Source organism: Microbacterium sp. 22303 (assembly GCF_052045265.1).
Classification (GTDB): domain Bacteria; phylum Actinomycetota; class Actinomycetes; order Actinomycetales; family Microbacteriaceae; genus Microbacterium.
In genome coordinates this window covers 397,842-510,044 of sequence record NZ_JBQEOQ010000003.1, presented here as the reverse complement: position 1 = coordinate 510,044, position 112,203 = coordinate 397,842, and the positions used below count along the sequence as shown (strand labels likewise).

General features: G+C 67.2%; 107 protein-coding genes and 3 pseudogenes (2 of these 110 running past the window's edge). 67 read left to right on the top strand and 43 right to left on the bottom strand.

The features are described from left to right. Window positions 1-304 carry the 5' portion of a hypothetical protein gene (locus ACTJI8_RS11885; protein ID WP_440733641.1) on the bottom strand. 215 nt of this gene lie to the left of the window's left edge, so 304 of the gene's 519 nt are visible here — the first part of the coding sequence; its start codon is at window positions 302-304; its stop codon lies off the left edge, out of view. A gap of 93 nt (window positions 305-397) precedes the next feature. Here ACTJI8_RS11885 and ACTJI8_RS11880 point away from each other — a divergent pair, with 93 nt between their 5' ends. Next, entirely contained in the window at window positions 398-949 is a 552-nt protein-coding gene (locus tag ACTJI8_RS11880) for a hypothetical protein (protein ID WP_440733640.1), read from the top strand. Between the two features lie 70 nt (window positions 950-1,019). Here ACTJI8_RS11880 and ACTJI8_RS11875 read toward each other — a convergent pair whose 3' ends face one another. Continuing rightward, window positions 1,020-2,078 (bottom strand): hypothetical protein, encoded by a 1,059-nt coding sequence (locus tag ACTJI8_RS11875; protein WP_440733639.1) that lies wholly within the window; start codon window positions 2,076-2,078, stop codon window positions 1,020-1,022. Between the two features lie 145 nt (window positions 2,079-2,223). Beyond that, window positions 2,224-2,892, bottom strand: a complete 669-nt coding sequence (locus tag ACTJI8_RS11870) for a hypothetical protein (protein ID WP_440733638.1) — start codon at window positions 2,890-2,892, stop codon at window positions 2,224-2,226. A 277-nt stretch (window positions 2,893-3,169) separates the two neighbouring features. Here ACTJI8_RS11870 and ACTJI8_RS11865 point away from each other — a divergent pair, with 277 nt between their 5' ends. Further along, on the top strand, window positions 3,170-4,006 hold the full coding sequence (locus tag ACTJI8_RS11865; RefSeq protein WP_440733637.1) for an Abi family protein: 837 nt from the start codon (window positions 3,170-3,172) through the stop codon (window positions 4,004-4,006). Window positions 4,007-4,352: 346 nt separating this feature from the next. Next, window positions 4,353-4,736: a hypothetical protein gene (locus ACTJI8_RS11860; RefSeq protein WP_440733636.1), complete on the top strand. Its 384-nt coding sequence runs from the start codon at window positions 4,353-4,355 to the stop codon at window positions 4,734-4,736. 18 nt (window positions 4,737-4,754) lie between these two features. On the opposite strand, the pseudogene ACTJI8_RS11855 reads toward ACTJI8_RS11860, so the two are convergent. Next, a pseudogene (locus ACTJI8_RS11855) lies at window positions 4,755-5,372 on the bottom strand (tyrosine-type recombinase/integrase); the annotation flags it as partial. Between the two features lie 137 nt (window positions 5,373-5,509). Between ACTJI8_RS11855 and ACTJI8_RS11850 the strand changes: the two are divergent. Beyond that, window positions 5,510-5,845: pseudogene (locus ACTJI8_RS11850) on the top strand (integrase core domain-containing protein); the annotation flags it as partial. A gap of 172 nt (window positions 5,846-6,017) precedes the next feature. Here the strand turns inward: ACTJI8_RS11850 and ACTJI8_RS11845 are convergent. From ACTJI8_RS11845 to ACTJI8_RS11825, 5 genes are read right to left on the bottom strand one after another with little or no spacing between them, the layout of a single operon-like run. Beyond that, window positions 6,018-6,803, bottom strand: a complete 786-nt coding sequence (locus ACTJI8_RS11845; RefSeq protein WP_440733635.1) for an N-acyl homoserine lactonase family protein — start codon at window positions 6,801-6,803, stop codon at window positions 6,018-6,020. Between the two features lie 21 nt (window positions 6,804-6,824). Further along, window positions 6,825-7,232: a carboxymuconolactone decarboxylase family protein gene (locus tag ACTJI8_RS11840; RefSeq protein ID WP_440733634.1), complete on the bottom strand. Its 408-nt coding sequence runs from the start codon at window positions 7,230-7,232 to the stop codon at window positions 6,825-6,827. Window positions 7,233-7,257: 25 nt separating this feature from the next. Next, window positions 7,258-8,145, bottom strand: coding sequence for an NAD(P)-dependent oxidoreductase (locus ACTJI8_RS11835; RefSeq protein ID WP_440733633.1), 888 nt, complete (start codon window positions 8,143-8,145; stop codon window positions 7,258-7,260). Continuing rightward, window positions 8,142-8,879, bottom strand: a complete 738-nt coding sequence (locus tag ACTJI8_RS11830) for a GntR family transcriptional regulator (protein ID WP_440733654.1) — start codon at window positions 8,877-8,879, stop codon at window positions 8,142-8,144. Before ACTJI8_RS11830 ends, ACTJI8_RS11835 begins: the two co-directional genes overlap by 4 nt. A gap of 10 nt (window positions 8,880-8,889) precedes the next feature. Continuing rightward, window positions 8,890-10,209, bottom strand: a complete 1,320-nt coding sequence (locus ACTJI8_RS11825; protein WP_440733632.1) for an MFS transporter — start codon at window positions 10,207-10,209, stop codon at window positions 8,890-8,892. Window positions 10,210-10,527: 318 nt separating this feature from the next. Between ACTJI8_RS11825 and ACTJI8_RS11820 the strand changes: the two genes are divergently transcribed. Genes ACTJI8_RS11820 through ACTJI8_RS11805 form a run of 4 tightly spaced genes read left to right on the top strand, consistent with a single transcriptional unit; the run spans window position 10,528 to window position 14,328 of the window. Next, on the top strand, window positions 10,528-11,985 hold the full coding sequence (locus tag ACTJI8_RS11820; protein ID WP_440733631.1) for an aldehyde dehydrogenase family protein: 1,458 nt from the start codon (window positions 10,528-10,530) through the stop codon (window positions 11,983-11,985). Window positions 11,986-12,012: 27 nt separating this feature from the next. Then, a complete protein-coding gene (locus ACTJI8_RS11815) occupies window positions 12,013-13,140 on the top strand; it encodes an alcohol dehydrogenase catalytic domain-containing protein (protein WP_440733630.1) in 1,128 nt (375 codons plus the stop codon). After that, window positions 13,137-13,892 (top strand): SDR family oxidoreductase, encoded by a 756-nt coding sequence (locus ACTJI8_RS11810; RefSeq protein ID WP_440733629.1) that lies wholly within the window; start codon window positions 13,137-13,139, stop codon window positions 13,890-13,892. Before ACTJI8_RS11815 ends, ACTJI8_RS11810 begins: the two co-directional genes overlap by 4 nt. A 52-nt stretch (window positions 13,893-13,944) precedes the next feature. Further along, window positions 13,945-14,328, top strand: a complete 384-nt coding sequence (locus ACTJI8_RS11805) for a nuclear transport factor 2 family protein (RefSeq protein WP_440733628.1) — start codon at window positions 13,945-13,947, stop codon at window positions 14,326-14,328. A 51-nt stretch (window positions 14,329-14,379) separates the two neighbouring features. On the opposite strand, the gene ACTJI8_RS11800 is transcribed toward ACTJI8_RS11805, so the two are convergent. Then, window positions 14,380-15,057, bottom strand: coding sequence for a GntR family transcriptional regulator (locus ACTJI8_RS11800; protein ID WP_440733653.1), 678 nt, complete (start codon window positions 15,055-15,057; stop codon window positions 14,380-14,382). A gap of 115 nt (window positions 15,058-15,172) precedes the next feature. Between ACTJI8_RS11800 and ACTJI8_RS11795 the strand changes: the two genes are divergently transcribed. The 4 genes from ACTJI8_RS11795 to ACTJI8_RS11780 all read left to right on the top strand — a co-directional run bounded on the left by ACTJI8_RS11795 (window position 15,173) and on the right by ACTJI8_RS11780 (window position 18,225). Further along, a complete protein-coding gene (locus ACTJI8_RS11795) occupies window positions 15,173-15,589 on the top strand; it encodes a GFA family protein (RefSeq protein WP_440733627.1) in 417 nt (138 codons plus the stop codon). Between the two features lie 206 nt (window positions 15,590-15,795). After that, the gene (gene namA / locus ACTJI8_RS11790; protein ID WP_440733626.1) at window positions 15,796-16,920 is read left to right on the top strand and encodes an NADPH dehydrogenase NamA; all 1,125 of its coding nucleotides are present in this window, start codon (window positions 15,796-15,798) and stop codon (window positions 16,918-16,920) included. Beyond that, window positions 16,895-17,299 carry a winged helix-turn-helix transcriptional regulator gene (locus tag ACTJI8_RS11785; protein WP_440733625.1) on the top strand — a complete coding sequence of 135 codons (405 nt, stop codon included), beginning with the start codon at window positions 16,895-16,897 and terminating at the stop codon, window positions 17,297-17,299. Before namA ends, ACTJI8_RS11785 begins: the two co-directional genes overlap by 26 nt. Then, a complete protein-coding gene (locus ACTJI8_RS11780; protein WP_440733624.1) occupies window positions 17,296-18,225 on the top strand; it encodes an NADP-dependent oxidoreductase in 930 nt (309 codons plus the stop codon). The genes ACTJI8_RS11785 and ACTJI8_RS11780 overlap by 4 nt, the downstream gene beginning before the upstream one ends. A 50-nt stretch (window positions 18,226-18,275) precedes the next feature. Here ACTJI8_RS11780 and ACTJI8_RS11775 read toward each other — a convergent pair whose 3' ends face one another. Continuing rightward, window positions 18,276-19,007: a GntR family transcriptional regulator gene (locus tag ACTJI8_RS11775; RefSeq protein ID WP_440733623.1), complete on the bottom strand. Its 732-nt coding sequence runs from the start codon at window positions 19,005-19,007 to the stop codon at window positions 18,276-18,278. 33 nt (window positions 19,008-19,040) lie between these two features. Further along, window positions 19,041-19,925 carry an HpcH/HpaI aldolase/citrate lyase family protein gene (locus ACTJI8_RS11770; RefSeq protein WP_440733622.1) on the bottom strand — a complete coding sequence of 295 codons (885 nt, stop codon included), beginning with the start codon at window positions 19,923-19,925 and terminating at the stop codon, window positions 19,041-19,043. A gap of 114 nt (window positions 19,926-20,039) precedes the next feature. Here ACTJI8_RS11770 and ACTJI8_RS11765 point away from each other — a divergent pair, with 114 nt between their 5' ends. The 3 genes from ACTJI8_RS11765 to ACTJI8_RS11755 are packed head-to-tail and all read left to right on the top strand — an operon-like array spanning window position 20,040 to window position 22,372. Beyond that, entirely contained in the window at window positions 20,040-21,491 is a 1,452-nt protein-coding gene (locus tag ACTJI8_RS11765; RefSeq protein ID WP_440733621.1) for an aldehyde dehydrogenase family protein, read from the top strand. A gap of 30 nt (window positions 21,492-21,521) precedes the next feature. After that, on the top strand, window positions 21,522-21,935 hold the full coding sequence (locus ACTJI8_RS11760; RefSeq protein ID WP_440733620.1) for a GFA family protein: 414 nt from the start codon (window positions 21,522-21,524) through the stop codon (window positions 21,933-21,935). A gap of 35 nt (window positions 21,936-21,970) precedes the next feature. Further along, window positions 21,971-22,372 (top strand): nuclear transport factor 2 family protein, encoded by a 402-nt coding sequence (locus tag ACTJI8_RS11755; protein WP_440733619.1) that lies wholly within the window; start codon window positions 21,971-21,973, stop codon window positions 22,370-22,372. A 63-nt stretch (window positions 22,373-22,435) separates the two neighbouring features. On the opposite strand, the gene ACTJI8_RS11750 is transcribed toward ACTJI8_RS11755, so the two are convergent. Together ACTJI8_RS11750 and ACTJI8_RS11745 are read right to left on the bottom strand one after the other, a co-directional pair. After that, on the bottom strand, window positions 22,436-23,017 hold the full coding sequence (locus ACTJI8_RS11750) for a FumA C-terminus/TtdB family hydratase beta subunit (RefSeq protein WP_440733618.1): 582 nt from the start codon (window positions 23,015-23,017) through the stop codon (window positions 22,436-22,438). After that, on the bottom strand, window positions 23,017-23,859 hold the full coding sequence (locus tag ACTJI8_RS11745) for a fumarate hydratase (RefSeq protein WP_440733617.1): 843 nt from the start codon (window positions 23,857-23,859) through the stop codon (window positions 23,017-23,019). The genes ACTJI8_RS11750 and ACTJI8_RS11745 overlap by 1 nt, the downstream gene beginning before the upstream one ends. Before the next feature lie 111 nt (window positions 23,860-23,970). Here ACTJI8_RS11745 and ACTJI8_RS11740 point away from each other — a divergent pair, with 111 nt between their 5' ends. Genes ACTJI8_RS11740 through ACTJI8_RS11730 form a run of 3 tightly spaced genes read left to right on the top strand, consistent with a single transcriptional unit; the run spans window position 23,971 to window position 27,440 of the window. Beyond that, window positions 23,971-24,735 carry an SDR family oxidoreductase gene (locus ACTJI8_RS11740; protein WP_440733616.1) on the top strand — a complete coding sequence of 255 codons (765 nt, stop codon included), beginning with the start codon at window positions 23,971-23,973 and terminating at the stop codon, window positions 24,733-24,735. Then, on the top strand, window positions 24,735-25,925 hold the full coding sequence (locus ACTJI8_RS11735) for a CaiB/BaiF CoA transferase family protein (protein WP_440733615.1): 1,191 nt from the start codon (window positions 24,735-24,737) through the stop codon (window positions 25,923-25,925). The genes ACTJI8_RS11740 and ACTJI8_RS11735 overlap by 1 nt, the downstream gene beginning before the upstream one ends. Before the next feature lie 57 nt (window positions 25,926-25,982). Then, on the top strand, window positions 25,983-27,440 hold the full coding sequence (locus ACTJI8_RS11730; RefSeq protein WP_440733652.1) for an NAD-dependent succinate-semialdehyde dehydrogenase: 1,458 nt from the start codon (window positions 25,983-25,985) through the stop codon (window positions 27,438-27,440). A 28-nt stretch (window positions 27,441-27,468) separates the two neighbouring features. On the opposite strand, the gene ACTJI8_RS11725 is transcribed toward ACTJI8_RS11730, so the two are convergent. Continuing rightward, the gene (locus ACTJI8_RS11725) at window positions 27,469-28,113 is read right to left on the bottom strand and encodes a TetR/AcrR family transcriptional regulator (protein WP_440733614.1); all 645 of its coding nucleotides are present in this window, start codon (window positions 28,111-28,113) and stop codon (window positions 27,469-27,471) included. Window positions 28,114-28,188: 75 nt separating this feature from the next. Further along, the gene (locus ACTJI8_RS11720) at window positions 28,189-28,638 is read right to left on the bottom strand and encodes a nuclear transport factor 2 family protein (protein WP_440733613.1); all 450 of its coding nucleotides are present in this window, start codon (window positions 28,636-28,638) and stop codon (window positions 28,189-28,191) included. A 201-nt stretch (window positions 28,639-28,839) separates the two neighbouring features. On the opposite strand from ACTJI8_RS11720, the gene ACTJI8_RS11715 reads away from it, so the two are divergent. The 5 genes from ACTJI8_RS11715 to ACTJI8_RS11695 all read left to right on the top strand — a co-directional run bounded on the left by ACTJI8_RS11715 (window position 28,840) and on the right by ACTJI8_RS11695 (window position 34,781). After that, window positions 28,840-30,120, top strand: coding sequence for a glutamate-cysteine ligase family protein (locus ACTJI8_RS11715; RefSeq protein WP_440733612.1), 1,281 nt, complete (start codon window positions 28,840-28,842; stop codon window positions 30,118-30,120). A 207-nt stretch (window positions 30,121-30,327) separates the two neighbouring features. Next, window positions 30,328-31,857, top strand: coding sequence for an APC family permease (locus tag ACTJI8_RS11710; RefSeq protein ID WP_440733611.1), 1,530 nt, complete (start codon window positions 30,328-30,330; stop codon window positions 31,855-31,857). Between the two features lie 41 nt (window positions 31,858-31,898). Beyond that, window positions 31,899-32,309, top strand: coding sequence for a carboxymuconolactone decarboxylase family protein (locus ACTJI8_RS11705; RefSeq protein ID WP_440733610.1), 411 nt, complete (start codon window positions 31,899-31,901; stop codon window positions 32,307-32,309). Beyond that, entirely contained in the window at window positions 32,302-33,555 is a 1,254-nt protein-coding gene (locus ACTJI8_RS11700; RefSeq protein ID WP_440733609.1) for an alpha/beta fold hydrolase, read from the top strand. Before ACTJI8_RS11705 ends, ACTJI8_RS11700 begins: the two co-directional genes overlap by 8 nt. Window positions 33,556-33,671: 116 nt before the next feature. Further along, window positions 33,672-34,781: an alpha/beta fold hydrolase gene (locus ACTJI8_RS11695; protein ID WP_440733608.1), complete on the top strand. Its 1,110-nt coding sequence runs from the start codon at window positions 33,672-33,674 to the stop codon at window positions 34,779-34,781. Window positions 34,782-34,843: 62 nt separating this feature from the next. Here ACTJI8_RS11695 and ACTJI8_RS11690 read toward each other — a convergent pair whose 3' ends face one another. Continuing rightward, the gene (locus ACTJI8_RS11690) at window positions 34,844-35,146 is read right to left on the bottom strand and encodes a putative quinol monooxygenase (RefSeq protein ID WP_440733607.1); all 303 of its coding nucleotides are present in this window, start codon (window positions 35,144-35,146) and stop codon (window positions 34,844-34,846) included. A gap of 263 nt (window positions 35,147-35,409) precedes the next feature. Here ACTJI8_RS11690 and ACTJI8_RS11685 point away from each other — a divergent pair, with 263 nt between their 5' ends. Then, window positions 35,410-37,071 carry an APC family permease gene (locus ACTJI8_RS11685; RefSeq protein ID WP_440733606.1) on the top strand — a complete coding sequence of 554 codons (1,662 nt, stop codon included), beginning with the start codon at window positions 35,410-35,412 and terminating at the stop codon, window positions 37,069-37,071. A 176-nt stretch (window positions 37,072-37,247) separates the two neighbouring features. Continuing rightward, window positions 37,248-37,955, top strand: a complete 708-nt coding sequence (locus ACTJI8_RS11680; RefSeq protein WP_440733605.1) for a FadR/GntR family transcriptional regulator — start codon at window positions 37,248-37,250, stop codon at window positions 37,953-37,955. 70 nt (window positions 37,956-38,025) lie between these two features. Here the strand turns inward: ACTJI8_RS11680 and ACTJI8_RS11675 are convergent, their stop codons facing one another. From ACTJI8_RS11675 to ACTJI8_RS11655, 5 genes are read right to left on the bottom strand one after another with little or no spacing between them, the layout of a single operon-like run. Continuing rightward, entirely contained in the window at window positions 38,026-39,411 is a 1,386-nt protein-coding gene (locus tag ACTJI8_RS11675) for an aldehyde dehydrogenase family protein (RefSeq protein ID WP_440733604.1), read from the bottom strand. After that, a complete protein-coding gene (locus ACTJI8_RS11670; protein ID WP_440733603.1) occupies window positions 39,408-39,986 on the bottom strand; it encodes a thiamine pyrophosphate-dependent enzyme in 579 nt (192 codons plus the stop codon). The genes ACTJI8_RS11675 and ACTJI8_RS11670 overlap by 4 nt, the downstream gene beginning before the upstream one ends. Window position 39,987: 1 nt before the next feature. Further along, on the bottom strand, window positions 39,988-40,527 hold the full coding sequence (locus ACTJI8_RS11665) for a thiamine pyrophosphate-binding protein (protein WP_440733602.1): 540 nt from the start codon (window positions 40,525-40,527) through the stop codon (window positions 39,988-39,990). 34 nt (window positions 40,528-40,561) lie between these two features. Beyond that, window positions 40,562-41,794: a pyridoxal phosphate-dependent aminotransferase gene (locus ACTJI8_RS11660; protein ID WP_440733601.1), complete on the bottom strand. Its 1,233-nt coding sequence runs from the start codon at window positions 41,792-41,794 to the stop codon at window positions 40,562-40,564. Next, window positions 41,791-42,591 carry a gamma-glutamyl-gamma-aminobutyrate hydrolase family protein gene (locus ACTJI8_RS11655; RefSeq protein WP_440733600.1) on the bottom strand — a complete coding sequence of 267 codons (801 nt, stop codon included), beginning with the start codon at window positions 42,589-42,591 and terminating at the stop codon, window positions 41,791-41,793. Before ACTJI8_RS11655 ends, ACTJI8_RS11660 begins: the two co-directional genes overlap by 4 nt. 141 nt (window positions 42,592-42,732) lie before the next feature. Between ACTJI8_RS11655 and ACTJI8_RS11650 the strand changes: the two genes are divergently transcribed. Next, window positions 42,733-43,380 carry an NAD(P)-binding oxidoreductase gene (locus ACTJI8_RS11650; RefSeq protein WP_440733599.1) on the top strand — a complete coding sequence of 216 codons (648 nt, stop codon included), beginning with the start codon at window positions 42,733-42,735 and terminating at the stop codon, window positions 43,378-43,380. A 434-nt stretch (window positions 43,381-43,814) separates the two neighbouring features. Here the strand turns inward: ACTJI8_RS11650 and ACTJI8_RS11645 are convergent, their stop codons facing one another. The 3 genes and pseudogenes from ACTJI8_RS11645 to ACTJI8_RS11635 all read right to left on the bottom strand — a co-directional run bounded on the left by ACTJI8_RS11645 (window position 43,815) and on the right by ACTJI8_RS11635 (window position 48,167). After that, window positions 43,815-44,216 (bottom strand): IS110 family transposase, encoded by a 402-nt coding sequence (locus tag ACTJI8_RS11645; protein WP_440733651.1) that lies wholly within the window; start codon window positions 44,214-44,216, stop codon window positions 43,815-43,817. A 65-nt stretch (window positions 44,217-44,281) separates the two neighbouring features. Further along, window positions 44,282-45,319, bottom strand: a pseudogene (locus ACTJI8_RS11640) (IS3 family transposase); the annotation flags it as partial. 193 nt (window positions 45,320-45,512) lie between these two features. Continuing rightward, on the bottom strand, window positions 45,513-48,167 hold the full coding sequence (locus tag ACTJI8_RS11635; protein WP_440733598.1) for a CBM35 domain-containing protein: 2,655 nt from the start codon (window positions 48,165-48,167) through the stop codon (window positions 45,513-45,515). Window positions 48,168-48,465: 298 nt separating this feature from the next. Here ACTJI8_RS11635 and ACTJI8_RS11630 point away from each other — a divergent pair, with 298 nt between their 5' ends. The 5 genes from ACTJI8_RS11630 (at window position 48,466) to ACTJI8_RS11610 (ending at window position 54,950) form a co-directional block, all read left to right on the top strand. Beyond that, window positions 48,466-50,622: a glycoside hydrolase family 36 protein gene (locus ACTJI8_RS11630; RefSeq protein ID WP_440733597.1), complete on the top strand. Its 2,157-nt coding sequence runs from the start codon at window positions 48,466-48,468 to the stop codon at window positions 50,620-50,622. Window positions 50,623-50,801: 179 nt separating this feature from the next. Continuing rightward, window positions 50,802-51,977 carry an ABC transporter substrate-binding protein gene (locus tag ACTJI8_RS11625; protein ID WP_440733596.1) on the top strand — a complete coding sequence of 392 codons (1,176 nt, stop codon included), beginning with the start codon at window positions 50,802-50,804 and terminating at the stop codon, window positions 51,975-51,977. A 78-nt stretch (window positions 51,978-52,055) separates the two neighbouring features. After that, the gene (locus ACTJI8_RS11620; protein WP_440733595.1) at window positions 52,056-53,003 is read left to right on the top strand and encodes a carbohydrate ABC transporter permease; all 948 of its coding nucleotides are present in this window, start codon (window positions 52,056-52,058) and stop codon (window positions 53,001-53,003) included. Beyond that, window positions 53,000-53,860, top strand: coding sequence for a carbohydrate ABC transporter permease (locus ACTJI8_RS11615; RefSeq protein WP_440733594.1), 861 nt, complete (start codon window positions 53,000-53,002; stop codon window positions 53,858-53,860). The genes ACTJI8_RS11620 and ACTJI8_RS11615 overlap by 4 nt, the downstream gene beginning before the upstream one ends. A gap of 70 nt (window positions 53,861-53,930) precedes the next feature. Beyond that, window positions 53,931-54,950, top strand: coding sequence for a LacI family DNA-binding transcriptional regulator (locus ACTJI8_RS11610; RefSeq protein WP_440733593.1), 1,020 nt, complete (start codon window positions 53,931-53,933; stop codon window positions 54,948-54,950). A 311-nt stretch (window positions 54,951-55,261) separates the two neighbouring features. On the opposite strand, the gene ACTJI8_RS11605 is transcribed toward ACTJI8_RS11610, so the two are convergent. Further along, window positions 55,262-56,485, bottom strand: a complete 1,224-nt coding sequence (locus ACTJI8_RS11605; RefSeq protein ID WP_440733592.1) for a DNA polymerase domain-containing protein — start codon at window positions 56,483-56,485, stop codon at window positions 55,262-55,264. Window positions 56,486-56,621: 136 nt separating this feature from the next. Between ACTJI8_RS11605 and ACTJI8_RS11600 the strand changes: the two genes are divergently transcribed. Beyond that, window positions 56,622-57,506 carry an alpha/beta hydrolase gene (locus tag ACTJI8_RS11600; protein WP_440733591.1) on the top strand — a complete coding sequence of 295 codons (885 nt, stop codon included), beginning with the start codon at window positions 56,622-56,624 and terminating at the stop codon, window positions 57,504-57,506. Between the two features lie 53 nt (window positions 57,507-57,559). Here ACTJI8_RS11600 and ACTJI8_RS11595 read toward each other — a convergent pair whose 3' ends face one another. Then, a complete protein-coding gene (locus tag ACTJI8_RS11595; RefSeq protein WP_440733590.1) occupies window positions 57,560-57,739 on the bottom strand; it encodes a hypothetical protein in 180 nt (59 codons plus the stop codon). Window positions 57,740-57,973: 234 nt separating this feature from the next. Between ACTJI8_RS11595 and ACTJI8_RS11590 the strand changes: the two genes are divergently transcribed. Further along, window positions 57,974-58,615: an MIP/aquaporin family protein gene (locus tag ACTJI8_RS11590; protein ID WP_440733589.1), complete on the top strand. Its 642-nt coding sequence runs from the start codon at window positions 57,974-57,976 to the stop codon at window positions 58,613-58,615. Between the two features lie 212 nt (window positions 58,616-58,827). Here the strand turns inward: ACTJI8_RS11590 and ACTJI8_RS11585 are convergent, their stop codons facing one another. Beyond that, window positions 58,828-59,499 (bottom strand): TetR/AcrR family transcriptional regulator, encoded by a 672-nt coding sequence (locus ACTJI8_RS11585; RefSeq protein WP_440733588.1) that lies wholly within the window; start codon window positions 59,497-59,499, stop codon window positions 58,828-58,830. A 143-nt stretch (window positions 59,500-59,642) separates the two neighbouring features. Here ACTJI8_RS11585 and ACTJI8_RS11580 point away from each other — a divergent pair, with 143 nt between their 5' ends. From ACTJI8_RS11580 to ACTJI8_RS11560, 5 genes are all read left to right on the top strand, one after another. Further along, window positions 59,643-60,830 carry a thiolase family protein gene (locus ACTJI8_RS11580; protein WP_440733587.1) on the top strand — a complete coding sequence of 396 codons (1,188 nt, stop codon included), beginning with the start codon at window positions 59,643-59,645 and terminating at the stop codon, window positions 60,828-60,830. Next, window positions 60,830-61,585, top strand: a complete 756-nt coding sequence (locus ACTJI8_RS11575; RefSeq protein WP_440733586.1) for an enoyl-CoA hydratase/isomerase family protein — start codon at window positions 60,830-60,832, stop codon at window positions 61,583-61,585. Before ACTJI8_RS11580 ends, ACTJI8_RS11575 begins: the two co-directional genes overlap by 1 nt. Then, window positions 61,582-62,466 (top strand): 3-hydroxyacyl-CoA dehydrogenase family protein, encoded by an 885-nt coding sequence (locus ACTJI8_RS11570; RefSeq protein ID WP_440733585.1) that lies wholly within the window; start codon window positions 61,582-61,584, stop codon window positions 62,464-62,466. Before ACTJI8_RS11575 ends, ACTJI8_RS11570 begins: the two co-directional genes overlap by 4 nt. Before the next feature lies 1 nt (window position 62,467). Beyond that, complete coding sequence (gene paaZ / locus ACTJI8_RS11565) at window positions 62,468-64,522, top strand: phenylacetic acid degradation bifunctional protein PaaZ (RefSeq protein ID WP_440733584.1); 2,055 nt, start codon at window positions 62,468-62,470, stop codon at window positions 64,520-64,522. Window positions 64,523-64,673: 151 nt separating this feature from the next. After that, window positions 64,674-64,961, top strand: a complete 288-nt coding sequence (locus ACTJI8_RS11560) for a GIY-YIG nuclease family protein (protein WP_440733583.1) — start codon at window positions 64,674-64,676, stop codon at window positions 64,959-64,961. Between the two features lie 156 nt (window positions 64,962-65,117). Here ACTJI8_RS11560 and paaK read toward each other — a convergent pair whose 3' ends face one another. Further along, entirely contained in the window at window positions 65,118-66,419 is a 1,302-nt protein-coding gene (gene paaK, locus ACTJI8_RS11555) for a phenylacetate--CoA ligase PaaK (RefSeq protein WP_440733582.1), read from the bottom strand. Beyond that, window positions 66,416-66,838: a hydroxyphenylacetyl-CoA thioesterase PaaI gene (paaI, locus tag ACTJI8_RS11550; RefSeq protein WP_440733581.1), complete on the bottom strand. Its 423-nt coding sequence runs from the start codon at window positions 66,836-66,838 to the stop codon at window positions 66,416-66,418. The genes paaK and paaI overlap by 4 nt, the downstream gene beginning before the upstream one ends. Window positions 66,839-66,974: 136 nt before the next feature. On the opposite strand from paaI, the gene paaA reads away from it, so the two are divergent. The 18 genes from paaA to ACTJI8_RS11460 all read left to right on the top strand — a co-directional run bounded on the left by paaA (window position 66,975) and on the right by ACTJI8_RS11460 (window position 83,340). Beyond that, window positions 66,975-67,943 carry a 1,2-phenylacetyl-CoA epoxidase subunit PaaA gene (gene paaA, locus ACTJI8_RS11545; protein ID WP_440733580.1) on the top strand — a complete coding sequence of 323 codons (969 nt, stop codon included), beginning with the start codon at window positions 66,975-66,977 and terminating at the stop codon, window positions 67,941-67,943. Beyond that, entirely contained in the window at window positions 67,940-68,245 is a 306-nt protein-coding gene (gene paaB / locus ACTJI8_RS11540) for a 1,2-phenylacetyl-CoA epoxidase subunit PaaB (protein ID WP_233310351.1), read from the top strand. Before paaA ends, paaB begins: the two co-directional genes overlap by 4 nt. Further along, window positions 68,242-69,102: a 1,2-phenylacetyl-CoA epoxidase subunit PaaC gene (paaC, locus tag ACTJI8_RS11535; protein ID WP_440733579.1), complete on the top strand. Its 861-nt coding sequence runs from the start codon at window positions 68,242-68,244 to the stop codon at window positions 69,100-69,102. The genes paaB and paaC overlap by 4 nt, the downstream gene beginning before the upstream one ends. Before the next feature lie 71 nt (window positions 69,103-69,173). Next, window positions 69,174-69,707: a 1,2-phenylacetyl-CoA epoxidase subunit PaaD gene (gene paaD / locus ACTJI8_RS11530; RefSeq protein WP_440733578.1), complete on the top strand. Its 534-nt coding sequence runs from the start codon at window positions 69,174-69,176 to the stop codon at window positions 69,705-69,707. Continuing rightward, entirely contained in the window at window positions 69,707-70,948 is a 1,242-nt protein-coding gene (paaE, locus tag ACTJI8_RS11525) for a 1,2-phenylacetyl-CoA epoxidase subunit PaaE (RefSeq protein WP_440733577.1), read from the top strand. Before paaD ends, paaE begins: the two co-directional genes overlap by 1 nt. A 66-nt stretch (window positions 70,949-71,014) precedes the next feature. Then, window positions 71,015-71,785 carry an enoyl-CoA hydratase/isomerase family protein gene (locus ACTJI8_RS11520; RefSeq protein WP_440733576.1) on the top strand — a complete coding sequence of 257 codons (771 nt, stop codon included), beginning with the start codon at window positions 71,015-71,017 and terminating at the stop codon, window positions 71,783-71,785. Window positions 71,786-71,993: 208 nt separating this feature from the next. Next, the gene (locus ACTJI8_RS11515) at window positions 71,994-72,770 is read left to right on the top strand and encodes a sulfite exporter TauE/SafE family protein (protein WP_440733650.1); all 777 of its coding nucleotides are present in this window, start codon (window positions 71,994-71,996) and stop codon (window positions 72,768-72,770) included. An 82-nt stretch (window positions 72,771-72,852) separates the two neighbouring features. Further along, window positions 72,853-73,794: an Lrp/AsnC family transcriptional regulator gene (locus ACTJI8_RS11510; protein WP_440733575.1), complete on the top strand. Its 942-nt coding sequence runs from the start codon at window positions 72,853-72,855 to the stop codon at window positions 73,792-73,794. A 205-nt stretch (window positions 73,795-73,999) separates the two neighbouring features. Beyond that, a complete protein-coding gene (locus ACTJI8_RS11505; protein WP_440733574.1) occupies window positions 74,000-75,421 on the top strand; it encodes an amidase in 1,422 nt (473 codons plus the stop codon). Between the two features lie 74 nt (window positions 75,422-75,495). Continuing rightward, window positions 75,496-75,813 (top strand): hypothetical protein, encoded by a 318-nt coding sequence (locus tag ACTJI8_RS11500; RefSeq protein WP_440733573.1) that lies wholly within the window; start codon window positions 75,496-75,498, stop codon window positions 75,811-75,813. Beyond that, window positions 75,810-77,255, top strand: a complete 1,446-nt coding sequence (locus tag ACTJI8_RS11495) for a sodium:solute symporter family protein (protein ID WP_440733572.1) — start codon at window positions 75,810-75,812, stop codon at window positions 77,253-77,255. Before ACTJI8_RS11500 ends, ACTJI8_RS11495 begins: the two co-directional genes overlap by 4 nt. Window positions 77,256-77,272: 17 nt before the next feature. Next, a complete protein-coding gene (locus tag ACTJI8_RS11490) occupies window positions 77,273-78,418 on the top strand; it encodes a CaiB/BaiF CoA transferase family protein (protein ID WP_440733649.1) in 1,146 nt (381 codons plus the stop codon). After that, window positions 78,415-79,929, top strand: a complete 1,515-nt coding sequence (locus ACTJI8_RS11485) for a carboxyl transferase domain-containing protein (RefSeq protein ID WP_440733571.1) — start codon at window positions 78,415-78,417, stop codon at window positions 79,927-79,929. The genes ACTJI8_RS11490 and ACTJI8_RS11485 overlap by 4 nt, the downstream gene beginning before the upstream one ends. A gap of 48 nt (window positions 79,930-79,977) precedes the next feature. Beyond that, window positions 79,978-80,448: an FAS1-like dehydratase domain-containing protein gene (locus ACTJI8_RS11480; RefSeq protein ID WP_440733570.1), complete on the top strand. Its 471-nt coding sequence runs from the start codon at window positions 79,978-79,980 to the stop codon at window positions 80,446-80,448. Beyond that, the gene (locus ACTJI8_RS11475) at window positions 80,445-80,846 is read left to right on the top strand and encodes a MaoC/PaaZ C-terminal domain-containing protein (RefSeq protein WP_440733569.1); all 402 of its coding nucleotides are present in this window, start codon (window positions 80,445-80,447) and stop codon (window positions 80,844-80,846) included. Before ACTJI8_RS11480 ends, ACTJI8_RS11475 begins: the two co-directional genes overlap by 4 nt. A 1-nt stretch (window position 80,847) precedes the next feature. After that, window positions 80,848-81,984: a UDP-N-acetylmuramate dehydrogenase gene (locus tag ACTJI8_RS11470; RefSeq protein WP_440733568.1), complete on the top strand. Its 1,137-nt coding sequence runs from the start codon at window positions 80,848-80,850 to the stop codon at window positions 81,982-81,984. 8 nt (window positions 81,985-81,992) lie between these two features. After that, a complete protein-coding gene (locus ACTJI8_RS11465; protein ID WP_440733567.1) occupies window positions 81,993-82,913 on the top strand; it encodes an AEC family transporter in 921 nt (306 codons plus the stop codon). A 28-nt stretch (window positions 82,914-82,941) separates the two neighbouring features. Then, complete coding sequence (locus tag ACTJI8_RS11460) at window positions 82,942-83,340, top strand: VOC family protein (protein WP_440733566.1); 399 nt, start codon at window positions 82,942-82,944, stop codon at window positions 83,338-83,340. Window positions 83,341-83,470: 130 nt separating this feature from the next. Here the strand turns inward: ACTJI8_RS11460 and ACTJI8_RS11455 are convergent, their stop codons facing one another. The 3 genes from ACTJI8_RS11455 to kynU form a co-directional block, all read right to left on the bottom strand. Continuing rightward, window positions 83,471-84,673 carry a pyridoxal phosphate-dependent aminotransferase gene (locus ACTJI8_RS11455; protein WP_440733565.1) on the bottom strand — a complete coding sequence of 401 codons (1,203 nt, stop codon included), beginning with the start codon at window positions 84,671-84,673 and terminating at the stop codon, window positions 83,471-83,473. A 164-nt stretch (window positions 84,674-84,837) separates the two neighbouring features. Then, window positions 84,838-85,287 (bottom strand): hypothetical protein, encoded by a 450-nt coding sequence (locus ACTJI8_RS11450; RefSeq protein WP_440733564.1) that lies wholly within the window; start codon window positions 85,285-85,287, stop codon window positions 84,838-84,840. A 111-nt stretch (window positions 85,288-85,398) separates the two neighbouring features. After that, complete coding sequence (kynU, locus tag ACTJI8_RS11445) at window positions 85,399-86,667, bottom strand: kynureninase (RefSeq protein WP_440733563.1); 1,269 nt, start codon at window positions 86,665-86,667, stop codon at window positions 85,399-85,401. 162 nt (window positions 86,668-86,829) lie between these two features. Between kynU and ACTJI8_RS11440 the strand changes: the two genes are divergently transcribed. Next, on the top strand, window positions 86,830-87,300 hold the full coding sequence (locus tag ACTJI8_RS11440; RefSeq protein WP_440733562.1) for an Lrp/AsnC family transcriptional regulator: 471 nt from the start codon (window positions 86,830-86,832) through the stop codon (window positions 87,298-87,300). Here ACTJI8_RS11440 and ACTJI8_RS11435 read toward each other — a convergent pair. The 6 genes from ACTJI8_RS11435 to aceB all read right to left on the bottom strand — a co-directional run bounded on the left by ACTJI8_RS11435 (window position 87,257) and on the right by aceB (window position 94,465). Continuing rightward, complete coding sequence (locus ACTJI8_RS11435; RefSeq protein WP_440733561.1) at window positions 87,257-88,042, bottom strand: methyltransferase family protein; 786 nt, start codon at window positions 88,040-88,042, stop codon at window positions 87,257-87,259. The genes ACTJI8_RS11440 and ACTJI8_RS11435 overlap by 44 nt on opposite strands. 22 nt (window positions 88,043-88,064) lie before the next feature. Next, a complete protein-coding gene (locus ACTJI8_RS11430; protein WP_440733560.1) occupies window positions 88,065-89,672 on the bottom strand; it encodes an HD domain-containing phosphohydrolase in 1,608 nt (535 codons plus the stop codon). Further along, the gene (locus tag ACTJI8_RS11425; protein ID WP_440733559.1) at window positions 89,672-90,436 is read right to left on the bottom strand and encodes a hypothetical protein; all 765 of its coding nucleotides are present in this window, start codon (window positions 90,434-90,436) and stop codon (window positions 89,672-89,674) included. Before ACTJI8_RS11425 ends, ACTJI8_RS11430 begins: the two co-directional genes overlap by 1 nt. 86 nt (window positions 90,437-90,522) lie before the next feature. Further along, window positions 90,523-90,987, bottom strand: a complete 465-nt coding sequence (gene rraA / locus ACTJI8_RS11420; RefSeq protein WP_440733558.1) for a ribonuclease E activity regulator RraA — start codon at window positions 90,985-90,987, stop codon at window positions 90,523-90,525. 152 nt (window positions 90,988-91,139) lie between these two features. Beyond that, window positions 91,140-92,735, bottom strand: a complete 1,596-nt coding sequence (locus ACTJI8_RS11415; protein WP_440733557.1) for an isocitrate lyase — start codon at window positions 92,733-92,735, stop codon at window positions 91,140-91,142. Window positions 92,736-92,779: 44 nt separating this feature from the next. Continuing rightward, window positions 92,780-94,465, bottom strand: coding sequence for a malate synthase A (gene aceB, locus ACTJI8_RS11410; protein WP_440733556.1), 1,686 nt, complete (start codon window positions 94,463-94,465; stop codon window positions 92,780-92,782). Window positions 94,466-94,627: 162 nt separating this feature from the next. Here aceB and ACTJI8_RS11405 point away from each other — a divergent pair, with 162 nt between their 5' ends. The 7 genes from ACTJI8_RS11405 (at window position 94,628) to ACTJI8_RS11375 (ending at window position 103,863) form a co-directional block, all read left to right on the top strand. Next, window positions 94,628-96,079, top strand: coding sequence for a helix-turn-helix domain-containing protein (locus tag ACTJI8_RS11405; protein ID WP_440733555.1), 1,452 nt, complete (start codon window positions 94,628-94,630; stop codon window positions 96,077-96,079). Between the two features lie 479 nt (window positions 96,080-96,558). Beyond that, window positions 96,559-97,539 (top strand): ABC transporter substrate-binding protein, encoded by a 981-nt coding sequence (locus tag ACTJI8_RS11400; protein WP_440733554.1) that lies wholly within the window; start codon window positions 96,559-96,561, stop codon window positions 97,537-97,539. 55 nt (window positions 97,540-97,594) lie between these two features. Next, window positions 97,595-99,160, top strand: coding sequence for a sugar ABC transporter ATP-binding protein (locus ACTJI8_RS11395; protein ID WP_440733553.1), 1,566 nt, complete (start codon window positions 97,595-97,597; stop codon window positions 99,158-99,160). Next, window positions 99,157-100,257 carry an ABC transporter permease gene (locus ACTJI8_RS11390; RefSeq protein ID WP_440733552.1) on the top strand — a complete coding sequence of 367 codons (1,101 nt, stop codon included), beginning with the start codon at window positions 99,157-99,159 and terminating at the stop codon, window positions 100,255-100,257. The genes ACTJI8_RS11395 and ACTJI8_RS11390 overlap by 4 nt, the downstream gene beginning before the upstream one ends. Further along, window positions 100,257-101,276: an ABC transporter permease subunit gene (locus ACTJI8_RS11385; protein WP_440733551.1), complete on the top strand. Its 1,020-nt coding sequence runs from the start codon at window positions 100,257-100,259 to the stop codon at window positions 101,274-101,276. The genes ACTJI8_RS11390 and ACTJI8_RS11385 overlap by 1 nt, the downstream gene beginning before the upstream one ends. Window positions 101,277-101,321: 45 nt before the next feature. Beyond that, on the top strand, window positions 101,322-102,836 hold the full coding sequence (locus ACTJI8_RS11380) for a sugar ABC transporter ATP-binding protein (protein WP_440733550.1): 1,515 nt from the start codon (window positions 101,322-101,324) through the stop codon (window positions 102,834-102,836). Between the two features lies 1 nt (window position 102,837). Continuing rightward, a complete protein-coding gene (locus ACTJI8_RS11375; RefSeq protein ID WP_440733549.1) occupies window positions 102,838-103,863 on the top strand; it encodes a LacI family DNA-binding transcriptional regulator in 1,026 nt (341 codons plus the stop codon). A gap of 91 nt (window positions 103,864-103,954) precedes the next feature. On the opposite strand, the gene phoA is transcribed toward ACTJI8_RS11375, so the two are convergent. The 3 genes from phoA to ACTJI8_RS11360 form a co-directional block, all read right to left on the bottom strand. Further along, window positions 103,955-105,832, bottom strand: a complete 1,878-nt coding sequence (phoA, locus tag ACTJI8_RS11370) for an alkaline phosphatase (protein ID WP_440733548.1) — start codon at window positions 105,830-105,832, stop codon at window positions 103,955-103,957. Window positions 105,833-106,023: 191 nt separating this feature from the next. Next, window positions 106,024-106,680 (bottom strand): amino acid deaminase, encoded by a 657-nt coding sequence (locus tag ACTJI8_RS11365; protein WP_440733547.1) that lies wholly within the window; start codon window positions 106,678-106,680, stop codon window positions 106,024-106,026. Window positions 106,681-106,743: 63 nt separating this feature from the next. Then, window positions 106,744-107,307: a TetR/AcrR family transcriptional regulator gene (locus tag ACTJI8_RS11360; protein WP_440733546.1), complete on the bottom strand. Its 564-nt coding sequence runs from the start codon at window positions 107,305-107,307 to the stop codon at window positions 106,744-106,746. 95 nt (window positions 107,308-107,402) lie between these two features. Between ACTJI8_RS11360 and ACTJI8_RS11355 the strand changes: the two genes are divergently transcribed. Further along, complete coding sequence (locus tag ACTJI8_RS11355) at window positions 107,403-108,101, top strand: MBL fold metallo-hydrolase (protein WP_440733545.1); 699 nt, start codon at window positions 107,403-107,405, stop codon at window positions 108,099-108,101. Window positions 108,102-108,523: 422 nt separating this feature from the next. On the opposite strand, the gene ACTJI8_RS11350 is transcribed toward ACTJI8_RS11355, so the two are convergent. Continuing rightward, on the bottom strand, window positions 108,524-110,017 hold the full coding sequence (locus ACTJI8_RS11350) for a PucR family transcriptional regulator ligand-binding domain-containing protein (RefSeq protein WP_440733544.1): 1,494 nt from the start codon (window positions 110,015-110,017) through the stop codon (window positions 108,524-108,526). 109 nt (window positions 110,018-110,126) lie between these two features. On the opposite strand from ACTJI8_RS11350, the gene gabT reads away from it, so the two are divergent. Next, window positions 110,127-111,500, top strand: a complete 1,374-nt coding sequence (gene gabT / locus ACTJI8_RS11345) for a 4-aminobutyrate--2-oxoglutarate transaminase (protein WP_440733543.1) — start codon at window positions 110,127-110,129, stop codon at window positions 111,498-111,500. A 123-nt stretch (window positions 111,501-111,623) separates the two neighbouring features. Then, a protein-coding gene (locus tag ACTJI8_RS11340; RefSeq protein ID WP_440733542.1) for a flavin monoamine oxidase family protein crosses the window boundary here: on the top strand, window positions 111,624-112,203 show its 5' portion. 821 nt of this gene lie beyond the right edge of the window; only the first 580 of its 1,401 coding nucleotides appear in the window; the start codon lies at window positions 111,624-111,626; its stop codon lies beyond the right edge, outside the window.

Below are 112,203 nucleotides of genomic sequence, written 5' to 3'. Positions count from 1 at the left end.
CCCTTGCAACCCATCGATTCGGCACTTGCATTGTGTCAACCAGCGTTCCGCCGATCTGGGTCAGCATTCGGAGACGCGAGGAGTTGACGCGGGTGAGCCCGACTTTGGTCACGGCGGCCTCACGGTAGCGAATCACGTACACAACGTGCGGTTCCCACCAGCCGTCGGTGATCTCGCGCATCCACTTGTCAAGCGGTGCGGAGTCATTGAGACGATCGCGGGCGTATTCAACTGCCATCCTCGTGATGTGGAGGTGCTTGTCTCCTCCGTTCCACGACAGGGTGCTCGCTGCGATGAACTCCACGCAGCCATCTCCAGTTGGGCGTGGGTGTCGAGAAGCAGCGAGCCAGCTGCGGGCTTGAGTCGCCGTCGGATTGGTCGTCCACCATCCGAGGCCGTGTGTCTGAGACTGGATCGGCAGTTCACACCCGAGGATGGCCTCGATCTCCTCAGAGGACAGGACGATAACTATGGATACGTAATCACCTCGAGCGACTTCCAGCGTGGCGCGCTGACCGCAGCCGACCTGACGAACCTGCGTCTGGTTGATTGGGCCACGTTCCAATCGGAGTTTGAGGGTCTGTGGATCGAGAACCATCTTCGCCCGTGGGTGACGGAGCGACTTGACCCCCTCCTGTCCTACGTCGAGCCGATTCTGCCGCGTGCGTTTGAAGGACTCTCCGAAGGTGGAAAGTTCGCTTTCCTGGAAGTGCGAGAGCGCTACATCGATTTTGGCGCGATCGTCATGCTGTTCACGACCTACGGAACATTCATTTCTCCGACAGTTCCGCCGCTGCCGCTCCGCGCGCAGTTCCCGCCGACTGCCGACGCAGACAAGATGCCACCCGGAATACTCGATGCGACCGCCTACGGCGACCTGCTCGACATTCTCATCCCCCATGGAGAGCGAGCCATTGCAGAGCTCCGAAGGCCGAACGGCTCAGTTTGACAACTTTTTCACCGACCTCACTGCTCGCGTCGTTATCTGTGCGCTGTGCGACCGGCATACGTGCGGCTGGTCAGCCGACGTCTGAGGTGTCAACCCCGGCTTCCGCTGCCCACTCGGCGATCGCGAGCGCGTACCTGCCCTGGTTCTGCCGGGTAGCTGCTTCGAGCACAGGCCAGACACGAGCCATTATGGTCGCGTCGTCCATCGCAGCGAACCACCTGCGAAATGCGTCCCGTGACCCCTCTCCATAAGTGAGGACGAGCATGTCGAGCATGCTCACGCGTAACCCCGCCGCGCCGATGGAATTCTGCATGGCCTTGGCGGCGGGCATCTCGCCAGCGGCCCTCCATGCAGCGCCGGTGCTGTCATAGGCGACATCGATGTTGAGTTGAGGAGGGATGCGGGGCAGGTCCGTACGTCCCATGATGAGGATAGGCAGCGCGATGGTGCGCACCCAGTCGACGGTCTCACCGACTTCCTTCATCAGCGTAAGCCACTGCCCCGTGTGCGGTCGCTGTACGGCGACCTCGGGCCAGATCGAGAAGAGCTCACGAGTCCCGAGCGGCACCGACGCCAGCACTTTCCCCACCTTCATGATCTCGAGCGAGTCCATCGGCTTTCGGGTCAAGTCCGAGTCGCGCGTCACCTGCGCCACTCGCGTGACTGAGAGTGAGGGCTCGCGATGCTTGGCGTAATTCGTGTGTGCCGTCAGGACTCGAAGCGGGTGGGCGTCGCTGTCCTTACGCTGAAGCGGCTGGAGGCGTAACAGTCGCTCGTATAAGTCGTCACCCGGCGCGAAAAGGCCGGTCGACGCCCGGTGCTTATGCTTCGCCCACATCTCGAAGTCTTCGAGCCTTGTGAGCGCCGGCACTTCGAGCGCCTTCGACTCTTGCCCGGAGAGTGGGCGGTCGAGGCGATGCCCTACTTCGGCGAAAAGACAGTGCTCGATGGCGTTTCTCGCCGCGTTGAGGGCATCCGCGAAGAGCCGACTAACTGCCTGCGGCAGTGGTGCAATGCCGACCAGCACCATGTGCTCTTCGGTTGCCGTGACCCGCCTTTCGAGTTTCACGGGTTCACCGCTTTGGTAGCGCTCGAGCACGCTGGTTAGGTTTGCGACGATGTTGTTCACGTGCGCGGTCGTGAACAACGCATGACTCTGATGCTCCGGTAACCACCCGCCTGCTGCCGCTGCTCCCATAGTTATGAATCGTATGGGGGCGTCGGATGCGCGACGTACGATCTGACAGTCCCAAGTTCGAGTCAGCCAGTGAGAGTCAGCGATCTCTCTGGTCTAGCCAGTTAGTCACCTGAGTCTTGAAGGGTTGCAGGCGCCTGTATGCGTCGCGAGCGAATGAGACTTGCCAATCGAGATCGCTCTGCCGGAGTTCCGCGTGGATGTGAATGTAGTTCCGTGCCGTGTAGAAGCCCGCAATCTCATTTCCCAGATCGCCATCGATGATCCCCAGCGCCACCGCCGCCGCAACCTTGCTGTCGAAGCGGATCTTTGATTCTTGGGTGCGTTTCGTTGCTTGGACTGCCCCCACTATGTCAGCGGCATCCGCTGCGTTGAGATTTCGAATCTTCTCCATGATGTGGCCTGACAGCGGTCGCTCGACGAGCGCCCTGTATTCGAAGAGCCTCTGAACCTCCGGCTTATCCGTCGCTTCGGTGAATAACAGATAGTGGATCAGGGCTTCATAGATGGAGGCGTACTGCTGAACCTGCAATTGAACCTGAGCTTGCATCGCCCAAGGCTCGTTGATTCGCAGACCCTCCCAGAGTTTGTAGAGGTACCTCGCTGCGTAGAACTCCTGCCCAATCCGTCGCCGCAGTTCGATGTCGCTGACGAAGTCGAAGTAGTCCACGTGCCAGTCGATGTCTCCGGGAAGATCCTGGCGCGCATACTCGACTGCTTCAGTTCGGACCGGCTCACGCAGGGGCATCGAGATCCTTCCATGTCGGCTCTACAGAGTGTGGCATGCATCTCGTCGGCCGCAGGCGGCGGATTCGCGCCTCGCGCGATACTTGGACACCGATCGCCCGGAAGGATCGCGGGAGGACCGGCTACCGATCCAAGCGTGATAGCGTGTGAGTAACACGACCGGTTCCGCTCCCTTGGGAGTCCAGGGCCGGTCTTTCTTCTACCGGAGTACGGGGTTCGTGGAGCCGAAGCCGCACAAGACCTATCGCGAGCAGGTTGCCCTTCTCGTGGATCGCGGGATGCTGATCGACGATGAGGATGCGGCGATCGCGCTCCTGGGTCGCGTCGGTTACTACACGCTCAGCGGCTACTCGTACCCGTTCCGTTTCAAGGACTCGACCGGGGTGCGGACCGGTCGTTTTCGCCCCGGCACCTCGCTGACGCAGGTCGAAGCGATATGGGAGTTCGATAATCGCCTGCGTGCGGCGGCGTTCGGACCGCTTCAGCACGTCGAAACTTACCTTCGCGCGCTGCTCGGGTATCATCTCGGCGAGGTCGACCCGATGATCCACCGCAAGCCCGAGCTGCTCTCGATGGACCGAGCGTCCGACTATCCACTCTGGATCGCGAAGCTTGAGCGGCAGGTCAGAGACTCACGCGAAGAGTTCATCGTCCACCATCGCGAGAAGCGCAACTCCATCGTCCCGATCTGGGTCGCTGTCGACGTTCTCGACTGGGGAGGGCTCTCGCATCTGTACAGCTTTGCGCCGCTCGGCGTCCGCGACAACGTCGCCCAGGCGTTCGGGCTGAACGCTGCGCAGCTGAAGTCTTGGGTCCGCGCACTGAACGTCGTCCGCAACGTCTGCGCCCACCATTCGCGTCTCTACAACCGGTACTACTCACTGACTCCGAAGCTGCCCCGACGCGGCCAGTACCCGGCCCTGGACGCGATCGCGCCCGCGAAAGACAGCACCTTCGCGATGCTCACTCTCCTTCAGCACCTCGCGCTGAACACTCTTGGCGCGAACACGCGACTTCTGCCCTCCGTGCTTCGCACCTTCCCCGCCGACAGCGGCATGGAATTGACGTCGATGGGCGCGCCGGCCGAGTGGGCATCGTCCACCCGTTGGCAGTGACGGACTTGATGAGTCGTGGGAACTCATCACAATTGCGATTGTCGGGCATCGTGCTCGCGCCAGGGTCGCCGGCCCATTCTGAACGAGATATTCCCTGATCAATATAGAAAAGCCAAGTCGTACCCATGGCATTCCAGATGCGTCGAGGTTTGAGTGCGTAGCGTGAGGTCGCGGGTTCAAGCCCCGCTCCTGCTACAGAATGAAACCCCCGATTCCCCCGGGGGTCTTCGCGTGTCTGGCCCGACTGCGCCGCGTTCTCGCTCCCTCGGAAACGGGCCTCACACTTCGCGCCATCGGTCGCGTGCGCGATCTGACACGGCCGGCATCTGCGTCACCTACTCATGTGGTGAGCTTCGACATCTACTTCCAGCGTTTCGAGAATGGCGACGCCGGATCGGGAGGCGGCGCTGCGGCGGCTGAGGCGCTGCGCGCGTTTCTGAGGCCATCCCCGGAGAACCCCCAGCGAGTAGAGCACCCGGGTGGCTCGGCGGAGATCTACGGCCTCAGCGACAGCGGCATGATGGCGACGCACGTCGCCGGCGGCGGCGAAGAGATTTGGGATCTTCTCGTCTCGACGGCACGAGTGGCGAACTGGACGATCATGCCTGTCGGCTGCCCGGTGTGTGTCTTCACCGCCGAGATGGAGGCCGCGCTTCCCGAGGGCCTGGGCGTGGGCGTCGAGATCATCGAAAGCGGAGCGGATCTCCTGCGGGTTATCGCCGAGAGCTAGCGGGTTCGGCTCCACGACTCATGATCGTGAGGCCGCAGGTTCAAGCCCGCTCCTGCTACCGATCGAAACCCCCGGATTTCCGGGGGTTTCTCGTATCCGCGCCGAGTTTGCCGCGCTCTCAGACCCTTGAAAAGTGGTCTCACGATTTGCGGCGTTGATCGCCGTGTGAACTGCGAGTGCTGCCTCGGTGCCCGAGAGATGCGTATCGCGCTCCGTCGTCGTGATGGATGCGTGCCCCGCGACCTTCGGTATGTGCGCTGGGGCGATCCCTTGTCGGGCGAGCCGTGAAAGGAACGTGTGCCGTAGATCGTGGAACTGGAGCGGGCGTCCGTCAGCAAACGTCGCGATCTGATCGCGTATAGCGTGCCAATGCACCGCACGCGCGAGGTTGGTGCTATCGAACGGTCCGCCGAGCTTGCCGGTGAAGATGTGTTCGCGACCGAGACCGCGCGCGGCCTCGAGCCACGGCATCAGTTCGACGAGGATCGGCACCCGTCGGGACTTGCCGCTCTTGGGCGCCTGCTCAGCAAGCCGCCCGTGACCGTCTGGTGAGAACGGTCGCCGCACAGTGACGAAGCCCTGCCGCTCGTCGAGATCCTCCGACCGTAGGCCAACGAGCCCGCCGAGTCGCAGTCCGGTGGATGCGAGGCCAGCGAGCGCCCGTTGCCCGGGGGGTGGAAGCTTGTGAGGATGAGCATTCGGCGTACCTCAAGGTCGTCGAGGGCGCGGGGTGTCCATTCCGCTTCCCGCGCCTTGCCACGGTTGCGCGGCAGTCAGCGGCAGGGGTTCGCGGGAGCAGGCCGTCCATCACGGTGCTGTCCGAGCACCTCGCGTTGGAGCAGATCGCCCCGTCGGCCGGGTCCGTCGGCGACGCGTACGACAACGCCCTGATGGAGACGATCAACGGTGTCTACAAAGCCGAATGCATCCGCACCACCGGGTTCCACGGCGGCCCGTACGAGACGATAGCGGACGTCGAGTTCGCGACCGCCGGCTGGGTCGACTGGTACAACCACCGCAGGCTCCACGGTAGCCTCGGAATGGTCAGCCCCGACGAGTTCGAGCCGACCGACTACGCGGCCCACCAACCAGAGCCGCGCCCCGCATAGAAGCGGCAAAGAACCTGGGACGGACCGGGGCGTCGACCGACATGTACTTGGTCGACAGGTACTCGTTGATCACGACGTCAGCGCCTTCGCGCCCGTACCTGCTGTGTTTATGCCGCCGAACGGCGCAGCGTCAGAGGCGGGGGCACCGACAAGCCACAAGCAGGGGGTGAGTTCATCCGAGTACTCCGATGTCAGACGTGACCGATGTCATCGTTGCCAGCGCTCGCGCATCGTGACCGGGGACCACATGTGTGGCTCCGTCATTCAGCCGCCTGCGGATCAGGTCGAACACCCGATACGTCGCCGGGAGATCCATTGACGAGATGAATGGCATGTCCCGCTCCAGCTCTTCCGAGAAATGCAGCGCGTCAGAAGCCAGAAGGACTGCTCCGTCGGATGTATCGACCTCCACCATTAGCTGGCCGGGCGTGTGGCCGCCGACCGGCAACACCCGAACTCCAGGCGCGATGACAGCGTCCTCGCTTATCGCGCTCAGCTTCCCTTCGTGGCGAAGCACGATGAGCCGATTCACCTCGGTGGGTTCGGTGAAGTGCCCGACCAGCGGCTTGTCCAACGCACCGCTAGTCGCGAATTCGAGCTCCGCTTCCGCGACGTAGACGTGCGCGTTCGGGAACCTCGAGAGGTTTCCGATGTGGTCGTAATGGCAGTGGGTAACGATCACCGTGTCCACATCCTCCGCGCGCACGCCGAGCGTGGTGTGGAGCATGTCAATGGGGTCGTGAAGAACGACCCGGGCTCGGTGACGGGCGACGTCTGCGTCAAACCCCGTGTCGACCACGATCAGTCGCTGCGCGCTCTGCAGCACCCAGAAGTAATAGTCGACCGTGTGAGGACCGTCCGGCTCGCCGTAAGAGGCGTAGTCGAGGAACACGTGAGCGCGCGTAGTCTCACGTGTTCCGTGCCGAAGCGTATAGACGCGGTAGGTGTCACCGCTCATGTGCGGCGTGTCCATCGGTGTTCAGCCGTTCTTACCGCTGTGGACGGCGACTGTGGGCTCGAGGACATCGATACCGATGACTTCCTGCCATGCTTCGACACCCCACTGGAATGCGACGATTCCGGCCTCGGGAAGCGCAATCTCGATTGCCTCGAGGATCTCCTCGGCGGAGAGTCCGAGATCGAGGGCGACCTGGATGTGGCTCTTGAGCTGCGGCTTGGGGGCACGCATCACGGTGAGGCTGAGGATGAAGAGCAGCTCTTTCGTGGTGCGGTCCAGTCGGCGCTGGTCGAGGTAAGCAGCGCTGACGACGTGGTTCGCGGCCTGCAGGACGGGGAAGTCTGCAGCGGCCATCACCTTGTGGTAATCGAGGACGTAGCCTCGCTTGGTCGCCATGTCGTCGATATAGGTCTGGGCGGCAGCGTTCATGGTGGCTCCTTATGTGTGGGTCGTATCAGGCGCGGACGAGGACGTCGTTCGCGTTCTCGTAGTAACGGACGATCTCGGTGTGGTCGGGCGGGGATCCTGCGAACTCGCGGGCGGCATTCGCGATAACGCCCGCAGCATCGGTCACGGGAGTGTCGAGACCCGCTCCGCTAGTGAGTGACTTCGCGATTGCGAGGTCCTTGAGCATGAGGTCCATTCCGAATCCGGAGGCAAAGCTGCCACTCAGCACGAACGCGGGGTACTTGACCTCGGTCGCCTGGCTGCGACCGGTGGATGCGTTGATGACGCCGAGCATCGTTTCGGGAGCAATGCCGAATCGGGCGGCTGCCGTCAAGATCTCGGCTGCAGCCGCGATGTTGGTCGCAGAGAGCAGGTTGTTGAGGGCTTTGGCGGCGTCGCCGGCCCCTGGTCCTCCGACGTGATGGACGCTGCCGGCGACGGCGTCCAGGATCGGACGTGCGCGTCGCAGGGCCTCTGGTGTCGCGCCGACCATAACGGCGAGTTCGCCGGTCTTGGCTTTGGCGACACCTCCGGACACGGGAGCGTCGATGTAGGCCATGGATCGCCTGGATGCCCGCTTCGCGAGTTCTGCCGTGCTGCCGGGTTCAGAAGAGCTCATGTCGATGATCAGCGATCCTGCGGGGAGCTTGTTCAGAAGCTTCGTATCCTCGACCAGGAGTGATTCGACGATGCGAGAGTTCGGCACCATCAGGACGACTGTGTCGACGCTATCCGGCAGCACGTCCAGGGAATCGATTGCGGACACTCCGATGTCTTGCGCAAGGCGCGTGGCTGCTTCCACATTGACGTCATAGAGGAGGACGTCGGCCGTGCGTGCGAGGTTGCGTGCCATGGGCTCGCCCATCGCTCCGAGTCCGATGAAGAGGATGGTCATGTCAGGTTTCCTTCCGTGGAGCGCAGGTGGGCGATGAGGCGCAGAGCGAGCTGCACCGCGGAATCCACGTGCGACAGCGAGGCGCCGTCAGCCGCGGTGGGGTCGGCGGCTTCGATGGCCCCGACCACCCTCCTCAGCTCGGCAAGCATGTGCGGAACGCGGTCAGGGGCCGCGAGGGTGGTGAAAAGTAGCTGGGCGATGCGCGCCTGCGCACTGGCGCGCATCTCGCAGATGATCGGGTTACCGCTCGACTCGATGGGTGCGTCGTAGAAGGCGTTCTCCTCGCTGATCAGATCGGCGACGTCGACCTCGGTAGCGCGTTGGGTGGGGTGGTCGAAGCCTGTGCGGAGTGCTTTCAACTGAGAGATGGAGGCGCGCTGCGCGGCAAGACGTGATGCCGCGGACTCAAGTGCCGGCCGCTCCTGATAGAGGTTGACGACATCGCCGTAGCTCAGGCCGCGGGCCCTTGGGCCCACGTTGGGAACTATCTCGACCAACTTCTCGCTCTCCAACTGACGCAGTGCTTCGCGGATAACCGTGCGGCTGACGCCGTACTCGGATTCGAGGTTCTTCTCGATCAGGCGGTCTCCCGCCCGGTAACGCCCGGCGATGATGTTCTCGCGGAGCCGGTCAAGAGCTGGGCGCGGAGAGGAGCATGTTCTCGCTGGAGCATGGGCGGTGTCCTTCCAGGGTGCCGGGCGGGGATGTTGCTCCGCGCCCGGACGGTGTGTGATCCATGTTGGCTTACTGGGCGAACTCGTCCACTCGGGCGGTGTCGTGGGTGGCGATTGCCTGATGTCCCTTCGGGGAGAAGAAGATGAACACGAAGCCGAGACCGGCCGCGACGATCATGTAGAGAGCGACCGACGCGAAGGTACCGGTCTCCGCCAGTAGCAGTGCGGCGATGATGGGCACCGGGGCGGAGGTGATAACGCCGCCGAGCTGGTAGGCGAGCGAAGTACCCGTGTAGCGGACGCGGGCGGGGAAGAGCTCGGCGGTGAAGCCGGAGATCGCCCCGTAGGAGACGGCGTGCATGATCGGCAGCGCGATCAGGAGTGCGGCGAGGATGCTCCAGAACGTACCGATGTTGAACAGCCAGAACACCGGGAAGGCTCCCAGTGCGACGATGACGCAGCCGATGAGAAGGAGCTTCCGCTTAGACGTCCGGTCGGCAAAGGTAGCGATGTAGGGCATCGACACGACCTGGATAGACGCGGCGATCATCATGGCGACGAAGATCACGCTGGAGTCGATTCCCAGGTCGGTCGGCCCGTACTTCACCATGAACACCGTGGCGATGTAGAAGATGATGTTCGGTGCGAAGCCGCACATCATGCCGACGATGAGGGCCCATTTGTGGAACTTCAGGACGTCCCACACTGGAACCTTCGGAGTCTGGTTGGACTCCTTCACCGCGAGGAATTCGGGGGACTCCGTCACCTTCAGGCGGATGTACAGGCCAATCGCGACGAGGATGACCGATGCGAGGAACGGGATACGCCAGCCCCATGCATCAAACGCGTCGTCGGGCATCAGGGTGACGAGGGCGAAGGAGCCAGCGGACAGAACGGTCCCGGCGGGAACACCGGCCTGGGGGAAGCTTGCGTAGAAGGCGCGCTTGTTCGCGGGAGCATGCTCGAGCGACATCAGGACTGCGCCGCCCCATTCTCCGCCCACCGCGAATCCTTGAAGGAAGCGGCTGATCACCAGAAGGAGCGGCGCCCAGATGCCGATCTGCGCGTAGGTGGGTAGGAAACCGACGACCAGGGTTCCGAGTCCCATGCAGAGAACGGACAACACGAGCATCTTCTTGCGTCCGATTCGGTCACCGAAGTGGCCGAAGAACGCGCCGCCGAAGGGGCGGGCGATGAAGGCGATGGCGAACGTCGCGAAAGCGGCGAGCGTCCCCGCCAGCGGATCGAGGTTCGGGAAGAACTGTGTGTTGAAGATCAGCACCGAGGCGGTGCCGAAGATGTAGTAGTCGTACCACTCGATAGTGGTGCCGATGAAGCTCGCCCCAGCGACCTTGAGAGGCGATGGTGGGGCATCTGTGGGTCGCGCCATTGCGGGTCCTTTGGTCGGAACTACGATTACCAGTTGATATGATCGTAGGATGATATTACCGTAGTACGCAAGATGGTCGATCTCCTCGATGTCGGTGCCGACAACCCGCGTTGACTCGTGTAGGAATCACCGGTTACTAGTGCGCCTGTCGTCGTGTGGAACGCCGAGCAGTCCGAGGAAACTCGTGCTGAAAGCCGAGTAGCAGCGCATCCGGTTGCGAGCGGGCCGGATTATCGTATTATGGTATTAGACAAATTCGACGAAACCGGTGCAGCCCATGACGGCGGCGCTGTCGTCGATGTACGACAGGAGTAGGACATGGACGTTTCCCCCGTCGCCACACGTGAGCGGCTCGACTTCGACGCCCCCTATGGGATGCTCATCGACGGCGAGATCGTTCCCGCTGCCACCACCTTCGAGGTCTTGAATCCCGCGACGAACAAGCCGTTCGCCGATGCTCCGAGCGGCAGCGAAGCAGACATGAACCGCGCGATCTCCGCAGCAAAGCGCGCCTTCCCCGGATGGGCGTCGCTCAGCGCTGCCGAGCGCGAGGCCTACATGGTCGCGCTTTACGATGCGCTGGAAGCGAATAGGGAGGAGTTCATCACCCTCCTGTCCTTGGAGCAGGGCAAGCCGCGACACAACCAGGCGACCTTCGAAGTCAACCTCGCGAACCCCTGGATCCCCAAGACCGCGGCATCGCGGCTGGAGACGACGATCCTAGAGGAAGATGACGAGCGCCGTGTCGAGCTCCGGCGGTCGCCACTGGGCGTCGTTGGCGCGATCATCCCGTGGAACTACCCCTATCTTCACGTGCTGTGGAAGTCCGTGCCGGCCATGATCACGGGCAATACGGTCGTGCTGAAGCCGTCGCCTTACACTCCGTTGTGCGCTCTGCGCATCGGTGAGATCGCGGCACAGGTCCTTCCGCCTGGTGTCCTGAACATCGTGACGGGTGGAAACGAACTCGGTCCCGTGCTGACCGAGTCGCCCGATGTTGACATGATCACCTTCACCGGTTCCACCGCGACGGGGTCGAAGATCATGGCGTCCGCCGCCGGAACCATCAAGCGGGTAACGCTGGAGATGGGCGGCAACGATCCGGCGATCCTGCTCCCGGATGCGGATTGGAAGGCCGCCGTCCCGAAGGTGTTCGCGGCCTCCCTCGGCAATTCCGGACAGTGGTGCATCGCCGCGAAGCGCATCTACGTGCACCGTTCGTTCCACGACGACTTCGTGGCCGCATTCGTGGACTACGCCAAGACGCAGGTCGTTGGCGACGGTATGGACCCTGCCAGCGATCTCGGCCCCATCAACAACCGCATGCAGTACGAGAAGATCCGCGAGCTCCTCGAGGACACCAAGGCGAACGGCTACCGTGTGCCGCTGGGCGGCTCGGTCGACGACAGCCGCGACGGGAACTTCGTGCCGATCACGGTGGTCGACAACCCGCCAGAGAACAGCCGAATCGTCCAGGAGGAGCAGTTCGGCCCGATCGTCCCGATCATCGCCTACGACGACGTCGACGACGCGATCGCTCGCGCCAACGCCTCGGTCTTCGGACTGGGGGCGACGGTCTGGGGGGGCGACCTCGATCGCGCACTTGACGTCGCCGACCGCATCGACTCGGGCAACGTCTGGGTCAATGAGGGCCAGAGCCACCCGTTGAACGCGCCGTTCGGCGGCCACAAGCAGTCCGGGCTGAGTGTTGAGCACGGCGACGAGGGCCTCGCCTCCCACACGAACAACAAGACCGTCGTCGTTCGCAAGAAGTAGACACGTCAGGAAGGCGGAGGTGCATCTGTGAGGGCAAAGGCGGCCGTGCTCGGCGTCATCGGGTCGGAAAGACCATGGGAGCAGACGCGCCCGATAGAGATCCGGGAGGTCGACCTCGAAGCTCCGCGCACCGGCGAAGTGTTGGTGCGGATGGAAGCTGCGGGCGTCTGTCATTCGGACTTGTCGAGGGTATCCGGTGTGCGCGAGTGCCATGTGCCCATGGCCCTCGGCCATGAGGGCTGCGGGATCGTGGAACAAGTAGGCCCCGATGTGACGCGGATCTCGGTCGGGGACAAGGTCACCATGACCTTCATGCCGCGGTGTGGTGAGTGCGCGTCGTGCCTGGCATCCGGGTGGCGACTCTGCGAACGCGGACTCGCAGCGAACGCGTCAGGGGAGATGCTGACCGGTGGAAGGAGGATCACTCTCGATGGTGCTCCGATCGATCACCACGGAGGAGTCTCCGCCTTCGCCGAGTATGCCGTGGTCGATCAGCACTCCGTCGTCGTCCTCCCTGACGCAATCCCGTCGGACGTGGGGGCGCTGCTCGGGTGCGCCGTGCTCACCGGTGGCGGTGCCGTCATCAACGCGGCGCAAGTGCGTGCCGGACAGTCTGTGGCGATCGTCGGCATGGGAGGCGTCGGCCTCGCCGCTGCGCTCGTCGCGCATGCCGTCGGCGCGCACGTGACGGCGATCGATACGAATCCCGCCAAGCTCGCAGCCGCGACCGACATCGTCGCGGACGACGCGCTCCTCCCCGATGACGCCATCAAAGCGGGCAAGAGCTTTGACGTCGTCATCGAGTGCGTCGGCCATCCCGCGGCTCTCGCGTCCGCCGTCTCGCTGACGGGGGTCGGAGGGAAGACCGTCACAGTGGGCCTGTCGCGGCCCGGTTCGACGCTCACCGTGGACGCGTTGGCGCTGGTCACCGACGCCCGTTCGCTCATCGGGTCCTATATGGGTTCCGGCGTTCCTTCGGTGGATATCCAGCTCTACTCGGAGATGTACCTCGAGGGAAGACTCCCAGTGGAGCGCCTGATCACGGGATCGACGAGGCTCGAGGATCTCAACATCGCCATGGACCGTCTCCAGGACGGCCTCGAGATCCGTCAGATCGTCCGCTTCGCGTCATCAATGGCAGGTGGTGACCAGTGAGCGAGTTCGCGGGCGATGTCGTGATCGTCACGGGAGCCGCGAGTGGCATCGGGCGAGCTGCGGCCGAGCTGATGCACGCGCGTGGCGCGCGCGTGGTCATCGCGGACATCAACGGCGCGGCAGCCGCTGCGGTCGCTGATCAGCTCGGGGACGGCGCGATGGCGGCCGCCGTCGACGTATCCGATCACAGCTCGGTCGGATCCCTGATCGAGAAGACTGTCGCGCTGTTCGGCGGTATCGACGTGCTGTGCAACAACGCAGGCTTCGGGCTCAGAGGGACTGTCGCGACGACCGACGAGGCCGCCTGGGACCGGCTGATGTCGGTGAACCTCAAGGGTGTGTTCCTGTGCTCGAAGTACGCCATGCCTCATCTGATCGCGTCCGGTCGTGGCCGCATCGTGAACACCACTTCTTATACCGCGCTCGTCGGCATCCCCGACCGCGCGGCGTATGTCGCTTCCAAGGGCGCGATCAGCGCGCTGACCCGGGCGATGGCGATCGATCATGCTCCCGACAATGTCCGTGTCAACGCCGTCGCGCCCGGGACCGTCTCGTCTCCGCTCATCGATGGCGTGATCGAGGCGGCCGCAGACCCGGTCGCGACACGCACCGAATTCAACCAGCGTTCCCCCATGAACCGAATGGGGGAGCCGAGCGAGATCGCAGAGGCGATCGCCTGGCTCGCGTCGATGCGCTCGAGCTTTGCAACCGGGTCCGTCCTCACGGTCGACGGCGGAAGCTCGTCCTGGTGACGCAGACCACCTAGAACCACAACCACCCCACGAATCAGAAAGACAGAACACGATGCCCAACATCAAGGTCGTTCCCACATCCGACTACGACGCCGTCGTCGCCACCGTGCAGAAGTACGTCGACGGCCTCCGTATCGGCAAGGCCGACGACGTCGCTCGCGCGTTCCACGAGGACGCTGTCATGTACGGGTTCACGAACGGACAGCTTCTCGGCGGCACCATCCGGAACCTCTACAGCTTCGTCGACGAGAACGGCGATGCTCCCGAGATCGCCACGCGACTCGACGTCATCGGTATCACACCGACCACAGCTGTTGTCCGCGTGGACATGGAATCCGATGCGATCGGCGCCGACTACACGGACTTCCACACCCTCCTCAAGCAGGACGGCGAGTGGAAGGTCATCGCGAAGGTGTACCACCAGTACGACAACTGAATCCGTTGAACTGAATGATGTGCGCCGCTCACAAACTGTGAGCGGCGCACATCAGCTCTCAGCCGACGGGGTAAGCCGAAGATGGGCGACGTGCTGCTTTGCGATCTCGGCGGCACTCTCGACATGCGCGATCGATGCCATAGCAGCAGTATCTGGATCCGAGTCCTCGATAGCCTCGACGATCTTGCGGATCTCATCGAGCATGTGCGGGGTCCGATCGGGAGTTCCCAGTGTGATGAAGCGAAGCTGCGCGATGCGGGCCTGCACATTCGTGAGCATCTCGCCGATGATCGGGTTGCCGCTCGCCTGGATCAGCGCGTCGTAGAACTTGTTCTTCTCGACGATGAGGTCGGCGACCGACACGGCCGCCGCGTGCTCGCGCAGATGTTCATACGCCTGCCGGACGCCGCGCGCCGCGTCGACCGATGACGATTCGGCGGCCAGGCGACACGCTGCGGACTCCAGTGCCGCCCGCACCTGATAGAGATGCACGACATCGTCGTATGTCAAGCCGCGAACCTTCGGGCCGATGTTGGGCACGATCTCAACGAGTTGCTCGGACTCGAGCTGACGGAGCGCCTCGCGAACCACCGTGCGGCTGACCCCGTAAGTGGCTTCCAGGTTCTTCTCTATAAGCCGATCGCCGGCGGCGTACTGCCCCTCGATGATGTCCTCACGCAACCGTGCGACGAGTTGCGACCGCAACGGCGCGGCCTCCCGCTGAAGCATCGACACGTTGCTCTCCCCTCGTCGTGAATCTCAAACACATCCTACTACTTGATGACCGTAGTACCGTAGTATTGTATTGCCGGGCGAAACGCCCACGTATCAAAGGAGATCACTAGTGAAACTCGAAGGGCACTGCCTCTGCGGAAACGTGCAGTACTCCGCAGACACCGAAGTTCAGTTCACGGCCGTCTGTCACTGCACGGATTGCCAGCGCCAGACCGGGGCCGCCGTGTCGCTCGTGATCGGCATCGACGACGACGCGCTCTCGATCGAAGGCGACTCGCTGAAGACGTTCATCACCCATGGCGAGGACCACAAGAGCAACACAAACCGTTCCTTCTGCGGCAACTGCGGCTCGCCTTTGATCAGCAGGATCGATGCGATGCCGGGCCTGGTCTTCGTGAAGGCAGGAACGTTGAATGACACTTCCTGGCTTCAGCCGACCTCGGAGCTGTGGCACCGGTCGGCGCAGCCCTGGGTGCCGCACATCCCCGGGGCCGAGATCTTCGAACGCGGGATTCCGGTCGACTGAACGATGACATTCTGAACGCCCCACTCGCGAGATCGCGGTGGGGCGTTCAACGTTGCCTGTGGATCCGTGGGCAGCGCGGAAATGACACCGTACACAAAAGGGTAGTACCTACAGTAAATGACCGTACTGTTGCGGAATTGTCCTTCCGTCTAGCGTTGACATTGTGAGCGCATTGCTCACGAAAGATAGGAGTGAATTTGTCCGCAATGCTTTTGGCACCCTTCTCGATCCGCGAAACTGTTTTCCGTAATCGCGTCGCCATGTCGCCTATGTGCATGCACTCCGCCTCCGCGTCGGGATTCGTGAATGACTTCCACGTCGTCCACTACGGCTCGCGCTCCCTCGGCGGCGCAGGCTTGGTCATGCTGGAGACGGCGGCTGTCGTTCCCCACGGGATCATCGGTCCCGGCGACATCGGGATCTGGGACGACGCGCATATCCCCGGACTTCGCCGTGTGGTCGATGCGATCCAATCTTTCGGTGGGCGTGCCGGAGCGCAGATTGGCCACGCCGGGCGCCAGGTCGGATCACCCGAGCTCCGGATGGTCGCTCCGTCCGCGATCGCTCGTTCGGAGGATGCTCGCGTGCCGGAGGCGCTGACCATCGAGGGCATCAAAGAGGTCGTGGGGGCCTTCGCTGAGGCGACGCGACGCGCTATCGAGGCGGGGTTCGACGTGATCGAGATCCACGCCGCGCACGGCTTCCTGCTGAATTCGTTCCTCTCGCCCCTCTCCAATAAGCGCACAGACGAGTACGGCGGGGACCACGCGGGGCGTTATCGCGCCCTGGGCGAGGTCATCGACGCTGTCCGCGCGCAGTGGAGCGGGCCGCTCTTCGTGCGGATCTCCTCGACGGACTACGTCGACGGAGGTAGCACCCCCGAGGACTACGTGATCTTCGGTCGATGGATGAAGGAGCAGGGTGTCGATCTCATCGACGCGTCCTCGGGCGGTGTCGTGCCCGCAGTGCTGTCCACCTTTCCTAATTTTCAAGTGCCCGCTGCAGAGCTCATCCGCCGCGAGGTGGGAATTGCTACCGGTGCCGTCGGTCAGATCGAGACGGGGCGGCAGGCGGAGGAGATCCTGCGCAACGGCCGTGCCGACCTCGTCCTTGTCGGGCGGGAGATGCTGAAGGATCCATTCTGGGTGCGTACCGCCGCCGATGATCTGAACCAGGCGATTCAGCCGCCCGCGCAGTACACCCGCTACGGCTCCGTGTGGCAGCGCTCGCAGCCGGCGGTTCCGGCTGCGCCGCTCCTCGACACGGTCGCAGTCCAGGTCACCGATCTCGAGGCGGAATGGGCTGATGCCCCGAACCCGTTTGTCCGATGACCTGCCGGGGTGCGCGATGGAGGCGAGTGTCTCGATCATTGGTGGCAAGTGGAAAGGAGCGGTGCTCTTCCACCTCCTCGATGGCACGATGCGCTTCAACCAGTTGCACCGTCAGATGCCGGGCGTCACGGCCAGGCTGCTCACGAAGCAACTGCGCGAACTCGAGGAGAACGGACTCGTGGAGCGCACTGTCCACCCCGTAGTGCCTCCCAAGGTGGAGCACAGCCTCACGGGGGAAGCGCGAGAGCTCGCACCCCTGCTGCGGAGCCTGAATACCTGGGGACAGCGTTGGCTGGCCACGCGGGGCATCACACCGCTCAACGAACGTGCGACCACTGATCGCGCGTCGCCCACCACCCCAGTCTCGGAGCTCACATGAGAGTTGTCGGAGTAACCGAGTTCGGCGGTCCCGAGGTCCTCGGTATCCTCGATCTCCCCGAGCCTCATCCCGGAGAAGGGGAGGCGCGCATTCGTGTGCGTGCGTTCGCCGTCAGCCCTACCGATCTGATCTTGCGCAGCGGTGAGTCCGATACCTCCGCCGCGTCCGGCCCCTACATCCCGGGTATGGACGCCGCGGGAGTGATCGACGAAGTCGGCGAGAGCAGTAGTTGGCGGGTCGGCGACAAAGTCATGGCGATCGCATTGCCGCTCTCTGCGCATGGCGGAGCCTATGCGGAGTATCTGGTGGGACCCGATGTCTCGATGTCACTGATTCCCGAGGGATTCAGCCTGGAGCAAGCCGCCACGGTGCCCATGAACGGCCTGACCGCGATGCAGATTCTGGAGCGAGCGGGACTGGAACCGGGGCAGCTGATCGCCGTGACCGGCGCCGCGGGTACGCTCGGCGGCTACGTCGTCCAGCTCGCCAAGGCGCAGAACCTCACGGTGATCGCTGACGCGGCGGCAAAGGACCGTGAACGGGTCAGTTCCCTTGGCGCCGATCACGTCGTCGAGCGCGGCGACGACTTCGCGGACCGTGTGCGCGAGCTCTACCCGGACGGTGTCGACGCCGTGGCAGACACCGCCCTGCTCCATGAGAAGATCGTGCCCGCTGTCCGTGATGGTGGCGCGTTCATCTCTGTGCGTGGGTGGACGGGGAACCCTGAGCGGCGCATCCGGTTCGAAGCGGCATCGGTGGGTCTGGAATACCGGTCATACGCAAAGCTCGATGCACTTCGACAGGCCGTCGAGGACGGGGATCTCGTTCCTCGCATCGCGGGGGTGTTCCCCGCCGAGGAAACTGCCGAGGCGCACCGCCGTCTGGAAGCCGGCGGTGCACGCGGGCGTTTCGTCCTGACGTTCTGAGGTGCTGACGACGCATCAGCGGAGCAGCTTCCGACGGAGTGCGGCCGGGGTCAGTCTGTATTCAAGTCGAACGGATCGGCGACGGCCTCGTCGTTGCCGGCGAGGTTCTGTGCGATCGACTGATAGGTGTGCATGATGTGCGTTTCGCACTCCCGTGCGGCGGCGTCCGCATCCTGCGCCTCGACCGCCGCGAGGATGGCCAGATGTTCACTGTGCGATTGAGCGGTGCGCTCCTCTGTCGTCAGCATGAGATCCCAGGGAAAGGATTGCCACATGGCTTCGATCTGATCGCTGAGCGCGGGAAGCCCGCTGCGGTCGTAGAACAAGAAGTGGAATGCCTTGTTGTCGCGTCGGAAGCCCTCAAGGTTGCCGGCGAGCCTCAGCTGTTCCATGCGATCCAGTAGCGTATGAGCCTGCGCGATGTCACGCGGCGACAAGCGGCTCACCGCGCGCCGCATCGCATACGCCTCTGTCAGGCGGCGCACCACATAGATCGCCTTCACCTTCTCGAGGTCGACCGCGGCGACGCGCACCCCACGATGCGGCTCCGACTCGAGCAGTCCCTCCGCCTCGAGGAGGCGTAGAGCCTCACGCACGGGTGTGATGCTGGCATCGAATTTGCGCGCCAGCTCGTCCTGACGCATGCGCGATCCGCGGGGCAGATCCCCTGAGAGTATGCGGGCACGAAGCTCATGCACGATGACATCGCGCTTCATCAGTTGCGGCTCTGGCACGCTTCTCCGATCACGCCGGCGAGAACTCGGGAGATTCTGCTCGATCATGCATTATCTTGGCCAGACTATCTCCATCGGGGATCAGATGCCGGATGACGCGTCGGCCGAAAGCGCTGACAGAATGCGTTGCGCACGCGCGATCACCGGCGGGTCAACCATGTACCCGTCGACTTGGACGGCCCCCGGCCCCGCGACCTCGACGATCTGGCGCGCCCAGGCGACCTCGTTGTTGGTCGGTGAGAATGCCCGGCGGACGACATCGACTTGCGAAGGGTGGATGCACATCTTGCCGCCATATCCCAGGCCGTGCGCACGCCGGGCTTCCTGATCGACGGCAGCTGTATCTCTGATGTCCAGAGCGGGGGAGTCAAGTGGCGCGGCACACCCTGCGATGCGCGAGGCGAGAACGAGGCGAGCCCGAGTGGACTCGACGGTCAACGACCCTTGGGTCGCCCCCACATCCTCTGCGAAGTCGACGGCGCCGAAGGCGAGACGGACGACTGCGGTCGCCCTTCCCAATGCCACGGCGTTCTCCATGCCGATCGCCGACTCGATGAGCGCAATGAGTGGTGTACCCGGCAGGTCTCGAGCAAGGTTCTCGAGAAGGCTAGGATCCTCGGCTTTCGGAACCATGACGGCGTCGATGAGCTCTCGCGCCGCGGGAGCACGCAGCGCGTCGATATCCGGCCCGTGGAAGAGACTGTGCGAAGGATTGACCCGTGCGACGATGCGAGCCGCCGTCTGTGACGGTCCTTCCGACGCGATGTATTCGGTGAGGCAGAGTCGTGCAGCGTCTTTGTCGGCATCGCCCACCGCGTCCTCGAGGTCGATGATGACGATGTCCGCGCCGGAGCCAGCCGCCTTTCGAAAGCGTTCAGGGTGGTTGCCGGGGACGAACAGCGCCGTGACCCCGCTGCGTACCAGCCCGATGCTTCCAAGGCTGCTCTGATTACTGTCGAGTCGCATGGTTCAAGAGTATCGATGATTCTGTGGATCATGCATAAACTCTTGACGTGAAGTTGAAACTGAATAGGATTCAGATCATGGAACATCTTCCGCCAACGTCAAAGGAGACATGTCGTGAGCATTGCTAGCCCCGTCCGACCGGGAACCGGTGTGGACTTCTTCAACTCCTACGCGCTGTCCATCGACGGTGCGCTCGTCACGAGCGAGGAGAACTTCGAGGTGTACAACCCCGCCACGGGCGAGGTCATCGCGCATGCGCCCGAAGGTACCGCTCGGCTGGACGACGCCGTCACGGCAGCGCGCCAGGCCTTCCCCGCGTGGTCTGCACTGTCGTGGGATGAGCGAGGTGCGTATCTGACGCGCTTCTCAGAGGCGCTGGAAGCGCAGAAGGACGATCTCGCGCGGCTCCTCACGCTCGAACAGGGCAAGCCCTTCGAGACTCAGGCCAAGTTCGAAGTAGGTCTGGCCATCACATGGGTCGCCGAGGTGGCGAAGCGTCGTCTCCCCGCCGTCATCGTCGAAGACAACGACGAGCACACGGTGGAGGTGCGCCGCACTCCGCTGGGGGTCGTCGGCGGGATCGCCCCGTGGAACTACCCCGTTCTGCTCGGCCTCTGGAAGATCGCGCCGTGCCTGATGACAGGCAACACCATGGTCCTCAAGCCGTCGCCCTTCACCCCGCTCACCGCCCTCAAGTTCGGGGAGATCGCCCAGGCGATCCTCCCGGCGGGTGTGCTCAACGTCGTCTCCGGGGGGAACGAACTGGGCAAGGCGATGACGCTGCACCCGGGAATCTCGAAGATCAGCTTCACCGGCTCGACCGCGACGGGCAAGAAGGTCATGGAAGCGTGCGCGTCCAACCTCAAGCGCATCACGCTCGAACTCGGCGGCAACGATGCGGCGATCGTCCTGCCCGGCGCAGACCACAAGGAATTGGTGGAGAAGCTGTTCTGGGCGGCGTTCGGCAACTCGTCCCAGTGGTGCGTCGCCATCAAGCGCCTGTACATCCACTCCAGCAAGTACGACGGCTTCCTGCAGGACTTCGTGGCGTACGCCAAGGACCGCGTCGTCGGCGACGGCATGGATCCGGCCTCCGAACTCGGTCCGGTGCAGAACACGATGCAGTACGCGAAGCTGCTGGACATGTTCGAGGACATTCGCACGCACGGCTACTCCGTCGCGCTCGGCGGAACGATCGACGAGGGTCGCGCGGGCAACTTCGTCCCGGTCACGATCGTGGACAACCCACCGGACAGCAGCAGGATCGTCCGCGAGGAGCCGTTCGGCCCGGTGCTCCCGATCCTCAAGTACGACTCGATCGACGAGGTCGTGCGGCGAGCCAATGACACACCCGCCGGCCTCGGCGGATCGGTATGGGGTCCGGCCGACGAGGCCGAATCGGTCGCCCGTCGCCTGGACACAGGAACCGTCTGGGTGAACGAGATCCACATCCATGGCGTGAGCCTGCCCTTCGGCGGACACAAGCAGTCCGGCATCGGCGTCGAGAACGGCGTCGAAGGACTCGGCGAGTTCACGAACGTCCAGACCCTGATGTTCAAGAAGTAACAGGCCTGCAACGGAATTGAGGAGACAACAATGAAGCTCGAAGGACAGTGCCTCTGCGGCAACGTGACCTACGCGGCAGATACTGAGCCGAAGTTCACTGCAGTGTGCCACTGCACGAACTGCCAGCGCCAGACCGGCGCCGGCGTGTCACTCGTCGTGGGTGTCGACGATGCCGACCTCGTGATCAGCGGGGATTCGGTCAAGACGTTCATCACCGTCGGCGAGGACCACCAGAGCAACACCAACCGGTCGTTCTGCGGCAACTGCGGTTCGCCGATCGTCAGCCGCATCGATGCGATGCCCGGTCTCGCGTTCATCAAGGCCGGCACGCTGAATGACACGTCGTGGCTGAACCCGACTCTGGACCTGTGGCATCGCTCAGCCCAGCCGTGGGTTCCGGCCATCCCGGGCGCCGAGGTGTTCGAGCGCGGAATTCCCGCATAAGACCTGTACCACCCACCACATTGGAGATAAAGAGCATGACCACGCAAACGACCAGTCAGAACATCAAGACGATCCCCACCGCCGACTTCGTCGCGGTCAAGGCGGCACTGGCCGGCTACCTCGAGGGACTCGAGAACGGCAGCTTCTCGCGCATCACCGACTCGTTCTGGGACGACGCGACCATGCACGGCTTCACCGCCGACGGCCTGCTCGCGGGCTCCTACAAGAACCTCGACCCCTACGTCGAGCAGTTCGGGGCCGCCCCTGCAAGCGTCACCCACCTCGACGTGCTGGCCATCACCCCCAGCGCCGCCGTCGTCCGCATCGACATGGAAGGCGCCGCAGACGGTACCGACTACACCGACTTCCACATGCTCCTCAAGCAGGACGGAGTCTGGAAGGTTCAGGCCAAGCTGTTCCACCAGTACGGTATCTGAAACACAAAGGAGAAGGACTCGTCGGCACGTTGCCGACGAGTCCTTCTCCTTGCGCCATGCGCGTCAGGAGATGTCGCGGCGCCATTGTGCGGGGCCGCTCTCGTATTGATCACCGCCGTGCAGATCATTGACGACGATCGCGGGGAAATCGACGACTTCGAGGCGGAACACGGCTTCGGCGCCGAGGTCTTCGTAGGCGATGACATCGGCGGCGGTGATGCACTGGGCGAGCATGGCCGCGTGGCCTTCGACGGCGCCGAAGTACACGCATCCGTGCTGTTGCATGCTCTCTCGTACAGGTGCCGACCGGCGGCCCTTCCCGATCATCGCGGACAGACCCCGTTCGATGAGGAGAGGCGAATACGGGTCCATTCTCGAAGCGGTCGTCGGGCCGGCAGCGCCGATGGGCTTCCCAGGGGGCGCCGGCGTGGGCCCGACGAAATACAGGACCTGGCCCTGGGGATCGAACGGGAGCGGTTCGCCGCGTTCGATCGCGGATGCGAACCGCTCGTGCGCGGCATCCCGTGCGGTGTAGATCGTGCCGCTGAGCAGCACGGAGTCACCCGAGGTCAGTGAACGGAGCACTTCGTCTGAGAGCGGAATGTTCAGTCGACGGGGTTCTTCCCCGTTCGTCGTCGCGGACATCAGAGCGTCACCTGACGAACACGGTGCGAGTGGCAGTCGATGTTGATGGCCACAGGAAAGGCTGCGATGTGGGTCGGCATGGATTCGATGTGCACGGCGACGGTGGTCACAGTACCGCCGAAGCCCGCCGCGCCGATACCCGTCGCATTGACGGCGTCCTCGATCTCGCGCTCCAACGCGGCGATCTCGGGATCGGCATTGGGCAGCCGGGATTCGCGGGTGAGCGCCCATTTGGCCAGATACGCGGCCTTATCGAATGTTCCGCCCATCCCGATGCCAATCGTGACAGGAAGGCTCGCGCTCGGCCCGGCGATCTTGATCGTGTCGACGACGAACTCCTTCATCGCCGCCACGCCTTGCGCGGGAGTGAGCATGCGGATCGCGCTCATGTTGTCGCAGCCGGCGCCCTTGATAAGAACCGTCACCAGGATGTCCTCACCCGGGACGACGTGGCTGTAGATCATGGCGGGAGTGTTGTCGCCGGTGTTGCGCCGGTCGATCGGGCTCTTCACGATCGACGCGCGAAGGTAGCCGTCGCGGTATCCGTTCGCCACGCCTTCGTTGACGGCTGCGACCAGGTCGCCACCGACGAAGTGCACCTCCTGTCCGACGTGCAAGAAGACCACGGCATAGCCGGTGTCTTGACAGAAAGGCAGTCTCTCTGTCTTGGCGATCTCGGCGCTGTCGATCAGTCCCTGCAGCACGCGGCAACCTATCGGTGACTTCTCCATGTTGAGCCCGCGAGCCAATGCGGCGAGATGATCCTCTCGAATCTCCACGTTCGCCGAGATGCAGAGGTCGCGAACGACTCGTGCGAGATCCGATACGTCGTATTCGCGCATGAATGGACTCCTAGCTGTCGGTGGCGCTGGATCAACTCTATACGAGAAATCCGTTTTCATGTATGATTCTAAAAGTCATATATGTTACGAGTTCAGCGTGGAGGAATGGTCATGGCGATCACACTTGACGGCAAGGTCGCCGTTGTCACCGGCGGCGCGAGCGGGATCGGGCGCGCTGCCGTCGAAATGCTCGCCGAGCGGGGCGCGCACGTCGTGGTCGCCGACCTGAACGCTGAAGGAGCCGAGCGGGTCGCACACGCGATCAGGGAGCGCGGAGGATCTGCCGTCGGCGTGCGAGCCGATGTCACGCAGGTGGCTGACACGGACGCGATGGTGGCCGCCGCAGTGAGCGAGTTCGGTCGCCTCGACGTGCTCGCATGCAACGCCGGAATGGCGCGGTTTCCGCGGCCTTTCGAGCAGATCGACCCTGACGAGTTCGCGCAGATCTTCCGGGTCAACGTGCAAGGCGTCTGGCTCTGCGTCCGCTCGGCGGTCGGAGCCATGCGGACGGGCGGTGGCGGCTCGATCGTCGTGACGGGGTCGATCATGGGTGAACGCACTCGTCCGGGCTTCGCCGCATATGCATCCAGCAAGGCGGCTGCCAACCACCTCGCCCGCACGCTCGCGCTCGAGCTCGCGTCGGATCAGATTCGTGTCAATGCCGTCGCGCCTGTCGCGACGGACACGGCGATGCTGCCGCACTTCCTGGGCCCGGACAACCCCGAGGGTGCGCGTGAGCGGTTCATCGAATCCATTCCGCTGGGGCGCCTCGCGGAGCCCGGCGATGTCGCCGAGGCGATCTGCTACTTCGCCTCCGACGCGAGCAGGTTCGTCACGGGCACGGTTCTCCCTATCGACGGCGGCAGGAGCATCTGATGCCGATCGGTTCCCACCTTCCACTTGAGGGCATCACCGTCGTCTCTTGCGAACAGGCGGTCGCTGCGCCGTTCGCGACTCGCCAACTGGCCGACCTGGGCGCCAGGGTGATCAAGGTGGAGCGGCCGGGAGCGGGCGACTTCGCCCGCGCGTACGACTCGACGGTGAAGGGCATGTCGAGTCATTTCGTTTGGCTGAACAGGTCGAAGGAATCCATTGCGCTCGATCTCAAAGACCCGAACGATCGCGATCTCCTGCTGGCACTCGTCGAGCGGGCGGATGTCTTCGTGCAGAATCTGGCGCCTGGCGCGATCGAGCGTCTCGGTCTCGGGCCGGCCGAACTGAGAGAACAGTTCCCCGGGCTGATCACCTGCTCGATCAGCGGGTATGGCACGTCGGGCCCCTACCGTGAGGCCAAGGCCTACGACCTGCTCATTCAGTCCGAGACGGGCCTGGTCTCCGTCACGGGATCGCCGGACGAGCCCGCTAAGACAGGGATTCCAACCGCCGACATCGGTGCCGGGATGTACGCTTTCGCCGGTATCCTGTCCGCGCTCTACCAACGTGAGCGAACCGGCGAGGGCGCACAGTTGGATATCAGTCTCTTCGATTCGCTCGTCGAGTGGATGGGCTATCCGCTCTATTACACGCAGTACGGCGGTGTCGCCCCCGCTCGGTCCGGAATCAACCATGCAGCGATCGCGCCATATGGCACGTACCGCAGTGGGGACGGCGTCGAGTTCGTTCTCGCGGTGCAGAACGATCGCGAATGGGTGAACTTCTGCGAAGAGGTTTTGGGGCGTGCGTTGATGTCCCGCGACCCGCGGTTCGTCGACGGTTCCTCCCGTGTGGCCAATCGGGGCCAACTCGACGCGCTGATCGAAGAGGCCCTGCGCGACCTGTCGGCTGCGCAGTTGCAGGCGAGGTTGGATGCAGCGCACATCGCGTGCGGCCGTCGGCGTGAGGTGGCCGAGGTCATCGACCATCCCCAGATCGTCGGGCGGGGTCGGCAGAGGCGCGTGGACTCGCCGGTGGGTCCACTCCTTGCGACCCTTCCGGTGATTGTCTTTCCTGGGAAGGAACCTCGGATGGACGCGATTCCCGAGGTGGGGGAGCATACGGACGCGATTCTGCGCGAGCTCGGCCGGTCACGGGTCTCCGATCTGCCCGCCGTTCACGCCGCCGACTAACTTGCGGTGCCACCGGCTCACCCCCATCTGTTCACACTCACGAAGGAGCGCGCAATGATGAGTGCACACCGCTCGCACGACCTGATCTCGTCTGTACCCACCGGACTGTTCATCGGAGGTGAGTGGCGCAGGAGCGCCGGCACTTTCGCCGTCGAGAATCCCGCGAACGGTCAGACCCTGACCCATGTCGCGAATGCCTCGATCCAGGACGGGACCGCCGCTCTGGACGCCGCATGCGCGGCGGCGCCATCGTGGGCAGCGACGGATCCGCGAGAGCGGAGCACCATTCTCTCTCGGGCTTTCGAGATGCTCGTGGAGCGAGCGGACGACTTCGCATTGCTGATGACACTCGAGATGGGCAAGCCGCTCGCCGAGTCGCGCGCCGAAGTGACCTATGGTGCGGAGTTCCTGCGGTGGTTCGCAGAAGAGGCAGTCCGCATCAGAGGCATGTACGCGGTCGCCCCCTCGGGAGGCAGTCGTCTCATGACGATGAAGCAACCCGTTGGTCCGGTACTGGCCATCACCCCGTGGAACCTTCCCCTCGCGATGGCCACGCGCAAGATCGCTCCTGCACTGGCGGCCGGGTGCACGATCGTGCTGAAGCCGGCGGCCCAGACGCCGCTGACCGCGCTGGCCTTCGCGGCGCTGCTCGCGGAAGCGGGCTTGCCCGACGGCGTCTTGAATGTCATTCCCACCACTCGCGCGGGGGAGGTGTGCGAGCTGCTCATCCGCGACGATCGCCTGCGCAAACTCACCTTCACCGGATCCACCGACGTGGGGAGGCGACTGATCCAGCAATCCGCTGAGCGGGTACTGAAGGTGTCGATGGAACTCGGCGGCAACGCGCCGTTCATCGTCTTCGACGACGCGGATGTCGATGCCGCGATCGCCGGGGCGATGGTGGCGAAGATGCGCCACAACGGTGAGGCCTGCACCGCGGCGAACAGATTCATCGTGCACGAATCCGTGGCCAAGGAGTTCGGGCGCGGTCTTGCTGCGCACATGCGCGCCCTGAAAGTCGGGGACGGGACGGAGGAAGGCGTCGACGTGGGGCCGCTGGTCGACGAACGAGCAGTCAAAAAGGTCGCCCTCCTGGTCGCCGACGCGGTCGAGAAGGGGGCGAAGGTCACTGCCGGTGGCCTGCGACCACGCGGCGTCGGTCACTATTACCCGCCGACTGTGCTCGCGGACGTCCCGCGAGATGCGTCGATCATGCACTCGGAGATCTTCGGACCGGTCGCTCCGATCACCACTTTCCGTCATGAGCAGGATGCGATCGCGTTGGCCAACAACACCGAGTACGGACTCGTGAGCTACTTCTACACTCGAGACCTCAGCAGGGCGATGCGCGTGGCGGAGGCGCTGGAGTCGGGGATGGTGGGAGTCAATCAGGGGATCGTGTCCAACCCGGCAGCACCTTTCGGGGGTGTGAAGACTTCGGGTCTCGGTCGAGAAGGCGGGTCGGAAGGTCTCGATGAGTTCCTCGAGACCAAGTACGTCGGCATCAAGTTCTGAGGGGCACGGTCCGGAATGGCTGATACAGCTACGGCAGGTATTGGTCCAGGTAGGCCACGGCCGAGCGGCGGACTTCGGCCGCGACGGCGGGGTCGATCCTGTTCGGGTCGCGTCGGAATGCGAGATCGACCCCCTTGTCGAGCATCCCGACGAAGATCTCGGCGACCGTCAAGGGATCCACGGGTGGTGCGTCGGGGCGGAACGGGGGCATCGTCGACGCGAGCCAGGCGGCCATCAGATCATCGTGCATGCGGTTGACCTGCAGCATTCTGCCGGAGAATTCTTCAGCGAACCACAGCCCGCGAAACGCGTGGTCGTGCGCGAAGTACTCGATACATGCGGCGGTTCCTGCGTCGGCTCGCGTCCGCCATTGCTCATCGGAGAGGTCGAGACCTGCGTCGGCCATCGCATGGTCCAAGCCGCGCAGGCAGCCGACGAGGATCTCTTCGAGCAGAGTTTCGCGGTTCTCGAAGAAGGTGTACATCCAGCCGACCGACACGCCGGCCTCGGCGGCGACTCTGGTGGTGTTCACCGATTGAAGTCCTTCGTTGATCAGAAGGTTCCTGGTGACGTCCAGAACGCGCGAGAGACGCTCGCGGCTCCGCTGTTGCGTGGCTTGCTTGTACGCCCCGTACCGGAAGGACGGATCGTCGAGAAGGTCGTACAAAGGCACCTCGCCATGTTATGTGAACTCGGCAAGCGGTCTCGGACCGCCGCCGCGATGGCGTGCGATGGCGGTCGGAGTTGTTCAGCCGTGGACGTGGAAGACCTTGGCGATGACCTTCCATGCGCCGTCCTTCTTGACGACGGTGTGGAAGTCGGTGCAGTCCGTCCCGTCGGCAAGGTTCTCGATGTCAATGCGGATGAGAGCCGAGGTGGGGGTGATGGAGACGACATCGACGTGGCTGATCTGCTCGGGCGCAGCGCCGAACTGCTCGACATATCCCTCGAGCTCTCGCCAAGATCCTTCGACGAAACCAGCGGGAGTGACACCGGTCATCGTCGCGTTCTCCCAGAAGGAGTCGGCGATGCGCGTAAAGCTGCCCGTTTCGAGCCCTTCGATGTAACCGTCGAGTGCGGCTTTCGCAGCCTCGTGGTCGGCGGTGGAGATCGTCTTGAGGTTCTGGCTGTTCGCCATTGGTGCGTTCCCTTCGTTCGCGCAGTGTGCGTGTTCCATCTTAAACTGAATCAGTTTCATATGTGGTCAAGGTTCCCGCGTTGCAATGACGGTAGTACCGTAGTACCTTACTTCGTTAAGGCGAGGTTCTGGGTCACGAGGGTCTGGTCGAAGGAGTTCACCGTGAAAGGTCCCCGATCTCTCGTCGATGAGGGCGGGCGTGCTCAAATGCGCGTCATGGCTGGATCCGACGGGCGAGATCCGGAGGTCCCTGGCGTAGAGTTGGAAGCCGCGGATCCCGGGGGCGCGGGTCGTCGAAGCGGCTCTCTTCGCCAGCTGATCGCGCCGCGCGAGCTGGCAGTGCCGGATCATTCGACCGGCCTGACCGAGGCCGCAGTAGAGGAACATCTCCATGCGTGTTTCGCACCTGGTCCGCGGGGTCGCATCGGGGTGGAGATCGAGTTCATGGCGGCGCATGCTCGCTCGTCACGATACGCCGATGCCCTTCCCTCGATAGAGCTGTTGGGAGAAGGTCTCAGCGGGCGGGTGAGCTTCGAACCGGGAGGGCAGATCGAACTGAGCTCCGCCCCCTCGGCCTCCCTCGCCGAGCTCGTGGGGACGGTCAAGGCAGACCTCGTGCCGTTGCGCGAGCGAGCAGTCGCGCACGGCATCGAGCTAGTTGGTGTCGGGTTCGACGCGGTTCGGCCCCTGCGTCGCGTACTCGACACTCCGCGCTATGTCGCGATGGAGGAGTACTGGCGCCCCTGGGAGCCGTTCGGGCGGCGCATGATGTGTGCGACGGCGTCCGTCCAGGTCAATGTCGAGGCGGGGGAGACTCCCCAGCAGATTCCGGGCCGGTGGGATCTCTTGTACGCCATCGGGCCGACGCTCGCAGCGACGTTCGCGAACTCGACGATTCGTCCTGTCCATCGTGCGCTGTCGAGGATGGCGATCTGGATGCACCTTGATCCTGCTCGCACGGGTGTACCGTCCGCACGGGCGCATCATTCGGTCAGTGACTCGTACGCGCAGTGGGCGATGGATGCGCCGCTCATGCTCGTACAACGACCGGACGGCAACTGGCGTGCGCCGCGGGGCGCCAGCCTGCATGACTGGATCCGATTCGGCGACCGCGTGGTGCCGGACAGGGCCGCACCGACTGTGGCCGACCTCGAACTGCATCTCTCCACGCTCTTCCCCTTCGTGCGTCCACGCGGGTTCTTCGAGGTGCGATACATCGATTCGCTTCCGGACGACGGGTGGATGGTTCCTACGGCAGTCCTGGCGGCGCTGACGAACGACGACGTCGCCGGCGATCGCGCCAGGGAGATCTGTGAAGGTCTCGAAGATCATTGGGCCATCTCGGCGACCCGCGGACTGGCGGACCCGGACCTGTGCTGTGCAGCCAATCGACTGCTCGAGCTGGCGGCGGACAATCTGCGCCGAAGTGCGCAGAGCCGAGAGATGGCTTCGATCATCGACGCTTTCCGGGAGAGCTGGACCGCGCGAGCGCTGGGCCCGGCCGGCGCCGCGCGCACTGACCGCGAGGTCGAAGGCGACTGAGGGCGGCGCTCGCGCTCTTGTCGCGCTGGTGGTCACGGCCCCTTGTCGAATGGCCAGTGGGCATCCCCGAGATCAGCCCGTTGATCGTCATGTCGACGATGAGATGAAACTTCTTCTTCTCTTCTTGACCATATTATCGTAATATGGCTTACGGTAATACCGTATGTCGATGTCCCAACGGTGGGGCACGATCCGAAAGGCGGAAAGATGGTCACCAACCCGAGCGCTCAGGCGCAGGTGAGCACTATGACGGGCGGAGTCGACGCGGGCAGCGGCGTAGATCGCCTCGCGAAAGGAAACGTCACGCTTACCGAAGTGCTCTTCGTCTCGATCGCGGCGATGGGCCCAGCGTCCGGAGCGGCCTACGCGATCCCGTCAGGCAGCGGATTCGCTGGAGGCTCGCTACCCTTTGGCGTGCTGATCGCTCTCGTGGGGTGTCTACTCGTGGCTGTTGCCATCGGGCAACTCGCGAAGCACATGGCCACAGCCGGCGGCCTGGCATCCTACGTCGGCAAAGCGATCCACAGCGGGATCGGCTTCGTCACGGCGTGGGTCTACCCGTTCGTCTACATCTGCGCAGGCCCATACCTGTGCCTCGTGTTCGGCAACCTGATCGCGAGCACCATCTTCCCGAAGGCGGCTGGAACCGGATACACGGTCACCTGGATCGCCGCTACCGCCGTATGCATGGCAGTCGCCTTCACTTTGAACTACTTCGGTGTGAAGTTCGGTACCAAGATCGTCGTCATCCTCGGCGTCTTCGAGATCGCGGTGTTCGTCATCCTGGCGATCGTGCTCATCGTCGTGGCGGGACCGAACAACACGCTTCAGGTCTTCACACCGGCTGAGGCGAACGCCGGCGGCTTCCACGGCATGTCCGGTGTCGTCGCGGGCTCCATCTACGGCTTCCTCGCCTTCATCGGATTCGAGGCTGCGGGACCACTCGCCGCCGAGACGAAGAACCCGCGCCGTAACATCCCGCGTGCGATCATCGGCGCAACACTCCTCGTCGGCGTCTTCTACGTTCTCACGACATACGCGATCACAGTGTTCTTCGGCCCGGAGAAGATGGTCGACTTCCTGAACTTCCAGGGAGGCAACGGCTGGCTGGCCATCTCCCAGAAGCTCTGGGGGGTTGGATGGATCGCGGTGCTGATCGCCCTCATGAACTCGTGCCTCGCGTGCGCCACGGGTGGTGGCATGGCGGCGTCGCGCCTGGTCTGGGCAATGGCACACCATCGCACCATCCCCGCGGTGTTCGCGCGGACGAACCCCCGCTCCAAGTCTCCGACACACGCCGTGTTCCTGGTGTTCGCAATCGAGATCGTGCTCACGATCGTGGTCGCCGGCATCCTCGGCCCGGTTGAGGGGTACGTGATGTTCGGCGAGGTTCTCACCATCGCCATCCTCCCGATCTACCTGATCGCAGCGATCGCCTGTCCGATCTACTTCCTCCGCTTCAAGCGCAAGGACTTCCGGGTTTTCCTCCACATCATCGTCCCCCTGGCCGGAGTGGCATTCCTCATTCCGGCGTTCTTCGCAGGGGCGGCCATCCCGGTGTTCAGTTGGATCGCACCGCTCACGTTCCCACTTAGCCTCGCTGGTCCGATCGTGGCGGTCTGGTATCTCATCGGGGCGACCGTCGCGATCTACTTGTGGCGAAAGCGTCGGGAAAGCCTGATCGGCCTCGCCACCGACGGCGACCACGAAGACCCCGCCCTGGTTACTCAGAGCTGACCACGACCCGCACACCAACACCACAATCAGGGAGAAGTTCCATGACCGACGTTGCGCAGAGCTACATTGATGACATGGCCACGAAGCGCGGATACGTGCTCGATTACCACAAGGTGATGGCCGCAGCAGACTTCCCCGTTCTGCAGGCGGCAAACCATGTCGTGAGTGCGGCGTATCTCGACCAGCGTTCGCTGGATCGGCGGACCAAGGAGCTGCTCTTCATCATCAGCCTGACGGTCATGCGTGCTCCGCTGCCGCAGCTGCGCAGCCATATCCAGGTGGCCCTTGATCTCGGGCTGACGCCGCGGGAGATTCTCGAGGCCATCGAGATCGCACTGCCGGAAGCCGGCGTCGTCGCGTTTCAATGGGGAGTTGAAGCCTGGCAGGATGTCGTGGGCGTCGATCCGCTTGAACCGACCGTCGATGCGCACAGCGGCAAGTCGGATGACTGATGTCGGCCAAGAAGTCGCCGAGTTCGATATGACGTTCACCATCGATCGGAGTTCCCTTCTCGCCCGCCTCGCGGCAGACAAGGAGTTCGCTTCGCTCGCGCTCGGCGCCGACACCATCTTTGCGCTCGCGACGCCAACCGCCACGCTGGTCCAGATCCGGGTCCAGGATGGAAAGCCGCGCGGCGGCTCGGGAGCGGAGTTCACCGTGGTCTTGGACGAGGATTCCTGGATCGCTCTCCTCGCGAACGCGCCGGCGCCCGGTAGCCAGCATCTCCTCGCCCACCTCTCCCCGCGTGGGGCCGGGGAGGTGTTGGGAGACCACCTTGCTTTCGCACAGCATCTTCACCTCGTGCGCCGCACGATCGAGATTCTTGCGGGCAGAGTGGAAGTCGAGCAGACACCTCCGGACCTTTCTCGTATCGAGGGAAGGTATCTGCTCGTCGACGTGGACGGCTGGGGAACGTGTGACATCTACGTCGAATCGACTGGCAGTGGTCGTCCTATCGTGTTCTTGCACACGGCTGGCGCAGACAGCACGCAGTTCCACGGGCTGCTTTCCTTGGCGAGCAGTCGCTTTCCGGGACGGCGTTTGATCAGCTTCGACCTGCCGTGGCACGGACGATCGTCGCCTGCTCGCGGAAGACAAGTGCTCGACTACGAACTCACTAGTGAGACGTACGCCAGATGCATCGCCGCAGTGATCGCCGCACTGGAGCTCGACGAGCCGCCGGTGCTCGTGGGGGCATCCATGGCGGGGGCCGCGGTGGTGGAAGTTGCGGCGCGTTACCCGGCATCTATCGCGGCGGCGATCGGATGCCAGGTCGGTCCGCGAGTGGGCAGCCGTCATAACGCATGGCTCCGAAACTCGAAGGTGAATCAGGCGCTCTTCGTGCCCGAGTGGACCTACGGGCTGATGTCACCGAACTCCCCGAAGAGTGACCGTGATCGGGTCTGGTGGGGGTACTCGCAAGGCGGATACGGAGTGTACGAACGTGACATCGTGTACTACACCACATGCTGGGACATCAGAAACGTAGCGCCGATGTTCTCGGAGTCGACGCCACCCATGGTGCTCATGTCTGGTGCCTTCGACTACACGGTCCCACCGGCGGCCACCGAGGAGCTCTCCCAGATGATCCCAGGAGCGATCTATCACGAGATGCCGGACCTCGGTCATTTCCCTCATGCGGAGAACCCTGCGGCGTTCGCCGAACATCTTGCGTGGGCACTGACCGCGCTGGACTGAACCGTCGACGGACATCTCTTTGGCCGCTCCGCACGGGCGGTCAAGATCTCTGCACGCGGGCGCCGGCGCAAAGCCACCTGCGGCAGCACTCATGTAAACGACCCGAAGCAAGGCGGATGACGACGATGCTCCATAACCCCTTCTACACCGCGGAGGTCCAAGGTGCGTATGACATGCACTCCCTGGGCCGGTTCGAACTCGAGGAGGGCGCGGTCATACCGGATCTCCAGCTTGCCGTCGCGACTCGAGGAGTCCTCAATGACGACAAGAGCAACGCCATCCTGATACCGACCTGGTTCTCCGGGACGCACCAGGCCTGGGACTCTCTGTACATCGGGCCAGGCCGTGCTCTCGACCCCGAGAAGTACTTCATCATCATTGTCAATCAGATCGGGAATGGCCTGTCGACATCCCCGCATACCTCGACCGACGACTCCATCGCGATGTCGAAGTTCCCGCAGGTGCGCATCAGCGATGACGTTCGCGCGCAGGAGCAACTACTGCGAGAGGTGTACGGCATCGAGCAGCTTGCACTCGTCGTCGGCGGATCGATGGGGGCGCAGCAGACGTGGGAGTGGGCGGTCCGATTCCCTGAGAAGGTGCTTCGTGCAGCGCCCATCGCGGGCACAGCGCAGAACACCGCCCACGATCACTTGTTCACGAACACGCTGATGGACGCCATCACCAGTGACCCAGGTTTCAATGGGGGGGAGTACGAAACCCATCTGGACGTGGCTTCCGGACTTGCGCGGCACGCAGACATTTGGGCCGTGATGGGGCTCTCGCCCGAGTTCTGGAACACCGAATTCTGGCGTGAAGACGGGCCTATGTCTGAAGGCGAGCCGCCCTTCGTGAGCTTTGACGACTTTCAGGCCCGGTTCGTGCGCCCTCTCTTCCAGATGATGGACCCCAACGCGCTGCTCACCATGGGGTGGAAATGGCAAAGGGGTGACGTTGCGCGTGGCACGGGTGGCGACCTGGGGTCCGCACTCGCCAGGATCACGGCGAAGACATTCGTCATGCCCATCGATCACGACATGTTCTTTCTCGTGACCGACTGTGCAAAGGAGCAGGCGCTCATCGCGAACAGTGAGCTGCGGGTGCTTCACAGCGTCGCGGGCCACTTCGGCTTGAACGGATTTGAGAAGAGCTTCATCGATGAGGTCGACGCGAACTTGCGGGAACTGCTTGCCGCACCGGTCAATGGAAATGACGGCGTTGCCTGAGGGCGATCAACCGGAATGACGCGCATCGGACTGGTTCGGAGCATCGCGGACCGGTCCGATGCTCAGTCCGCATGCGGTACGTATCGCATTACGACTCGCGACTCGAGTCGCGGGATGATCTGATCGCGTGCGATGGAGCGGAAGTGCTCGCTATCCAAATGGGCTTGAAACTCCGCCTCGCTCGGATATTGCTCAAGGATCAACAGATCCTGCGGATCCTGCGGATTCTGGAAATACTGGTAGTCGATGCTGCCCGGCTCAAGCCGACTGAGGCTCGCGAACGTATTGAGCAGTTCGAGGACGTCTTCGAGGTGATCCGACTGCACGCGGTAGCGGGCGTTGACTGCGAAACCGATCTCATCCACGAGATTCTCCTCTGTGCACTCATCTCGATCAGTTCTGATTGATCGACGGTATGACCATCATATCCGACGCGGTCGAGCAGAGGCCAAGGCCAGGTGCGTACACAGTGGCAACGCGCCGCCTTGAGGTCAATCGGGCACTCGAGGCAAAGAAGAGCACAAAGAAGAGAGGGGCACTCGACACAAAGAATCGGGTCATGGTAAGTTTGGTATATGGTCTAGCAGCTAGACCTTAGTCCACCGGATCATGAACCAATGGAGGAATCATGGCAGAACCGGCAACAGTGACAGCCGCTCTCACCGTCGACGATCGTCGCTTACAGCGAAAGCTCGGATATTGGTCCCTGGTGGCGATGGGCATCGGCAGCGTCATCGGGTCGGGCTGGCTGTTCGCGGCGATGTTCGCAGCGCAAGCGGCAGGCCCTGCGTCCCTGATTGCGTGGGTGGTCGGGGGAGCGATCATGCTGGCGCTCGCCTGGGTGACGGCCGAACTGGGCATCACGCACCCTGAGTCCGGCGGGACCAGCCGCTACCCGCTCTATTCGAATGGACGGTTTGCCGCTGGCGTGATCGGCTGGTGCGGCGTCGTCGCTGTGATCGGGACTCCGTCACTGGAAGCCGCCGCGGTCATGCAGTACGCAAGTTCATACATTCCCGGGATCTTCGCCGGTGGCTCGCTCACACCTTTGGGTGTCTTCTGTGCGGCCGCCCTGCTCGCGGGCTTCACGCTGCTGAATTACTTCGGCGTCAAGCTTTTCTCCGAGAGCAATAACCTCGTCACCGCGATCAAGGTCTTGATCCCGACCACGGCGATCATTGCACTCTTCATCAGCGGATTCGCCGGAGCTGGCGGCGCTGGAGGCGTCGGCAACTTCTCGGCGGGTGGCGGATTCGCCCCCTACGGCGCTTCGGCGGCACTGGCGATCATCGCCACCGGGGGCATCCTTTTCTCCTTCAACGGAGCCGCCGTGATCATCACGATCTCCGGCGAAGTCAAGAATCCCAGACGTAACATTCCGAGGGCGATGGTCACGACCATTGTCTTCAGCATCGCACTGTACATCGGACTTCAGCTCGCATTCATCGTTGCCACCCCGAAGAGCGATATCGCGGGAGGGTGGCACGGAATCAACTTCAACTCGCCCTTCGCGGAACTCGCGCTTGCTCTCGGACTTCAATGGCTCTATTGGATTCTCATCGCTGATGCCGGGCTCTCACCGACGGGGGCTGCGATGGTCGGTGTCGGCTCGAACGCGCGAAACGTGTTCGCGCTCGCGAAGAACGGCTTCCTGCCGCGATGGCTCCAGAAGATTGACGACAAGTGGGGAGTGCCTCGGCGTGCTCTGGCCGTGAACTTCCTTGTGGGACTCGCATTCCTCCTCCCGTTGCCGAGCTGGCACGCCATCGTCAGCATCATCGGAATTCTGGGTGCGCTCACATTCGGCGTCGCCTCGGTGTCGGCCGGCGTTTTCCGGCGCGCGGGTGTCACTACCTCGGCGACTCGGCTACGGGGTGTCGGCATTCTTGCCCCGATCACTTTCGCTGCGGGCGGCCTGGTGGTCACTTGGGTTCCGTGGGCGACGATTCTTCCCACGATTCCCCTTCTCGGCATCGGCTTCCTCTGGTATTTCGTCACCTTCTTCGCGCAGAAGCACTCCCGCCAGGATCTTCGTGGCGGACTCTGGCTGATCATCTTCTACGTCTTCCTCTATGTGGCGTGCTTCCTCGGCGGCTTCGGCATACACATCATCGCGGCGCCGTGGGACTCCATCATCGTTGCGGGAGGCTCGATCGCCTTCTACTACTGGGGCGTCCACGAGGGCACGCGATATATGAGGGCCAACCCGCAGATCGCTGAATCCATGCGCGAGGTGTCGAGCGAGATCGCAACAGAGGAACGTGAAGCTCAGGCGGAGGCGGCCCGATGACGCGTTGACAAGGACCTCCGGGCACGCGCGGCTGATGGTGCAGCGAGAAGCGGCATCGGCCGTGCGTGACCTGGTCGGGCGACGATCGCACATGTTGCTCGCGGGAATGAGGCATCCCTCCGGCGTCAATGCGCGAGATTGGTATGGAGAGCACTCCAATCGGCTACCGTTGAGTCATGGAGCTGGATATGACGAGCACGCGGATTCCTGACAGTCTTGCCGCAGCGCTCCGCGCCCGCATCCACATGGGGGAGTTCCAGCCGGGCGAGCGGTTCCCCTCTGAACGAGAGCTCGCCGACCAGTTCGGCGTCTCGCGCGTGACGCTCCGAGAGGCTCTGCGAATTCTGCAGGACGAGGGATATGTGGAGATCCGCCGCGGCCCATATGGTGGGGCCTACGTCACCGACCTGAGCGAGCCGGTGCAGGCATGGCGCACGCGCATGATCGCCGAGTCAGCTGCCCTGGACGAACTGTTCGATTTCCGCATCGGAATCGAGATGGCCACCACACGATTCGCGGCCCTGAGAAGGACAGCCGACGACCTCGAACTCATGCGCGCCACTATCGAGGAATTACGGAAGGTCCGCACGCAGGGAGAGTTCCGTGTCGCCGACTCCCGGTTCCACGCGGCGGTCGCGTCCGCGGCCCGTTCCTCGAGGCTGTCGGCGGCTGTTCGCCAGCTCCGTGGAGAGCTGTTCACTCCGCTCGACATTCTCGATCTTGGCGTCACTCCGGATGAGGACGCTGATCAGCATGAGGCCATCTTCGACGCGATCCGGGCTCGAGACGCGGACATCGCGGAGGCGCGGATGTGTGCCCACATCGAACGGACGCGAGCGACATTCAAGACGTTGCTGGCGATCAAGCCCACGCTCGTCCCGTAGCCGGAGGCCGTGGCGCCGGATGGTATCGGGCGGAGACCCGGCAACCGGAAGACGCCGTCGCAGCCTGAGCTCAACGGTGTACGCGGATAGCCTGCACGTTGGCGAACTCGGTGAGTCCCCAGTGTCCGAGTTCGCGGCCGTAGCCGCTGGCCTTGATGCCGCCGGTGGGAAGACGAGGATCTGTGGCGGAGATCCCGTTGATGAACACCGCGCCCGCCTCGATGCGTCGTGTCAGTACAAGAGCCTTGTCGGTGTCGCGGGTCCACAGGCTGCTGCTGAGCCCGAACCTTGAGTCGTTGGCAAGCCGGATCAGCGCATCGTCATCGGCCGCCGATGTCACGGCACCGAGCGGTCCGAAGGCCTCATCTCGTAGCAGCACCGAGTCAGCGGTCGCGGGCTCAAAGATCGCCGGTGCGAACCATTCTCCAGGACCATCCGGTTTCGACGCCGTCGCCAGCAGGCGATCCCCGTCCGCGGCTGCCTTGGCTTGCTGACGTGCAAGCGTTTGGCGCAGGTCGGCACGCGCGATAGGGCCGATGTCGGTCTCGGGATCCATGGGGTCGCCCACGCGCAGGCGTGCAACCAACGGCGTCAGGGCGTCGATGAAGTCGCCGAACACGGCCTCGTGCACGAGGAGGCGTTTCGCCGCGATGCAGGACTGCCCATTGTTGGAGAATCGAGACCGCACCGCGGCAGCGGCCGCGGTCTCGAGGTCGGCATCGGCGAGCACGATGAAGGGGTCGGAGCCGCCGAGCTCGAGTACGCACTTCTTCACTACCGCGCCGGCGCGGGATGCCACGAGTGCACCGATCCGGTCGCTGCCAGTGAAGGTCACGGCGGCGACCTGTGGTGCGTCGATGAGAGCCGAGGTGCCTTCCGGCGGGAGCACGACTGTGCGGAGGATACCGAGGCCGGCCGCTTCGGTGAACACGCGCTCGATCTCTTTCGCGCAGCCTGTGACCGAATCGGCATGCTTCAAGACGACCGCATTGCCGGCGGCGATCGCCGGGAGCATCGCGCGCACGACCTGCCACCACGGATAGTTCCATGGCAGGATCGCCAGCACGACCCCGAGCGGCCGGATGGCGACCAGGCCGAGGTCGCCGCCGAGGTCGACGCTTTCCGGTTCGAGGAACCCAGGAAGCTGCTCCGCGTAGAAGTCGCAGGTGAGGATCGACTTGTCGATCTCCGCTTCGGCCTGCGAGAACGGCTTTCCCATCTCGGACACGATCTGCCGAGCGAAAGTCTCACGTCCTTCGCGCAGGAGCTCAGCGAGTCGGCGGATGAACGCCACGCGGGTGTCGATGTCGCTGAGCGCCCATTCCGATGCGACCGAAGCCGCCCCGTCGAGGATGCGGTCCAGCTCAGCCTGGGTGGTGTACTCGTGATGTTCGATGACCTGCCCGGTGGACGGATCGATGACGTCGACGCCGGCGTCCCCGTTTCGGTCCGTCATGCCGACGCCTCATTGGACTGACGCAGCCAGGCTCCGAAGCGGTTGGTGATGTTGACCGGGTCGACGAGAAGCTTGGCGATGCCCGTCGCGTTGCCTGCTTCGATGGGGATGTGCAGGAACGTCGGGCCGGGGATGCTCGCGAGGCGGGCGAATTCGGAGCGGATACTCGTCTCCTCCGTGGCGGTGCCGACCTTCCAACCGGCCGCGTCGGCGAGCCCCGCGAGGTTCACGCGCGACGAATAAGTGGGCAGGCCTGCGGTCGAGCCGTAGACCTCGTTGTCGATGACGACCAACAGCAGGTTCGGTCGAAGGAATCCGCCTGTGGGCAAGACGTTCGGATTCATCAACAGCGACCCGTCGCCCTCGATGCCCACGACCTTGGTCGCGGTAGCGGAGCGATCCAGGGCGATCCCGGTGGCGACGGAGCCCACCAGGCCCATCGCGTCGAGCAGGTAGAAGTGGTTGTCGCCGTCTTTGACAGATGCCAGTTCCCGGCTGGTCGCGGCGCAGGTGACGACGACGGGGTGGTGGTCGGTGAGGTCGGCGAGGATCTCGAGGACTTCGATGCGCTTCATGTCAGGCGACCTTTCCGTCGGTGTTCCAGAACGACCCGAGCACGACCATGGGGCGGAACGTCATGACCGCGTGCACAGCGGCTTCTTCAACGACGGCACGCCAGTCCTGCGGCGCGCTGCGACGGTCAAGCTCTACGTAGGGCAGGCTCGTGGCCTCGAGCAGACGGGGCACGGGGGCACTGATCGAGTGGATCATCGAGTTGTACTCGCCGAGGCTCCCGCGCGTGTTCGCAAAGATCAGCAACGGCAGATGATAGGAGAGCGAAAAGGTGGTCAGCGCGGTCAGAGCGTTGCCGAAGCCATTGTCCTGCATGACGATCGCCGCCAAGCCTCCGCCCAGCGAAACGGCACCCATGACGCCGACAGCCTCCTCCTCGCGGGACAGCGGCGTGACGCGCTTCGATACGCCATCAGCCCCACCGTCGATGGCGACGAGTTCCTGGATGACGGGGGCGACGGTGACGGACGGGATGTACCCGACCCGCTTCACGTCGGACGCCCAGATCGCCTCGGCGACTGCGCGCGAGTATTCGTGAGACAAGTTGTTCTCCTTCGTAAGTGTCGGTGTGTCGGGTTCAGGCTGTGGCTGTGGCTGTGGCTGTGGCTGTGGCTGTGGCTGTGGCTGTGGCGAATCGGATCAGGCGGGTCACGCCCTCGCGGACGTCCTCCAGCGAGCTGGCGTACGACAGCCGGAGCGAGTGCTCGCCTGCGCCGGTCGGGTCGAAGGCAGTGCCGGGCACGAGCGCGACATGCTCCTCTTCGAGGAGTCGGATCGCGAGCTCACCGGCAGGGCCGAGCCGTTCCGGATAGCTGAGATACAGATAGAACGCGCCGCCGTCGTCCGAGACGCGCAGCACCTCCTGTCCTTCCAGCAGTTCCAGCGCCGCCGCCCGACGGTCTGCGAAGGCCCGGCGCATGCGCTCACGGTCCTCTGTGGTGTCTCGGAGAGCCGCCACCGCCGCGTCCTGGGTGAAAGTCGGTGGACACGTCGTCGTGAATTGCCGGATCCGCAACGCTGGAGTGACCAATGCGTGGGGGCCTGTGAGCCAGCCCAACCGCCAGCCGTCCATCGCGTACGCCTTCGCGAATCCGTTGACCACCAGGGTCCGCTCATACAAGTCTGCGACTGAGGCAGGCGAGACATGCACGTCGTCCCCATAGACGAGCTCACTGTAGATCTCGTCTGACAGAACGATGATGTCGGTATCGCGGACGATGTCAGCGATGGCCTCGACGCGGGAGCGGTCGAGCACTGCTCCCGTGGGGTTGTGCGGCGTGCACATTGTGATCATGCGCGTGCGCGGCGTTATCAACGCGGCAAGGTTCTGAGGGTCGAGGCGATAGCCGTCTTCCTCCTTCAACGGGAGGAACACCGGCTTCGCGCCCGCGAGCCGCACGCACGCCTCGTACGCGGGCCATGCCGGCACCGGGATGATGACCTCGTCGCCGGCCTCGCAGAACGCCATGATCGCCAAGAAGACGGCCTCATTCGCACCGATCGTGATCAGCACCTCTCCGTCCGGATCGTAATCCAGTCCGAAGTCGCGACCCATCGTCTCGGCGACTGCCCGGCGCAGTTCGATCGTGCCCGGGTTCGGACCGTAGTGCACTCGCCCGGCGTCGAGGGCGGCTGTCGCCGCGGCTTTCACAGGCGCCGGAGTGTCGAAGTCGGGACGGCCGATCTCGAAATGGAGGACTCGATCGCCCGCAGCCTCGATCTGCGCGGCGCGGTCGAAGATCGCGCGGATCTGGGACGGGACAACGGCATCGAGACGCGATGCGGGGCGAGCGATGGAACTCGTGGTCATCGGGTTGCTCCGGATCCAGTGACGAGAGCGTCCCGTTCCTCCCGTGCTCGCTCCGCTGCCGCGCTCAGCGCGGCAAATGGTGCATGGCGCGCGGGGTCGCCCTCGCTAGCGATTTCGGGATGCCATTGGATGCCGAGCATCCAATGGTTCGCATCGATGCCCTCGATCGCCTCGACGCATCCGTCGGCCGCTCGGGCCGTGATGCGCAGTCCCTTTCCCAGACGATCGACTGCCTGATGATGCCCGGACACGGTGGTGAGAGTTGCAGCGTTGGCGTGCGCTTCGGCTACCAGTGAGTCCGGCTCGAGGGCGACGTCGTGGATGACGGTGACCTCTTCGGCGGTCGCGGAACCGCTGTTGTCGAAATGACCCACGTGGGGTACGTCGGTCGGACCGAGATCGATGTGCAACGAGCCGCCCGCGATGACGTTCAGCAGCTGCATTCCCCGGCACAGCCCCAGTACCGGACGGCCATTGTCGATGCCGAACTGGATTACACGCGAATCCAACTCATCCTGCTCCTGGTCCACTCCGAACAGGTTCGCGTCGTCCGTCGCGCCACCGTAGAGCGCAGGATCGACGTCCCCTCCGCCAGGGAGGACGAATGCATCGCAGGACTCCAGGGCGGCATCGAGGTCGTCGCTGGGGGTGATCCGGGCGACCTCTGCGCCCGTCGCGGCAGCGAGCTCCACGACGGCCTCGAAGATGTCGCGGGCGACAGCGACGCGAGGGTCAGCGTGGTCGCGCTCAGCGAATCGGATGGGAACACCGATGCGGATGGATCGGCTCGACTTCATGGAACAACCTCCTTGTAGGTCTATAGTCTGTACCATAGACCAGGGGAATGGAAGCCATACCGTCACGACGCCGACAGCGCGACGATCGGGTGGCGAAAGCCGAGTCGTGTCTCAGCCGCGACAGTGAAGGACGAAACAACGATGAGAGTGTTCCAGATCGGCGCCGCCGGAGGAGTCGGCCGGCCCCTGACTCGCATTCTTACGGCGCGGGGTGATCGAGTGAGCGGTATGCATCGCGACCCTCAGCAAGCGCATGCGATCATCGATGAAGGCGGAACTCCCATCGGCGGTGACCTGATCGACGATCGAGTTGAAGAGCTGGCCGCGAAAATGGCCGGTCACGATGCAGTCGTCTTTTCGGCAGGTGCGCATGGGACGGGTATCGAGCAGACCACATTGATCGATGGCGCAGGGCTAGAGAAGGCAGCCCGGGCGGCTCGACAGGCCGGAGTGCGTCGGTTCGTGCTGGTGTCGGCGTTCCCCGATGCGAGTCGAGGGCAGGTTCCGAATCCAGGTTTCGAGCACTACATGAGCGTCAAGAAGGCCGCTGACGTCTATCTTTCTCGAACCGACCTCGACTGGGTGATAGTCCGCCCCGGAACGCTGCGAAACGAACCGGGTGATGGGCTCGTCACCGCGGGCTTGGCGATCGATTACGGAGACGTTCGTCGGGAGAATGTTGCGGCGTTCATCGACGCGATCCTGCATTGTCCTGAGGTCAATCGCGTGATCATCGAGGTGACGGACGGCACGATGCCCGCAGCGAAGGCCGTAGAGCAGTTCCTTTAAAGGAAGCGAGCGGTCTCGCAGTGCATCGCTCGAGCGTTGTCGCTCCTGTAGTTGTCAACTCGCGATTTCGCCCGTTGCACGGTTGGCCTTGATGAGGTGGTAGACCGCGCGGATGACGTAACGCTTGAGGCAGCGGGGTTGTCGCCGACGACGATGCGTATCTCCGCGGCGGTGTCAGCGCCGATGCCGAACTGCTCCAGGAGTTGCGGTGCGGTGTCTGTGACGAGCTGTTCGATCTTCCCAGACAACTCCTTGGCCTCCGTGTCCAGGTTCTGCCAGCGGTGGGCCAGGGAGCGCAGCGCGTGACGCAACGCATCTTTCCGGTGTTCCCAATGTTCGCGGTCTGAGTGCCGCGAGGTGACGAGCGAGCTTGATCTGCGTCATCCTGTTGGTCGCACGGCGCAGCTCGTCGGACGCGTGCACGAGCATCGCCTTCATCGTCGCCATCGCCGCGGTGCGGTCGGTGACTGCGGAATCATGCGCGATCTTGAGCTGCCGATCATCTCGACAGCCCCGTGCGCGGTCTTCGGGACCGCAGTAGCGAACCCAGCGAGCACGGACCTTGCGGCGTTCTCCGCGTCGAGTGTGTCCGACTTGCCGTTCGCCCGCGGCGACCTGCGGTCGGCGCGTCCCGCCTCGACGACCTTGTGACCGTGACGGCGCAGGAACGAGGTCAGAGCCGCTCCATACGAGCCGGTTCCTTCGACGCCGAACGCGACGAATTTCCCGAACCCGGTCGCCCATTCAAGCAGTTGCCGGAATCCACCGGCGTCGGTCGCGATCGTCAACGCCGCGAGAATCCCGCCGATCGTGTCCATCACCGCCGCGACATGGATGTGCTTGTGGGACGACGTGTCCGGAGCGGACGGATTCGAGGGTGGTCATGGTGGGCTGTCTCCTTTGCCCCGATCGACGGGGCGATCTCCTCCAGCGCGAGGTGCTCGGTCGGCACGATCGACGTGTATTGCGACCCGGCATCGGAGTGGTGGATGAGCTGGCGCGGGCGGACGGAGTGGTCTTCCCTGTCGCGCTGCCAGAGCCATCCGCAACGGGATCATTACCAGGTCGACGTGCTTCGTTGTCTGCGCGTGCCAGGCCACGATGCGTTGCGAGTACACGTCGACGATGAACGCGACATACACCCAGCCCGCCCACGTCCTGACGCAGGTGAAATCAGTCACCCAGGTGTGATCCGGGCGCGGGGCGGTGAAGTCCCGGTTCAGCAGGTCACCGGCACGCACCCGTCCTTGCCCGGGATCGTGGTGCGGATGCCCTTCGCCCGGGTGATGCCCGACAGTCCGAGGACCCGCATGGCCCGGTCCACGGCACGGCGAGACGCGCCTGCGATAGCGTTGCGGCGGATCAGCGCGGTCATCTTCTTCCGCCCGTACAGGCCCTCCGGAGTCATCCGCCGCCGGTCGTCCCGTCGGGCAGGATCTCGATGCGCCAGGCGGCGTCACGGACCGCGTCCACGACCATCGCGTCGGTGACCGTCCGGGCAGCGACGCGCCCTTGCCTCCAGGCCCGGTAGGTGCGCGCGGCGACCTGCACGCCCTGCTCTCGCAGGACGCGGATGATCGACTCGACCGCGTGCCCCCCGACCTCATCTGGTCGATGAAGCCGAGCGTCAACGGTTGCGGGGGTCGAGTTCCCCCGCGAAGAAAGTCGCCGCGGCTTTCAGGATCGCGACGTCTTCCCGCAGCCGCTTGTTCTCCGCCTTCAACCGGCGGATCTCAGCATGCTCTTCGCTGGTCTACCCGTCCCGGGCACCCGCATCGATCTCGGCCTGCACGACCCACCGGCGCAGCGACTCGGCACCGACGCCTTCCTGGCGGGCGACGGCCGCGATCGCTTTCGCGTTCGAGGGGTACTCGGCCCGGTGCTCCAGCACCAAGCGCACGGCCCGCTCACGGACCTCGGGATCGATCAACTTCGGCATGACGCCATCCTTTCAACTCAAAAGGAAGCGGCATCAAACCTGGGACGGTTCAGCCTGCACAAGCTCTGTTCTCGGCGTCTTGCTCACCGGCCTGGCCCTCGCTACACGAAGCTTCGAACCTCGATCACATCGCTCAGGAACGCAACGGCCCCGCGTGGGGGCGTCGGCCTTCGCCGACGCCCCCACTGCGTCACTAGTGGCCGAGGCCGGTCTGCGCCTTGACCGTCGTGGGCGCACCCGACACGAAGCGCGCGAGCGTGACCGTGTCGACGTTCGGACCGTATGCCGTCGCGTTGCCCAGGGTCAGCGCGCCTGCGTCCGTGGTCAGTGTGAGGGGCACGGTCTTGTCCCAGAAGCTGTTCCACGAGTAGTTGTGACGGAACGCCGCCCGCGCGACATCGCCGCCGGTCTCGGTGATGTCCAAGAAGCGGCTGATCACCTGCGGGTTGTAGTTGATCGCCGCGGACTTGTCGGCGTTGGCGGCGGCGATCACGAGCTGGTAGTCGCCGGCGGCGAAACCCGAGGGGCGCGGGATGGTGAGGGTGTTGGCCGCACCGTTGCCGATGTACCCGACGTCACGCACCACGCCCTGAGCGTCGGCCGAGCCGTTGGAGTTCGCCGGCTCGGTCTGGACCACCGCTGCGCCCGACCGGGGCAGCGTTTCGGCCTCGCTGTGGAACACCGCCGCCGGGTCGGAGTCAGCCGCCTTCTGTGCGGCGCCGCGGAGGGTCGAGATTCCGCCGATGAGGGCCGTACCTGCCGAGGCGCGCACCGTGAGCTCGTTCACGCCCTGGGGGAGGAACACCCGCACGGTCGAGTCGAACGTGCCGGGTCCGCTTGGGGCGGGTAGGTCGATCGTGCGGCCGTTCACCCCGAGGGAGAGGGTCGCGCCCGTGCCCGTCGTCGCCGAGTGCACGGTGAGGTCGTAGTAGCCGGTCTCCGCCGTGCTCGCGAAGAACGTGGCGGAAGCGTCGCCGGCGATCGTCGCGTACCCGCGTGCGGCCGGACTCTTCCAGGACAGCGTGGCATCGCCGGCCAGCCGGGCTTCCGCGGCCGGGTAGACGGCCTGCTCACCCGCGGTGATGTCGTAGAGGTCGAAGCGGTCCAGCGTGATGTCGGCTCCGGGGAGCAGGGTGCTGCCGTCCTTGCTGGCACGCAAGGAGAGCGCGTGCGTGCCGGCGGTCAGGTGGAGCATGACGTCGGTGGTGCCGCGGTACCCCCAGCCGAGGTCGGCCGAGTACTTCACGAGCTGATCGAAGCCCCCGTCGATGAACAGCGCATGCATCCCGGGTGCCTGATTGGCTCCGCCGAGGATGGAGAGCCGATAGTCGCCCGTGGCGGGCACCGTCACGTTCCAGGTAGCCGATGACGTCGCCTTGTTGAACGAGCCCACATCCCGACCACCGGAGGCCATGAACGACCACTCCCTCGACGGGTCCTGGTTGTAGACGGAGGCGCCCGAGATCGTCGCGTTCTCGGCTTCCGTGCTGTTCACCAATGCGGCGGACACCGGCTGCGGGTCGGTCGCCTCCGGGGTGATCTGCAGCTGGTAGGCCGCGTAGCGGTCGCTGTTCGGCACGGTGAGCTGGAGCTCGCCGTTGCGGATCTTCGCGGTGGTCGAGAGGACCACCGGAGGCTGGAGCGAAGCACCCTCTGCGCCGTTCAGCCGGTCCGCGCGCACCTGCACCTGCACGGTCTCTCCGAACGTCGAGACGTCCAGACCCTTCACGCTCAGCGCGACATCGGTCGATCCTCCGCCGAAGAGCACCGTGGCCTTGCGGTTCGCGTTGTCGATCGCCGCGAGCCCCTGCAGAGTGTCCGGCGTGTTCAGGTGCGGCGGCGTGACGGCGGCGGTCTGCGAACCGGCGAGGTCGCCGTACCAGTTGAACATCCACCAGCCGCCGTTGGCGCCGTTGTTCCGCGACGAATTGTCGGAGAGGTTGCCGGCGTAGTTCCAGTACGCGGTCTGGGCGTCGACCTTCTCGTCCTCGAACATCGAGATCCACTGCACGAGCTGGCCGGGCGTGCCCATGTCGCGCAGCATGCCGAACTCCGTGATGTTCACGGGGATGGGGTCGATCCCGAGCTGCTTCAGCAGCGCGGTGTATGCGTCGTGGTGGCCACGGAACGTCGCCAGGTTGTTCGTGCCGAGCTCATGCCAGATGAAGACGTCGGGCAGCTGGGCGTGCTGCTTCGCGTAGCCGAGGAAGTCGGCGCTGCGATCGGCGTGCCAGGTCGAGTCGCCGGGACCGCCGACGCGGGCGTGCCCGAGACCGTGCTCGGCATACACGCTCTGAATGGTGTCGTAGGCGGCTGACCAGTCGGCGAGGAACTGATCCTTCTGGGTGGACCAGTGCGGGTACCAGTTGCCCGCGTCCGCTTCGTTGAATGGGATGAACACGTACTTCGACGGATCCTTAGATTTCGTCGCGACGTCCTCCACGATCTGCTTGAGGATCGGCAGATAGTCCCAGACGCCGTCGCCGTTCGCGTCGCCGGGGCGTTTGCCGCCGTTATACGCCCAATCGGGATACATGTCCTGCGCGTACACGTAGAGGTCCTTGCCGCCGCCCGCGAAGAAGGACTTCTCGACCTGGAGGGCGTCCCCGTTCGGGTGCTGGGCGCCCTGTGGCGGCTTCTGCGACGTGTTGGTGATGCGTGCGCCGTCGAGCACGGCCTGGCTCGGCACGCCGTCGTCGCCGAGCCCGTAGAGCGTTCCCGTCGCGCCGCCGCGGAACGCTCCGGTGGTCTGCGAGAAGTCGACGGCGAGAGGGTCGGCGGGGGCTGCCGATGCGGAGAGCCCTGACAGGCAGGTCGCCGAGAGGGCGATGCCGACGGAGACGGCCATTGCGGGCAGGAGACCTCGGCGGCGAGGACGCCGGGCGGGGGGAATGGTCAAGACGGTACTCCTTCGTACGGGATGGGTGGGCGGCCACAGTCGCAGCGACACGTCATCGAGAGGGCGCCATTGCAATCTGAAACCGCTATCAGGATAGCGATTTCATGAGATTGCACAAGAGAGGGATGACTCCGCGTATCTTCTGTCCTGATACCGCTATCAGATTCTCCTTGCATATCCGTCTGATACCGGTATCATGAATCCAGCGCCACCGCGCTGCACCGCATCCGCGAAGAAGAGGAAACCGATGACCGACCGTCTGAGCTGGGGCAACGGAACGCTGACCATCGAACTGCAATGGTCAGCCGATTCCGCCCCGCGTATCGCGGCGGTCCTCACCGAAGGCGTTCGCCTGGCGATGCCGGATGGCCTTCCACTGGTCGACGTGCTGACGGTGGCCCAGGGGCATTCCCTCGCGAGCGATCGGCTGGTGCACACCGTCATCGGCCACGAGGCCCGCTACGCGGGTCATGAAGAGCGATCGACCGCCGCCGGTGTCGAACTCCGGATCCGGCTGGAGCATGCCGGCACCGGACTCGAGATCGAGCTGCTGCTCCGGCTTCCGCACGGCCTGTCGGTCCTGCGGTCCTCTGTGACGGTGGTGAACCGCGGCGGCGATGATGTGGTGCTCCGCTCCGTCCCGTCGCTCGCGGTCTACCTCGGAGGGGACGGCGAGAGCAGAATCCGCGACTGGGAGGTGCGCCACGCGCTCAGCGACTGGCTCGGCGAGGGCAGATGGGTCGCAGAGCCGCTCGACGGGGTCCGGTTCCCGCGGCTGGAGCAGCATCTGACCAACCACAACCCTCGAGGCGAGTTCAGCGTGATCTCGACGGGCACCTGGTCGACGGGCAAGCACCTTCCCGTCGCAGCGGTGGAGTCCGCGAGGCTCCGCGCGGCCTGGGCTTGGCAGGTCGAGCACAACGGCGCTTGGCGCTGGGAGATCGGCGAGGACACCGCCAGCGGGTACGTGGCGCTCTCCGGTCCGACGGACATCGATCATCAGTGGACGCAGACGCTGCATCCCGGAGGATCGTTCTCGACGGTGCCTGTCGCGCTGGCACTGGCCGAGGACCTCACCTCCGCGATCGGGCAGCTGACGGCTTATCGGCGAGCCTCTCGTCGCGCCCATCCAGACAATTTGGCCATGCCCGTGGTCTTCAACGACTACATGAACACCCTCAACGGGGACCCCACGACCGAGAAGCTCCTGCCGCTCATCGATGCGGCAGCCGCGGTCGGCGCGGAGATCTTCTGCATCGACGCAGGCTGGTACGACGACAGCGGCGACTGGTGGGACACGGTCGGCGAATGGGTTCCCAGCACCATACGGTTCCCCGGCGGGCTGGGCGAGGTCATCGATCGCATCCGGCAGGGGGGGATGGTGCCGGGTCTCTGGCTGGAGCCGGAGGTCATCGGGGTCAACAGCCCGATGGCGCAGCGACTGCCCGACGAAGCCTTCCTGCAGCGCCACGGAGAACGCGTCGTCGAACACCACAGATACCACCTCGATCTGCGGCATCCGGCCGCGCGGGCGCACCTCGACGACGTGGTCGACCGGCTCGTCCGAGACTTCGGGATCGGGTTCTTCAAGCTCGACTACAACATCGACCCTGGTCCCGGCACCGACCGCGACGCCGACAGCGTGGGCGCCGGCCTTCTCGCCCACAACCGCGCCCACCTCGAATGGCTGGACGGCGTGCTCGATCGCCATCCGACGCTCGTGCTCGAGAACTGCGGGTCCGGGGCGATGCGCGCCGACCAGGCGATGCTCTCGCGCCTGCAGATGCAGTCGACCTCCGACCAGCAGGACTTCCTGAGGTACCCTCCGATCGCGGCAGCGGCACCGGCCTCCATCCTGCCCGAGCAGGCGGCGAGCTGGGCCTACCCGCAGCCCGAGATGAGCGAGGAAGAGGTCGCCTTCTGCCTGGCGACAGGGCTCCTCGGGCGGTTCTACGTGTCCGGTCATCTGGGGCGCATGGACGCGGACAGGCGTGGCCTCGTCGCGGGGGCTGTCCGAGCGGCGAAGTCGCTGCGACACGACCTGACCACCTCGATGCCCTTCTGGCCGCTCGGTATCCCGGAGTGGGACGCCCCGTGGACGGCCTTGGGTCTCGCCATCGATGGTGGCGCACTGTTCACCGTGTGGAGTCGCGACCCGGGCGCAGGTCCCGTGGAACTCGACCTCAGCCGTTTCGCCGGTATCGACCTGACGGTCACCACGATCTTTCCGCGTTCGCTACCCGAGTGGGACACCCACTGGAACGCGGAAACCGGACGACTGCGCGTCGCCCACCATGCCGATGAGGCAGGCGCGCGCGTTTTCCGAATCCAAGCCGCCGCATCCTCTCAGGGGATGGCATCAGCGACGGCAACACATTCCGCCAGCCGAACCCAGTGGCGTTAACCTCGCTACGACTAATCAAGGAGAGCAGTTCGATGAAGATCGCTTGGAAGGGAGCCGCGTCCTTCGCGGCCGTTGCCGCCGTATCGGCGTTGGTCCTCACAGGATGCAGTGACCCGGGTGCGGGAGGGTCTGCAAGCGGAACATCCGCCTGGCCCGCACAGAGTACGAAGCTCGACGGCGTGACCCTGACGATCTGGGCCGCGCAGAACTCGAACAAGACCGCAGACAGCGTGATCTCCGGCTTCGAGAAGCTCACCGGCGCGAAAGTCAAGGTCGTCACCATTCCCGACCCCTACGAGCAGGGCATCCAGACGAAGGTCGCAACGGGCGACAAGCCCGACCTGGCGTTCTGGCAGCCGACGGCCTCGGAGCTCACCGCGCTCAACGCGAAGCAGAATCTGCAGTCGCTGGACGGTGCGCCGTGGGTGCAGAACTACACGGGCAACCTCGCCGACATGACCGGTCTGCTGGATGGCACCCGCTACGCGGCCCTGGTGACCACGCCGGCCGTCATCGGCGTCTACTACAACAAGGAAGTCCTCTCGGCCAACGGCATCACGTCGACGCCGAAGAATTGGGACGAGCTCATCCAGGACGCGCAGGCCTTGAAGGCGAAGGGCGTCGACCCGTTCTACGAGATGGGCGGCGACAAGTGGGCCACCCAGTGGTGGGTGCAGGCTCAGCTGGCGGACGCCGCCAAGGGCGGGCTGTGGGACAAGGTGAACAAGAACGAGGAGAAGTTCACCGACCCGACCATCCAGGCCACGATTGATAGTTACCAGAAGCTGATCCAGGACGGGCTGTTCAACTCCGACATCAAGACCGCGACGTTCGTCGACCAGGGCAAGGCTCTGCTCGACGGGAAGGCGGCGATGGCCATGCAGGTCAACTCGTTCTTCGGAGAGCTGCAGGCCACCTCCAACACTGACGAGCTCAACAAGAAGATCGGCTTCTTCCCGATCTCGCCGAAGGGCAACACCGGAACCTTCATCCCTGACCAGTCCAACGCCCTCGTCGCGTTCAAGACCGGTGACAGCAAGCGCGAGTCCGCGGCTCGGCAGTTCCTCAGCTACTGGCTCGGCGACGGCTACAAGGACTTCGTGAAGGCGCAGTCGACCGTGTCGCTCATCAAGGGCGTCGACACTCCGAGCGACGTGCCGACCGCGCTGCAGGACGTCGCGAAGTCGCTGGACACGTCGGTCGGCTCGATGCAGGCTCTTGCCGTGGCGAACCCGGACCTGTATCTCAACCTCGCCGACATGATCCAGGGCACGAAGACGCCGATCCAGGTCGCACAGACCACACAGGACCAGTTCGCCCAGCTCGCGAAGGCACAGGGAGTGAAGGGCTTCTAGTCCTCGTCCCCCGGTCGCGCCGGGGCGGCGACACCCGTCGCTGCCCCGGCGTCCCGAACCCACAGACACGAAAGGCCGATGACCCTCATGACGGCTCAGCTCACCCGACCGGCGATGGCCGCGACGGCCAGGAAGCCCCCGGCGTCACGACGCGCGAGGGGGAGGCGGCAGGATCACCCCGCCTGGTTCCTCGTGCCGGCACTGATCGTGCTCGTGGTCTTCTTCTTCGTGCCGACGATCTTCAACTTCGTCTACGCGTTCACCAACTGGTCGAGCTTCCACAGCGACATCAGCTTCGTGGGGTTTGTGAATTTCGCCTCGCTGTTCAGCAACGGCAGTCTGCTCAACGACCTGAGGATCACCCTGATCTACGCGATCCTGGTCGCGATCTTCCAGAACCTCTTCGGCCTCGTCCTCGCACTCGTGCTGGAGCGGGACACCCGGGTCAACAGGTTCGCGCGAGTCGCGTTCTTCGTGCCGGTCGTCATGTCAGCCCTCGCCGTCGGATACATCTTCCAGGCGCTGCTGAAGCCGGAGGGAGGGCTCAATCAGATCCTGTCGTTCTTCACCGGTCAGCACATCACGATCGCCTGGCTGGGCAGCACGACCTGGACCCTTGTCGTGGTCGCGCTCATCCATGCGTGGAAATGGATGGGCCTCTCGATGCTCATCTACCTGGCGGGCCTCAAGACGATCGGCGAGGACATCCTGGAGGCGGCCCGCCTCGACGGCGCGAGCTGGTGGACGACCCTGCGCACCATCCGATTCCCGCTGCTCGCGCCGGCCGTGACGTTCAATGTGGCCACCGCGCTGCTCGGCTCCATGAACGGCTTCGACATCGTGCAGGCCACGACCGGGGGCGGTCCGGGTGGAACGACGGAGCTGCTCAACATCTTCATCTTCCGCACGTTCGGGCAGGGGCTGTTCGCGCAGGCCACCACCATGAGCCTCAGCCTGTTCCTGATGGTCACGATCCTCGCCTTCCCCGTCATCTACTTCCTGCGCAGAAGGGAGAGCGTGCTGTGAGCGCCCTCATCACCACGCGACGCCGGACGCGGTCGCCGCTCAGGCCGTCCCGCCTCATCCAGCCGATCGTCGCGATCCTGCTCGTCGTGGTTCTTCTCGGCGTGCCGTTCTGGCTCGTCGTCGTCACGGCAGGCAAGGATCAGGCCGAGGCTCTCAACCCGAGCCTCGCGCTCCCGTCGACCTGGCAGCTGTTCCAGAACTTCGCAACTGTGTTCGACCAGGGCCGGATGATCCCCGCCTTCCTCGGCAGCCTCCTGATCATGGTGCCGTCCGTGTTCGGCGTGCTGCTGCTGGGCGCGATGGCCTCCTGGATCCTCGGCCGACGTCGCAGCAAGACGATTGCGTTCGTGTACGCGCTCGGAATCAGCGGCATCGTGCTGCCGCCCGCGGTGGTGACCATTGTCCTGCTGCTGCGTCAGCTCGGTCTTGCCGGCACCGCTGTCGGAATGATCGGCGTCTACATGGGGATGTATCTGTCGACCGTCATCTTCTTCGTCACCGGATTCGTGCGCACCGTCCCCGTCGAACTCGAGGAGGCGGCGCGCGTGGATGGAGCCGGCCCGGTGAAGGTCTTCTTCCGGATCATTCTCCCTCTCCTCGGGCCGACGCTCGCGACTGCCACGATCCTGATCTGCCTCTACATCTGGAACGACGTCTTCTACGCGCTGTTCGTGGTCGGCGGTCGCCTCGACACCCTGCCGCTGAATCTGTACCAGGTCGCCAGCTCGGGCCTGTATCTGCAGAACTGGCATCTGATCTTCGCGTACATCATCCTGATGAGCCTGCCACTGCTGATCACCTTCGCTGTCATGCAGCGACGGATCATCTCGGGCATCACCAGCGGTGCCGTCAAGTGATCGGCGCCCGGAGTCGCTCGGGCGACTCGTCCATCCTGTGCCGTCGAGGTGCATCGCTATGCTGAGGGTGATGCCGAACAACACGCCGAAACCGCCCGTGATCAGCGATGTCGCGCGGCGGGCCGGGGTGTCGGTGCCCACCGTCTCACGCGTGCTCAACGGCGCCGCGTACGTGTCGGAGGAGAAGCGATCGAAGGTCATGAAGGCGATCGAAGAGCTCGACTTCCGTCCGTCGGCCGCCGCGAGAGCCCTCGTCGCCCGGCAGCCCAAGCTCGTCGCCGTGATTGCCGGCAACACTTCCCGCTACGGCTATGCCGAGACGATCCGAGGCATCGAGGAGAGTGCGCGCGGGGCGGGGTACACCGTGTCGATCACGGTGGTCGAATCAGCGGAGGACGAGGTCGTCGCCCGCGCGGTGTCCCTCGTCCTCGAGCAACCACTCGCCGGCGTCGTCGTGCTCAAATTCGATCCGCCCGGAGTCGCCGCCCTGCACCGCATCCCGAAATCTATCCCTACCGTCTCGATCTCAGGGGTGAGAGAGGTGGGCGTGCCGCAGGCGGTGCTGGCGGAGGCCGACGCCGCAGCGGAAGTCGTCGATTACCTGCTCGGGCTGGGACACGAGACGGTGCAGCACGTGCGAGTGCCTCCCTCGCGTAAGGAAGATGGGCGTACGACAGGCTGGAGACGCGCACTCGTCGCGCATGGCGCGCCCGTGCCGGTGCCCGTGGATGCGAGCTGGGAACCGGAGTCCGGCCGGGAGATCGGGCGCGCACTCGCCGCGGATCCTACGGTCACCGCCGTGTTCTGCGGAAATGATGAGATTGCCATGGGCCTTATCCGCGGGCTGACCGAAGCGGGCAGGGAGGTGCCGGGCGAGGTCAGTGTGGTCGGCTTTGATGATCATCCGCTCGCTCGCATGTGGACCCCGCCCCTCACCACCGTGGACCAGGACTTCGCCGGTCTCGGCTCGCGTGCGTACGGTCTGCTCGAGACGCTCATCGCCGGTGGCAAGCCGAAGAAGTTCTCCTCCGAACGACCGACCGTGATCATCCGGGAGAGCACCGCACCGCCACCCGCGGTGGGGGCTTGACTTCTTTCCCCGGATATCTGACTGCGGCGCAGCGCCGGGGCGGCGAGATTCCCAGCCGGCCAGGAAGAACCTCGTGAGCGAGTTCCGGCAGAGGCCGGGCCGATCCGGTTGAAGCCGTTACCCGAAATGACGCACGAGCGCATCACGAGCTACCTTGCAGCAGTCGAATGAGGCCTCCGGGTGTCCCGGGGTCTCAAGCGCGGCCGCGTCGTCGGGCATCTCCGCACCCTTCCTCTGCGCGCCGTTCTACGCCGGCTCGCAGAGGCTGCCCAGCATCCAACCGCGCCTGGAACGGGCGACGGTTTCGAATGTCAGCCCTGCCAGCTCTTCCCGGCCCAGGGGTCGTAGTCGGCGAGCAGCGGCTCCTGCGCCGGGCGCTGGTCCTCGGGCACGTGCTGCAGATTGACGCGCACGCGGTACCAGAGCGAACTCGACCCGCGCATCCCGTCGATCAGGACATCGGCCGGATGCAGCATTGACGCCACGGACGCGTGCGTCTCGCGCCATTGCTCGAGCGCGGCGAGTGCCTCTGGCTTCGTCTTCGTGCGCGCGATCTCGATGAGCGGCATGGTCGAGGCGCGCCGGCCGGATCCGTCGGATCCGCGCGGCGGCTTCTCGGCCGGGCCCAGCTTCTCGGCCAGGGCGAGCAGCGCGGACAGTGATCCCACCGCATCGTCGATGCCTTGATGCGGGTCGCCGATCTCAGCGAAGCGGGCGCGCACGGTCGGCACCGTGAACTCCTCCGGGCGGCGCAGGCGCACCTCGTCCCAGGCGAGTGGCGTCGACACGCGCGCGTCCGGCAGAGGTCGGACCGAGTACGCGGAGGCGACGGTGCGGTCCTTCGCGTTCTGGTTGAAGTCGACGAACACGCTCTCGCCGCGCTCCTCCTTCCACCAGCGCGCAGTCGCGAGCCCGGGCGCCCTGGCCTCCACCTCGCGCGCCAGCGTCTCGGCGGCAAGACGCACGGCGGCGAAGTCCCACTCGGGTCGGATCCGGGCCAGGATGTGCATGCCTCGGGATCCGCTGGTCTTCGGCCAGCCCACGAGCCCGCAGTCGTCGAGCACCTCGCGGACGACGAAGGCCGTGTCGACGATCTGCGACCATTCGACGCCCGGCATCGGATCCAGATCCACCCGCAGTTCGTCGGGGTGCTCCAGGTCGGCGGCGCGCACGGCATGCGGGTTGAGATCGAGGCAGCCGAGGTTCACGATCCAGGCGAGGCCCGCAGCATCGGTGAGGACCGCCTCCTCTGCGGAATTGCCGGACGCGTACCGTAGCACCGCCGTGCCGATGTAGTCGGGATGCTCGGGCACCCGCTTCTGGAAGAACGGTTCGGCGTCGATGCCCTTCACGAACCGCTTGAGCACCATGGGACGCCCGCCGGCTCCGCGCAGCGCGCCGTCCGCCACCCCGAGGTAGTACTCGACCAGACCGAGCTTCGTCAGCCCCGCCTGCGGGAAGACGACCTTGTCGGGGTGCGACACGCGCACCTCGGCGCCGTCGATTTCGAGGAAGGTCTCGGCTCTGCCTGCCATGGATCCACGTTAGATCGTGAGCGCCGTCGCGGCGAGAGCACCGGACGATCCGAGACCCGTCGATGTGCCCTTGCGGTTCTTCTCGACCCGCCGTAATCTACAACCAATCAGTTGTATTTACTCTCGAGGAGGAAGCATGTCGGACAGCGCAGCACAGACCGTCGTCACCCGCACGGTCGGCGAGGGCGATGACGCGATCACGTACGACATCCACGGCGATCTCACCATCGCGACCGTCGAACGGCCGGCGCTGTTCCTGTTCGGCGCGCCGATGGACGCGACCGGATTCCAGATCCTCGCATCGCACTTCGACGACCGTCCCGTGATCACCTACGACCCGCGCGGCGCCGGGCGCAATTCGGTCGGCACATCGGACATCACGGTGCAGCGGCATGCGGACGACCTGCATCGCGTGATCGCCGCGCTCGGCGTCGGGCCGGTCGATGCGTTCGGCAGCAGCGGCGGAGGCGTGAACCTGCTCGCTCTGCTTGCTGCGAATCCCGACGATGTCCACATCGCCGTGGTGCACGAGCCTCCCGTGGCCGACTTCCTGCCTGACCGGGATGCCGTGCTCGCGGTGACGGCCGACATGAAGCGCACCTTCGCGGCGGAGGGGAGCGGCCCGGCGCTGGCGAAGTTCATCCAGTTCGTGATGCTCGACGGTCCGGTGCCCGATGGCTATCTCGACGGCCCTGGCCCCGACCCGTCGATGTTCGGACTGCCTACGGAGGACGACGGCAGCCGGACGAATCCGCTCTTCCGCAACATGCCGGCGACGCTCGCCTACCTCCCGGAGATCGCCGCGCTGCAGGATCTCGGCGAGCGCCTCGTGATCGCCTTCGGCGTCGAATCCGGCGAGACCATGCCCGCACGTGCGGCGCGCTCGGTCGCGGCGGCGCTCGGGATCGAGGCGACCGCCTTCCCGAGCAACCACGGCGGCTTCACCGAGCAGCCGGGGTTCCCCAGCGATCCGGAGGGTTTCGCCGCGCGCCTGCGCGTGGTGCTGGACGAACGTGGCTGACAGCGCGGAACGGTGCGCGATCGCGGTGCCCGCGATCGCGCACCGTTTCCGTGTCAGGAGGCCTGAGGCAGGATCCGCAGCGCGACGAGCATCCTGGTGAGGGCGCCCTCGCGGCGGGCCGGGATGTGGAAGTCGGGGTCGACGTCGATGAGCGGGTAGATCGCCGCGCGTCGCGCGACGTCGCCCTGGCGTTCGGGGCGGTGGTTCTGCGTGCCGGGGGTCTGGGGCATCATCGCCTCTTCTCTTGCTCTTGATTCCGAATAGTGGAATTGATCTATCGAATAATGAAAGAATATGATGATCCGGCTCGAGGGTCAAGAGTTTTCCTCCTGGATCCGGCGGAATGTTGCGTTGGTTCCCAGCTGATTGACAGGAACCCGGTATTCTGGCTCGGCAATCCAGGGTGCGCCGGCCGGCGTGCGGGAGATTCCGCCCTCACCCTCGACCTGACAGAAAAGGCATTCAAAATGACTGGTACTGCTGGAAAGGCGCTCACTGAGGCGATCTCGACGTTCCTCTTCGTGTTCAGCATCATCGGCGCGGTCAACAGCAAGAGCCCGCTGACGCCGCTGGCGATCGGCCTCGCGCTGACGGTTCTCATCTACGCCTCGGGGCACATCTCCGGCGGCCACCTCAACCCCGCCGTGTCGTTCGGCGCCCTCATCCGCGGTGCCATCGGCGTCACGGACTTCGTCGCCTACATCGTCGCCCAGTTCATCGGTGGCGCGCTCGCGGCACTGGTGAGCTTCGTGGTCTGGCCGCACGCCGAGAAGGCGACCGAGATCAAGGTCGGCCCGGCGTTCCTGGTCGAGGCGCTGTTCACCCTCGTCCTGGTCTGGGTCGTGCTGAACGTCGCGACCTCGAAGGACACCGACAACAACTCCTTCTACGGCCTGGCCATCGGTGGCACCGTCTTCGTCGGCGCCGTCTCGGTCGGCGGCGTCTCGGGCGGTGGGTTCAACCCCGCCGTCGCACTCGGCCTCTCCATCAGCGGCCAGTTCGCCTGGAGCAACCTGTGGCTGTACGTCGTGGCCCCGCTGGTCGGCGCCGCGATCGCCGCACTGCTGTTCCGGGTGCTGAGCAGCAACGACAAGAAGGCCGCTGCCTGACCCGCACCCCCCTTCTGGAACGCCCCGTGCTCGACGAGCGCGGGGCGTTCTGCTGTCCGAGGTCGAGTCGATCGAGCCCGGGCGATCTGTGCTTGCCGGGTGGGCTCTACAGGACGATTGAAACTTGGCAGGATGAATCTGCGGATCCTGTCCTGCAGAGTTGCAGGGATCCTGCAGAAGTTGGGCGAGACGAGCTCGAGCCCGCGGCCCGCTCAGCGCGCGCGGAGGCCGTCGAAGATCACGCGGGTGACATCGTCGACCAGTTCCTCCGGGGTGAGCGATGTGTGCGCGGGGCGGTACCACTCGATGATCGAGTTGATCATGCCGAACATGAGCCTCGTCGTCACCGAGGGGCGGATGTCGCGGCGCAGGGCGCCCTCCCGCTGCGCTTGGCCGACCAGGTGCGCGACGCGCTGATCGAAGATGCGGCGGCGTTCGAGGGCGGCGCGCTCGATCTCGCTGTTGCCGTGCACGCGCAGCAGCAGCGTCACCTGCGGCAGCTTGCTCGTGAGCACGCGCACGGCGCCCGCGATCACCGTCACCAGCCGCGTGGCTGCCGTGCCCTCGTCGGCCAGGGCTCCGTCGAGCACCGACTCGAGCCCTCCGAGCGCGTCGTCGAGGGCGATCTCGAGGATCTGCTCCTTGGATGTGAAGTGGTGGTACAGTGCGGCCTTGCTGAGGCCGAGCGCGGTCGCCAGCGATGACACGCTCGTGGCGTCGTAGCCCTGCTCATTGAAGAGGCGCACGGCGATCTCGAGCACCTGCGCGCGGTCGTAGCCGGGGCGTCCGCGGCGCGCACGCGGTGCGGCCTCCTCGGCACTCGCGACCTCGGGCGCATCGGCGGCACTCGACTCGTCGGCAGCGTGCGCGGATCCGGTGCTCATCCGCAACATTCTCCCTCATCGGCCTCGCCGGCGGACTTGCCCGCCCGGGATCCGTCTGACATCCTTTTACTGAACGATCGGTCGGGAAACTGTTGGATCCTGACCCGAAGCACCCTGTCGACGAAGACCCCGGGAGGACGAGCATGTCGGAGGCCTACCTCATCGGCGGTGCGCGCACGCCGGTCGGACGCTACGGCGGCGCTCTCGCCGGCGTCCGTCCCGACGATCTGGCCGCGCTCGTCATCCGCGAGGTCGCGCAGCGCGCCGGTGTGCCCGATGACGCGTTCGACGAGGTGATCCTCGGATCCGCGAACCAGGCGGGGGAGGACAACCGCAACGTCGCGCGCATGGCCGTGCTGCTCGCCGGCTTCCCCGACGCGTTGCCGGCCTTCACGGTGAACCGGCTCTGCGCCTCGGGGATGACGGCCACAGCCCTCGCCGCGCAGGCGATCCGAGGCGGCGACGCCGACGTGATGATCGCGGGCGGAGTGGAGTCGATGACGCGCGCCCCCTGGGTGCAGGCCAAGCCCGAGCGCGCCTGGGCGAAGCCGGGCGAGGCCTTCGACACCTCGATCGGCTGGCGGTTCACGAATCCGCGCCTCGCCGCGCGTGACAAGGCCACCTACTCGATGCCGGAGACCGCCGAAGAGGTCGCGCGCCTCGACGGCATCACCCGCGAGGACGCCGACGCCTTCGCCTTGCGCAGCCACCAGCGGGCGATCGCCGCGATCGATGCCGGCCGCCTGGCTCCAGAGATCGTGCCGGTGCCGACGCCGCGCGGCGGACTCGTCGACACCGACGAGGGCCCGCGCCGCGACACCACGCTCGAGGTGCTCGCGGGGTTGCGGCCCGTGGTCGCGGGCGGCAGCGTGGTCACCGCGGGCAACGCCTCCTCGCTGAACGACGGCGCGTCGGCGATCGTCGTCGCCGGAGACGCCGCGGTCGAGCGGCACGGACTGACGCCGCGGGCGCGCATCGTCGCCTCCGCCTCGGCCGCACTCGCCCCCGAGATCATGGGGCTGGGGCCGGTGCCCGCGACGGAGAAGGCCCTCGCGAAGGCAGGGCTCACCGTGGCCGACCTGGGCGCGGTCGAGCTGAATGAGGCGTTCGCCACGCAGTCGCTCGCCTCGATCCGAAGGCTCGGCCTCGACCCGGACATCGTGAACGCGGACGGCGGCGCCATCGCGCTCGGCCATCCCCTCGGCTCGAGCGGCAGCCGGATCCTGATCACCCTGCTCGGCCGGATGGAGCGCGAGGGCGCCCGCTACGGCTTGGCGACCATGTGCGTCGGGGTCGGCCAGGGCACCGCGATGATCGTGGAGCGGGTCTGATGGCCGACCCATCGACGGCTCGACGCCTGCGCATCGAACGCACGGAGACCCGGGTCACCGCGACGCTCGACCGGCCCGAGACCCGCAACGCGATCGATCAGGCCATGATCGACGAGCTGCACGCCCTGTGCGCCGAGCTCGAGGAGGATCCGCGGATCCTGATCCTGATCGGATCCGGCGGGATCTTCGCATCCGGCGCCGACATCGCTCAGCTGCGCGACCGCCGCGCACAGGACGCGCGGGCCGGCATCAATACGACCGCGTTCCGGCGCATCCGGCAGCTGCCGATGCCCGTGATCGCGGCGGTCGACGGCTACGCCCTCGGCGGCGGTGCGGAGCTGGCCTACGCGGCGGACATCCGCATCGGCACCCCGTCCACGCGCATCGGCAACCCGGAGACCGGGCTCGGCATCATCGCCGCGGCCGGAGCGACCTGGCGGCTGCCGCAGATCGTCGGCGAGGCGCGTGCCACCGAGCTGCTGCTGACCGGGCGCCAGCTCGGCGCGCAGGAGGCGCTCGCCTGGGGTCTGCTGTCGTCGCTGCACGAGTCGGAGGATCTGCTCGCCGCGGCGCACGCGGTTGCCGACCGCATCGCTGCGAACGATCCGCTCGCCACGCGGCACACCAAGACGGCGCTCCTCGCCCCGCCCGACCGGCATCCGGAGATCGAGTTGGAGCTGCAGGCCGAGCTGTTCGAGAGCCCCGAGAAGCATCGGCGGATGACCGCCTTCCTGGAACGGAGGAACCGCCGATGAGCGGTCAGGAACTCCCCGCGCACGAGCCGGCGGCAGCCCCCGAACGGGTCGGCGTGCTGGGCGGCGGACGGATGGGCGCCGGTATCGCGCATGCGTTCCTGCTCGCCGGATCCCAGGTCGTCGTGGTCGAGCGGGACGAGGCGGCGGCGGCCGCCGCGGGGGAGCGGGTCCGCACCAGCCTGCGGCGCTCCGTCGAGCGCGGCAGCATCGACCGCACGATCGCCGCGCTCGAGAGCGCGCTCGAGACGAGCACCGATGCTGCTGCGTTCGCCGATGCGGGACTCGTCATCGAGGCGGTGCCGGAAGACCGGCTGCTCAAGGTCGAGAGCCTGCGCCGGATCGAGGCGGTGGTCGAGCCGCGCACCGCGATCGCCTCCAACACGTCCTCGATCTCGATCGACGATCTCGGCGCGGAGCTCGCGCACCCCGAGCGCTTCCTGGGCCTGCACTTCTTCAACCCCGTGCCCGCCTCGGCGCTCGTCGAGGTGGTCGTCGGCGGCAGCACCGATCAGGAGCTCGTCGACGAGGCCCGCGGCTGGGTCGCGGCGCTCGACAAGACCGCGGTCGTGGTCGCCGACGCACCGGGGTTCGCATCGAGCCGGCTGGGCGTGGCGATCGCGCTGGAGGCGATCCGGATGCTGGAGGAGGGCGTGGCGACCGCCGCCGACATCGACGCTGCGATGGAGCTCGGCTACCGGCATCCGACCGGGCCTCTGCGCACCACCGACATCGTCGGCCTCGACGTGCGGCTCGGGATCGCCGAGGAGCTCGAGGCGAAGCTCGGGGCGCGGTTCGCGCCGCCGCAGCTGCTGCGCGACCTGGTCGCCGATGGACACCTGGGCCGCAAGACCGGCCGGGGATTCTACGAATGGAGCGAATGACATGACCGAGCTGCTGCCCAGCTATCTGCAGGGAGCCTGGTGGACCTCTGCGTCCGAGGCCGGCACGATCGTGCGCGACGCATCGACGGGCGAGGAGATCGTCCGGGTCGACTCTGCGGGCATCGACCTCGCCGGCGCCGTGGACTACGCGCGCACCGTGGGCCAGCAGAGCCTCGGCGTGCTCACCTTCCACCAGCGGGCGATGCTACTCAAGCAGATGGCCGTGGAGCTCACCGCCCACAAGGAGGAGCTGTACGAGCTCTCCAAGCGCAGCGGATCGACGGTCCGCGACTCCTACGCCGACGTCGACGGCGGCATCGGCGTGCTGTTCACGTACTCGTCCAAGGGGCGTCGCGAACTGCCGAACGCGAAGGTCGTCCTGGACGGCCCGGTCGAGCCGCTCTCCAAGGACGGATCCTTCCTCGGCCGGCACGTCTACACGCGCCTGCCCGGCGTCGCAGTGCAGATCAACGCCTTCAACTTCCCGATGTGGGGTGCGCTGGAGAAGTTCGCCCCGGCCTTCCTCGCCGGCGTGCCCTCGATCGTGAAGCCCGCGACCCCGACGGGCTACATCGCGGAGGCGTGGGTGCGGATCCTCACAGACTCCGGACTGCTGCCGGACGGTTCCCTGCAGCTGGTCAGCGGATCCCTCCCCGGGATCTTCGACCTGCTGCGCCTAGGAGACCTCGTCGCCTTCACCGGAAGCGCTTCGACCGCGGCGGGTCTGCGCGCCCAGACCGCCGACGGTGTGCGCTTCACGAGCGAGACCGACTCGATCAACGCCTCCGTGCTCGGCCCCGACGCGACGCCGGACACTCCGGAGTTCGAGGCCTACGTGAAGCAGCTCATGGTCGAGCTCACCACGAAGGCGGGGCAGAAGTGCACGGCGATCCGTCGGGCGATCGTGCCCGCCGCCTCCGTCGGCGCCCTCGTGGACGCGCTGCACGCGAAGATCGCCGAGCGCGTCGTGATCGGCGACCCGCACGCCGAGTCCGTCACCATGGGGCCGCTCGTCTCCACCGCGCAACGCGACGAGGTGCTGCGCCAGGTCGCCGCCCTGCGCGAGGCCGGCGGCGAACTGCTCCTCGGATCCGTCGACGCACCGGACGTCGTCCACGCCGACGGCACGACCGGCCCCGCCCCGGAGGGCGCCTTCGTCGCGCCGATGCTCGTCGGCTTCGCGGACACGACCGAGCCCGCCGTGCACGAGATCGAGGCGTTCGGCCCAGTGTCGAGCGTGCTCGGGTACACGACCGTCGCCCAGGCCGCCGAGCTCGTCGGACTCGGCGGGGGATCGCTCGTGACCTCGGTCGCGACCAGGGATCCCGACGTTGCGACCGAGCTGCTCACGCGCATCGCCGCGTACAACGGACGGGTGCTGTTCCTGAACCGCGACGACGCGAAGACCTCGACCGGCCACGGCTCCCCGGTGCCGCACCTGGTGCACGGAGGCCCGGGGCGCGCCGGCGGCGGCGAAGAGCTCGGCGGGATCCGCGCGGTCATGCACTTCATGCAGCGCACCGCGATCCAGGGCACTCCCGAGATCCTCACCGCGATCACGGGCGTCTGGCACACCGGCGCCGGCACTGACCGCGCGGTGCACCCGTTCCGGAAGTCGCTGGCGGAACTGCGACTCGGCGACCAGGTCGAATCGGGGCTGCGCGAGCTGTCGCTCGCGGACATCGAGGCGTTCGCGTACTCGACCGGCGACACCTTCTACGCGCACATGGACGAGGAGGCCGCCGAGGCGAACCCGTTCTTCGGCGGGAGGGTCGCGCACGGCTACCTGCTGGTGTCCTGGGCGGCCGGGCTGTTCGTCTCGCCCGAGCCAGGGCCCGTGCTCGCCAATTACGGACTGGAGAACCTGCGCTTCGTGACGCCGGTGAAGCCCGGTGATGCGATCCGGGTGACCCTCACGGCGAAGCAGATCACGCCGCGGGAGACCGACGAATACGGCGAGGTGCGCTGGGACGCGGTGATCCACAACCAGCGCGACGAGATCGTGGCGACTTACGACGTCCTGACGCTCGTGGAGAAGGAGCTCGCCCCGGCCTGACGAGGGTTTCACCCCCCGGGGTCGTTGAGCGAGGACGGCGGAGCCGACCGAGACGAGACGCGGTGCTCTCACGAGGGCGCCGCGTTTCGTCTCGCTTCGCTCGCTCAACGACTCCAGGTGGGGTGTCCGTGGCTCGGGCTAACTTCGCTGGATGACGGGTTACGCGTACATCCTGAGGTGCAGTGACGGCACCTTCTACGCGGGCAGCACGAACGATCTCGAGCGCCGAATGGAGCAGCACGCCGCGGGGGAGGGCGCCGCATACACACGCAGACGACTGCCCGTGACCTTGGTCTGGCACGCCGAGTTCGAGCGCGTCGACGAAGCATTCGCCTGGGAGAAGCGGATCCAGGGGTGGAGTCACGCGAAGCGTGCCGCCTTCATCGAGGGCGGTCTGGATGCGATCCGCGGCTGGAGCGCCAGAACCCGGGGTCGTTGAGTGAGGACGGCGGAGCCGACCGAGACGAAACGCAGTGCTCTTGTGAGGTGCGGCGTTTCGTCTCGCTACGCTCGCTCAACGACCGGGGGTGTGGTGTCCTTGCGGGGTGCCGCGTTTCGTCTCGCCTTCGGGTCGCTCAACGACCCCGGGTGCGGCTCAGCGCAGGTCGTACAGACGCTTGTACTTGCCCTCGCTGCGGGGGAGGGATCCGGGCTCCTCGACCTGCACGTCCACCGACGTGCCGATCGACGTCTTGATCCGCAGCTTCAGCACCTCGGCGGCTGCGACAGCGCTCGTCGCATCGATCTCCGGATGACGCTCGATGCGCACCTTCAGCGCATCGAGGTGGCCCTGCCGGGTCAGCTCCAGGATGAAGTGCGGCGTGAGGGTCTCGATACCGAGGGCGATCTCCTCGATCTGGGTGGGGAACAGGTTCACGCCGCGCAGGATGATCATGTCGTCATCGCGGCCGGTGATCTTCTCCATCCGCCGCATCGCCGGGAAGGCGGATCCGGGCAGCAGTCGGGTGAGATCCCTGGTGCGGTAGCGGATCACGGGGAACGCCTGCTTGGTGAGCGAGGTGAACACCAGCTCGCCCGGCTCGCCGTCGGCGACGGGCTCGCCCGTTTCGGGGTCGATGATCTCGGGCAGGAAGTGGTCCTCCCAGATGTGCGGGCCGTCCTTCGTGGCCGCCGCCTCCATCGCGACGCCCGGGCCCATGACCTCGCTGAGCCCGTAGATGTCGACGGCGTCGATGTTCAGCCGATGCTCGATCTGGTGGCGCATCTCATTGGTCCAGGGCTCTGCGCCGAGGATTCCGACCTTGAGTGACGTGGAGCGCGGATCGATCCCGGCCGCCTCCATCGCATCCGCGATCGTGAGGAGGTAGGTCGGCGTGCACATGATCGCGTCGGGCTCGAAGTCGCCGATGAGCTGCACCTGCTTGGCGGTCTGCCCGCCCGACATCGGGATCACCGTCGCGCCGAGGCGCTCTATGCCGGCGTGCGCGCCCAGGCCGCCGGTGAACAGGCCGTAGCCGTAGGCGTTGTGCACCTTCCAGCCGGGCTGGACTCCGGCGGCGCGCAGCGAGCGGGCGATGAGATCGGCCCAGTTGTCCAGGTCGGTCTCGGTGTAGCCGACCACCGTCGGACGGCCCGTGGTTCCCGATGAGGCGTGGATCCGCCGCACATTGGCCATCGGCACCGCGAACATGCCGAACGGGTAGTACTCGCGCAGGTCGTTCTTGGCGGTGAACGGGAGGCGCGCGACGTCGGCGAGCGTGCGGACGTCATCGGGGTGGATCCCGGCCTTCTGGAACGCGAGGCGGTAGAACGGCACGTTCTCATACGCGTGATGCACCGACCACTGCAGGCGCTCGAGCTGCAGGGCGCGCAGTTGCTCGGGATCCAGCCGTAGCACGTCGGCGTTCGTGACCCGGTCCGTCGCGATCTCGGTCATGCGTTCTCCTTCGGGAAGGGCCGGTTCGTGGTGATCGAGCGGCCGCGGAACTCGGCGACGATGTCGCCGGTCTCGTCGGTCACCGTGATGTCGTACAGGCCCGTGCGGCCGTTGCGCGCGCGGCGCGACCCCGTGGCGGTGAGCACCTGGCCCTCCGTCGTGGACTTCAGGAACGTGATGTCCGCACCGGCGGCGACGGTCACCTGCTCGTCCTCGTTGCAGACGATCGCGAATGTCGTGTCGGCGAGCGCGAACACCAGCCCGCCGTGCGTGATGTCGAAGCCGTTCAGCATGTCGTCGCGCACGGTCATCGAGACCACGGCGCGGCCCGGCTCATCCACCTCCACGCGCATGCCGAGAGCGGTCGACGCGCGATCGCGTCGCATCATCGGGCGAAGTTGGGTGACGGGTTCTGCCATCGGTTCTCCTTCGAACGGGCGGGCATGGATCCGGTTCGAGAAGAGCCGTTCTTCTGCGAACGTTTCGAGTGTGCCATAATTACTGTACGAACGGTAGGTAATTCACACACTGTTGAACCAGCACAGGGAGTCGACGATGACTGTTCCACCGGTGGCCGAGGTGCGGGACCTCGACGCGCAGGCCCTCTTCGACGAGCTCGTCGAGAACGAGCAGCGCATCGAGCCGCGCGACTGGATGCCGGAGGCGTACCGCAAGACGCTGATCCGGCAGATCTCCCAGCACGCGCACTCCGAGATCATCGGGATGCAGCCCGAGGGCAACTGGATCACGCGCGCTCCGAGCCTCAAGCGCAAGGCGATCCTGATGGCGAAGGTGCAGGACGAGGCGGGGCACGGGCTCTACCTCTACTCCGCCGCCCAGACGCTGGGCATCACGCGCGATCAGATGATGCAGCAGCTCATTGACGGCAAGGCGAAGTACTCCTCGATCTTCAACTACCCGACGCCGACCTGGGCCGACATGGGCGCGATCGGCTGGCTCGTCGACGGCGCAGCGATCTGCAACCAGGTGCCGCTGTGCCGTGCGTCGTACGGGCCGTACGGGCGCGCGATGGTGCGCATCTGCAAGGAGGAGTCCTTCCATCAGCGGCAGGGGTTCGAGATCCTGCTCACCCTCATGCAGGGTTCCGAGGAGCAGCGCGCCATGGCGCAGGACGCGGTGAACCGCTGGTACTGGCCGGCGCTCGCGATGTTCGGCCCGCCCGACGACCAGTCGCCGAACTCCGCGCAGTCGATGCAGTGGAAGATCAAGCGCTTCTCGAACGACGACCTGCGCCAGCGCTTCGTCGGCATGCTCGTGCCGCAGGCCGAGATCCTGGGCGTGACGCTGCCGGATCCCGAGCTCCGCTACGACGAGGAGACCGGGCAGTACGCGATGGGCGAGATCGACTGGGACGAGTTCTTCGAGGTGGTGCGCGGCAACGGCCCGTGCAACGCCGAACGGCTGCAGCGTCGCCGCGACGCGCACGAAGAGGGCGCGTGGGTGCGCGAGGCAGCCGCGGAGTACGTCCGCAAGCAGGCCCTGCGGCAGGAGGTGGCGGCATGACCACTCCCGGAGCATCCCCCGAGGAGACCTGGCCCATGTTCGAGGTCTTCGTGCGTGCGAACCGCGGACTCAGCCACGTGCACGTCGGATCCCTGCACGCCCCCGACGCCGACATGGCGCTGCGCAACGCGCGCGACCTGTACACCCGGCGCAACGAGGGCACGTCGGTCTGGGTCGTCCCGGCCGACGCGATCACCACCAGCGACCCCGACGACAAGGGCGCGTTCTTCGAGAGCCCCGCCGGCAAGAACTACCGCCACGCCGTGTACTACACGGCCTCCGAGGGGGTGCCGCACCTGTGAGCGCCCTTCGACAGGCTCAGGGTCCGGATCTGGACGGCGCGATCGACCCGCACGGCGACGTCTCGGTCGACGAGCTCGCGCTCGCCGAGGAGCTCGCCGGTTCGGGGGAGCGCGCCGGATCCGCCGACATCGCGGAGTACGCGCTGTGGCTGGGCGACGACGCGCTGATCCTCTCGCAGCAGCTCGGCGCGTGGATCACCTACGCGCCCGAGCTCGAGGAGGACGTGGCGCTCGGCAACATCGCCCTGGACCTGCTCGGGCACGCCCGCTCGTTCCTCCGGTACGCCGGCTCCTGGGACGGGCGCAGCGAGGACGACCTCGCCTACTTCCGCGACGAGGCGGAATTCCGCAGCTGCTGGCTCGTGGAACAGCCCAACGGCGACTTCGCGCAGACGATCGCGCGGCAGCTCCTCGTCAGCACGTACATGCTCGAGCTGTACTCCGCTCTGCGCGCCAGCACGGATCCGACGTTCGCCGCGATCGCCGAGAAGGCGGTCAAGGAGGTCGACTACCACCGCGACCACGCCGTGCAGTGGACGCTGCGCCTGGCCGGTGGCACCGACGAGTCGCGCGCGAGGATCATCCGCGCGGTCGCGGACGTCTGGCCCTACGCCGCCGAGCTCTTCCGCGACGATGCTCTGACCGACCGCCTCGGCGACGCCGCGGTGCGGCCCTCGTCCCTGCGGCCGGGCTTCGACGCGGTCATCGATGCTGTCTTCGCCGAGGCCGAGCTGGAGATCCCCGAGGGGTCCGCCTCGGCCGGCGGCGGACGGCACGGATCCCACGCCACGCCGCTCGGGCACCTGCTGTCCGAGATGCAGGTGCTCGCACGCCGTCACCCGGGGGCGACATGGTGACCACCTCCGCCCCTCGCTCCACTCCGCTCGCTGGTCGCGAATTGTCGCCATCGGTGCAGAATGACGGCAATATGCGACCACCGAGCGGACTCGGCGGCCCCGGACTCGGCGACCCCGGACTGCGCGAGCGCGCCTGGGAGGCGGCGGCCGCGGTGAAGGATCCGGAGGTGCCGGTTCTGACCATCGAGGACCTCGGCGTGCTGCGCGATGTCGTCGTCGACGGCGACCGGATCCGCGTGGACATCACCCCGACCTACAGCGGCTGTCCGGCGATGGATGCGATCCGGGATGACGTCGAGCTCGCCCTCGTCCGCGCGGGTTTCGACAGCGTCGAGGTGCGCCTGGTGCTGGCTCCCGCCTGGACGACGGACTGGATGAGCGATGAGGGCAAGCGGAAGCTGACCGAGTACGGCATCGCGCCGCCCAGCGGCCGTGCAGCCCTGCGACAGGCTCAGGGACCGGTCCGCATCACCCTCGGCGTGCGATGCCCGCGCTGCGGATCCCTGGACACCCGTGAGATCTCCCGCTTCGGCTCCACGTCGTGCAAGGCGCTCTATGAGTGCGGCGCATGCCTCGAGCCCTTCGACCACTTCAAGGTGATCTGATGACGCTCTGGCACCTCGACACCGCGTCGCCCGCCCGCGCCACCGATGCCGCCGCCACCGAGCGGGTCGCCGGCGCGCTCCTCAACAGCGTGGTCGGCGGCTCGTCGAGCTCAGGGGCCGCGGCAGCGCCCCGTCGGCGGACCCGCTTCCACACTCTGGCTGTGCAAGAGGTGCGACCGCTCACCGATGAGGCCATCGAGGTGACCTTCGCAGTGCCGGAGGAACTGGCAGGTGAGTTCGACTACCTCGCCGGACAGCACGTCGCCCTGCGCGCCGAGCTGGATGGGCACGAGGTGCGACGCTCCTACTCCCTCTGCCGTCCGCCGGCGCCGGGCCCTTCGACAGGCTCAGGGACCGAGATCAGCGTCGCCATCAAGCGCGATCGCGGCGGCCGCTTCTCCACCTGGGCCCAGAGCGAGCTGCACGCGGGCGACCGGATCGACGTGATGAGCCCGCAGGGCACCTTCACCTCGGCGCTCGCCGCGCTCGACGAGGCGCACGTCGTCGGCATCGCCGCGGGGTCGGGGATCACGCCGCTCATGGCGCTCGCGGCCACCGTGCTGGCGCGGTCCGAGAGCAGCCGCTTCACCCTCGTCTACACGAACCGGCGGGCGACCGACGTGATGTTCCTGGACGACCTCGCGGACCTCAAGGACCGCTACCCGGCGCGCTTCGCGGTGCACCACGTGCTCACGCGCGAGCAGCGCTCGGCTCCGCTGCTGTCCGGTCGCATCGACGAGGAGCGCCTGCGCGGCATCCTCGATGCGCTCGTGCTGCCGGCGACGGTCGACGAGTGGTTCCTGTGCGGGCCGTTCGATCTCGTGCAGCTGTGCCGCGACACCCTCGCCGACATCGGCGTCGAGTCCGCGCACGTGCGCTACGAGCTGTTCACCACGGGCGAGCCGGGGCAGGAGCGGCCCGAGGCCGGGCGCCCGATCGAGGTGCGCGAGGACGAGCCGGTGCGCACGATCGAGTTCACCCTCGACGGCCAGTCCGGATCCGTGGACACCCCGGTGTCGGCCAACGAGTCGATCCTGAACGCCGCGCTGCGTGTGCGCCCCGACGTTCCGTTCGCCTGTGCGGGCGGCGTGTGCGGCACCTGCCGTGCGCGGCTCGTCGACGGATCCGTCACGATGACCGAGAACTATGCGCTCGAGCAGGAGGAGCTCGACCGCGGCTACGTGCTCACCTGCCAGTCCCACCCCACGACGGAGCGCGTCGTCGTCGACTACGACGTCTGAGCGCCGCCGCCCAGACCCTTCGACAAGCCCAGACCCTTCGACAAGCTCAGCGACCAAGGAGGAACCATGATCGACCTCGCGATCGACGGCGCCGTCGCGCACATCACGCTGAACAATCCCGACAAGCTCAACGCCCTCGACGAGCAGGCCGTGCGCGACCTCGGAGACGCGTACGCCGAGGCGGAGCGCGCCCAGGTGCGCTCGCTCGTGCTGACCGGCGAAGGCAGGGCCTTCTGCGCGGGGCGCGACATCTCGGGCGTCGACCCGCGCGACGACGATGTGATGGGCTACCTCGACGGGATCGTCACGCCCGTGCTGCAGCGCATGTCCTCGTTCCCTGCGCCGACTTTCGCGGCGGCCCAGGGCGCCTGCCTCGGGGTGGGCCTCGGCCTGCTCATCGCGACGGACGTCGTCTATGTCGCCGATACCGCGAAGATCGGATCCCCGTTCGCCGCCCTCGGCGCGACGCTCGACTCGGGCGGGCACGCGCTGTTCGTGGAGCGGCTCGGCGCCCATCGCACGCTCGACCTCATCTACTCCGGCCGCCTCATGAGCGGATCCGAAGCCGTCGCCGCGGGGCTGTTCTCGCAGGCGATGCCTCCCGAGAAGGTGCACGAGGCCACGCTCGAAGCCGCGGCGCGAGCGGCGGAGGGCGCGACGGCCGCGTTCGTCGCGAGCAAGCGCCTCGTCGCCGCCCTCCGGGACGAGCGGCTGGGGCTCTGGGACTCGATGCGGCAGGAGAACGCGGCCCAGGCGGCGCTCTGCGACACGGACGACTACCGCGAGGGCTTCGCCGCGTTCCAGGAGAAGCGGCCCCCGCTCTTCGAAGGGCACTGAGCCGGGCCCATCCGCCGTACGGTGCGACGATCTGCACGCAGTGCGACGATCAGCACACGTGTTGACGTGGATCCACAGGCGGATCGTCACGACGTGTGCAGATCGTGGCGCGCGGTCAGCGGTCCGGCCCGTCCGACTACGCTGGACCGTGCTGCTCCGCCTGGAACGGCGGACAGGAGCGGGTGTGGGCGAGGGCGCCGTCGAGCGGATGCGAGGGCCGCGCGCCTACGCGTCGTTCGTCGGGATCGGCCTGGCCGCAGGCCTCCTCTCGGGCCTCTTCGGCGTCGGCGGCGGGACGATCATCGTCCCCTTGCTCGTGCTGCTGCTCGGCTTCAATCAGCGCCTCGCGGCGGGCACCTCGCTCGCGGCGATCGTCCCCACCAGCATCGTCGGCGTGACCAGCTACGCGCTGCACGGAGCCGTGGCATGGATCCCCGCGCTGATCCTCGCGGCGGCGGCTGTCGTCGGTGCGCAGGTCGGCACACGGGTGGCGACGCGGATCTCGCAGCCGGTGCTGCGCTGGTGCTTCGTCGGGTTCGTGGTGATCGTGGTCGTGAGCCTGTTTCTGGTGATCCCCTCCCGTGACTCGCAGTTCCTGCTGAGCTGGTTCTCCGGCGTGGGCCTGGTGGTTCTGGGGTTCGGCACCGGCGTGCTGGCGGGTCTCATCGGGGTCGGCGGCGGGGTGATCGTCGTACCGATCCTGATGCTGCTGTTCGGGTTCAACGATCTCGAGGCCAAGGGCACGTCGCTGATGATGATCATTCCGACGGCCATCTCCGGAACGGTCGGAAACCTGCGCCACCGCAACGTCGATCTCCTCGCCGCGACGATCATCGGGCTCTCCGCGTGCACCATGACCGCACTCGGCGCCTGGCTCGCGACGCAGTTCGATCCGAAGGTCGGGAACATTCTCTTCGCCGTCTATCTCGCCGTCATCGGCGTTCAGATGGGGCTCAGAGCCGTTCGAGACCGCCGGAAGGCCTGAACCGCGGTGCGTTGCGGTTTCCTCCCGGCTGGGCCGGGACGACAGTGCGGCGATCGCATGCTTCCGGCGGCATACTGGCTCCATGGCGTTGGATGAGATCGACCGCCGAGTGATCGGCGCATTGCAGGTCGACGGTCGCGCCTCGTGGCGGCGCATCGCCGGCGTCATCGGCGTTCCCGTCAGCACAGTGGTGCGCCGCGGCAACGCTCTGCTGGAGTCGCAGGCTGTTCGCATCGGCGTGGTGCGGTCGACGCGCACGGTGCTGCTGGAGGTGCAGGCGAACGCCGCCGATGTCGACGCGATCGCGCGCGCTCTCGCCGCACGGGAGAGCAGCATCTTCGTGTACGTGCTGGGATCCCCGCTGCGCATCCTCGTCGAGGAGCAGGCGCCCCCCGAGTACGCCGATCTGATCCTGCGCGACATCCCGTCGATCCCCGGCGTGACCGGCATGGCCGTCATCCCCATGCTGGAGTACTACCGCACCCTGTCGGGCTGGATGCCGGGCCAGCTGACCGGGGACGAAGCGCACGCGCTGAACCCGGACTTCGGGCGCCCGCCGCTGATCGATCAGCCTCTCCTCGAGCTCGACGACGGCGACGAGGCGATCCTCGCCGCGTTGGAGCGGGATGCCCGTGCGTCGGCGATCGACATCGCCGAGATCGTCGGACTCAGCGAGTCGGCCGTCCGGCGGCGGTTGAGCGTGCTGATCGGCGGCGCCGTCGACGTGCGCGCGATCATCGCCCCGTCCACCCTCGGGCTCCCGATCGCGGGGTTCGTCTGGCTGCGCGTCCCTCCCGCCGCGGTGGCGTCCGTGTCCGCCGCGCTGCAGGCCTCGCCGTTCGTGCGGTACGCGGCGTTCATCCTCGCCGACGAGCAGATCCTGGTCGACGTCGCGGTTCCCACGGTGACTGAGCTGCGCCGATTCCTCACCGAGAGCCCGTGGTCGACCCAGGTGGACGGCATCCGCGCGGCCTCCGTCGTCGCTGCCTACAAGCGCAGCGGAGTGCTGGTCCGCGAGGCCTGATCGCCGCTCCGCCGGATACGACGATCGCACCGGCGTGCGATCGTGCGCGGATGACGCATTCCGTGCGTCGAGATCGATGATCTGGTGCGTTCCGGTCGTCATTTTCCGATTTCTTCTTTACTTCGCTCGCCGAGTCCGTTACTTTGGCCCAAACGATGCATCAAGGCATCGAATCTGGCACAGAGTGGTGCGAAATGGAGTTGAAGTGGTTGAATCCGGCGAGCTCGTGGGGCTCAGTGCCAAGGAGCAGGCCCGTCTGACACGCAGCGGCGAGCTCACGGCGGTGGAGTTGCTCGACGCGCACCTCGCCGAGGTGTCCCGGCGCAACGGTGAGATCAACGCCGTCGTCGCCCTCGACGAGGAACTGGCGCACGAGCATGCACGCCGCGTGGACGGCCTGGCACCGGAGCGTCGCGGCGCGCTGCACGGCGTGCCGACCGCGGTGAAGGACTTCGGGCACGTAACCGGTTTCCCGAACACCCTCGGACACCGCCATTTCGCCGGCAGCATCTCGGACCATGACGATCTGCACATCGCACGGATGCGCGAAGCCGGAGCGGTGTTCTACGGCAAGACGAACATCCCCGAGCTCGCGGCCGGATCGCACAGTGCCAACGAGGTCTACGGTGTCACCCGCAATCCGCATGATCCGTCCCGGTCGGCCGGCGGTTCGAGCGGCGGAGCCGCCGCCGCGCTGGCCGCGCGGTTCACGGCGATCGCCGACGGCAGCGACATGGGCGGATCCCTGCGCAATCCCGCCGCATTCTGCGGCGTGGTGGGTATGCGTCCGACGCCCGGGGTCGTCCCCAACGCGGACAGCCCGAACGTCTTCGACCCGCTGGCGACCGCGGGGCCGATGGCGCGCACCATCGACGACACCGCACTGCTCCTGTCGGTCATGAACGGCGAGACGCGGGACGTGCCGTGCGCTCCGGAGCTCGATCGTGCCCGCCTGCGCGAGCTCCGTGAGCGCGATCTCGCCGGTGTCCGCATCGCCTATGCCGCCGACCTCGGCGGTTGCGTGGTCGTGGAGCCCGCCGTGCGCGCAGTGCTCGACGAGGCGGCCCGTGCACTGGAGGCGGCCGGGGCGATCGTCGAGATCGGCTGTCCCGATCTGAGCGGCGCGGATGAGGCGTTCCGCACCCTGCGCGCCGCGGCGTTCAACGCCGGCTGGGGCGCGCTGCTGGAGGCCGAGCCCGAGAACTTCAACGACTTCGTCGCCGGCAACATCCGCGAGGGCGAGAAGGTGAGCGGACCGGACGTGATGCGCGCCTACGGCGAGGTCACGCGTCTGACCAGGGCCGCGGCGCGTTATTTCGCCGACACGGATGTGGTGCTCGCCCCCGTCACGCAGATGCTTCCGTTCCCCGTCGAGTGGGACTGGCCCCGTGAGGTCGCGGGCACGCGGATGACCGACTACCTCGACTGGATGCGCGCCGCCTGGCTGTTCACGCCGCTCGGCGTTCCTGCGCTGTCTCTCCCGGCCGGCTACGCCGGTCGCCTGCCGGTCGGCGCCCAACTGCTCGCGGGCCCCCGCCAGGACGTCGAGCTGCTCGAACTCGCGAAGGCCATCGAGACGCTGCTCGCGGTTCCCGCCGCAGCATCGGCATCGCACGCCGCCTCCTGACGTCCGACTCATCCCGATCCCTCAGATCCTCAACCCCACCCGACCGTTCCACCGTTGTTCGAAGGAGAACACCCATGACCTCGTCCATCTCCGGTGCTGAGACGCCGGATACGCCCACCGGCGCGATCCGCGTCACCGGGCGCATCGCGACCCCCGCCCGCGTGGCGGTCGCCGGCATTCCGGTCCTGCTGATCCTGATCACGCCGTTCCTGCCGTTCGCCGCGACGCCCACGCTGTGGTGGGGTGTGCCCGCCGTACTGGTGTGGATGGCCTTCAACGTCGTGCTCACCGTCGCCCTGCTGAACGTGGTCGACGCCGGCATCCGGCGTCAGGTGCGCGAGCACGGCGAGTCGACGCCCGCCGAGTCCGCGATCGGTGGTGAGCACGCATGATGACCGTCATCATCGTCGTCGGCATCGTCTTGATCGGTCTCATCGGCGTCGCCGGGCGCCGCCGGGAGAAGAGCATGTCCGGGTGGCTGGTCGCCGGGCGCAAGCTGCCGGTGTGGACCTCGTGGTTCCTGCAGGCGGGAGAGTCGCTGACGACGTTCAGCTTCCTGGGCCTGGCCGGGCTCGCGTTCGTCGGCGGCGTGAGCGCGACCTACGCGATCGGCTACCTCACCGCGTGCCTGTCGATCCAGTACTTCGTCTCCCCGCGGATCCGCAACATCGCCGCGTCGCGCGGCTATCTCACGATGGCCGACTTCTTCCGCGACCGTTTCCGCTCGCGGACGCTGAGCGTGATCGTCGCCGTCGTCGGTGCGCTGTTCCTGATCCCGTACCTGGAGCTGCAGCTCACGGGTCTCGGACTGATCGTCCAGCTCGCGACCGGCTCCGCCTCGGCCCGTGGGCTCAGCATGGTGCTCGCCAGTGCCCTGGTGATCGTGTTCGTGCTGTGGGGCGGCATCCGCGGCATCGCCCGTGTCTCGATCTTCAAGGACTTCGGGATGCTGATCGCGCTGGTCGTGGTCACGGTCGGCGTGGTCGCGGCAGCCGGCAGCTTCCCCGAGGTGTTCGCGCAGGTCGCGAAGGCGAACGACACCCTGCTCACCACGCACGCGCCCGGCTTCGACGCGATCTGGTGGGTCACCTCGGTCGCGATCACGGTGATCGGTGCCGGCTTCCAGACCTTCCCGCACCTGTGGCCGCCGATGCTCGCGGCGAAGAGCGGCAACGTCGTGCGCAGCAACGCCAAGTGGCTCGCCGTGTACCAGCTGCTGCTGTTCCTGCCGGTCACCGTCGGCATGGTCGCAGTGCTGAAGATCCCGGCCACCACGATCCCGAACCAGGTGCTGTTCACCGCCGCGCAGCAGGCGCTGCCCGAGTGGCTCGTGGCAGTGGTCGCCGTGTTCGGCGCCGCTGCCGCCATGGTGCCCGCCGCCGCGATCTCGATGGGCATCGGCTCCCTCGTCGCCAACAACGTGACCTACCGCCTCTCCGAGCGCGGCCGGTTCATCACCACCCGGGTCGTGATCGTCGCGGCGATGGGGCTCGCCCTCGCCTTCGGCTTGATCAAGAGCGACATCGGCGCACTGCTGCTGCTCACGTACGGAGGGCTCGCGCAGATGGCTCCGGCGGTGGCCGCCGGTCTCGGCCGACGGGTGCGCGTGAGCACCGTCGCGGTCTCGTCCGGTCTCGTCGCCGGCACCCTGTTCGTCGCCGTCACCACGTTCGCGAACATCCCGCTGGGCTCCTGGGACAACGGCTTCCTGGGCCTCGTACTCAACGTCGTCGTGTTCGGCGTCGTCGAGGCGATCGTACGGATCACTCGTGGGCCGCGTGCGGGCATCGCGACCGACGAGATCCCGGCGGAGGAAGTCGAGGTCGGTTCGTGAGCGGTCCCCTGGACGGGATGCTGGTCGTGGATCTGTCCCGTGCGCTCGCCGGACCGCACGCGGGCATGATGCTCGGCGACCTGGGCGCTCGGGTGATCAAGGTGGAGCGGCCGGACGGCGGCGACGACTCCCGGGCCTGGGGTCCGCCGTTCGTCACGGCGGGGGAGGAGCAGGTGTCCACCTACTTCCTCTCCTGCAACCGGAACAAGGAGTCGGTGGCCCTCGATCTCAAGGACGACGCCGATCGGGCGATGCTCACCGAGCTGGTCCGACGCGCCGATGTCCTGATCGAGAACTTCCGGCCCGGAACGCTGGACCGGCTCGGCTTCGATCCGGCCCGGCTGGAAGAACTGAACCCGCGGCTCGTGCTGCTCTCGATCAGCGGATTCGGCCACGACGGCCCCGAGGCGCGTCGTGCCGGGTACGACCAGATCCTGCAGGGGGAGGCGGGGCTGATGTCGCTGACCGGTGCAGACGCCGCGACTCCGCAGAAGGTGGGTGTACCCATCGGGGATCTCCTCGGCGGGATCCACGGCGTGGTCGGCGTGCTCGCCGGCCTCGTCGAGCGCGAGCGCACCGGCCGGGGGAGTGTCGTGCGCACCTCGTTGCTGTCGTCGATCGTCGGAGTCCTGGCGTTCCAGGCGACCCGATGGACCGTGGGCGGGGAGTCTCCCCGAGCGATCGGCAACCAGCATCCGTCGATCGCGCCGTACGGCGCCTTCCGCTGCAACGACGGCGTCGTGCAGATCTCGGTCGGATCGGACGCGCTGTGGCGGGCGTTCGCACCGATCGTCGGCGTGGATCCCGAAGAGGAGCGCTGGGGGACGAACGGCCGGCGGGTGGCCGACCGGGACGCCCTGATCGCCCACATCGAGGCCGCGTTCTCGAGGAGCTCGCGTGATGAGCTGCTCGAGACGCTCGGCGCCGCGGGCGTGCCCGCGGGCAAGGTGCGCACGGTCGACGAGGTGTTCGCCTGGGATCAGGCGCTCAGTCAGGGCCTCGCCCTGGGCGTGCACCACGACGTCCTGGGGGACCTCACCCTGCAGGGCGGGCCGTTGCGGATGTTCGACTTCGACGGCACCGAGACCGGGCGCGTTCAGCACGATGCGCCGCCGCTGCTCGGCGAGCACACCCAGTCGATCAGGGAATGGCTCGCGTCGTGAGCACGGCGGACGGCTGGCTCGACGACGTCCTCGACCCCGGGTCGTTCCGCTCCTGGGATGGCGCGATCGGCGTGCCGGCGGACGCGGATTACCGCGACGTGCTCGCGCGGGCGGCCGCGCGGACCGGCGCGGACGAGGCGGTGCGCACCGGCAGCGGATCTGTCCGGGGCCGCACGGTCGCGGTGATCGTGAGCGAGTTCGGGTTCCTCGGCGGCTCGATCGGCGTCGCGACGGCCGAGCGCGTCGTCGCGCTGTTCGACCGCGCGCGCCGGGAGCGGATCCCGGTGCTCGCCGGGCTCGCGTCGGGTGGCACCCGCATGCAGGAAGGCGCCGCTGCCTTCCTGACCATGCGCACGATCACCACCGCGGTCGGGGCCTACCGCGCCGAAGGCCTGCCCTACCTCGCTCATCTGCGGCACCCCACGACGGGCGGCGTGTACGCATCCTGGGCGTCGCTCGCGCACGACGTGAGCGCGGAGCCCGGCGCGCTGGTCGGGCTGCTCGGCCCCAGGGTCGTCGCGGCGCTCGCCGAACACGGCGGTGCGCCATCGATCTCCGAGGGCGTGCAGACCGCGGAGAACCTCCGGGCGCACGAGCGCCTCGACGCGGTGGTGGACGCCGCCGGGTTCCGCGACCGCGCCGCGCGCCTGCTCGCGGTCTTCGCGACCGCGGACGGTGCGGTCGCAGCAGACCCTGTCGGCGACGCCGTCTCGCCGGCCGCAGCCACGAGGACAGGGGTCCCGTCCGGCGCGGATTGGGCGGCGGTGCAGAACGCGGCGCGTCCCGGCCGGCCCGCGCTGGGGGAGTTCATCGCGGCCTGCGACGAATTCGTCGGCCGCCGCGGCGGACCGGGTGAACTCATCACCGGGTGGGCGCGATCGGGGACGGCGGCCTTTCTCCTCATCGGGCAGGATCGCACTCGCCGCACGGCGACCACGGTCGCGGACATCGTCGCCGCACGCCGGGCCATGGCGCTCGCCGCCGCCCTGGGCGTCCCGGTGGTCGCCGTCGCCGACACATCCGGTGCCGAAGTCTCCTCCTCGGCAGAGGAGGAAGGGATCGCCCAGGAGGTCGCGCTGACCCTCGCCGCATCCGCATCGCTGCCGGTGCCCTCGGTCACGCTTCTGCTCGGCGAAGGCACAGGGGCGGCCGCCATCGCGCTCTGCGGAACGGATGCGCTGGTGGCCGTCGAGGACTCCTGGCTCGCCCCGCTCCCGCTCACAGGGGCTGCGGCCCTCCTCGCCGGGGACCGGGCAGGCGGTGAGCAGGCCGTGCGTGCGCAGGTCGCCGGGCAGCAGCGGATCGGCGCGGCGTCGCTGTTCGCAGACGGCCTGATCCAGGGGATCGCCGGTCGTGACGGCGTCACGATGTCGGCGCTGCTGGACGGGTGCAGGGCGCGTCCGCTGGCTGCGCGCGTGCTGGCGATCGCGGCCGGTCTCGTCTCGTCCGAGCCTCAGGCCACGCCGCATGGTGCTCCGATCTCGCCCGCGCTCATCAGCGGCCGCGGCTGAGGCGCCCCTGCTCGGCGAGGGATCAGCCCCGCTCGGTAGGATCGAGGGGTGCCCGTGAATCCTGAACTGGTCGGCCGGGAGTTCCCGCCGACGGCCCCGTACCTCGTCGGTCGTGAGAAGGTGCGCGAGTTCGCGCGCGCCGTCCTCGCCGATGCTCCGCAGCACACCGACGTCGAGGCAGCTCGGGTGCTCGGGTTCGCCGACGTCGTCGCTCCGCCCACCTTCGCGATGGTCATCCAGGACCTCACGCTGCAGCAGCTGCTCGGTCTGGAGGACTCCGGGATCGTGCTGTCGCGCACGATCCACGCCGAGCAGCGCTTCTCCTACACGCGTCCGATCGTCGCCGGGGACGAGCTCACCGCGCAGCTGACCGTCACCGGGATCCGTGCGATGGGCCCTGCGGCGATGATCACCAGCGACGCCGAGATCCGCGACGCCGCGGGCGAGCATGTCGTCACCGCCACGTCGGTGCTGCTCGTGAGCGATGCGCCCGCCGAGGAAGAGGAGGCCGCCGCGTGAACGTCGGAGACATCATCGCGGAGCGCACCGTGCACCTCACGCGCGAGTCGCTGGTGCGCTACGCCGGCGCATCCGGCGACTTCAACCCGATCCACTACCGTGACGACGTCGCCGCCGAGGTCGGTCTGCCGGGCGTGCTCGCACACGGCATGCTCACCATGGGCGTCGCCTCGTCCGTCGCGATCGCCGCGCTTCCCGGCACGGCGCGGGTCCTGGACTACGGCGTGCGCTTCGCCCGCCCGGTCGTGGTCGACCCGCAGCACGGCGCCGACGTCGCGATCACGGCCAAGGTCGGTGCGCTCGACGAGACCGCAGTGCGGATCGACCTCGTCGTCAAGCACGCCGACACCACGGTGCTCGTCAAGGCGCAGCTGCGCGTCGCGGCGGACTCGCTCTGACATGGCGGAGATCTTGTCCGTGCGTCTTGCCGAGCTGACCACGCTGCAGACCGGTGCGGCGCCGGCGCGGATGATCGATGCCGCCACCGAGGACGAACTGGTCGCCGTGCTCCGCGACGTGTGGGCGACCGGTGACGCATGGTTCGTGCTGGGCGGCGGATCGAACCTCTTCGCGGGGGACGCGCCCTTCGACGGCACCGTGATCCGCATCCGCACGAGCGGCATCGAGGAGTTCCCGTCTCCGCATCCCGGTCGGATCCGGCTGCGCGCGCAGGCCGGGCACGACTGGGACGCGCTTGTCGCCTATGCGGTCGAGCACGGCTACGCGGGCGTCGAGGCGATGTCCGGGATTCCCGGCACCGTCGGCGCAGCCCCCGTGCAGAACATCGGCGCGTACGGCCAGGAGATCCAGGAGACCCTCGTCGAGGTCGAGCTGCTCGACGAGCACTCGGGCGAGGTCGTCGTGACTCCGGCCTCCGAGCTCGGTCTCGGCTTCCGCACCTCGGTGCTCAAGCACCACTACGGATCCGTCGCCGAACGCCGCGCCGTGATCCTCTCCGTCACGCTCGATCTCGCGGTCACGGGGGATGCCGGGCGCGTGGTGCGCGGCGAGCAGCTGCGCCGTGCGCTGCAGCTCACGAGCGACGAGCCGGTACCGCTCGCCTGGGTACGGCAGCGGATCCTCTCCACTCGTGCGGCCAAGGGAATGCTCTTCGACCCCGCGGATCCGGATACCCACGGCGCCGGATCCTTCTTCCAGAACGCGATCGTCTCCGAGGCGACGGCACGCACGCTTCCGCCCGAGTGCCCGCGCTGGCCGGTGACACCCGACCTCGACACGGTCACGGTGATCCCCCTGGACTCGTACTACGGCCTCGCCCCCGAGCCCGAGGCGCCGCCGAGCGACGTGAAGGTGAGCGCGGCCTGGCTCATCGAGCACGCCGGCATCCGCAAGGGATTCAAGCTGCCGCGTTCGCGCGCCGGGGTCTCCACGAAGCACGCGCTCGCGCTCACGAACCGCGGCGGGGCGACGGCGGGGGAGATCGCCGAGCTCGCCCGGTTCATCCAGAACCGGGTGCATTCCGAGTTCGGCCTGCTGCTGCAGCCCGAGCCGGTGCTCGTCGACGTCGAGCTCTAGGGCGACGGGTGCTCGCGACCCTCACCGGCTTCGCCGTCGTCGGCCTCGCGATCCTCGTCGGGTACGTGATCGGTCGCATCGACCTGCTGGGCCCGCATGCTCGCGAGGTCCTGAGCCGGCTGACGTTCTTCGTGCTGTCGCCGTTCCTGCTGTTCTCGGTGCTGGCCCGGGCCGACGCGCACGTGCTGTTCTCCGCCCTGCTGCCGGTGTCCGCGATCGCCGCAGCGGTCGTGATCGCGGTGTACGCGCTGGTGGCGAGGGTCGTCTGGAAGCGCAGCGTCGGCGAGACCGTGATCGGAGCGCTCTCGGCGGGGCAGGTGAATTCGAACAACATCGGCATCCCGCTGTCCCTCTACCTGCTCGGCAGCGCCGCCTATCCGGCGCCGGTGATCCTCATGCAGCTCCTGGTGTTCACGCCGATCTCGCTGACCATCCTCGACACCGTCACCGCCGGCCGCACGTCGGTGTGGCGCACGGTGGTGCGCACGGCGACCAACCCGATCATCCTGGGTTCCGCGCTCGGCACGTTGGTCTCGGTGCTGGACATCGAGCTGCCCCCGATCGTCATCGAACCGATCACCCTGCTCGCGAACGCCTGCGTGCCGGTGCTGCTGATCAGCTACGGCATCTCGCTGCACGGCCAGAGGGTGCTCGGTGCGGCCGGACATCGCCGGGATGTGCTGCTGGCGAGCGCGCTGAAGCTGCTTGCCATGCCCGTGCTCGCCTGGCTGCTGGCGCAGTTCGTGTTCGGCCTGTCTGCGCACGCGGTGCTGATCGTGGTCGTACTGGCGGCGCTGCCGACCGCGCAGAACGTGTTCAACTACTCCCAGCGCTACGGCGTCGGCGAGGCGACGTCCCGTGACACGGTGTTCCTCACGACGATCGGATGCGTCCCTGTGCTCCTCGGCGCCGTCCTGCTCCTCGGCTGAGGTCGACGCCGGGGCGTACGCTCGCAGGATGACCGGACTCGTGCCCTACATCCTGTTCCCCGGCACCGCCGTCGACGCGCTGCCCTTCTACCAGGCGATCTTCGGCGGCGAAGCGGTGATGCACACCTACGCCGAATTCGGGCGTGCGGACGGCCCGGGGGATGCCATCGCCCACGGCATGCTGGTCCGTGGCCCGGTCGAGCTCGCCGGCGCCGATGCCGCGCCGGACGAGGACGCGGTGCACATGAACGGGATGTACTTCTCCCTGCTCGGCACGGCGGATCCGGAGACCCTCACCCGCTGGTTCGCGCAGCTCGGCGACGGCGGTCGAGTGATCGATCCGCTGCAGGAGCGGCCATGGGGTGCGCACGACGGCACGCTCGTGGATCGCTTCGGCGTGCGCTGGCTCATCGGCTACGAGGACTGAGCGCCCCGCGTGCGTCTTCGCCCCCTTTGAAGGTCTTCGCCCCCTCTGAGACGCGCTGCTCAGAGGGGGCGAAGACGGTGCGAGGGGGTGAATCGGGCTGACCGCAGACGCCGCGGACGCCCACCGAGGCTCAGGACGCGAACAGGCGCTGCAGGCGCTGCACGCCCTCGAGGAGCTGATCGTCGCCGAGCGCGTACGACATGCGGATGTAGCCGGACGGGCCGAACGCCTCGCCGGGCACCACGGCCACCTCGGCCTGGTCGAGGATGAGATCGGCGAGCTCGAGCGAGGTCGTCGGAGTCACCCCGCCCCAGGTGCGCCCGAGCAGGCCCTGCACATCGGGGTATACGTAGAACGCGCCGGTCGGGTTCGGCACCACGAGGCCGTCGATCTTGGACAGCTCGGACACGATGAGCTTGCGGCGGCGGTCGAACGCCTCGCGGAACTGCTCGGCCTCGGTCTGCGGGCCGTTGAGGGCGGCGATCGCGGCGCGCTGGGCGACGTTGTTCACGTTGCTCGTCAGGTGCGACTGCAGGTTGCCGGCGATCTTGATGGCGTCGGCGGGCCCGACCATCCAGCCCACGCGCCAGCCGGTCATGGCGTACGTCTTCGCGACGCCGTTGACGAGGATGGTCTGACCGGCGACCTCGGGCAGCGCCTCGACCACCGAGGTCGCCTTGACGCCCTCGTAGGTGAGGTTCTGGTAGATCTCGTCCGAGATGATCCAGACCCCGTGCTCGAGTGCCCATGCGGCGATCGCGGCGGTCTCCTCGGGCGAGTAGACGGATCCGGTCGGGTTGGACGGCGACACGAACACCAGCACGGTCGTTCGGTCGGTGCGCGCGGCCTCGAGCTGGTCGACGGTGACCTTGTACTCCTGGTCCGCGCCGGCGAAGACCTCGACCGGCACGCCGTCGGCGAGGCGGATCGCCTCGGGGTAGGTCGTCCAGTACGGCGCCGGCAGCAGCACCTCATCGCCGGGGTTCACGACGGCCTGGAACGCCTGGTAGACGGACTGCTTGCCGCCGTTCGTGACGATGACCTGGCTCGGCGAGACTTCGAGGCCCGAGTCGCGCAGCGTCTTCGCGGCGATCGCCTCGCGCAGCTCGGGCAGGCCGGCGGCAGGGGTGTAGCGGTAGTTCGCGGGGTTCGCGAGGGCCTCCGCCGCCGCGTCCACGATGAACTGCGGGGTGGCGAAGTCGGGCTCACCCGCGGCGTACGAGACGACGGGCTTGCCCTCGGCCTTGAGGGCCTTGGCCTTGGCGTCCACCTTCAGCGTGGCGGACTCGGCGATGGCGGAGAGTTTGCGGGAGAGAGGTGCGCGTTCGGTCACGCCACCAGCGTACTCGCGCGCCTGTCGTGAGAAATGGCCATGACGTACAAAGCACAGGCGTCGTTCTCCGTCGTGGCGAACAGGTGCGTATGTCGGATCGGGCATACGACGGCGACCGCCGGATCCGGCATTCGTCAGCGTCCGCGGGGGCTATCCGGTCGCCGTCACGTCAGGAACGACGGCGGGACGGCGCAGTAGTCGGCCAGGCGCCGCGTGGGCACCTCCGGATCCGTCACGTCGACCAGCGCGGTCGCCGCCGTGTGCGGCACCTCATCGCCGTCGATGAGCCAGACCGAGAAGTGCCACAGCCCGCGGGTGCGCTCGGCGAGCAGGCTGGTCGTGCCCGAGACGATCTGGACGGCGTCCGCCTGCGCGTCACGGAACGGCATCACGATGTCCGACCGCAGGCCGGCCTCATCGCGGTCCTCCTGCGCGACGACGGCCACCTCGATGCCCCGGGCTCGCAGCACGTCGCCGAGTTCTTCCGCGACGGCGGCCGAGCGCTCCGCCGACGGGCTGCCCACGGCGAGCAGCCGCGCTCCGCGGGGATAGTCGCGCAGGAACTCGTCGGCGAGGTCGTCGAAGACGGGGCGCGTGGCGGGCCGGGCGGTCATGCCCCCAGCGTAGGCGCGGTCACCGGCCGTGCGGCGCGATCCGGGCGATCCCGGTCCCGCCGGATCCCGGCGCGCGAATAGGGGCCCGCGCGGAGGATCCGGCCGGGCCGATCAGGTGACGGCGTCGCGCTCCTGGAACTCGGCCGCGCGCCACAGCTCTTCGTCGAGCACCCGTCGCAGGATCTCCACGGCGTCCCACACGTCGGCGTGCCCCAGATACATCGGGGTGATCCCGAATCGCAGCACCTCCGGTTCGCGGTAGTCGCCGATCACGCCATTCGCGATGAGCGCCTTCATCACCGCGTAGCCCTCGGGGTGGCGGAAGGACACGTGGCTGCCGCGCCGGGCGTCGTCACGCGGCGTGATCAGGGTGAGCGGGTGGTGCGCCAGCCGGGTCTCCACCAGCTGGATGAAGAGCGTCGTCAGCGCGAGGGACTTGCGGCGCAGTGCCTCCTGGTCGACCTCGAGGTGCATGTCGAGCCCGACCTCCATGGTGGCCATCGACAGGATCGGCTGGGTGCCCACGAGGAAGCGCCGCCCACCCTGAGCGGGGGCGTAGGAGTCGGTCATCGCGAACGGGCGGTCGTGGCCCCACCAGCCGGTGAGCGGCGTCTCGACCCGGTCGAGGTGGCGTTCGGCGACCCAGAAGAACGCGGGGGATCCAGGGCCGCCGTTGAGGTACTTGTAGGTGCAGCCGACCGCGAAGTCCGCGCCGGCATCGGCGACGGCGACGGGCACCGCGCCGACCGAGTGACAGAGGTCCCAGACGGCCAGGGCGCCCGCGTCGTGGATCCGCGCCGTTGCCCCCGCCATGTCCCACAGGTGGCCCGTGCGGTAGTTGACCTGGGTGAGCAGCGCCACGGCGACGTCCTCGTCGAGCGCCGCGTCGAGATCCTCGGGGGCGTCGATCAGCCGCAGCGAGTAGCCGCGATCGAGCAGGGCCATCAGTCCCTCGACGATGTAGAGGTCGGTGGGGAAGTTCTCCCGCTCCGACACGATGACCCGGCGCTCCGGGGCGTCATGCTGCTGCAGCCGGATCGCGGCCGAGACCGCCTTGAAGACGTTGATCGAAGTGGTGTCCGTCGCGACGCACTCACCCGCGCCGCCGCCGATGAGCCGGCCGATCTTCTCGCCGATCCGGAGGGGCAGGGCGAACCAGTGGTTCTTGTTCCAGCTGCCGATGAGGTCGGCGCCCCACTCGCGGCTGACGACGTCGGCGGCGCGTGCGACCGCGTCGCGGGGGAGCGCGCCGAGCGAATTGCCGTCGAGATAGACGATGCCCTCCGGAAGGGCGAAGCGCTCGCGGAGGGAGACGAGCGGGTCGACCCGGTCGGCTTCTTCGCAGTGCTCGCGGGTGATCGGGGCTGTGGTGTCCGTCATCGGGATCCTCCTCGGTCGTGGAACCGGCGCAGTCGGCCGGGATGCGGGGGTCGGCATCCATGATGACGAGAATCCGATGGATCGCCTAGGATTCCGTCAGATGTCCGAGATTGTTCGAGAATCACGATGAATCATCGGATCACTGTCGCGTGAGGAGAGCGTATGGCGGACGGAATCCGGCTGTCGCCGACGGACCGGCGGATCCTGGACGAGCTGACCCGAGACGGGCGGTTGTCGAACAAGGAGCTTGCCGCGCGGGTCGGCCTTCCCCGCTCGACCTGCCACGGCCGCGTGCGCGCGCTGGAGGACGCCGGCGTGATCCGCGGCTACCACGCCGAGCTCGACCCGGTCGCCGTCGGGGCGGGGGTGGAGGCGCTCATCATGGTCGCGGTCAAGGAGGATGCCCGCGACCAGGTGCCCGCCATCACGGCCCGCCTGCGCACGGTCCCGGGCGTGCAGCGGGTCTACCTGATCGGCGGCGTGCACGACCTCGTCATCCACGTCGCCTGCGAGAGCGTTCCGGGATTGCGCGACTTCCTGCGCACGCATCTCGGATCCGTGCCCGCACTCGGCCAGACCCAGACCCAGCTCATCTTCGAGCACCACCCCGGGGCCGCGCTCCTTCCGGCGTGAGGAGTGAGCCGCTGCCCCGCCATGCGGCCGGACGCAGCCCCGGCACGAGCGCGGGCGTGCGCCGGGCATAGCGCGCGTAGGGCTCGCCCAGCTCAGCACGCAGAGCGCGCTCCTCGAACCGGATCCCGATCGCGATGTAGCCGCTGAACGCCGCCGCGAACAGCGCATGTCCCCAGCTCATGATCGGCGTGACCCAGAACGCCAGGATCAGGCCGAGCATGAGGGGATGCCGCACGAGTGCGTAGAGCCCGCGGGCCTGGAAGGCGGATGCGAGCGGACGCCCGGACACGGCCTGACGGAGCCCGACGAAGCCCAGGTGGTCGATCATGAACGTGGCTCCGATCGCGATGAGCCAGCCGAGTGCGCAGACCGCCCACAGCGCCGTGCGCCAGGGCTCGGCGTCCACGCGCCAGATCGCCGCGGGGATCGGGCGCCACTGCCACAGCACGAGCGCCAGCAGCGCGCTGGCCGCGAGCACGTACGTCGCACGCTCGACCCGCACGGGGAGCGCCCGGGCGAACCGCCGTTTGGTCGACGCGCGGGCGAACACCGAGTGGTGCAGCGCGAACACGGCCACCAGCAGCAGGTCGACGGCAGCCGCGACCGGCCAGGCCGTGGCGGGCCCGCGATCGACGGTGGTGGCGGGGCCGACGTCGGCGAGGAACGCGACCGCCCAGACGATCACGACCAGGAAGGCCAGATAGGCGACGACCGCGTAGGCCGTGCTGAGCACTCGCGTCATGACATCTCCGATCCGCGATCGCTCACGCCGAGCGGCCGACGAAGCCGTGGTCGATCGCGAACAGGCTCGCCCCGACCCGGTTCGTGACGCCGATCTTCGCGTAGGTGTGCTCGACGTGGTTGCGCACCGTCTTCTCGCTGAGCGTCAGAGCCGCGGCGATCTCGCGGTTGCTCCGGCCCTGGGCGACGAGCGTGAGGATCTCGGCTTCGCGCGGGGTGAGTCCGGCGGGGAGGGCGGTGCGCGGCGTACGCGTGCGGCGGTCGCCGGTCGCCGCGGATGCGACCGCGGCGACCGCCTCCCCGTCGAGGTGCCCGGCGGCCACGCGCCGGTGCAGGCGCGCGATCGCCTCGTCCGGCTCGAGCGCGGCGCGGTACGGACGCGGCTCGGTGGCCGCCCGGAACGCGACGGCCGCAGCGAGCAGGCGGTCGGACCGGGTCAGGCTCGTGCCGGGCGCGCCGGCCGGATAGCCGCTGCCGTCCAGGTGCTCGTGGTGCGCGCGCACCAGGGCGGCCTCTGCGGTGAGGGCGGGAATACGCGCGAGCACGCGGCCGCCGAGGTAGGGATGCATGCGCACCCGTTCCCAGTCGCCGTCGTCGAGCGCATCTGGCTTGGACCAGATCAGGTTCGACACGCCCAGCCGGCCGACGTCGTGCAGATGCGCGGCGCGCCGAAGGGCGGTGACCTCGTCGACGGGCACGCCGACCTCGCGGGCCGCCGCGGCCACGATCTCGGCCACCCCGCGCGAGTGCCCCAGTAGGAACGGGCACTTCAGGTCGGCGAAGTCGCCGATCGCGGCGACGGCCGCATCGAGCTCATCGCCGAGCAGCACGTCGTCCCGATCGGGCGCACGGTCCAGGGCGGCTGCCCAGGCGCCGGATCCGTGCGGGATGTCGAGCAGCTCTGCGGCGTCGGCGACGAACGCATCGACGATCGCGGGATCGAACTGTCCGCCGCGGCGCTCGCGGGCCATGCGGACCGCCGCCTCCGCACCGCCGAGGCGGTCATGCACCTCGGCCGTGTCGGCGAGCTGGGCGATCCGCGTCGCGAGCGGGATCGTTTCCCCGGCGAGCGCACGCGGGAGTCCCCGGCCGTCGTATCGCTCGAAGGCGGCGGACACCGCGTCCTGTACCGCGCGGGGGAGTCCCAGTCGCTCGGCGAGCAGCGCGGCGGAGAGGCAGTGCGAGTGCAGCAGGGTGCCGAGGCTGCCGCGCGCGTCGATCATCAGCGCGGCGAGGGTCGCGGCACGCTGACGGAGGGGGCGCCCCTGCGCGACGTGTTCGACGAGGAAGCGCAGGAACGGCAGCCCCGACCAGTCCACGAGATAGGAGGCGCTGCGCACCTCGATGTCATCGCCGAACCAGCGCGCATACTCCTGCGAGTCGGCCGTGCAGCCGATCCACATCAGCAGCGTCGCCTGATAGGCGCTACCGCGCTGCCCATCGTCCAGGCCCAGTCGGGCGGCCAGGCGATCGGCGAGGAGCGCCGCGCGCATCATGTGCTCCGCGGGCTGGCCCAGGCCCAGGTCGATCGCGACGGAGACCGCCGCGATCATCTCGCCCCGGGTCGGAGCACCGGCTGTCGCGCCCACGGATCCATTGTCGGCGACGCGCTCCTGCAGGGCCAGAGACATCAGCGGGGCCGCGCATCCTCGGGCCGGCCGTCCGCGGGCACGACGACAGCGGCGTGCTCCGCCGGGTCGAAGGCGCTGAACCGCGCGTCCCCGATGTAGAACAGCCCGTGCTGCGGCATCCAGAAGTCGCCGAGCCTGCTCTGCCGATCCAGCGCCCCGATCGGGCCGAGATCCCGGCCGTGGATCGACGCCGTGCTCGCCGCGACCCGCCAGAGCTGCGTGGGGACGACCTGGAAGCGCTGCCGGTTGGGGGCGGCGCCGGCCATGCGCATCCGTCCGGTGCGCAGGATCGGCCGTACCATCGGCCCCATCGCGCGGAGCAGCGGATCGCTGCGGCGTGCGGCCGCAGGAAGGGAGGATCCGAGCGCCGACATCGTCCGGGTCGCCGGCGTCGCCCGCAGCCGGAGGTCCCAGTCCAGCACGCCGGGGATCCGCACGCGCAGTCGGGCAGGATCGGTCCAGCTCAGATCGATCTCCGGCACGCGCTCGAACGTCGCGGCGGTGCTGAAGTAGCGCGGGCAGCTGTGCGCCGGATCCGTGGTGACGAACATGTGCCAGGCGCCCTCCGGAGTGCGATGCCAGATCGCGCGGTAGCCAGGACCGATGCTCGTCCGGGTCATCACCCGCAGCGCGAGACAGTCGCCGTCGTGGAACGCCAGACCGAGCACGCCGAATCCCGTGAACCGCTCGTCGGCGCCCTCGGGGAGGCGAGGGTGCTCGGTCGCGTCGGCGGAGGCGGCCTGCGGTGTGCGAGTGGTGGACATGGATCCACCTTCGCGCGGCGGGGACGGCGGCGCATGAGGCATCCGCCCCGACTTCCGCGCCGTGGCGCCGACCCGCGCGGGACGGGTCAGCGCTCGACGAGCACGCCGTCCTCGTCGGCGTAGAGCCGCGCGCCGGGGCAGAACTCCACGTCGCCGAACCGCAGCATCACGTCGACCTGCCCGGTCCCTGTCTTGGCGCTCTTGCGCGGGTTCGTGCCGAGCGCCTTGACGCCCAGGGGGAGCCGGCCGATCGCCGCGCTGTCCCGGATCGCGCCGTGGACCAGCACGCCCGCCCAGCCGTTCGCGACCGCGCTCGCGGCGATCATGTCACCCATGAGCGCGGTGCCGAGGGATCCGGATCCGTCGATCACGAGCACGGCCCCGGCACCGTCGGTGGCGAGCAGGTCCTTCACGAGCTGGTTGTCCTGGAAGCAGCGCACTGTGCGGATCGGGCCTTCGAATGCCGTGCGCCCGCCGAAGTCACGCAGCTGCAGGGCGAGGGACTGGAGGGTGTCACCGTGCTCGTCGTAGAGGTCAGCGGTGGAGGTCATGCGGTGGGTCCTTTCATATTTCTCTGGGGCCGTTGAGCGACGACGCGCGGAGCGCGACGGAGACGAAACGCGGTGATCCGACGAGCATGTCAGATCACCGCGTTTCGTCTCGGTCGCCTTCGGCGTCCTCGCTCAACGACCCCTGCGGGGTGTCAGCTGAACTGGTTCATCGTGTTGTGCTGGCCGCCGGCCTTCAGAGCGGCGTCGCCGGCGAAGTACTCCTTGTGGTTGTCGCCGAGGTCGGATCCGGCCATGTTCTGGTGCTTGACCGTGGCGATGCCTCCGCGGATCTCGCGACGCTGGACGCCCCGGACGTAGGCGAGCATGCCCTCGTCGCCGAAGTAGCCCTTGGCGAGGTCATCGGTCGACAGTGCAGCCGTGTGGTAGGTCGGCAGCGTGATGAGGTGGTGGAAGATCCCGGCACGGGCGGAGCCGTCGCGCTGGAAGGTGCGGATCTTCTCATCGGCCAGCCGCGCCAGTTCGGTGTCGTCGTACTCGACGCTCATGAGGGCGTTGCGGTCGTAGGCGGAGACGTCCTGGCCCTGCTCGGCGAGGAGGTCGTACACCTGCTGACGGAAGTTCAGCGTCCAGTTGAACGACGGGCTGTTGTTGTAGACCAGCTTCGCGTTCGGGATCACCTCGCGGATGCGGTCGACCATGCCGGCGATCTGCTCGACGTGCGGCTTCTCCGTCTCGATCCACAGCAGGTCCGCGCCGTTCTGCAGCGACGTGATGCAGTCCAGCACGCAGCGGTCCTCTCCGGTGCCGGGTCGGAACTGGTACAGGTTGCTCGCCAGGCGCTTCGGGCGCAGCAGCGCGCCGTCGCGCTTGATGACCACGTCGCCGTTGCCGAGCTCGGACTCGGAGATCTCCTCGACATCGAGGAACGAGTTGTACTGGTCGCCGAGGTCGCCCGGCTCGTGCGTGACGGCGAGCTTCTGGGTGAGGCCGGCACCCAGGGAGTCGGTGCGGGCGACGATGATCCCGTTGTCGATGCCGAGCTCGAGGAACGCGTAGCGGACCGCGTTGAGCTTGGCGATGAAGTCCTCGTGCGGCACGGTGACCTTGCCGTCCTGGTGACCGCACTGCTTCTCGTCCGAGACCTGGTTCTCGATCTGGATGGCGCACGCGCCCGCCTCGATCATCTTCTTGGCGAGCAGGTACGTCGCCTCGGGGTTGCCGAAGCCGGCGTCGATGTCGGCGATGATCGGGACGACGTGGGTCTCGTAGCCGTCGATCTGGGACTGGATGAACTCGGCCGCCGTCTCGTCTTCGGCTGCGCGCGCCGCGTCGAGCTGCGTGAAGAGCAGGTCCAGCTCCCGGGCGTCGGCCTGACGGAGGAACGTGTAGAGCTCCTCGATGAGCGCGGGCACCGCGGTCTTCTCGTGCATCGACTGGTCCGGCAGGGGCCCGAACTCGGAGCGGAGCGCGGCGACCATCCAGCCGGAGAGGTAGAGGTAGCGCTTGTTCGTCGTCTTGAGGTGCTTCTTGATCGAGATCAGCTTCTGCTGCCCGATGAAGCCGTGCCAGACGCCGAGCGACTGCGTGTACAGCGACGAGTCGGCGTCGTACTCCGCCATGTCGCGGCGCATGATGTCGGCGGTGTACTGCGCGATCTCGAGGCCGGTGCGGAAGCGGTTCTGCGCCCGCATGCGGGCTGCGGACTCGGGGTCGATGGCGTTCCATCCGGATCCGGCCGCCGCCTTCAGCGCCTGGATGGCGTCGATGTCGTCCTGGTAGCGAGTCATGGTCATTCCTTCGTTTGTGGGCGATGGGTCGGGCGTCGAGGGGATCAGGCGGTCTCGACGAGGAAGCGGGAGTAAGCGGGCAGCGTCAGGAACGCCGGGAACTCGGGCTGCAGCGCCACCTCGCGGAACACCGCCGCGGCGTCCTCGAAGCGGTCGTCGGTCCCAGAGCCCGTCGAAGGGCGGGGGGTCTCGGCGAGCACCTCGGAGATCAGGCCCTCGACGTACTCGGCCGTGATGGGGGTGCCGTCCTGGGTGGACTGGCCCTGGTGGATCCACTGCCACACCTGCGAGCGGCTGATCTCGGCGGTCGCCGCGTCTTCCATGAGGTTGTCGATCGCCACGGCGCCGAGGCCCCGCAGCCATGCCTCGATGTAGCGGATCGCCACGGAGACGTTGTCGCGCACGCCCGAGGCCGTGATCGGCCGGCCGATGTGCACGTCGAGCAGCTGCTCTGCGCGGACCTGCACATCGTCGCGCTGCCGATCGAGCTGGTTGGACCGCTCGCCCAGCACCGCGTCGAACTCGGCCCGCGCCGTGGGGATCAGGTCGGGGTGCGCCACCCAGGTGCCGTCGAAGCCGTCGCCGGCCTCGCGCTTCTTGTCTGCGGCGACCTTCTCGATGGCCCGGGAGGTCACCTCGGGGTCGCGCCGGTTGGGGATGAAGGCGCTCATGCCGCCGATCGCGTAGGCGCCGCGCCTGTGGCAGGTCTGCACGAGCAGCTCGGTGTAGGCCCGCATGAACGGCACGATCATCGTGACCTCGCTGCGGTCGGGCAGCACGAACCGGGCGCCGCGACCGCGGTAGTTCTTGATGATCGAGAAGATGTAGTCCCAGCGTCCGGCGTTCAGGCCGGCGCAGTGCTCGCGCAGCTCGAACAGGATCTCCTCCATCTCGAACGCGGCCGGCAGCGTCTCGATCAGCACGGTCGCGCGGATCGTGCCGCGGGGGATCCCGAAGTACTCCTCGCTGAACGTGAACACGTCGTTCCAGAGCTTCGCCTCCTCGCTCGACTCGAGCTTGGCGATGTAGAAGTACGGCCCGCGACCGGCTTCGATCAACGCCTGCGCGTTGTGGAAGAAGTAGAGGCCGAAGTCGACCAGCGAGCCCGAGGCGTCCATGCGGCGACCGGTGCGGTCCGTGAACTCGAGGTGCTTCTCGGGCAGGTGCCAGCCGCGGGGGCGCATCACGATCGTGGGGGTCTGCTCGGCGGTGACTCGGTACTCCTTGCCGTCCTCGCTCGTGTGGGTCAGCCGGCCGCGGATCGCGTCGCGCAGCGACAGCTGCCCGCCGATCACGTTGCGCCACGTCGGGCTCGTCGCGTCCTCCTGATCGGCCAGCCACACCTTGGCGCCGGAGTTCAGCGCGTTGATGGTCATCTTCGGATCCGTCGGGCCGGTGATCTCCACGCGGCGGTCCTCGAGGCCGGGGCCGGCGCCGGCCACGCGCCAGTCGGCGTCCTCGCGGATGTGCCGGGTGTCGTCGCGGAAGCGCGGGTCGTGCCCGTTGCCGATCTCGAAGCGGCGGCGCATGCGGTCGGCGAGGCGATCGTGCCGGCGTCCGCCGAAGCGGTGGTGCAGCTCGGTGAGGAAGGCCACGGCAGCGGGGGTGAGGATCTCGCCGAAGCGCTCGTGCATGGGGCCGGTGATGCGGATCGCCGGGCCCTCGGTGCCGGAGACGGCTGCGCCGACGGTCCGGATCGGGGCGGTCGGCGACGCAGTGGGAATGGTCATGATCTGTCTCCTCCGTGAGTGGATCCGGTCCGGCTCGGTTGCTGAGCCTGTCGAAGCAGCCGGGGTGGCTTGAGACCACTCTGAGTGAAGATCTGGATTCGGCCAGACCAAATCGATGGAGAAGTTTAGTCAGATTTCTGTTTTCGTGACAGAATCGGCGCCATGGTCACCGCAGACACGGCAGAAGAGGTCGACGCTCTCACGATCGGGCGCCGCATCCGGCAGCTCCGCACGGCGGCCGGGCTGACCCTCGAGCAGCTCGCGACCGCGATCGACCGGGCGCCGAGCCAGGTGTCCATGATCGAGACCGGCAAGCGCGAGCCGAAGCTCACCCAGCTGCAGCTGATCGCCCGCGCGCTGGATACGACGATCGACCAGATCCTCGCCGAGCAGCCCCTCGATGAGCGCGCTGCGATGGAGATCGCGGTCGAGCGCGCGATGAAGGGGCAGACGTTCCAGGCGCTCGGGATCGCGCCGTTCCGGATCGCGAAGACCGTGCCGGACGAGGCGCTCAAGGCGCTGCTCGCCCTGCACAGCGAGATCGACAAGCTCCGCGACGAGCGTGCGGCGACGCCCGAGGAGGCCCGGCGGGCGAACGTCGAACTGCGTCACCTCATGCGCCGTCAGGACAACCACTTCGCAGACCTGGAGAAGAAGGCGGCGGAGATCCTCGCCGCCGTGCACCACCCGGGCGGCCCGCTGACGCAGCGCAGCGCGAGCGACATCGCCGCACACCTCGGCTTCACCCTGCACTACGCGCCCGATCTCCCGCAGTCGACGCGCAGCGTGGCCGACCTCGCGCATGGGCGGCTCTACCTCTCCAGCCGCGTGCCGGGGAAGGGCGATGCCCGCACCGCGGTGCTGCAGGCGCTCTCCAGCCGGATCCTCGGCCACTCCGAGCCGCGCAGCTACGCCGAGTTCCTGCGTCAGCGCGTGGAGACGAACTACCTCACCGGCGCGCTGCTGATGCCGGAGGAGCACCTGGTGCCGGTGCTGAAGGATGCGAAACAGCGCCGGGCGATCTCGATCGAGGACCTCCGCGACGCCTACTCGGTGTCGTACGAGACCGCCGCGCACCGGTTCACGAACCTCGCCACCCGGCACCTGGACATCCCGGTGCACTTCCTCAAGGTGCACGAGTCGGGCACCATCACGAAGGCCTATGAGAACGACGACGTGAACTTCCCGACCGACCGGCTCGGATCCATCGAGGGGCAGATGTGCTGCCGGCGGTGGACCAGCCGAGTCGTGTTCGAGGAGGAGGACCGGTTCAACCCGTACTACCAGTACACCGACACCGGCAACGGCACGTACTGGTGCACCGCCCGCGTGGAGGCGTCGAGCGAGGGCCTGCACTCGGTGAGCGTGGGCGTGCGCTTCGACGACACGAAGTGGTTCATCGGGCGCGAGACGCCCAACCGCGGCGTCTCGAAGCACTCGGTCGAGGTGTGCTGCCGGCGTGCTCCGGCGGACCTCGAGAAGCGCTGGCGGGAGCAGTCCTGGCCGAACGTGCGCACGCCGCGCACCCTGCTCGCCACGCTGCCGACCGGAGCGTTCCCCGGTGTCGACACGACCGACGTGTACGAGTTCCTCGAGGCGCACGCCCCGGACTGAGGCGGGCCATCCGCGACGAACAAGCTGCCGGGCATCGCCCAGCGATATCCGGCTGTGTCCGCCGCGAGCTGAGTTGAGCTGAGATGAGATGAGCACCGGGAAGAATTCACCCTCCGCGAAATCGCCCGTCGTCTCATGCTCCGGCGGTTCGCATCGCAGCGCACGGGAACGGTGGCGAACGCGGGACTCACTCGACTCCCGATCGACCCATCGGCTGCATTCGGAGGGATCCGGTCCCATCCGACGATGCGGCGGCGCGTGCGTCCTCGACGAAGAGGAAGAAATGTTATCGCTCACGGCTTGAAGGCCATGAGGCGACAGCTGCTCGATGCAAAGCACCGATGCTGACAGCCTTGTTATCGAATTGTGATCGCTCACAACGTGGCGCTGGGAGAAATGTGAAGGCTAACATTTCGCACAGGCCTCCCAGGCCCACACGAGACTCCGGCGAGGATGCCGGATTGAACAAGGAGGTTCCAGTGAAGAAGGGCATCATCGCGGGCATCGCGCTGCTCGGCGCCGTGGCCATGGCGGCCACCGGTTGCTCCGGAGGATCTTCGGCCGCATCCGGCGGGTCGAAGGGGGACGGGGTCGTCACGGTCGGCTTCGCGCAGACCGGGTCGGAGAGCGGATGGCGCAGCGCCAACACGGAGTCGATGAAGGACGCGTTCTCCGCCAAGAACGGCTTCAAGCTGATCTTCAACGCCGCCGACAACAAGCCGGAGAACCAGATCGCGGCCGTCCGCAACTTCATCAACCAGGGCGTGGATGCGATCGTCATCGCCCCGGTCGTCACCACCGGATGGGATGACGTGCTCAAGGAGGCGAAGGACGCGAACATCCCGGTCATCCTCGAGGACCGCACGATCGATGGCTCCAGCGATCTGTACAAGGCATGGATCGGCGACGACTTCAAGAAGGAGGGGGAGACCGCGGGCGCCTGGGCGAAGCAGACTCTCGGCGACAAGGCCACCAATATGGTCGTTCTCGAGGGCACCACTGGTTCCGCCCCCGCCATCGATCGCGCCACCGGCTTCGATGACGCGATCAAGGGCAGCCAGATCAAGAAGCTGGACTCGCAGACGGGCAACTTCACGCGCGCCGATGGCAAGACGGTCATGGAGGGGTTCCTGCAGAAGTACGGCAAGAGCATCAACCTGCTCTTCGCGCAGAACGATGACATGGGCCTCGGCGCCCTCGACGCGATCAAGGCCGCGGGCCTCACACCGGGCAAGGACATCCAGATCGTGACGATCGATGCCACCCACGATGGTCTTCAGGCCGCCGCCAACGGCGAGTTCAACTACGTGGTGGAGTGCAACCCGCTGCTCGGTCCGACCGTCGCCAAGACCGTCAAGGACGTGCTGGCCGGCAAGGACGTCGAGAAGAAGCAGACCGCCGTCGACCAGTCGTTCACCCCGGAGCAGGCGAAGACGGCCTTGCCCGACCGCAAGTACTGAGGATCCGAGGGGAGGGCGCCTCGCGTCCTCCCCTCGCCTCGTGAGAAAGGCAATCATGGTCACTGGCGACCACCGCAGCGTCATCGAGATGCGCGGCATCAACATCTCCTTCCCGGGCGTGAAAGCACTGCAAGATGTCGACTTCACCCTCAGGGCCGGCGAGGTGCACACCCTCATGGGCGAGAACGGCGCGGGCAAGTCCACCCTCATCAAGGCGCTCACCGGGGTGTACCGGATCGACACCGGCCTCGTCCGGGTCGACGGAACGGACAAGGTGTTCGGCGGCACCGCCGACGCGCAGGACGCGGGTGTGTGGACCGTGTACCAGGAGGTCAACCTCTGCGCGAACCTCTCCGTCGGTGAGAACGTCATGCTGGGGCAGGAGATCCGCGGTCCGTTCGGCATCGACTGGCGGCGCACGCACGATTCAGCGAGCAGGCACCTGCGCAGCCTCGGTCTGACGATCGATCCCCGTTCGCCGTTGTCGTCGCACTCGATCGCCGTGCAGCAGCTGGTCGCGATCAGCAGGGCCATGGTCTCCGACTGCAAGGTTCTCGTGCTGGATGAGCCGACTTCGAGCCTGGACCGCGACGAGGTCGACCAGCTTTTCGCCGTCATGCGCGATCTGCGCGATCGGGGCGTCGCGATCCTCTTCGTCACGCACTTCCTCGATCAGGTATACGAGATCTCCGACCGCCTCACGGTGCTGCGCAACGGTTCGCTCGTGGGCGAGTACGCGGCGTCCGAAGTGGACCGCACCGAGCTCATCGGGCTCATGCTCGGCCGCGAGCTCCAGGAGCTGGAGTCCATCGACACCGCAGAGCGGCATGTGGATCGCTCCGGCATCCCCGTGCTGCGCGCGACCGGCATCGGCCGTCGCGGAGTCATCGAGCCGGTCGACCTCGAGGTGTTCGACGGCGAGGTCGTGGGGCTCGCCGGTTTGCTCGGGTCCGGTCGTACCGAACTAGTGCGACTGCTCTCCGGCGCCGACACCGCCGACAGCGGGCAGATCGCGGTGCACGGCGAACGGGTACGCATCTCCGCGCCCCGCGACGCGATCGATGCGCGCATCGCGTTCACCTCCGAAGACCGCAGGGAGGAAGGGATCGTGGGAGACCTCACGGTCGCCGAGAACATCGTGCTCGGCATCCAGGCGCGCCGCGGCTGGATGCGCAAGGTGCCCCAGGCCGAACAGGACGTCGTGGTGGGCGAATACATCACGGCGCTGGGCATCCGGCCTGCGGACCCGAATGCTCGCGTCCGCAACCTCTCCGGGGGTAACCAGCAGAAGGTCGTCCTGGCGCGCTGGCTTGCCACGGCGCCTGAGCTGCTCATCCTGGACGAGCCCACCCGCGGCATCGACGTGGGCGCCAAAGCGGACATCCAGCGTCTCGTCTCACGGTTGTCCTCGGAGGGGCTGTCGGTCGTCTTCATCTCCTCCGAGCTGGAAGAGGTCCTGCGCCTGTCGCAGCGCATCGTGGTGATGCGCGATCGCCGTAAGATCGGCGAACTGACCACCACCGCCGACACCGAGGTCGACGAACTCGTCGGCATCATCGCCAGGGGATCGACGGACGCCGCGGATGTCCTCGACGAGATCACGAAGGAGCACGCGGCATGACCGATGCGGCACGCGGCATCTCGCTGAAGAAGATCCTGACGCACCGACTCGCGCTGCCCATCGGCGCGTTGCTGGCGCTGGTGCTGCTGAACACCATCGCACGGCCATCCTTCCTGGCCGTCTCCCTGCGGGACGGCCAGCTGTACGGCTCGCTCATCGACATCATCCGCAACAGCGCGCCTCTCATGCTCGTCGCGCTCGGCATGATGATCGTGATCGCCACCCGCGGCATCGATCTTTCGGTCGGCGCGATCATGGCGGTCTCGGGCGCAGTCAGCCTCACCATCATCAAGGGATCGCCGAACCCGAACGACCTCGGCGTCATCGCCCTGGCGATCCTCGCGGGCCTGATCACGACCCTGCTGTTCGGGGCCTGGAACGGATTCCTGGTCGCGGTGCTCGGGATCCAGCCGATCATCGCGACTCTCGTCCTCATGCTGGCCGGGCGAGGCATCGCCTTCCTCATCACGCAGGGCAACATCACCACGATCAACAGCGCGCCGTACCAGTTCATGGCACAGGGCTACGTGATCGGACTTCCCTTCGCGTTCCTCGTCGCGGTCGTGGCGATCGTCGTGGTCGCGCTCGTCGAACGGCGCACCGCCCTCGGCATGCTCACGGAGGCGGTCGGCATCAACCCGACCGCGAGCCGGATCGCCGGCGTGCGAGCGCGCGGCATCATCTGGGGTGCCTACGCGGCCAGCGGGCTCCTCGCCGGCATGGCAGGCGTGCTCTACACGTCCAACATCATGGCGGCTGACGCGAACAACGCCGGCGTGAACATCGAAGTGGACGCGATCCTCGCCGTCGTGCTCGGCGGCGCATCGCTCATGGGCGGGCGCTTCACGATCGCCGGCACGGTGATCGGCGTCTACACGATCCAGACGCTCACCTCGACCATCACCTTCCTCGGCGTCCCGCCGGCTGTCACGCCGGTGTTCAAAGCTGCGGTGATCGTGATCGTCTGCCTGGCGCAGTCCACCCGCATGCGCGCCTGGTTCCGGGGCCGGGCATCCCGATCCGCCGGATCGGGACCGATCCGGCGTGAGTCGGCAGAGACGCCCGCCCTCGTCGGCGCGGGGGAGGGGAAGGCGTGATGAGCGCTACTGTCACGGGGCTGTCCCCCGAACGCGATCTGACCGGCCGCCTGCGCGCCTTCGCCGTACGACACAGCGGATGGGTGCCGGTGCTGGCCGCAGCCGCGATCTTCGTCGCGATGCTGATCGGCGGGCAGGTGTACTTCGGCACGTTCGTCTCGCCGCGGCTGCTGTCCTCGCTGCTGCTCGACAACGCCTACCTGCTGATCCTCGCGGTCGGCATGACGTTCGTGATCCTCAGCGGCGGAATCGACCTCTCGGTCGGGGCGGTCATGGGCTTCACGGGCATCCTGGGCGCCAAGCTCCTGCTCTCCGGTGTACCGCCGTTCATCGCGGTACCCGTCATGATCGCCGCCGGCGCCGTGATCGGCCTGTTCATCGGGGTGCTCGTGCAGTACTTCGACGTGCAGCCGTTCATCGCGTCTCTGGCCGGGATGTTCCTGGCCCGTGGCCTGGCGTTCGTGGTGAGCCTGGACACCCTGCGTGTGTCGGACCCATTCCTCGGTGCGCTGCAGTCCTCCCGGTTCCGCCTGCCCGGCGGCTGGTACATCACCCCGACCGTCATCATCGCGCTCGTCGCCGTCGTGATCGCGGCGTGGGTGCTGGGCTGGACCCGGTTCGGTCGCACCGTCTACGCGGTGGGCGGCAACGAGCAGTCGGCGCGCCTCATGGGCTTGCCGGTTGCGCGCGCCAAGCTGCTCGTCTACGCCATCAGCGGTACGTGCGCGGGCCTCGCCGGGGTCGTCTTCACCGCCTACACGAGCTCCGGGTACAGCCTCAACGGCATCGGTACCGAGCTCGACACGATCGCGGCGGTGGTCATCGGTGGGACGCTGCTCAGCGGTGGCAGCGGCTATGTGCTCGGCTCGCTGTTCGGTGTGCTCGTCTACGGTCTGATCAAGACCGTTATCAGCTTCCTCGGTGTCGACACCTCCTGGATGCGGATCACGATCGGCGCCCTGCTGCTGGTCTTCGTCGTGGTGCAGCGCTTCCTGGTGATGAGGGCGCGCCGACGGTGAGCCCGAATGCGGAAATCGGGCGACGACATCGGACACGATAGGAACATGTCGAAGCCCGTCGAGCCGCTCGTCGAGATCCGGGGCGCCACCGTGCGCTTCCAGGGCTCGACGGCGCTCACCGACGTCGATTTCCGGATGTTCCCTGGCGAGGTGCATTCGCTCATGGGGGAGAACGGGGCGGGCAAGTCGACGCTGATCCGCGCGCTCACCGGTGCGCTCGCCCTGGACGCCGGCATCATTCGGCTGGACGGGACCCGGGTTCGCTTCGCCACCCCGGCCGATGCGCTGCGTCACGGGATCAGCACGGTGTACCAGGAGATCGATCTGCTGCCGAACCTGTCCGTCGCAGAGAACATCTGGCTCGGCCGGGAGCCGCGCCGGTTCGGTGGGATCGACTTCCCGCAGATGCGGCGCCGCACGGCGACGGTCCTGGACGATCTGGGGGTGGCGATAGATCCGGCCTCTCCGCTGGGAGCGCATCCGCTCGCCATCCAGCAGCTGGTCGCGATCGCGCGGGCGATCGCGACCGACGTCAGGATCCTGGTACTGGACGAGCCGACCTCGAGTCTGGATCTCGACGAGGTCGCCGAGTTGTTCCGAGTGATCCGCAAACTCAAGAAACGCGGAGTGGCGATCCTCTTCGTGTCCCATTTCCTCGACCAGGTGTACGAGATCTGCGACCGGGTGACCGTGCTGCGTGGTGGGCGTCTTGTCGGCGAGTATCTGACGACAGAGCTGCTGCGGATCGACCTTGTCGAGAAGATGCTCGGCCGGTCCCTGCCCGCCCACCTCGCGTCCCCGCCGGAAGCGGTGGAAGATGACGAGGTCGCTCTCCTCGCCGCCGAGGGGCTCACGGTCGGCAGAGGCATCGTGGACGCCGACCTGCGCATCGGGGAGGGCGAGGTGCTCGGCGTCGCCGGGCTGCTCGGCTCCGGGCGGACCGAACTCGCCCGGGCGCTCTCCGGCGTCGACCGCCTGGATGCCGGGATTCTGCGCGTCGAGGGCACGGCGAGGACGTGGCGTTCTCCGCGGCAGGCGATCGATCTCGGCATCGTGTACTCGTCCGAGGACCGTCGGACCGAGGGAATCGTGGGCGGCCTCAGCGTCCAGGACAACATCACGCTCGCGGTGCAGGCGCAGCGCGGCATACTGCGCCGTATGCGCCGGTCCCGTCAGCGCGAACTGGCGATGAGCTGGATCGAGGCGCTCGGGATCCGCCCCGCTGATCCGGATCTGCCCGCCGGAATCCTGTCCGGAGGCAACCAGCAGAAGGTGCTGCTCGCGCGCATGCTGGCGCTGTCTCCGCGCGTGCTGGTGCTGGACGAGCCCACCCGCGGCATCGACGTCGGCGCTAAAGTCGAGATACAGAAACTCGTGGGCGAGTTCGCCGACAACGGGCTGTCGGTCGTGTTCATCTCCGCCGAACTGGAGGAGGTGCTGCGCGTGGGCCATCGCGTCGTGATCCTGCGCGGGGGGCGCGTGGTCGACAGCGTCGCCACGGCTGACCTGACGGTGGATTCGCTGCTCGCTCTCGTTGCGCGCCCCGAGGACGAGGAGTGACGTGACCGACGACATTCCCGCCCGCGCTGCGAACATCTTCGACGTCGCGCGGCTTGCCGGCGTCTCGCACCAGACCGTGTCGCGTGTGATCAACGACCTGCCCAATGTGCGGCCTGCGACGAAGGCCCGCGTCGAGCATGCGATCGCGCAGCTGCGCTACAGCCCGTCGCCTGCGGCCAGGGCGCTGGTCACCCGACGCACCAGGACGATCGGGCTGGTGACGCCCGGGGTGCCCGACTTCGGCCCGTCCGCGATCGCGATGCATTTCAACGCCGCCGCCCGAACCGCCCGGTACACGGTGGACTCGGTCAGTCTTCTCGATGAGGACCCGGCGATCGGCGTGCGCTCGGCGGTCGAGGGCCTGCTGCGCCAGCGGGTGGATGCGATCGCCCTCGTGGTCGTCGATCTTGCGGCGTTGGAGACGGTGCGCAGCATCGAGCTGTCCATCCCAATGGTCGCTTCGGCGGCCACGCCTCGCCGGCACGCACGGCTGGTCTCGATCGATCAGTATCGCGGGGCGCGGCAGGCGGTGCGGCATCTCGCCGAACTCGGCTACACCCGGATCCTGCATCTCGCCGGTCCCCAGCAAGCGCCGGACGCCGTGGAGCGGGTGCGGGGCTGGCGTGATGAGCTCGCCGAGCGGCGTCTGGAGATCGTCTCGCCGGTCGCCGGGGACTGGAGCGCCGCGAGTGGATACCGCCTCGGGTCGAACCTGGACATCGCGCAGGGCATGGCCGTGTTCGCCGCGAACGATCAGATGTCGATCGGGCTGCTCTCCGCGCTGCGGGAGCGGGGGCTGCGCGTCCCCGAGGACGTCAGCGTGGTGGGCTACGACGACGTCCCCGAAGCAGCCTTCCTGTATCCGGCGCTGACCACGGTGCGGCAGGACTTCGCGGCCCTCGGCGAACTCATGATGCAGAAGCTGCTTCTCGCGTTCGAGGAGCCCGATCGCATGACCGAGGACACCCCGATCCCGACCAGGCTCATCGTGCGTCAGTCCACCCGCGCGGCGCACGCGCCGGACTGAGGCTTCGGGCGGCCGCGGTGCGCTGACCCCGTCCGACACACGGATGGCGCCGGCCCCGAAAGGCTGACGCCGTCCGGCGTTTTCTAGCGCGTTACGCGCGCCGGACCCTGGCGCGCACGAGTAGCAGGCCGCCCGCGATCAGTGCGAGGGCGACGAGCGCCGCCGCGCCGATCGTGCCACCCGTGAGCGCCAGGCTGCCGCCGTCGTTCCCGTTGCCCGGCGGGAGCGCGACGGCCGGAGCGGTCGGGCCGGGCGACGCGGTCGGGGTGGTCGGTGCGCCCTCGGCGACCGTGAACGTGACGCTCAGGGCCTTGCCGGTCTGCCCACCGGTCACGGCGACCGTGTACTCGCCCGGCTCGGTCGGCGCCGTCAGCGGCACCGCCACGCCCCCGTCGATGACATCCGTGCGGCCGATCGTGGTGGCGGCGGCGCGTGCGGTCGCCCCGGACGCCGAGACGGATCCGTTCACCTGCCGGTCGCCGTTCAGGCCTGCGGCTGTGATGGTGAGCGTGCCGCCGGGGGCGACCTTCTCGGGTGCCGTGAGCGTGGCGCCGTCCGACAGCGCGACGAGGTCCCGGTTCAGTTGCAGGGCGCCCGCGATGGTGAAGAAGTTGTCGGTCTGGTCCGTGAGCCCCACGACGTTCGCCGCCCCGGGACCGTAACCCGCGATGCGCACCTGGGTGCCGGTGTGCTGCTGCGAGCCGCCCGCCCCTGCGGTGCCGTAGGAGACCTTCATCGTGGAGCCCTCGGTGGTCTTCAGCGCGATCGAGAGCGAGGTCGGCGGGGTGCTGTCCACGATCTGCGAGGTGTGCGCGTGATCGGCGGTGACGATCACGAGCGTGTTGCCGTCGGCCTTCGCGAAGTCGAGCGCGACCTGCACGGCCTCGTCGAGATCGATGGTCTCGCCGATCTGGCCGCAGGCGTTGGCGGCGTGGTCCTGCTTGTCGATGGACGCGCCCTCGACCTGCAGGAAGAAGCCCTTGTCGCCCTTGAGCAGGTCGATCGACTTCTGGGTGAGCGCCGCGAGCGAGAGCGACGAGCCCAGCCGGTCGACGCTCTCGGTGCAGGCGACAGGCGCTGCGTCGGCGCCGCCGACGGTGGCGGTGGTCTCGGCGAATCGGGTCGGGAAGTTGCCGGGGGTGAACGTGCCCAGCACCGGCCGGGTCTGGTCCGCGGCGCTGATCGCGGAGAGATCGGCAGCCGTGCGGGCGACCTGGTATCCGCGGGTCTCCGCCTGCTGGAACAGGGTCGCGCCCGGCCAGGCGCCCGCCTTCGCGATCTGCTCGAAGGACTCGGATCCGCCGCCCAGCGTGACGTCCGCGCGGGTGTCCAGGATCTGCTCGCTGATCGAGCCCTTGCCGCCGTTCTCGAGCAGGTCGGCGCCGCACTGCTTCACCGAGTCGGGTCCGTAGCACTTGCGGCCGGCGACGTGCGCGGCCTGTACGGCCGGGGTGGCATCCTGCAGCTCGGCCGTGGAGACGTTGCCCGTCTTGAGCCCGTTCGCCTTGGCCAGCTCGACCAGGGTGTCGTGCCCCTTGCCTGCGATGTCGACGGAGATCGCGCCGTCGTAGGTCTTGGTGCCGGTCGCCCAGGCGGATCCGGTCGCGGCCGAGTCCGGCACGTAGTCCGCCGAGCCGTCCTTGTTCAGCGAGTAGGTCGTGTACGAACCGGTCAGCGGCAGTGCATCGATGCCCGGCAGTTGTCCGCCCGCGCCGTACTGGTAGTCGCGGGCGACCGTGATCTCGGAGTCGCCCATGCCGTCGCCGATGAGCAGGATCACGTTCTTCGCGGGGCCGTCGACGATCGCGTCGCGCAGGGCCGCCGTGCGGTCGCCGTCGTTGCGGGTGGCGCCGCCTGGGGCGGACGGGTCGACGGGCGCGGCCGCGTAGGCGGCAGGTGCGGCCAGCGCGGCGCCGGCGACGAGGGTGAGCGCGATCGCGGAGCGCGCGATCGTGGTTCTGGCAGTCATGGCTGTCTTCCTCTGGGGAGCGGGGGACGGCCCGGCGGCTCGCAGGTGTGCGTGCCGGATCCGAGCTCCCTCAGCCCACCAGCGCGGGCAGTACGGCGGGTGACGGCCAGGTGACGAATCGATGAATCCGCTGAGTGACGGCTATGAGAAAGCTGGATCCGCAATGGATCCGGATCGCACGGCAACGTGGATCAGGCGGCGTTCCAGCGCAGGCGCGACGCGGCGTCGTCGAGGTCTCGACGGATCGGCTCGGCCTGTGCCACGGGCAGCAAGGCGACCAGGAGCGGCGACGTCCCCGGGGCTGGCGCCACGGCGTAGGCGAGAGCGCGGGATCCGTCGTGCTCGTGGCTCAGCACGGCGCGGGTCGCCCTGCCCTCGGCGAGCGAGTACCAGGAGAACTCCCCGCCCGAGGCGAGGAGGACGGAAGCGGCGTGCGTCGCGCGGGCGAGCAGCGTGCCGGATCCCTCCCACGGAATGAAGTGCGCACCGTCGAGACCCAGCCCCGTTGCCAGGTCCGAGCCGAGCCAACGTTCGCGGTTCCGGTCGGCATCGACAGCCGACAGCAGAGATGCGTAGGTCTGCAGCAGCCCGGCGTTGCCGATCGGCCATGCCGCCTTCAGCCCTGCCCGCTCGTGCAGGGCCTCGAACAGCGCCTGCGGGATGAGCGCCTCGCCCGTGCGTGCATCGATCGCGGTGGCCGCACCCCAGCGACCGAAGAGCCCGTCGGTGCGGTCCGCATCGATCGCGGCGATGAGCCATTCGATCGTGGTGAGCGCCTCGGCGGGCGCCTCCTGGGTGGAGCCCGAGGCTGCGGCTGCCGCCCGGTCCAGCTCCTCGATGCGTCCCATGTCGCCACCCTACGCCGGTGCGCGGGGGTGGGACAGGGTGCGCCGGTGTCACCCGGCTGGCCTTCAGCGGAGCGCGGTGAGCGCGTCCACGAGCGTGGTCAGGCCGAACTCGAACGCCTCGTCCACGTCGCCGCCGAGCTGGAACGCGCCGGCCTGCTCCATGGTGCAGAAGCCGTACGCCCAGGCCGTCAGCGTGCGTGCGGCGGGGAGTGGATCGCCCGGCGCCGCGGCGCGCACGGCATCCAGCAGGGTCCGGGTGAGCGCGACCATGCCATCGGACTGGGGCTCGGCGCTGAGCGCGGCGCCCGAGAACAGCAGCGAGGCGGCGTGAGGGGAGCGGGTGCTGAACGCCCGGAATGCGCGGGCGATCGCGGCGAGCGACGCGGCGGAGTCGGTCGCGGATCCGGCCAGAGCCGTGACATCCTCGTCGAGCTCGCGGGCGGCGTCGTCGGCGATCAGTCGCAGCAGGTCGTGCCGGTGCGCGACGTGCTTGTACAGGCTCGGCGGGCGCACCCCGACGGCGGTGGCGACCGCGCTGATCGTGACGGCGTCGATGCCCTCGTCCTCAGCGATGGCGCGCGCGGCGGCGGTGAGCGCGACGCGGGTGACGCGTTGCGGTGCGGGCATCGGGTCCTCCTCTGCGTCGACCGCAGATGCGGGTCGGCGCTTTTCGATCATAAGACTATTGACAGTAGCCATGATAGCTATATAACGTAGCCATCATGAATGCAGAGCTCATCCGGATCGGCGACGACATCGTCGCCATGCACGCCGTCGTCACCGACGAGGGCGTCACGCTGATCGACGCGGGCCTGCCGGGCGACCGGCGGATCCTGCAGCAGGCGCTCGCCGCCGCCGGCCGTCGCCTCGAGGACATCCGCGGCATCGTGCTCACCCACGGCGACAGCGATCACATCGGCGTCGCCGAATGGCTGCGCACCGCCTACGGCGTGCCGACTTTCGTGCACGAGGCGGATGCGGGCAGGGCGCAGGGGGAGAAGACGCCGGGCGCCTCGGGCGGCGCCATGAAGCTGAGGCCCGCGCTGCAGTTCTTCGCGGCCGCGCTGCGCCGAGGCGGCCTGCGCACGAAGCACCTCGGCGCCGTGCGCACGATGAAGGATGGGGATGTCCTGGATCTGCCCGGGGCGCCCGAGATCATCGGCCTGCCGGGGCACTCGCCCGGGTCTGTCGCCATCCGCGTCCCCGCGGTCGACGCGATCTTCGTCGGCGACGCCCTCACCACCCGGCACGTGCTGAACGGGTCCACCGACGTGCAGCTCGGCCCGTTCAGCGATGCGCCCGAGGAGACGCCGGAGAGCCTCGAGCGCCTCCGCGCCCTGCCCGAGCGCACGATCGTGGTCGGGCACGGGCCGATGTTCCGCGGCACCGCGGCCGACATGATCGCGGCACGCACGCGCTGAGCGGCTCGCACGCGCGCTGACATCGGTGCGCCGGCGCGGATGTGGTGCGCCGGCACGGACTTCGGCGGGCTGGCCGCCTGTTGCGATGTTCAGGTGACAGTTGGTTCGTTCAGGTCGCAGTTGTCTCGTTCAGGTCGCAGTTTTTGCTGCTTCGGGACTGTTGTCGGAGCACATTCTGCGACCTGAACGGATCCGGTCGGCTCGCTGGTCGCGGAATGCGACTTACGGAGGTCTTTGACCGCAATATGCGACCACTGAGCGGGGATGGGGTGCGCGGATCCGGCCCGCTGCGGATCCGGTCCGCTCGCTGGTCGCGGAATGCGACTTACGGAGGCCCTTGCCCGCAATATGCGACCACTGAGCGGGGATGGGGTGCGCGGATCCGGCCCGGTGCGGATCCGGCCCGCAGGGAGACGCCGGGGTCAGTCGCCGGCGGTACGCAGCGCGGCCCAGAGCTCGGCGCGTGCGGGGAAGGATCCGAGGTCCGCGCCGAGGATCGACGCGGCGTGCGAGATCCGGGTGCGCAGCGTGTGCCGGTGCACGCCGAGGACGGCGGCGGCGGGTTCCAGGCGGGTGTCATGCTCGAGCCACACCCGCAGCGATCGCTCCAGCTCCGCGCCCTCCTGCGCGTCGTGCTGGCGCAGCGGGGCCAGCAGGGACTCGGCGATCAGTCGCGCCTCGTCCGTCGCGAACGCCGCCAGAACGCTCGACTCCGCGCTGTCCGCGTAGCGGGTCACGCCCTCGGCGCCCCGGCGCAGCGCCGTGAGCGCCTGTGCGTGCGCCCGTGAGAATCCGCTGTACTCCTCGGGCGCCGAGACGCCGATGCGCACCTCCGTGCGGGCGGCGACCTCGTCCAGCACTCCGGCGTCGGCGACGCTCAGGCACATCACGAGTCCGTCGTCGGACTCGGCGAGGAACGCGGACGGGGCGGCGTCGCCACGCTGCCGTTCCCACCACTCGATGACCGTGCCCTGGCGCTGTCCCGCGGCGACGGCGACCACCACGGGCGCGGGCGGCAGAGCGCCGAGCACGCGCCGGGCCAGGGCCGGATCGTCCGAGAGCAGGGAGGTCAACAGCTGCCGGTGCAGCCGTCGGCGGCTGCGCGCGAGCTGCTCGCTCTGCTCGAGCGACAGCCCGGCCATCGCGATGACCGAGGTCACCACGGTGCGCGTCTCGGGATCCAGGGTGTCGCTCGCGATCGCGACGACACCGCGCAGGTGCCCCGCGCGCCCCACGGTGAGCAGCGTGTGCGCGGTCTCGCCGTCCTGCACCACGCGGTTCGCAGATCCGCCGCGGGCGAGGAGATCGGCTGCGGCATCGGCGACGACGGGGGAGGCGCCGCCCGCAGGATGCTCGTGTACGAGCTGCCCCGCGGCGTCGTACATGCCCACTCTGCAGCCGAGACGGCGTGAAAGCTCGGTGAGCGTCGACTCCAGCCCGTGGGGACGGAGGGCTGCGACCGAGAGTGCGCGCTGGGTCTCCAGCGCCCAGGTGCGCCGGGCATAGGCCTGTGCGGCGATCGCCTCGGCGTGCGCCCGCGCGACGGCCAGGAACGGCGTGCCGTAGGGCACCTCGAACAGGGGCAGGCTCGCGGCGGCGCAGGCGTCGGCGAGGTCGGCGGGGATGCCGCTGCGATGCACCTCCGTGCCGAAGCCGAGCGCCACCACCCCGCGATCCACGAGCCGGTGCACGTAGGCGCGGACGCCTGCCGCGTCGTCGTCGGCGAACTGCGTGCCGGTCGTCAGCAGGGCCAGGTCGTCGGTGAGGAACGGGGTCGGATCCACGAGGTCGGAGTTGTGCACCCAGCGCAGCGGGTGATCGAGGGATCCCGTGGGCAGCGCCGATTCGTCGCCGACCAGGCGCAGGTGCAGGTCGCGCCGGCGCAGCAGCGTGCGGAGGGTGGGATCCTGGTCCACGGGTGCTCCTTCCGCGCCGGCATCGTCATGGCCGCACCGGCGAAATCGTGATCCAGATTGTACGCCACGGCGAATGCTCTCGAGCGGTCGCCTCCGTAGTCTCGACGCCATGACCACCATCGACGCGCAGGCTGACACCCTTCCCCTCGGCGGCCCCTCCCTTCCCCAGGAGCGCCGCCTCGTCACCGAGCTCCCCGGCCCGCGTTCGGCCGAGATCCTCGCCCGCAAGGCCTCGGCCGTGCCCGCCGGCGTGGGTCACACCGTGCCGGTCGCCGCGGTCGCAGCCGGTGGCGGCGTCGTCGTCGACGCCGACGGCAACTCGCTCATCGACCTGGGCTCCGGCATCGCCGTGACCACGGTCGGCAGTGCGCACCCGAAGGTCGCCGCGGCCATCGCCGCGCAGGCCGCGCAGTTCACGCACACCTGCTTCATGATCTCCCCGTACGAGTCCTACGTGGAGGTGGCCGAGGCCCTCAACCGCCTCACGCCCGGTGCCTTCGCCAAGAAGACCGCGCTGTTCAACTCGGGCGCCGAGGCCGTCGAGAACGCGATCAAGATCGCGCGCAAGCACACCGGTCGTCAGGCCGTCGTCGCCTTCGACCACGGCTACCACGGCCGCACCAACCTGACCATGGCGCTCACGGCCAAGGCCATGCCCTACAAGAGCGGCTTCGGCCCGTTCGCCCCCGAGGTGTACCGCGCGCAGGCCTCCTACCCGTTCCGTGACGGCCTCTCCGGCGCCGAGGCGGCGGCACGCACGATCCTGCAGCTCGAGAAGCAGATCGGCGCCGACAACCTCGCCGCGGTCATCATCGAGCCCATCCAGGGCGAGGGCGGTTTCATCGTCCCGGCCGACGGCTACCTGCCCGCGATCGTCGAGTGGTGCCGCGCGAACGGCGTCGTCTTCATCGCCGATGAGGTGCAGACCGGTTTCGGCCGCACCGGCGCGATGTTCGCCAGCGAGATCTTCGGCATCGAGCCCGACCTCATCACCACCGCCAAGGGTATCGCCGGCGGCATGCCGCTGGCGGCCGTGACCGGCCGTGCCGAGATCATGGACGCCTCGCACTCCGGCGGACTCGGCGGCACCTACGGCGGCAACCCGGTGGCGTGCGCTGCGGCACTCGCCGCGATCGACGCCTACGAGACCGAGGGCCTGCTGGAGCGCGCGGTCGAGATCGGCGCGCTGCTCAAGGACCGCCTCGCCGTCATCCAGGCCGCGGATCCGCGTCTGGGCGACATCCGCGGACACGGCGCGATGATCGCGGCCGAGTTCGTGGACCCGGCCACCGGCGCCCCGGATGCCGCGCTCACCGGTGCGGTCGCCAAGGCCGCGATCGCGCAGGGCGTCATCGTCCTCACCTGCGGCACGTTCGGCAACGTGATCCGCTTCCTCCCGCCGCTGACGATCGGCGACGACCTCCTGAACGAGGGTCTCGACGTCATCGCCGCCGCACTCGCGGCCTACCCCGCCGGGGCCTGATAAACGTCCGGGCGCGATCGGGATCGGGGGATGCTGGATCGCGCCCGGCAACTTTCTGCATGAAAACCGCAGGGGAACCTGCACAGCGCACCAGACGGTGCGAGACCGATGAAGGAGTCGAAATTGGCCGATATCACCCGTGACGTGCTCATCGTGGGAGCGGGCGCCGCTGGCACCACCGCAGCGAACGAATTGCGCAAGGCGGGCTTGTCGGTCGTGGTGCTGGAGGCCCGTGACCGGGTCGGCGGCCGGCTCTGGACCGACGTGATCGACGGCGCCATGCTCGAGATCGGCGGCCAGTGGGTCTCGCCCGACCAGGATGCGCTGATCGAGACGATCGACGAGCTGGGGCTGGAGACGTTCAGCCGCTACCGCGAGGGCGACAGCGTCTACGTCGGCCCCGACGGCGCCCTGCACCGCTTCACGGGCGAGATGTTCCCGGTCGCCCCGGAGACCGAGAAGGTCATCGCCGAGATCACCGAGCGTCTCGACGCCATGGTCGCCGAGATCGACCCCGACCGCCCCTACGCGCACCCGAAGGCCGCCGAGTGGGACTCGATCACCTGGGATGCATGGCTGCGCGAGCAGAGCGACGACGACGAGGCCGTGCGCAACCTCGCGTTCGCGACCGGATCCGCGATGCTCACCAAGCCGACGCACGCGTTCTCGCTGCTGCAGTCGTTGCTGATGGCGGCATCCGCCG

What these genes read in the sequence shown, in the direction of transcription:
- ACTJI8_RS11710 (WP_440733611.1), top strand. Translation starts at nt 30,328, where the DNA reads ATGGTCACCAACCCGAGCGCTCAGGCGCAGGTGAGCACTATGACGGGC.
- ACTJI8_RS11600 (WP_440733591.1), top strand. Translation starts at nt 56,622, where the DNA reads ATGTCGGACAGCGCAGCACAGACCGTCGTCACCCGCACGGTCGGCGAG.
- ACTJI8_RS11685 (WP_440733606.1), top strand. Translation starts at nt 35,410, where the DNA reads ATGGCAGAACCGGCAACAGTGACAGCCGCTCTCACCGTCGACGATCGT.
- ACTJI8_RS11575 (WP_440733586.1), top strand. Translation starts at nt 60,830, where the DNA reads ATGGCCGACCCATCGACGGCTCGACGCCTGCGCATCGAACGCACGGAG.
- ACTJI8_RS11500 (WP_440733573.1), top strand. Translation starts at nt 75,496, where the DNA reads ATGACCTCGTCCATCTCCGGTGCTGAGACGCCGGATACGCCCACCGGC.
- paaI (WP_440733581.1), bottom strand. Translation starts at nt 66,838, where the DNA reads ATGGCAGAACCCGTCACCCAACTTCGCCCGATGATGCGACGCGATCGC.
- ACTJI8_RS11355 (WP_440733545.1), top strand. Translation starts at nt 107,403, where the DNA reads ATGAATGCAGAGCTCATCCGGATCGGCGACGACATCGTCGCCATGCAC.
- ACTJI8_RS11395 (WP_440733553.1), top strand. Translation starts at nt 97,595, where the DNA reads ATGGTCACTGGCGACCACCGCAGCGTCATCGAGATGCGCGGCATCAAC.
- ACTJI8_RS11650 (WP_440733599.1), top strand. Translation starts at nt 42,733, where the DNA reads ATGAGAGTGTTCCAGATCGGCGCCGCCGGAGGAGTCGGCCGGCCCCTG.
- ACTJI8_RS11440 (WP_440733562.1), top strand. Translation starts at nt 86,830, where the DNA reads ATGGCGGACGGAATCCGGCTGTCGCCGACGGACCGGCGGATCCTGGAC.
- ACTJI8_RS11695 (WP_440733608.1), top strand. Translation starts at nt 33,672, where the DNA reads ATGACGACGATGCTCCATAACCCCTTCTACACCGCGGAGGTCCAAGGT.
- ACTJI8_RS11585 (WP_440733588.1), bottom strand. Translation starts at nt 59,499, where the DNA reads ATGAGCACCGGATCCGCGCACGCTGCCGACGAGTCGAGTGCCGCCGAT.
- ACTJI8_RS11490 (WP_440733649.1), top strand. Translation starts at nt 77,273, where the DNA reads ATGCTGGTCGTGGATCTGTCCCGTGCGCTCGCCGGACCGCACGCGGGC.
- ACTJI8_RS11510 (WP_440733575.1), top strand. Translation starts at nt 72,853, where the DNA reads ATGGCGTTGGATGAGATCGACCGCCGAGTGATCGGCGCATTGCAGGTC.
- paaB (WP_233310351.1), top strand. Translation starts at nt 67,940, where the DNA reads ATGACCACTCCCGGAGCATCCCCCGAGGAGACCTGGCCCATGTTCGAG.
- ACTJI8_RS11605 (WP_440733592.1), bottom strand. Translation starts at nt 56,485, where the DNA reads ATGGCAGGCAGAGCCGAGACCTTCCTCGAAATCGACGGCGCCGAGGTG.
- ACTJI8_RS11845 (WP_440733635.1), bottom strand. Translation starts at nt 6,803, where the DNA reads ATGAGCGGTGACACCTACCGCGTCTATACGCTTCGGCACGGAACACGT.
- ACTJI8_RS11630 (WP_440733597.1), top strand. Translation starts at nt 48,466, where the DNA reads ATGACCGACCGTCTGAGCTGGGGCAACGGAACGCTGACCATCGAACTG.
- rraA (WP_440733558.1), bottom strand. Translation starts at nt 90,987, where the DNA reads ATGACCTCCACCGCTGACCTCTACGACGAGCACGGTGACACCCTCCAG.
- ACTJI8_RS11390 (WP_440733552.1), top strand. Translation starts at nt 99,157, where the DNA reads ATGACCGATGCGGCACGCGGCATCTCGCTGAAGAAGATCCTGACGCAC.
- ACTJI8_RS11655 (WP_440733600.1), bottom strand. Translation starts at nt 42,591, where the DNA reads ATGAAGTCGAGCCGATCCATCCGCATCGGTGTTCCCATCCGATTCGCT.
- ACTJI8_RS11805 (WP_440733628.1), top strand. Translation starts at nt 13,945, where the DNA reads ATGCCCAACATCAAGGTCGTTCCCACATCCGACTACGACGCCGTCGTC.
- ACTJI8_RS11780 (WP_440733624.1), top strand. Translation starts at nt 17,296, where the DNA reads ATGAGAGTTGTCGGAGTAACCGAGTTCGGCGGTCCCGAGGTCCTCGGT.
- ACTJI8_RS11415 (WP_440733557.1), bottom strand. Translation starts at nt 92,735, where the DNA reads ATGACTCGCTACCAGGACGACATCGACGCCATCCAGGCGCTGAAGGCG.
- ACTJI8_RS11365 (WP_440733547.1), bottom strand. Translation starts at nt 106,680, where the DNA reads ATGGGACGCATCGAGGAGCTGGACCGGGCGGCAGCCGCAGCCTCGGGC.
- ACTJI8_RS11740 (WP_440733616.1), top strand. Translation starts at nt 23,971, where the DNA reads ATGGCGATCACACTTGACGGCAAGGTCGCCGTTGTCACCGGCGGCGCG.
- ACTJI8_RS11570 (WP_440733585.1), top strand. Translation starts at nt 61,582, where the DNA reads ATGAGCGGTCAGGAACTCCCCGCGCACGAGCCGGCGGCAGCCCCCGAA.
- ACTJI8_RS11425 (WP_440733559.1), bottom strand. Translation starts at nt 90,436, where the DNA reads ATGTCCACCACTCGCACACCGCAGGCCGCCTCCGCCGACGCGACCGAG.
- ACTJI8_RS11610 (WP_440733593.1), top strand. Translation starts at nt 53,931, where the DNA reads ATGCCGAACAACACGCCGAAACCGCCCGTGATCAGCGATGTCGCGCGG.
- ACTJI8_RS11800 (WP_440733653.1), bottom strand. Translation starts at nt 15,057, where the DNA reads ATGCTTCAGCGGGAGGCCGCGCCGTTGCGGTCGCAACTCGTCGCACGG.
- ACTJI8_RS11700 (WP_440733609.1), top strand. Translation starts at nt 32,302, where the DNA reads ATGACTGATGTCGGCCAAGAAGTCGCCGAGTTCGATATGACGTTCACC.
- ACTJI8_RS11840 (WP_440733634.1), bottom strand. Translation starts at nt 7,232, where the DNA reads ATGAACGCTGCCGCCCAGACCTATATCGACGACATGGCGACCAAGCGA.
- paaK (WP_440733582.1), bottom strand. Translation starts at nt 66,419, where the DNA reads ATGACCGAGATCGCGACGGACCGGGTCACGAACGCCGACGTGCTACGG.
- paaZ (WP_440733584.1), top strand. Translation starts at nt 62,468, where the DNA reads ATGACCGAGCTGCTGCCCAGCTATCTGCAGGGAGCCTGGTGGACCTCT.
- ACTJI8_RS11660 (WP_440733601.1), bottom strand. Translation starts at nt 41,794, where the DNA reads ATGACCACGAGTTCCATCGCTCGCCCCGCATCGCGTCTCGATGCCGTT.
- gabT (WP_440733543.1), top strand. Translation starts at nt 110,127, where the DNA reads ATGACCACCATCGACGCGCAGGCTGACACCCTTCCCCTCGGCGGCCCC.
- ACTJI8_RS11595 (WP_440733590.1), bottom strand. Translation starts at nt 57,739, where the DNA reads ATGATGCCCCAGACCCCCGGCACGCAGAACCACCGCCCCGAACGCCAG.
- ACTJI8_RS11730 (WP_440733652.1), top strand. Translation starts at nt 25,983, where the DNA reads ATGAGTGCACACCGCTCGCACGACCTGATCTCGTCTGTACCCACCGGA.
- paaA (WP_440733580.1), top strand. Translation starts at nt 66,975, where the DNA reads ATGACTGTTCCACCGGTGGCCGAGGTGCGGGACCTCGACGCGCAGGCC.
- ACTJI8_RS11560 (WP_440733583.1), top strand. Translation starts at nt 64,674, where the DNA reads ATGACGGGTTACGCGTACATCCTGAGGTGCAGTGACGGCACCTTCTAC.
- ACTJI8_RS11825 (WP_440733632.1), bottom strand. Translation starts at nt 10,209, where the DNA reads ATGGCGCGACCCACAGATGCCCCACCATCGCCTCTCAAGGTCGCTGGG.
- ACTJI8_RS11495 (WP_440733572.1), top strand. Translation starts at nt 75,810, where the DNA reads ATGATGACCGTCATCATCGTCGTCGGCATCGTCTTGATCGGTCTCATC.
- ACTJI8_RS11835 (WP_440733633.1), bottom strand. Translation starts at nt 8,145, where the DNA reads ATGACCATCCTCTTCATCGGACTCGGAGCGATGGGCGAGCCCATGGCA.
- ACTJI8_RS11870 (WP_440733638.1), bottom strand. Translation starts at nt 2,892, where the DNA reads ATGCCCCTGCGTGAGCCGGTCCGAACTGAAGCAGTCGAGTATGCGCGC.
- ACTJI8_RS11435 (WP_440733561.1), bottom strand. Translation starts at nt 88,042, where the DNA reads ATGACGCGAGTGCTCAGCACGGCCTACGCGGTCGTCGCCTATCTGGCC.
- ACTJI8_RS11750 (WP_440733618.1), bottom strand. Translation starts at nt 23,017, where the DNA reads ATGTCCGCGACGACGAACGGGGAAGAACCCCGTCGACTGAACATTCCG.
- ACTJI8_RS11820 (WP_440733631.1), top strand. Translation starts at nt 10,528, where the DNA reads ATGGACGTTTCCCCCGTCGCCACACGTGAGCGGCTCGACTTCGACGCC.
- namA (WP_440733626.1), top strand. Translation starts at nt 15,796, where the DNA reads ATGCTTTTGGCACCCTTCTCGATCCGCGAAACTGTTTTCCGTAATCGC.
- ACTJI8_RS11580 (WP_440733587.1), top strand. Translation starts at nt 59,643, where the DNA reads ATGTCGGAGGCCTACCTCATCGGCGGTGCGCGCACGCCGGTCGGACGC.
- ACTJI8_RS11745 (WP_440733617.1), bottom strand. Translation starts at nt 23,859, where the DNA reads ATGCGCGAATACGACGTATCGGATCTCGCACGAGTCGTTCGCGACCTC.
- ACTJI8_RS11635 (WP_440733598.1), bottom strand. Translation starts at nt 48,167, where the DNA reads ATGGCCGTCTCCGTCGGCATCGCCCTCTCGGCGACCTGCCTGTCAGGG.
- ACTJI8_RS11735 (WP_440733615.1), top strand. Translation starts at nt 24,735, where the DNA reads ATGCCGATCGGTTCCCACCTTCCACTTGAGGGCATCACCGTCGTCTCT.
- ACTJI8_RS11865 (WP_440733637.1), top strand. Translation starts at nt 3,170, where the DNA reads ATGCTGATCGACGATGAGGATGCGGCGATCGCGCTCCTGGGTCGCGTC.
- ACTJI8_RS11720 (WP_440733613.1), bottom strand. Translation starts at nt 28,638, where the DNA reads ATGAAACTGATTCAGTTTAAGATGGAACACGCACACTGCGCGAACGAA.
- ACTJI8_RS11705 (WP_440733610.1), top strand. Translation starts at nt 31,899, where the DNA reads ATGACCGACGTTGCGCAGAGCTACATTGATGACATGGCCACGAAGCGC.
- ACTJI8_RS11520 (WP_440733576.1), top strand. Translation starts at nt 71,015, where the DNA reads ATGATCGACCTCGCGATCGACGGCGCCGTCGCGCACATCACGCTGAAC.
- ACTJI8_RS11590 (WP_440733589.1), top strand. Translation starts at nt 57,974, where the DNA reads ATGACTGGTACTGCTGGAAAGGCGCTCACTGAGGCGATCTCGACGTTC.
- ACTJI8_RS11360 (WP_440733546.1), bottom strand. Translation starts at nt 107,307, where the DNA reads ATGCCCGCACCGCAACGCGTCACCCGCGTCGCGCTCACCGCCGCCGCG.
- ACTJI8_RS11385 (WP_440733551.1), top strand. Translation starts at nt 100,257, where the DNA reads ATGAGCGCTACTGTCACGGGGCTGTCCCCCGAACGCGATCTGACCGGC.
- ACTJI8_RS11405 (WP_440733555.1), top strand. Translation starts at nt 94,628, where the DNA reads ATGGTCACCGCAGACACGGCAGAAGAGGTCGACGCTCTCACGATCGGG.
- ACTJI8_RS11760 (WP_440733620.1), top strand. Translation starts at nt 21,522, where the DNA reads ATGAAGCTCGAAGGACAGTGCCTCTGCGGCAACGTGACCTACGCGGCA.
- paaD (WP_440733578.1), top strand. Translation starts at nt 69,174, where the DNA reads ATGCGACCACCGAGCGGACTCGGCGGCCCCGGACTCGGCGACCCCGGA.
- kynU (WP_440733563.1), bottom strand. Translation starts at nt 86,667, where the DNA reads ATGACGGACACCACAGCCCCGATCACCCGCGAGCACTGCGAAGAAGCC.
- ACTJI8_RS11770 (WP_440733622.1), bottom strand. Translation starts at nt 19,925, where the DNA reads ATGCGACTCGACAGTAATCAGAGCAGCCTTGGAAGCATCGGGCTGGTA.
- ACTJI8_RS11470 (WP_440733568.1), top strand. Translation starts at nt 80,848, where the DNA reads ATGGCGGAGATCTTGTCCGTGCGTCTTGCCGAGCTGACCACGCTGCAG.
- ACTJI8_RS11515 (WP_440733650.1), top strand. Translation starts at nt 71,994, where the DNA reads ATGCGAGGGCCGCGCGCCTACGCGTCGTTCGTCGGGATCGGCCTGGCC.
- paaE (WP_440733577.1), top strand. Translation starts at nt 69,707, where the DNA reads ATGACGCTCTGGCACCTCGACACCGCGTCGCCCGCCCGCGCCACCGAT.
- ACTJI8_RS11450 (WP_440733564.1), bottom strand. Translation starts at nt 85,287, where the DNA reads ATGACCGCCCGGCCCGCCACGCGCCCCGTCTTCGACGACCTCGCCGAC.
- ACTJI8_RS11430 (WP_440733560.1), bottom strand. Translation starts at nt 89,672, where the DNA reads ATGTCTCTGGCCCTGCAGGAGCGCGTCGCCGACAATGGATCCGTGGGC.
- ACTJI8_RS11785 (WP_440733625.1), top strand. Translation starts at nt 16,895, where the DNA reads ATGCCCCGAACCCGTTTGTCCGATGACCTGCCGGGGTGCGCGATGGAG.
- ACTJI8_RS11380 (WP_440733550.1), top strand. Translation starts at nt 101,322, where the DNA reads ATGTCGAAGCCCGTCGAGCCGCTCGTCGAGATCCGGGGCGCCACCGTG.
- ACTJI8_RS11675 (WP_440733604.1), bottom strand. Translation starts at nt 39,411, where the DNA reads ATGACGGACCGAAACGGGGACGCCGGCGTCGACGTCATCGATCCGTCC.
- ACTJI8_RS11680 (WP_440733605.1), top strand. Translation starts at nt 37,248, where the DNA reads ATGGAGCTGGATATGACGAGCACGCGGATTCCTGACAGTCTTGCCGCA.
- ACTJI8_RS11670 (WP_440733603.1), bottom strand. Translation starts at nt 39,986, where the DNA reads ATGAAGCGCATCGAAGTCCTCGAGATCCTCGCCGACCTCACCGACCAC.
- ACTJI8_RS11755 (WP_440733619.1), top strand. Translation starts at nt 21,971, where the DNA reads ATGACCACGCAAACGACCAGTCAGAACATCAAGACGATCCCCACCGCC.
- ACTJI8_RS11460 (WP_440733566.1), top strand. Translation starts at nt 82,942, where the DNA reads ATGACCGGACTCGTGCCCTACATCCTGTTCCCCGGCACCGCCGTCGAC.
- aceB (WP_440733556.1), bottom strand. Translation starts at nt 94,465, where the DNA reads ATGACCATTCCCACTGCGTCGCCGACCGCCCCGATCCGGACCGTCGGC.
- ACTJI8_RS11620 (WP_440733595.1), top strand. Translation starts at nt 52,056, where the DNA reads ATGACCCTCATGACGGCTCAGCTCACCCGACCGGCGATGGCCGCGACG.
- ACTJI8_RS11775 (WP_440733623.1), bottom strand. Translation starts at nt 19,007, where the DNA reads ATGATCGAGCAGAATCTCCCGAGTTCTCGCCGGCGTGATCGGAGAAGC.
- phoA (WP_440733548.1), bottom strand. Translation starts at nt 105,832, where the DNA reads ATGACTGCCAGAACCACGATCGCGCGCTCCGCGATCGCGCTCACCCTC.